Source organism: Nocardia sp. CWNU-33, from assembly GCF_046764895.1.
Lineage (GTDB): Bacteria > Actinomycetota > Actinomycetes > Mycobacteriales > Mycobacteriaceae > Nocardia.
Map to the genome: position 1 here is coordinate 1 of NZ_JBKOQN010000002.1, position 114,551 is coordinate 114,551.

Below are 114,551 nucleotides of genomic sequence, written 5' to 3' on the forward strand. Positions count from 1 at the left end.
ACCCGCAGGACACCGCAACCAGCACCCGGCACCACGCTACGACGTGCACATCAAGACGCCCAGCAACCAGAAAGCATCCAAAGCCGCCGGGCCGCGACCACGCCGCACAGGTTAAAACTCAAGCTAGGTGATGGTCAAGAAGCTCGAGCCGGACGACACGTTGCCCGAACTCAAACCGCTCGAGTTCATTTCGAGCCCGATCGAGGTGACACCGGTCAGGTCGACCTCGGACACGCCGACGGTCAGCGTGCCCGACGATGCCGTCGACGTCGAGCTCGTACCCAGCACTGTTCCCGACTGCGTGACGACTCGGATCGTGTGCGAGCGGCCGACGAAATTCCCGGTCCAGGCAACTGCCGCCGACACTGCGGCGGCGGTCTTTGCGCCCTGCACCACCAGCTGGTTCGACGACACTGTGGATCCTGGGTATGAACTGGTGTTGGCCGTCCAGGCAGTGACAGGCACCCATGTCGATGAAGACGCCCATGTGTGCGAGCCGTGCTTCGTCATCCCGCTGGGCTGGAAGTTCACTGCGGTCGGCGCTGCCCACGGGCCGGTGTGGTGGGCGGCGCGGGCAGTCCATCGGCCGTGGTTGTAGGTGACGTGGACGGGGTGGTCGAAGGCGGCGGTGACATTGTCGGTGGTGACCGTGTCGATGGCGGGGCCGCAGGCGATGGTGCGGCCGTCCGCGATGAGCAGAGCATGGGTGGTGGTATTCGGGAGTTCCTCGAGGTGGTGGGTGACCAGCACCGAGGCGACCTCGGGGTGCGTGTCGCCGAGGGTGTCGATGGTTTCCAGCAATTGTTCGCGGGCCGCCACGTCCAACCCGGTGGACGGCTCGTCGAGCAGCAGCAGGCGCGGCTGCCCGACGAGGGCGCGGGCGATCAGGGTGCGACCGCGTTCGCCCTGGGAGAGGGTGGGCCAGGTGTCTTCGGCTTTGCCTTTGAGGCCGACGGTGTCGATCATGGCGTCGGCGCGGCGCAGTTCGTCAGCGGTCGGGGTCCAGCGCATCGGGGTGTCGATGGTGGCGGTGATGCCGGTCAGCACGACCTGACGGATCGTCAGCGGGTACCGCAGTGGGTGGCGGGGATTGACGTGACCGATGGCATGGCGCAGGCGCGCCAGTTCGACCCGGCCGAGTTGCTCCCCGAGCACCCGGACCGTGCCGGAAGTCGGGAAGGTAACCGCGCCGCAGAAGCCGAGCAGGGTGCTCTTGCCCGCGCCGTTCGGGCCGAGCAGAGCCCAGTGTTCGCCCGCGTGCACGGTGAGCGAGATGCCGTCGATGATGTGTTTGCCCTTGCGGCGGAATGTCACGTCTGCCAGTTCGAGCACCGGTGTGCGGGTCACGTGAACGCCTCCTTCAATGTCGACAGGTGGGAGCGGCTGAATGCTGCTGCGGCCGTGGAGTTTCGGTGTGCAATCGCATCGGTGAGCCGAATGTGGGCGTCGTGGTCGGCCGGTTCGGAGGGAACCGGGCGAATCTTCAGCATGTCGATCATCGCCGTGCGCAGCCGGGGCAGGAAGGTATCGAAAAGCTGGGTCAGCACGTCATTGTGTGCGGCGACGATCACGGCGCGGTGGAAGGCCATATCGGCGTCCACATGCTCGGGGATCGGCTCGGCGCGGGTCTCCCGTGCGGCGAGCGCACGCCGGATCGCGCGTAGATCGGCGGGGGTGCGACGCTGCGCGGCGAGCGCGGCGGCCTCGGCCTCGATCGCGATGCGGGCCTCGATCACCGAGACGATGGTGGCGCGGCGCAGTACGACGTCCCAGTCCTCGGTGACATCGAGTGCGATGACGAAGACGCCCGCGCCTTGGCGGCTATCGAGTACACCTTTGCCCGCGAGCTCTCGGATGGCCTCACGAAGTGTCGACCGGCCGACGCCGAGTTGGGCGCCGAGGGTGGTTTCCCCGGGCAGCCGGTGACCGAGCGGCCATTCGCCGTGGCGGATGCGCGCCAGCAACAGTTCGGCAGCCTGAGCCGCCAACGGATGGCGTCGCACCTGCATAGCGGCCGGATGATCGGGGGTCCGACGCTGCGGCGCACCCGGATCTCCGTCCGCCCGTGTGCTTCGAGGAACCATCACAACCTCTCTACTTGTCTGAGGAGTTGTGTATAGTCTAGCCATCATGACGCGCACCATGCTTCTCCTTAGCCGCCACGGCGGGGCCTGAACGACCGGCCCCCCGCCGTGGGGCTTTGTCGTGGCCGGTCACTCCTTTTGTGACGGCCGACGGCCAGGAAGCAGACCCGAACATGAGTATCCGCGTTTTCCCCACCATTGCGACACCAGCCGGTGACGTGCCTGCCACCGCCCCGGTGTGGAATCGGCAGCGGCATTCCCAGATGCCGTCGCACCGCTATCGCACGGTCTACGATCGCGTGGATGTGCCATTCACGCACCGTGAATGGCCGAATGCGCGACTCACCCATGCGCCACTGTGGGTGCCTGTCGACCTGCGCGACGGCAACCAGGCCCTGGCCGAACCGATGGATCCGGCCCGCAAGCGGCGCTTCTTCGAACTGATGGTCGCGATGGGCTACAAGGAGATCGAGGTCGGCTATCCCTCCGCATCGCAGACCGATTTCGACTTCGTCCGGTTGATCGCGGACACCGATATCGCACCGGCGGACGTCGCGATCGTCGTATTCACCCCCGCCCGAAGAGATCTGATCGAGCGCACCGTCGAATCGGTTCGCGGCATCCGCAACGATGTGGTCGTTCACATGTACACCGCAACCGCGCCGACTTGGCGAAACATGGTGTTGGGCAAGGACCGTGACGAATTGCAGGAGTTGATCCTGGCAGGCGGACGCGACGTGCTCGCGTTCGCGGGCGACATGCCGAATGTGCGCTTCCAGTTCTCGCCCGAGGTGTTCAACCTGACCGAACCCGACTTCGTGCTCGATATCTGTGACCGCATGACGGCGTTGTGGGAGGCGACCCCACAGCGGCCGGTGGTCCTGAATCTGCCTGCGACAGTGGAGGTTGCGACTCCCAACGTGTATGCCGACCAGATCGAGTACATGCACCGGAATCTGGCGCGGCGCGAGGGCGTCATCCTTTCGGTGCACCCGCACAACGACCGCGGCACCGGAATCGCCTGCGCCGAACTGGCCCTGCTGGCCGGCGCGCAACGCGTCGAAGGCTGCGTCTTCGGCAACGGCGAGCGCACCGGCAATGTCGACATCGCCACGCTGGCGTTGAATCTGCACGCCCAGGGGGTGGATCCGATGATCGACTTCTCCGATATCGATGAGATTCGGCGCACGGTCGAGTACTGCACCCGGATGTCCGTCCATGAACGGCATCCGTACGTGGGTGATCTCGTGCACACTGCGTTCTCCGGCACGCATCAGGACGCGATCAAGAAGGGGATGGCCGAGCATCGCGCGCGGGCGAACACTGCCGGCATCCCGGAGCGGGAACTCGAGTGGCAGGTCCCTTATCTGCCCATCGATCCGGCCGACATCGGCCGCAGCTACGACGCCGTGATCCGGGTCAATTCGCAATCCGGCAAGGGCGGCATCGCCTATCTGCTGCTCACCGAATACGGCTTGGATCTGCCACGTCGTCTGCAGATCGACTTTGCGAGACAGGTGCAGGCGCACACCGACGACACCGGCCGGGAAGTCACCGCCGCCGAACTCTATGACCTGTTCGAGGCGAGCTACCTCGACGCAATCGACCCGAGTCCGGTAGGCCTGAAGCAGTGGCGTACCCGCGGCGACGGTCCCGACACGAGCAACGAGTTCACCCTGACCGTCGGCGATGTCACCCACTGGACCGAACATCGCGGTACCGGTCCGGTCGAGGCTCTCACGGAGGCGCTTGCCCGCATCGGACGTCGCGTCGAGGTGCTGAACCTGACCCAGCAGTCCATCGGGTCCGGTAATGACGGCACGGCCATCACCTACCTCGAGTACCGCGCCGACGGCGGAACCGAATGGTCCTGCGGAAGAAGCGCTTCCGTGCTCGAGGCGACCTTTGCGGCCGTTGTCCGCGCTGTCAACATCCTCGAGCGGCGGCGCATGCAGTAGCGGTCGAGGGGCGGGGAAGGCTGTCTCGACCCCGTCCGCTACCACCGAGTCCACGAGCGCATGCCCCGCAGGCTCGTCGCGAGTATGCGATATCTTGGGCAAAATGCCCGATATCGGCGGCGCTCGTGCGAAGGTATCCAGCGTGGTGCGGCACGTGTCAGGGAACCTCCCCGCTGAGGTGACGAGCTTCGTCGGTCGGGGCGCGGAGGTTGCCGCGGCCAGGAAGCTGCTGGCCAGCACGCGGCTGCTCACGCTGACCGGGCCGGGCGGGGTGGGCAAGACGCGGCTGAGCAGGCGGGTCGGGGAGGCAGTGCGGCGCGCGTTCCCGGACGGGGTGTGGCTGGTCGAGGTGGCGCACGTCAACGACGGGGAACTGGTGGCATTCAGCGTCGCGCAGGCGCTCGGGTTGCGCGATGACACAAGGGTGCCGCTGGCCGGGTTGACGGAGTTCCTGGCCGACAAGAGCCTGCTGCTGATTCTCGACAATTGTGAGCACCTCATCGATGCGTGCGCGGCGCTGGTCGATCGGCTGATTCCGGCCACAGCCGAGGTGCGAATTCTCGCGACGAGCAGAGAGCCGCTCGGTGTCTCCGGGGAACAGGTGATGCCGGTGGCTCCGCTGCCGGTGCCCGACCTGGACGAAGGCTCCGATATGGCTGTCGAGGCCGGCTCCGTCGACAGCGAGGCGTTGCGGTTGCTTATCGAACGGGCCGCGGCGGCCAATCCGGACTTCCGGGTTACCGACGCCAATCGCGGCGCGCTCGCGGCGATCTGTCGTCGGTTGGAGGGGATCCCGCTCGCCCTGGAGCTGGCAGCGCTGCGTTTGCGAATGTTCACGCCCGACCAGGTGCTCGCGCGGCTCGACGATGCGATGCGCTTGCTCACCACTGGGCTGCGCACCGCGCCGGAACGGCAGCAAACCCTGGAAGCCGCGATTCGGTGGAGCTACGACCTGTGCACAACCGATGAGCAGCGCCTGTGGGAGCAACTCTCGGTGTTCGCCGGTGGCTTCGACCTGGAGGCCGCCGAGTCGGTGTGTCTGGTCGATCCGCAGGACGCGCTGCTGGATGCACTCACCGGATTGGTGGAGAAGTCGGTGCTCAGCCACCGGCACGACAGCGATGGCACCGGCCGGTACACCATGCTCGAGCCGCTGCGGCAATTCGCGCTGGCCCGGCTGAGGGCGCACGGTGACGAGCGCACCGTCCGGATCAGGCACTGCGACTACTACTATCGGGTCGCTCGCCGCGGACGCACCGATTACTGGGGCAGCCAGGACATTATCTGGTTCCGTGACGTGACCCGCGAACACGCCAATATGCGTGCGGCACTGCAATTCTCGTTGGCCGACCGGGACGGCGCGCATCGCGGGCTGCAGATCGCCACCGAACTGCGACCGTTCTGGGAGCACTACCGGTTCCTGCTCGAGGGCTATCGCTGGCTGCGTGACGCGCTGGACAAGGACCTGGAACACACCACCGATCGGGCTCGGGCACTGGCGGCGGCGTCGGTCATCGCCGCCATGCTCTCGGACACCGCCGAGGCGACGCGGTTCGTCGACGAATGCGTCCAGATCGGCACGGAATTGGATGCGGTCGAGGTGCTGGTGGAGGCCACGCTGCTCTCGGCGCTGCTGGCGTTCACCGATGCCGATCCGCGCCGTGCTCTCGACATCGCGGAATCGGCCGCGGATCGGGCCCGCGAATGCGCGCATCATGGTGCGGAGATGGAAAGTCTCGCGTTCGCCTATGTCTGCGCGCTGGTGCTCGAAGATGCCCGCGCCGGTGCCATCGCGGAGCGCTTTCTCGCCGAGACCGCCGAGCACGGTTCGCACCTGCTCGGTGGCCTCGGCTACTGGGCGGTGGGGACGGATCAATGGCGTAAAGGCAACCAGGACAGGGCGATCGGTGCGCTGCGCCGTGCGGTCGAGCTGTTCCGGCTCTTCGACCGATGCGTGTGGACCGCATCGGGCTTCGATGGACTGGCCTGGGTCGCCGCCGCCGACGGTGATCGGATCCGCGCGGCCAGGCTGATGGGCGCGGCGTCGACGGTGCGGTACGGCAGCACCCAGCGGCTCGCGCATGCGATGACCCAGGCGGTCGGGGACAAGGTCCGACAGCAAGTGCGTGTCGCGATGGGGGACAAGGAGTTCCGTACCGCCTTCGACGCGGGCGCCGCGCTCGGGCTGGACGAAGCCATCGACTACGCGTTGGGCACCGAGACCAAACCGGCCGCCGCGCCGACGAAAGCCGTTGCCGCCGATGTGCTCACCCGACGGGAGCGGGATGTGGCGCAATTGATCGCCGCAGGTTATAGCAACAAGGGCATCGCGAGCGAGCTCGTTATCTCGATCCGCACCGCCGAGAGCCACGTCGACCATATTCTCACCAAGCTCGGGTTCACCTCCCGAACGCAGATCGCGGGCTGGGTCAGCCAGAATCCGAAGTGAATCGGCGCGGTCAGTCGCCGGTGACGCCGTCGATGCGCTCGCGCAGGAAGTCGGCGTGGCCGTTGTGGCGGGCGTATTCCTCGATCATGTGCACATAGACCCAGCGCAGGCTGTACTCGGTCGGGCGCCGGGGATGAATGAACGTGTGATCGAGCGGCAGGTCGGCGACGGCGGCATCGGCCAGTTCGACTTCACGGCGATAGGCAGCGAAATCGGCGGCGGCGTCGGCCTCGAGGATGTCGTCGAAGTCGCCGTCGGGATTGTCCGTGCTGCAGTAGAGGTAGTCCAGCGCTTCGCCACCCGCGCCGGTGCGGAACCATCCGCGTTCCACCTCGCTCATGTGCCGGACCAGTCCGAGCAACGACAGCGAGGACGGCGCGACACATCGCTGTTTGAGCTGCTCGGGATTGAGTCCCGCGCACTTGAGCAGCAGCGTCCGACGGTGGAAATCGAGCCACGCCCGCAGCATCGGACGCTCATCGGCGATAAGTGGCGTCTTGCTTCGGTCGATGTCAGGAGCGGTCCACGTCACCGGCCGACTGTAACCCGAAACCGTCGGACACAGCTTGCGAATAAACGGCCGAAGCCGCAGCGCCGATGGTGTTCACCTCGGCGCCGCGGCATCGGTATGGCGGCTGTCGTCGCTGGTGACGGCCGCCTACAGGCCAGCATTCAGGAAGTCGACGACCGCGCGCTCGAAAGCACTTTTCCGCTCGATCTGGACCCAGTGCCCGCACCGGCCGAACAGCCGCAGGTCGGCGTTGGGCAGCTGCCGGGACGGCAGCAGCGCACCCTCGACCGGGGTGACCCGGTCGTCGCGGCCCCACAGCATCAGCACCTCGTGCCGCAAGTTCCGCAGCCGTGCCCACAGCGGCAGCGGTTCGGCGAACGCGGGGTTCGCGAAGGTGATGTAGGCGTCTCTGATGGCCGCGATCGCGGCGGGAGCCGAGGCCGCGACGAGCCGGTCGTCGACGAGCTCGTCGGTGAGCACCGCCTCGTCGAACACCATGGTGCGTAGCCAGCTCAGCACCCGCTCGCGGGTGGGATCCGCGGTGAAGTCCAGCAGTCGCCGAATCCCCTCGGACGGCTCGGGGCCGAGCACATTGACCCCGACGCCGCCGGGGGCCATCAGGACGAGCCGCTCGACGCGATCGGGATGCTCGAGCGCTATCAGGGTGGCTACCGCACCGCCCATGGAATTGCCGAGCAGATGCACCCGAGGCAACTCCAGCTGATCCAGCAGTCCGATCACCGCATCGGCGGAAATGCGCAGATAGTTGCGTTCGTACACCTCCGGTCGCTCGCTGGCGCCGAAGCCGGGCTGATCCAGGATCAGGCAGCGGAAGTGCTCGGCGAGGACGGGCAGATTGCCGCCGAAGTTCGCCCACCCGGACACGCCGGGTCCGGAGCCGTGCAACAGCACCAGCGGCGGGCCCGAACCGGCCTCGTGGTAGCGGAGTTTCAGCCCGTCGACGGTGATGTGGTGACTGGTCGCCTCGGCGCTGAGCATCACACCATCCGATCTTCGACCGGCAGCCCGAACTCGCCGCGGCCGAACATTGCCAGAGCGCGCTCCACGTCGTTGATCACGTGCACGCTGCCCGCATGGGCGTCGCGCCAATGCCGTTCGATCGTGTTGGGTTTGCGAATCGAGTGGCCGCCGGAATTATCGAACAGCAGCTCGATCGCCGCGATTGCGCGTTCGGTGCCGCGCACCTGGTCGCGACGGGTACGCAGGCGGACCTCGTCCGGAATCTCCTCGCCCGCTTCGGCATAGCGCAATTGCTCGGAGATATTGCGCTCCATCTGCAGAATCGCGGCGTCGATCTCGGAGCCGGCGCGGGCGACCCGCACATGCGCGAAACCGTCTTCGGCGACCTTCTGCCCGCCGTAGGACAGCCGCACCCGCTCCCGCATCATCTCGATGTGCGCCTGGTAGGCGCCCTGTGCGGCGCCGATGATCGGCGCGGTGATCGTGTTGGAGAACACCCCGGCGAACGGAATCTTGTATAGCGCAGCAGGATTGGCGTCTTGACCGGGTCCGCGCAGCTGGGACTGCTCGGTGGCGCTGTAGGCGCGGTGGTGCGGCACGAAAGCCTTCTCGATCACGATGTCGTTGCTGCCGGTCCCGGACAGGCCGACCACATGCCACACATCGTCGATCAGGTAGTCCGCCCGCGGCACCAGAATCGTCAAATAGTCACGGGGATTGCCGTTCTCGTCCGGCGCGAGCGCGCCGAGGAAGGCCCATTGCGCGTGGTCGCATCCGGAGGAGAAGCTCCACCGGCCGCTGACCTCGTAGCCGCCCTCGACGGGAGTGAGCCGCCCGGTCGGGGCATAGGACGACGAGATCAGGGTGTCGGAATCGTCGCCCCACACCTCTTTCTGCGCCTGCAACGGGAACAGCGCGAGCTGCCACGGATGCACGCCGAGCACCGAGGAGACCCACCCGGTGGACGGGCACGCGGAGGCGATCGCACGAATGACCTCGTAGAACGCGACGGGCGAGACCTCGTCGCCGCCGAACCGCGATGGCTGCAGCATCCGGAACACCCCGGCCTCGGTCAGCTCACTGATGCTCGCCACGGGAACGCGCCGCTGGGCGTCGGTGTCCGCGGCTCGCTCCCGGATCGCCGGAAGCAGATCCCGGACCCGATCGAGCACCTTATTGGTCATGACGGGTGTCCTCCTGTGGTTCTGGGCTGCGGCGCGAAAAGCGCCATGCTCTGACGCTATGTGCGTCCGGGGCGGTGCAACGGCGACAGTCCCGGTGATCGGAACCATGTCGGCCGGTCAGATGTTCGCGGCGGCGGCCGTCCCGGCTTTGCGGCCGAAGAAGCTGCCGTCGCCGAGGGAGGTACCGCTGATGTAGCCCTCGCCGTGCAGTCCGGAGCTCGCGCGGCCCGCGGCGAACAGGCCGGGGATGGGTGCGCCGTCGATATCGAGCACCTGGCCGTCGATGGTGGTGTGCAGGCCGCCGAGGGTGAACACGGAGGCGCCCGTGCCGCGGCGGTTGCCGGATTCCGACGGTGGGCGCACGCCGGTTTTGACATTGATCGCGGCCAGCGGCGCGGTGAGTGGACGCAGCCAGCGTTCGGACTTGTGGAAATCGGGATCTGCGCCGCGTGCGGCGAAGTCGTTGTATCGCTGGATCTGGGCGGCCAGCGCGCCCGATGCCAGGCCTAGCAGCTCGTCCAGCTCGGCCGCCGATTCGGCGACATGGGTCGGACGAACGCCCCAGCGTTCCCGCTCCGGTACCTCGTCGTAGCCCTGCTCGTCGAGCACCACCCACACCTTCATGTCCTGCCGGAACAGTGCCGCCTGGCCGATGCGACCGGGATAGGTGTCTTCGTTGATGAACCGGCTGCCGTGCTCGTTGACGATCATGCCGCGCGCGGCGAAGGCGGGAACGAGCGAGATGCCGACCTGCCCGGCCGCCATGTGCCGAACCGCAGCGCCCGCGGCCTGCGCCAGCCGGATGCCGCTGCCGTCGTCGGTGCCCGCGCTGACCTTGGTGTGCCCGAGCAAGCGCGGCGCGTTGGCGGCGAGCATGCCGTCGTTGTCGACGAAACCACCGGTGGTCAGCACGCATCCGCGCCGAGCCCGGATGGTGAGCTCTTTGCCGTAGCGGCGCGCGACCGCACCGACGACGCCGCCGTCCGCGCCGATAATCAGATTGGTCACGTAGGTGTCGTATTGCGCTGTCGCGCCTGCGGATTCGGCTGCGTCGACGAGGGTGTCCATCAGCAGCCTGCCACCGAAGTCGTTGGCCGTCGGCCGGTGGCCACGCGGTGCCGGGGTCGCAATCTCGGTGAACGGCCAACTGTTCTCGCCGAGCCACATCAGCCCGTCGTCGGTGGGCGGCACCCACGCGGGCGAATCCCACAGACTCGGCTTGAACGGCACGCCACGATCGACCAGCCAGTGGAAGTGCGCCACGCTGTGCTCGCAGTAGTGCGCGATCTTCTGCTCGTCCGCGCCCAGTCCGAGCGCGGCAAGCAGGAAGGCCGCCATCTGCTCGGGGCTGTCGTCGAATCCACAGGCCTGCTGGATCGGGGTGCCGCCGCCGAGGTAGATCTCACCACCGGACATGGCCGACGCCCCGCCCGCACCACCCGCCCGGTCGAGCACAAGCACATCAGCGCCGGTGTGCGCCGCCTCGAACGCGGCTGCCGCACCGGCACAGCCGTAGCCGACGACCAGCACGTCGGTCTCGATGTCGTAGTGGCTCACCTCGGCGGCGGCGCGCGGCGCCACCGAATTCCGGACCGTCATGGGACCGACATTTCCGGCCGCAGGGTGGGCGACGGTATCGACCATCTCGGTAGCCGACTCAGTCCTCCCGGTCAGTGGGACTGAATCCGGTCCTCCGACGGCGCACTGGTGATGGTGTGTGAACGGCGTCACGTTGTGTATCCCGGCGCCGACGAGGAGAGGATATCGATGCGGGTCCTGGTCACCGGAATCACCGAGCCGAGCGGTCGCGCGGTGGCGCGCATGCTGTTGGCCGCCGGGCACGAAGTGGTCGGCCTGGACCGCCGGTGGCATCGCCACGTCGATCCCCGGGTGCAGTTCATCGCGGGTGATCCTGCCGATGCCGGAGTCTGCGCCCGAGCGGTCGACGGATGTGCCGGCATTGTGCACCTGGCCGACTCCGGGGTGCCCGAGATCGCTGTCGCAGCACGCAAAGCTGATGCGCGCGTGGTGATTCCGGTGGTCGCGGGTGCGCGTTCGGCGCGGATGTCGGAGCATGAGGTGGCGACCATCCTGCGGACATCGGGTGCCGACGGGCTGCTGATACGCACCGCGCCGGTGGCCGGTCGCCGGATCGGCCACGAGACCCGACGGGCACTCGAGTCGATTCTCGGCTCGCGATCCGACGACGGATTCCAAGTGCTGCACAGCGACGACCTGGATCGGTTCCTGGTCGTCGCCGCCACCACCCTGCCCAACCGCGAGCGGGTGGAGGGTCTGGAGATCGTCGAGCTCGCCGCCTCCGGTGTCGTCACGAAAGACGAGGTGCGCGGCATGATGCGCGCGGCGGGCGTGCGCTACTCCGCGTGGGTGCCGGGCTGGTCGGCCCGTCGGCAGCTGCTCGATCCGACTGTGGCACAGGAACGGTGGGGATTCCGCTGCGGCTGGACGGCTCGCGAGGTCATGGCCGACCTGGTGCGCGGAATGGTCGGCCGCAAGCCCGACGGCGGTGGATTCCGCACCCGGCGCGGGGCGATTCCCTTGCCGTCACACGTCATTCCGTCGCGTGCCGCGACCTCGGACAACCATCGGCTGGCGAATGTCGCACCCGAAGGTCTCGAGGGCGAGTTCGACGATCGGGTCGACGAGCGCTACCCGGTGCACACCGCGACCAACACCTCCGAAGCGCTGCCCGGCCCGATGACCCCGCTGACGATCGACCTGCATGCGGGCGCGATCCGTCTCGCCAACGAGGCCATGGGCACCATGATCGCCCTCGACGGAATCGCCTTGGAGCACTGGACGAGTCGCGTCACCACCGTGCTGGGTCATCACGTCTACATCAACGCCTCGATCGGCGTGCTCGCCGCCGAGAATATGCCGGGCTGGGACGAGGAGAGCATCCGCCGCGACGCCTACGGCAATATCCCCGCCGAGATCGCCCTGCAGCCGCACGGCAAGCCGCCGATGCCCACCGGCTTCGCGAGCACCGTGGCTACCTTGCGGGCAACCTCCCGTGTCCTGACCACCGCGACCCGCTTCCGGAAATCCGCGGAAGTGATCAATGCGGCTTCGCACGCGGAGGCGTTGAGTGCCGACAAGATTCGTGAACTGACCGACGAGCAGCTGCATGTGCGCGCTTTGCTGTGGCGTGACCGGCTGCATCAAGCCTGGCAGGCCGCATCGATCGGGGTGATGATGACCGGCGCCGCCACTGCCGTGCATGCCCGAGGCAAGGACGCGGGCGAGGTGCCCATCGATCTGAACCGCCTGGAGTCGGCGAAGCCCATGCTCGCGGTCGAACGGCTCGCGCAGCTGTGCCGTGACGATGTCGACCTCTACGAGGCGGCCCGAGCCGGGGACATCGCGGCGGCACGGGCGAATTCGCCTGTTTTCGCCGCCGCTCTCGATGCGGAACTCGCGAAGATCGGGCACCGCGGACCCGGTGAATGCGAGCTGATCAACCCGACCTTCGGTGACCGGCCTGCCCTGCTGGTGAGTGCGGCGGCCCGCGCGGCGCAATTGCCTGCGCCCAAACGTGAACCCGTCGATGCCGCGCCGAGCCGCACCGCGAAGATGGCGGCGGGAGCCACCGTTGCGCGGGAACGCGCCCGCGACGGTGTTGTGCGGATCACCCACTGCTTGCGACTGGCGGTGCGCGAGCGCGCGGCCCGCCTCGTCCGCGCCGGGCGACTGCGCGAGACCGACGACGCCTGCTACCTGACGCTGGACGAAATCTTCTGCCCCCCGTTCGATGTCGCCGAGAAGGTCGCGCGCAGGCGCGCCGAACGCATCAGACTGCAGGGCTTGCGCATGCCGGATGTCATTGCCGGACACTGGGAACCGGCCGCGGACGCCGGTGCACTCGGCACCGACGAGAGCCTGACCGGTATCGGGGTGTGCGCGGGTGTGGTGGAGGGCCGGGTGAAACTGGTGCTGTCGCTGGACGACGACATCGAACCCGGCGACATCCTGGTGGCCTCGGTAACCGACACCGGGCATACCGCGATGTTCGCCTACGCCGCCGCGGTGATCACCGATATCGGCGGCTCGGCCTCGCATGCCGCGATCGTGGCCCGCGAATTCGGCATCCCGTGCGTGGTGGACACCAAGACCGCCACCACCAGCCTGTCCGACGGCCAGCTTGTCCGTGTCGACGGCGCCGCAGGCACCGTGACGCTGCTCGTGTCCGCGCAGTAGAGCTTGGGCCGGAACCATTCTCGCCGGCTCATTGTGGAAAGGAACACCCCTCGTGACACTCTCGCGCGCCTTACGCGGTGCCCTGGTGGCAACGGCCGCCACGTTGGTCGGTATTTTCCCGGCCACCGCGGTCCCGGTGCTGTCGGCTCCGGCCGCAGCGGCCCCGATGCTGCAGTCGCCTGGCCAGCACGACCGCTCGCTCGGCCTCCCGCATGCGCCCAATGCCAGGGACATCGGCGGCTACCCGGCCAAGGGTGGCGGCAAGCTGCGCTCCGGTGTCGTCTTCCGCACCGATGCACTGGCCAAACTGGATGACGGCGAGCAGCAGAAACTGGTGTCGCTGAAGATCGGTCAGGTGATCGACTTCCGCAGCCCCGTCGAGGCCGGCCGCGATCCCGACCGCCTGCCTGCGTCGATTCGCCGCACCGAGCAGCCCGTCTACGATCCGGCCAACGACTTCTTCGTCATGGTGTCGCGGCTGATCCAGGCCGGACCGGCGGCACAGCAGGAAGCGCTCGGTGACGGCAAGGGCGCCGAAATCATGCGGACCTACTACCGCTGGTTCGTCACGAACCCGAGCGCGCGGGCTCAGTTCGCCGCGGCTTTCAAGGACATCGCCACCGCGCCGGGCGGGGTGCTCTATCACTGCACCGCGGGCAAGGATCGCACCGGCTGGATGACCGCGATCCTGATGAGCGCACTCGATGTCCCGAAGGGGCAGATCTACAACGACTTCCTGGAGTCCAACGACAATCTGGCCGCGGGCAACAAGGCGCTGCTGGATGCGCTGGTAGCACAGGGGCTGGTCACCGATCGCTCGTTGTGGGAGCCCATTGTCGGCGTGCAGCGCGACTTCCTGGATGCGGCGTTCGATGAGGTGCGTCAGTCCTACGGTTCGTTCGAGAGCTTCCTCAGTGGTGGGCTCGGTGTCGACGAGGCGACTGTCGCGGTGCTGAAGGCCAAGCTGTTGAGCTAGCCGCACTGGGGCTGTTCTGCGCAGACACCGCAGTTCCAGCTCTGGCACGGCAGGAGATGTCGGTGTCGGGCCACCTGGTCCGGCACCGGCATCTCCTGCCTGCCGGTTTTGAATGTCTGTGCAATACCTGGCGGGACCGCCACATCGTTGCGAGCCCACCGCACAGCGAACGAAGTCATCGTCTCCCCAGGCCCTGGAGCTGCACGTCGATCAGGGCCAGCCCTTCGTGGTAGACATCCCGATCGAGCGATTTCTGGTACTCGGACAAATCGGGAAACAATCGCCACTGCTCCTCTTCTGCATTCGGGTTGCGATCAAGCCATGCTTCATGGATCTCGCTGTAGGTGTGTCCGACGAAGCCAGGGCGACCTGGATCGCGTCCTGCCCGTAGCTCGGTCAGTATCCGCTCCACGGTTACTCGCGCCGATTCTTGATTGTTCTACTGCCAATCCTTCGGCAGGTCGCGATGTTCCACGTTGGCGATGTCGACCGTGTCGGTGCCGGTCGCGGCGATCCAGTCCGGGTCGATTGTCGGCTTGGGCCTAGGTTCGTAACTCCCGTCGCGCAGCAGCCGTGGCGCGCGCCAGTTATCGTGCAGTCGCGTTGCCAGCTCCAGGCTCAGCTCTTCGACGCGCGATTCCAACACCCGAACCTGCGCCGGGGTCACTGTGAACTCGTACCGCGGATACTTACCGTGCGGGTACGGATCCTCCGCCGACAACCGGGCATGAATGTCAGGACCCTACCTGGCGGACCACGCTTCCAAATACTCTGTTGTCGAACAGATTTGAATCGTCTTTGACATTTCCTTTAACTGCTCTTGGTGTCGGTCGGGATACTCCTCGGTAATCTCCGCTACTGCGCGACTCGGCGAAACCGGGTACGGCCCAACGTATTTGAACATCGGTTGATGGTGACTTTAACAACCCTTGAAATATGAAGGGTTGTGAGGCGTGGTCTGCGATGGCTTGGATGCAGCCAAAATCGTTGCTGGACTGGACATATAGCACTGATCAAGATCAAATCTGTTGTCCGAACCGGTAAATCGATTCGGGTAAGATCAAAAACCTTGCCCCGCAGCTGTGTTGCCCGTGTGTATGCTATCGATTCATCACGACTCACTACGAGGTGGGACGATGGCCAGGGCGGTGTCGAATTGGATCTGAATACACTCCGAATGCGCCGCGCGACCATTGTCGCAGCCCTCATCGGCGCGCTCACGATGTCCGCCGCCGGCCCCCTCGACCGATTGTTGTTGGGTCTGTTCGTCTGCGCCGGAATGGGTTTGGGTTGGCTGAATGCTCATCTCACCCGAACGGCCGTCAATCGGGTTGCAGATTCGGAGTCGCCGAAGAAGCAGCGACTGCTGGTCTCCTCGGCAGCCCGATTGTTCGGCATCACAGCCGTTTCGATCGCCGTCGCTTTCCTGGCACGACCGAGTGGTATCGGAATCTTCTTCGGCATCGCCATTTTTCAAGTAATTCTGGTCCTCTGTACCGTCGTCCCCGAACTGAAGGGGATTCGCCAGCTGTCATGACGATCCAACCTGCTTCGATTGCTCACCCGGTGCGGCAAGTCCTTGCCGAGGGCGACGCTCCATCGGATTCGAAAATCAAGGTCGGCGAACACGCGGTCTCGCATCTGTGGGGCATGGCCTTCGACGTCGACACCATAGTGTCGACGAGCGTCGCCGCGATCATTGTTCTCGCGCTGGCGTTCTACCTGCGGATCAAGCTGACTTCCGGTGTACCCAATGGCGTACAGCTGTTCTTCGAGACCGTGACCGTCCAGATGCGCAACCAGGTGGAGAGCGCGATCGGTATGAAGGTCGCGCCGTTCGCGCTGCCGTTGGCGGTCACGCTGTTCGTCTTCATCCTGCTGTCGAACTGGCTGTCGGTACTACCGGTGCAATACGGCGCGGGCGAATTCATCGCACCGCCCGCCTCGGACGTCAATTACGTCTACGCGCTGGCGTTGTTCGTGTTTATCTTCTACCAAGGGGCAGGGGTCGTGCGGCGCGGCCCGTTCGGGCACGTCAAGCAGTTGCTCAAGGGGCACACCGGTTGGGGCCCAATGGTTTTCATCAACATCATCGAAGAGGTCGCCAAACCTCTCTCGCTGTCGCTGCGATTGTTCGGAAATATGTTCGCAGGCGGCGTGATGATCTCGGTGATCACGCTGTTCCCATTCTGGATCAGCTGGGGACCGAATGCCGTGTGGAAGCTGTTCGACCTCTTCGTCGGCCTCATCCAGGCATTTATCTTCTCGCTGCTGACCGTCCTTTACTTCAGCCAGTCGATGTCGCTGGAGAACGAACACCACTGATCGGCGCCGCCGATCGAGCACTGGGCTAGAGAACAGGAAGTGAAATGGCAGACGCAACAACGGCAGCCATCATTCAGGGCGCGCTTATCGGTGGCGGCATCATCATGGGTGGCGGCGCCATCGGTGCGGGTATCGGTGACGGGCTCGCGGGTGCCGCGTTGATCAATGGGGTTGCGCGGCAGCCGGAGGCCGAGAGCAGGTTGCGCGGCAACTTCTTCCTGACGGTGGGTCTGGTCGAAGCGGCGTACTTCATCAATCTGGCGTTCATGGCGCTGTTCGTCTTCGCGACTCCCGGTAAGTAAAAGAGCATGGCTCCGCGAACGGATGTGGTTGCCGACGGCAATTTCCTTGTCCCCAACGGGACCTTCCTCGTCGAGTTGTTGATCTTCATAATCGTGCTCGGTGTCATGTGGATGTTCGTGGTTCCGCCGATCAGGGCGGTGCTCACCGAACGTGAAGCCAGAGTCGCCCAAACCGCGTCGGACGAGAAAGAGGCCAAGGAGCTGTTCGCTGACGCCGAGGCTCGACACAAGTCGGCGATCGCCGAAGCGCGCAGTGAAGTCGTCGAGATCAGAAATCGGGCCCGCGCCGAGGGCCGGGCCATTCTCGAGCAACTGCGCGGTGAAGCACAGCAGGAGGCCGACCGGATTGTCGAGGAGGCCGCGACGGAACTACGGGCGCAGGCGGACCGGGTCGCCTCGGAACTGCGCGAAACTGTCGAACCGCTTGCTGAGACATTGGCCGACCGAGTACTCGGCGTCGTTGACCGAACAAGCGCAGGTAACAGGTAGGACGGGCGAGTAGTCATGATCGTCACCAGCGGTATCCTCGCCGACGGGACCGTCGCATCGGGCCCCTATCACATCACGATCCAGTGGCCGGTATTCATCAGCCAGCTCTGCGCCTTTGGCTGCATCGTGTTCGTCATCGTGAAATGGGTGCTGCCACCGGTCAAGTCGATGATGGTCAAGTCGCAGGGCACCATTCAGAAACAGATCGACCAGAGCGAACAGACGGCGGTGCGGCTCGCCGAGGCCAAGATGGCCTACGCCAACGCGCTGGCGGAGGCACAGATCGAGCTGGACCAGCTCCGCGAAGACGCACGCGTCGACGCCGAACGAATTGTCGCTCATATGCGGAGAATCGCCGACAGCGAGGTCACCAGGGTCCGCAAGCAGGGCAACGACCAGATCGAGCAGATGCGCACTCAGCTGATCCGCGACCTGACCACCGATCTGTCCGCGACGGTCCTGGAACGCACCGAAGAACGGGTGCGCCTGCAGCTCAATTCGACGCACGTGGTGTCGGACAGCATCGAGATCTTCCTGGAGGACCTCGAGGCCATGGCAAATGGGTCGCCACCGGTCCGCCGTAGCCCGCAATCCTGGGCGCACTGAGCGATCGGCCTCCGATCACCCGGCGGCACCTACCCGATTCAGGTGTCCGGTCGCGGAATACCGCCGCGTCGGGCACTCGGTAGCGGCAATCCGGCAGGCCGCCGTCCCCTCGACGGCGGCACACGAGCGGATCTGCGCTGTAGCCGATCATCGCCGGTGACGCCGTGCTGCTGTCACCGCAGCCGGATCGGTGACAGGTTCACCCAGCGCGATCAGCGCGTGCCCTGCCGAGATGAGGAGGCAGGAAGGACCACGCCCTCCGCCGGCTGATAGTCATTGCTCCTCGGACGAACCGGACGCGGGGTATCCCGACGTATGCCGCGCTCTGCGGACTATGCGACTTTCAATGCGGCGTAGACGGCGATGAGCAGGCCGGCGACGATCGCCGCACCAGCGACCAGACCGACCATCGATACGGCGAGACGATCAGTCGACTGGCGTGGCCTGCGGGGGATGTCATGTCGAACCCACATTCTCGCAACTGTCCAGGTCTGTCATTATGTGCAATTCGGCACCGTTTGCCGGACTATCGGCCGTATCGGAACAATTGTTTCGCAAGCTATCGTCGCGCGAATGGCTCACCGGCGGTATACGGCTTCTCGGGCTCGCTGATACTCCGCACGGATAAGGGCCCCGGCCGCGCCGCCGTCGTCGGGTGCGGCAATCTCGGCGATAGTGCGCGCCGGCCAGCGCGGGACCTGCGCTGTGCCGCTGAGCGCCCAGGCCGCCTGACGGGCGGCGCCGAGTGCGACGTACTCGGTGGGTTCGGGAACCGTGATCGCGACGCCGAAGATCTGGGCGGCGATATCGGCGACAAGGGCGGAGCGAGCGGCCCCGCCGATGAGCAGGACGCGCCGGACCGGGACACCGGAGGCGCGGAGGTGGTCGAGCGCTTCGGCCATATTGCAGAGCATTCCCTCGAAGGCCGCGCGGGCGATCGTGCTCGGTCGCATGGAATGCGGTCGGAGTCCGTGCAGGCTGCCTGCGACGTGTGGGAGGTTCGGTGTGCGTTCGCCGGACAGGTAGGGCAGCAGCACAACGCCGTCGGCTCCCTGCGGCGCCTGTCGCGCAAGTCTCTCCAGTTCGGTGCGGTCGACACCGAGCATTTCGGCGGCGGACCGGAGGACCAGGGCGGCGTTGAGCGTGCACACCAGTGGGAGGAAAGCTCCGGTGGCGTCGGCGAATCCGGCGATCGCGCCGGTGGCATCGGCACTGGGACGGCTTGAACGGGTGTAGACGGTGCCGCTGGTGCCGAGGGAGACGACGATGTCGCCTTCCTCGATACCCAATCCGAGTGCCGCACCCGCATTGTCGCCGGTGCCCGCTGCGATCAGCGCACCGGCGTCCGTGCGCCCGACGGCCTCGGCGGGCCCTGCGACGCGCGGAAGTTCCGGTGTCCGGCCTCGGAAGGCGAGGGCGAGAAGGTCGTTGCGATAGCACTGTGCCGCAGGCGACCAGTAGCCGGTGCCGGAGGCGTCTCCTCGATCGGTGGTCGGCTCGTTCCCTGGCGCGGTCGGCGCGCCGCGTAGCCGCCAGGTCAGATAGTCGTGCGGAAGCATGATCCGGTGCGTCCGGTCGGCCAGATCCGGCTCGTGATCGGCCATCCAGCGCAGCTTCGCGACGGTGAACGCGGCGAGCGGCACACTGCCGACGGCGTCGGCCCATGCCTGCGGTCCGCCGAGTTCGGCGACCAGGTCTTCGGCCGCGGTCGCGGAGCGGATGTCGTTCCACAGCAGAGCATCCCGTATCGGCAGCCCATCGGAATCCAGCGCGACGAGACCGTGTTGTTGACCGGCGACGGCAATGGCGTCGACGTCATAGATGAGGCCGTCTCCGGCCGCGCACAATGCCTGCCACCAGGATTCGGCAGCCACTTCCGTGCCCGCCGGGTGCGGTGCGTGCGCTTGCGCAAGTATCTCGCCGGTGTCTGTGTCGCAGACAACGACCTTGCATGATTGGGTGGAGCTGTCCACCCCCGCGACCTTGGCCATTCGGAATACTCTGCACCCGATCTGCCGTCGCTCGGTGGATTTCGGGCATCCGGTTTCCGCGGGTCCGGTCGGGCTGCCGATATCGGGCATGAGGCAGACTGTCGCGAGTGAGCGACGACCCGGACCCACACGCCGACGTGCACGTCCGCACCGGCGACGGGACCACGGTGCCGCAGCTGACGGACCCACTGCTCGACGACCTGCTCGGTGCCCCGCCCGATCCGGAATGTCCCTTCATCGTCGTCAGCCGTGGCGAGAACGACTACATCCAGACGCGGTTGCTGCCCGACGGCGTCTACGAGCTCGAACACCGCGCGGGCGCGCCGGACGAGCTTTGCCACCTGTACACCCCCGACGCCGCCCTGGTTCGCGATGTCATGTGGGCCTGGATCGACGGCAACCCCTGGTGGCGCGATGGCGTCGCGTGGTTCCCCGTCGACCCCGCGATCGCGGAACTCGAGACCACCCGGCGTGAGCTGGAGAGTCTGCTCGATGGTTTCGGTGTCCTCGACGACATCCAATCCAGCATGGATCAGGCGCTCGCGCGAGCAGACGAGCTGCTGGCGATGGACATTCCCGATCTGTCGATCGACGACGTCGAATAGTAACCCGGCCGGAGCCGCCGCTCGAGTACACCGACCCTCGGGTCGAGGTCTCTACTGCTTCGATGCTCGAGTGGTTCGAGGGCTCTGGTACCACAGGGCAGTGCTGGCAATACGCGCGTTCGTGAGCGGGAGATAGGTCTTGTCGTCGCGCCAGCCGAGTGCCTGCAGCGTGACGCGCAGGTCGCGGTGGAAGCAGATCGGGTCGCGCACGTGCCACCGGTACATGCCGAACCGCTGGTCTGGTTGGTAGATCTCGTTCGGAGGTAGGACTTGGTGCAGACCGAGGTAGGGCGTGGAGTAGGTGCGGTAGCCGCCGTCTAGATCGAAATTCCAGGCGCCGCCGAAGTAGTCCTCGGTGCCGGTACCGCAGAGGGTCGGGTGGGTGGTGTCTCCGTCGAGGTAGAACTTGAGTTCGCCTTCGCCCCACCAGCCGGGCGCGCCGGGCTGGATAGCGAGGTAGGTGCCGACGTAACGGCCGGGGCCCGGCACGGTCTCGAGGATCGGGTGGACGGCCGGGGCGCCGAGCGGATTACTGTGCCGCCATTGAGCATTCAGGTAGCCCGCGGAGTCCGGGACGTCTTCCTCGGTGTAGGTGGCCTGGTAGTACAACGGCACCGAGCGATCGCTGCCGTTGTGCAGCGTGATGCGAGCGCTCTCGCGAAAGGGCATGGGCCAGAAGCTGTTCAGTCCGCCCGCCGGCGCGACGACCACCATCTCCGAACTCACCAGTGCCAGCTCGTCCCAGCCATTGCAGAAGAAGTCGCCCAGCGGCAGTTCGATCGCGGGCTCTGGTGCGTTGTCCCAGTACATGCGCAGGATCAATTGTCGAAGCACGGTGCGCGCGGTGGTCAGCCACAGGTGTCGAAACACACCGGGGCCGGAAACCTCGGCGAGCGTGGCAGTTTCGTCCACCGCGAGCTCGATCGAAGGTGAGATCTTCCAGCCGGGGCCGAGCAGCCGGGCGGCGGCGGCTCCGGTGCCCTCGACCGCGCGAGCGCCCGCCCCGGGTGCCCCGGTCGGATTCTCCGCGCTGATCGAGCGGGTGCGTGCGGCATCGAGCCGCCAGAGCTCGGATCCCGGCGCGGTCACAGACCCGGCCAGCCGTATCGGGCGGTCCCGGCCACGTGGCCTGCCATTCGCTCGGCGGTGGCAGCGGGACTCGCCGCGTGGGCGGCGGCCCGGAACTGATCCATATCCAGCCATCGGATCTGTTGCACCACCTCTTCGAGCACGTCCGCAGTCAGGAAGCCGGCCTGCGAGAACACCAGCAGCCCTTCGCGAAATCCCATCAGCGTGGGGAAGCGGTCGACGTTCGCCGAGGCGGTCAGCGCTTGCTCGGACTCGGTGTCGACCTTGCCGTGCACGATTTCGGGATGCAGGTCGGAGGAAGCCTCGTAGACCGGCGCGAATTGGCGGCACGGCCCGCACCAGCCCGCCCACCAATCGACAAGCACAACGGGATGGCTTGCGACGGTGCTCTGGAAATTGTGTTGGGTCAGTGTCAGTGTCGGCATGGTGTCCTCGCACATGCGGTGGTGCTACGAGTGGCGGACGGCACGATGTTCCTCGTCTGCGAGGAAGTGCGCGATGTCCACGGTGGATTCATACATCTCACGGTAGCGCCGATAGTAGGACGTGTAGGTCGCGTGGCGGTCCGGATCGGGTTCGACCACGCCGATCACGGGATTCCACTCGGAGGTGTCGATGCCAGAGGCCTCCGCCGCGAGCAGCGCATCGCCGAGCGCGGCACCGACCGTATCGGCCGGGAGTTGTTGTGGCAGACCGGTCACGTCCGCAACGATCTGCGTCCAGAGCCCGCCCTTGGTGCCGCCTCCGACGGCGACCAAGCGCCGCGCCTGCCCGCCCGCCTCGGCCATCGCCTCCAGGTTGTGCCGTACGCCGTAGGCGATGCCTTCCATGGCCGCCCGGTACAGCTCGGCGCGGCCGTGCCCGAGGGTGAGGCCGGCGATGACGCCCCTGGCGTCCGGATCGAACAACGGCGTGCGTTCACCCGCGAAGTAGGGCAGCACGAGCAGGCCACGACTGCCCGCGGGCACCTCGGCGGCCGCGGTGACCAGGTCGGCGAAATCACCGCCGAGCAGTCGGCGCAACCAGTCGGTCACCGCGCCCGAGGTCGCCATGCCGGCGGCGAGAGTGTAAGTGCCAGGCCAGGTTCCGCAGGTGCACCACAAGCCTGGGTGCGGGTGCGGGTCGGTGAGCACCTGCACCAGGAACATGGTGGTGCCGTACATGATCATGGCATCGCCCGGGCCCCGGACACCGACGCTGGCGGCTTCGGCCCAGGCGTCGATGGTGCCGGTGGTGACGGGTAAACCTGCGGGCAGGCCGGTGGTGGCCGCCGCGGCGGCGGACACCCGGCCGACGATCTCGGTGGGCCAGGCGAGTTCGGGCAGCGTCAGGCCCGGTGCGACCACCTCGGCCCAATCGGCCGCCCACTCGCGTTTGCCCAGGTCGTACATCGGAACACATTGGCTGGCGGATTGGTGATCGAGCACGTATCGGCCGGTAAGCCGATGCACGAGAAAAGAACTCGCCATGAGCAGCATGCCGGTGCGGCTCGCAATGTCGGGTTCGTGCCTGGCCAACCAGCGCAGCTTCGGGCCGACGGCTTGACTCGTCAGCGGTGCGCCCGCCCGCTCCAGCACCGCCTGCACACCGAATTCAGTGTTCAGTTCCACGATTTCGGCGGTTGCCCTGGTGTCGACGCCATACAGAATGGCCGGTCGCAATGGCCGTCCGTCGGCATCGGCCGGCAGCAGGCACGGCCCGATCCCGCTGACCGCCAGCGCGTCGAGAAGGTGCACGCCGGTCCGGCTGCCCGGGGGACTGTCGCTGCCGAAGACGCGATGGGCGATGTCCATCAGCTCGCGGGTGATGGCGACGAAGTCGGCCCACCAAACGGCCTCGGCATCGTGCTCGAACCAACCCGGGCGTGGCGACGAAACATCGTGTGCCCGTTCGGCTCTGGCTATCACCGTGCCATCACGTTGCACCAGGACCCCTTTGGAGCTGGAAGTCCCGATATCGATCCCCAGATACATGCGCTACCGCCTCTCGTGAGGGAGAACCTGCGGGTCCACGGCTGCTCAGCGGGTGAACTCGTCGAGAGTGATATCGAGGAGTGTGCAGGCAGCGCGGACCGTGGCGCGATGATCGCCGGGAATGGCATGAATGTGGTTGGCGCCGAAGCGGGAAAGGAAATCCTCGGCCTTTGCGTCCAAGCGGGCGAACGCATGTGGCCATTCCCAGGTGGACTGCTTCATGAGGGCCTCGTTGGTGGCGTCGTCGTAGTTCTCGAACTCGCCGAGCATCAACTGCATTCGATAGTCGCCGTTGTTGCGCGTGAGGCGGGCGAGGGTCATTCGACCGGGCGCGGCGAGGTGGTGCACCGAAGCCCCGCCCGCAGGGAAGAAGAACACCTCGGGGTACAGGTGCACCTTGGCCAGGTTCTCGGCCGGGTCATCGCTGCGCGCGGCGAACCAGGTGGCGTGCTGACCGGAATTGCACAGATCCCAGATATCGCGGTCGGCGTGGTAGTGCCGCACATCGGCGAAAAGTACTGGACCCGCGGCTATCTGCTTGAGCAATTGCATGGTCAGCGCGCCGTCCATATCGGCCTCGGTGGCACAGACGTGCGGCTGTTTGGGGCCGTTCCAGTCGTATGGGTCATTGAGAAATGCCTCGGTGATATCCATGGTGGCGAAGTACTGGGTGAGTTCGGGTTGTCCCTTGATCCCCGAAAAGTCCAGCCGCCATTCGTCGATCAGCTCGCGCACGGCGAGATACGAGCGGATCTGGCGCTCCAGCAGTTCCGGCGTCAGCTTCACTCCGTCGTAGTGCACGCCTGCGGTGTGGCGCTCCAGCCATTCGCGCGCCGCCTTGGCCTCACCCGCGTCGGCGAGTTCCGCGCGTCGCACGATCTCCCACTGATCGATCTCCTCGACGTCGATGCCGAACAGTCGCTGCCACTGATCGGTATTGGCCACCGCGGTGTTCATCCCCATCGGCCGCCCGCCGAAGCGCCCGAAGGTCGCCCCGCGCAGGCTGGCCACCGCGGCCGCCGCGGTGGCCTGCACGCCGATCGCCTCGATCAGCGTCGGGTCGGTCGGATCACCCCACAGTCGGGTGTGTGCGCGACCGATCTGGTCCAAGGCCCCGCCCGCTGCCAGCATGCCGACCATCCCCGGCTGGACCGGGTCGATATTGGACAACAGCAGCAGCGGGCCCGAGGTGGCGCCCGCGGCCAACATGGTGAAATGCGGGAACGCCCAGACCGCGTAGTGCAGCACCGTCAGGTCCACCCCGGCGGAGCCCACCTCGCGCGCCACCGACCCGGCGAGCGCATTGGTGCTGATTGTTTCGGAACCCCGGATGACCTCGTGCCCGGCCGTGGTGAGCTCGGATACGAGCCGGTCCTCGGCCGCCGCGATGAACTCGGCGATGCCCCCGTGCACATAGGGCCGACCGTCGGAAATGCTGATTACCCCGATACGCGCCATTCAGATCGCCTCCATATCCGCAGGCCCGCCCAGATCGGATTATCCATGCTGGAGGGTCGCGGAGTGGGCATCTCGCCATGGTCGTTATCTCGGCACGTCGCTGATCACGCGCGGGCTCGGGAACGTGACCGGCGCGAGGTGCACGCCACCCTGTGCCCACCCGGCGCTGGTGATCCACCAGCGGCCGTCGTCTGCGACGAGTTCGGCGGCGTGGGCCGCGACGTGGCCGACCTTGTCGCCGATACGGAAGCGGAAGGGATTGTCGCTACGGAACACATCGGTGCCGACATACTGCGGGCGCGGGCCGATGAACAGATACCACGAGCCACCATGCGGCACCACGAACGGAGATTCGGTGTTGCCCGCCTCGGTGCCACTGGTGGGGTCGGTGTAGGCGATATGGCGCGCACTCCAATGCAGGAGGTCGCCGCTGGTGCGGTAGGCAACCACGTGATGGCCGCCGGCGGGTGCACTCGTCGCGCAGTAGTACATGATCCACTTCTCGCCGACCCGCAGCACCATCGGATCGCGGGCGTCGTAGCCGTCGCGAAAGAGCGGACCACCAGGGTTGCGGGTCCAGTGGAACAGGTCGGTCGAGGTGGCCAGGTTCATCGCGGCCGCCGTGCGATCGGCGCCGCCGGCGGCATAGAACATGAAATACCCGCCGCGCACCGCGACGACATACGGCGCCCACAGATGTGTTTCGCCGTACTTCGGATCGACGGTCAGCGCGGGTCGGTGTTTGGTCCACGGCCCGTCCAGTGCGGGCGCGGTGGCGTGGGCGAACTCGACTTCGTGCCAGGGATCCGCAGGTTCCGGGTGGGTGATGCCGAACAGGTGCCAGCGCCCTGCGCCGTCACGAACCACGGTGTGGTCGTTGATGTACCACGCCTCCGGCTCTCCGACGCCGGGGTCGTACACCCTCGCGAACACGCCCGCCTTCACCACTTCGCCTGTCGCCATAGACATCATGATGCCGTCGAACAGTCTCGGCGCGGCCTGGTCTGGAAATTTGCCGTCCGCGAGTCAGGGATTGGGGAGTGTCTGATTGACGGCTCTGGTGCACTTCCGGTGGCGTATTGGTGTCGGTGACGGCACGATGCGTCGGTGCGTGAGGTGAATATTGCTGTCGGGGTGCCGTTTTCGGGCTTGTCACCGCTGGTTGTCGAGGGTGCGGTGGATGAGGGCGAGCGGAATCTGGTGCCGGCACGAATGCCGAATGTCGCGGCCGGCGGCGCGGTTGTCCTGCCGAGCCACAGCGGGTTCCACCGGACATGGTCGACTGGTTACGAGAACTGGTCGAGGCATGTGACCTCGTCGGTGTGCAGCGGAGTGTCGTGATCGAATCCGGTCAGCGATATATAGCATTTCCGCATCAGCGCCGTGGTCTCGACCATCGTGTTATTCGGATTGATCCATTGCACCAGGACCAGGGCATGCCCGCGGGTAACAGCCGGTCCGACCGCACTAGATGTACCTGGACATACAGGAAGGACGGTTCGACTCCGGGCACCGACATCTTGCGGATCGGCCGGTAAGGGCCGCCGTGTATCGGAGCGTTTCTCGCTTTAGTCGTCAGCGCCGTAGAAGTGCCGTCGGCGCATACTCGTCGAAAGGTTTGCGCGATGACCATCATGTCCTCGACAGCACGGTGTCTCGGGTTGGTCATGCTGCTGCTGGGACTGACCATACCGGCCGCGGCGACACCGACGGCTCCGGAACTGGGACACGCAGGTCGCTGGCTCACCGACGAACTGGGCCGGGTGGTCACCTTGCACGGCGTGAATATGGTCTACAAGTACCCCCCGTACTTCCCCGCAGCGGGAGGTTTCGGCGAGAACGACGCCCAGTTCTTGGCGGAGAACGGTTTCAACGCGGTGCGGCTGGGTTTCGCATGGAACGCGGTTGAGCCGCAGCCCGGCGTTTACGACGACACCTACATCGCGCAGATCACGCAGACCCAGCAGTTGCTGGCCCGGTACAACATCTACAGCCTTGTCGATTCCCATCAGGACGCGTTCAACGAATCGGTGGGCGCGAGTTGGAGCGGGTTCCCCGATTGGGCGACGGTCACCGACGGGTTCCCATTGCAGCCCGACCCCGGCTTTCCGCTGGTCTACCTGACGAGCCCCGCCCAAAATCAAACGTGGGCGAACTTCTGGCACGACCACGTCGCGCCCGATGGCGTCGGACTGCAGGAACACTATGCGGCCATGTGGGCGCATGTCGCGCAACACTTCGCAGACGAGCCGTACGTGCTGGGCTACGACCTGATCAATGAGCCGTGGCCCGGTTGGGAATACCCGACCTGCATTCTGCAGGGCTGCCCCCAGTTCGAGCGTGGTGCGCTCGTGACGTTCGAAGCAAAAGTGATGAACGCCATCCGCCGAGTCGACCCGAAACACCTGCTGTTCTACGAGCCGTCCATGACCAACGATTTCGGTACGCCGGACTGGATGCCGAATCCCACCGGCGATCCGAACGCGGGGTTGAGCTTTCACGACTATTGCTTCGGCCCGATCGACACCTGCGTGAGCAACGGATTGGACCGCGCCGACGCCGACGGCGTTGTCGGGCTGGTGACCGAGTTCGGCGCGACCAAGGATTGGGCGAAGCTGACTCGTCTCGCCGATACATTCGACGACAACATGGCTTCTTGGCTGTTCTGGTCCCAACCGCAGGATCAGACACGTGATCATGCCCAGGAGCCACCGACCGGTCCCAACCTGATGGACCCGGCGATTGTCCGGCCATATCCACGTGCAATCGCAGGCACCCCGCTGCAGTGGCACTACGACAGCGCGACTGGGACGTTCACCATCCGATACAGCGCCCACCGCGCAGATTCTGGTCAACCGTTCCCCCGTGAAGCCCGCACCGAGGTATATCTGCCGCAGAGCAACTACCCCGACGGCTACCAGGTCGAAATTCAGGGCGCCGATGTCGTGTCGGTGCCCGATGCCCGGCTACTTCAACTCACCACCAGCCCTGGACAGGACACCGTGACCGTGACGGTGACGCGGCGGTGACCGGCACCGAGGCCACCTGAGGTTCTCACCGACAGTGTTTGCCACGACGTCGAGTGTCTCCGATGGTTCGCCCGGGGGCGGAGCAGCGATTCGGTTTTGGGGTCGATTCTGCTGGTTGGCGGTCGGTGGCTACGTCGCCCATCATGGTGCGGGAATGGGTCGATATCGCGTTTACCGGCAAGACCCACGATGTCGTCGATCACGACACCAACATCCTGGCTGCCACCATTTCGGTGAATCCCTGACGCCAGCCGGTCCAGCTCCCGCCGCAGGCTGCGGCGCCAAGGCCAGGTTGGCCACCGCGCTTGCGGGCCGACCGTTGACGCAGCGACTTCGGCGACGGCTTGCACAGGCCTCGTTACCCAGCGACTTCGACGAATTCTTCGAGTTCATACCCAGCCGGCGTTCCAGCTCCGCGATACGCGTGTCCTGCTCAACGATCCGGGCCTTCAACGCGGCTGTCTCCGCGGCCTGGGCAACCACCAACTCGGCAAGTTGCCCATAGGTCGGCTGCGGCATGAACACGCTGTGCCACAACGAAATACGCCAGATACGACGCCACGCCGGCCAGATCGTCACCAATTTATATTCTCCTTTCCCGCGCCAGGCGGTATACGGGATTCGAGATACACATTCGTCTCATCTTGTCGTTCAAGTGCACCGCGAGCTATGATGGTATTTGTTAATATAATTAGGAATATGAAAGGAGAGAAATCGTGACGAAGATTTCGGAAAAGGTGCAAGAACTCAAAGACCATGCAGAGAACGCGGGGAAGGAGATAGCGGCGGCTCAGAAAGAAAATGGGAAGAAAATGGATGCCGCTATCAACTCCGTCAAAGCGGAGGCCAAAATCAGGCAGGATAAATTCAAGGCGAATGTCGCAGTGAGGAAGGCTGCCGCCGCTTCCGACTGGGAAACACTCCAGGCGGAGCATAACAAGCGGGTCGAGAAAATCAAGAACACTATTGCGGCCAAGAAAGACACTCACGACCTGAAAGTCGCAAATCGCCAAGCCGATGACGCGGAGGGCTATGCCTCAGCTTCGATCGACTACGCCTTGATGGCAATTGACGACGCTGAGATCGCCACCCTGGAAGCCATTGACGCTCGGGCTTATGCAGAATCGTTGAACTAGAGTGTGTGTCGAAGTAGATGAGGGCGGGCCTGGTGGTCCCGCCCTCACTCGTGTCGAAGCCATTGGTTGATCGCGCCGATATGGATTGTGGCCAGGTAGCAGACGGCGAGTTTGTCGTCGGATCTGTGGGCGGACTCCTACGACGCCTGGCACGCCTTGCACAGCGCGGACACCGGCCGCCATCAGGGCGACTCGACGAGCACCGCCCGCAGCCGGGCCAGTTCCGCTTCGGTGAAACCGTTGGCGTGCAGCCACTCTGCGGCGCTGCCGTGGGTGGCGTGCAGGTCCTGCAGGAATCGAATGATCACCTCTGGGTCGACGGCGAGGATGCCGGTGCGCACCGGAGGCAGGCCATGATAAGAGGGCAGGGTGTCGAGACGTTGGCGAATGCGCTCGAGGCGTTCGCCGGTGAGCGCGTAGTCGGTGGCGATGGCCTCGGCGGGGACGCCCACCGCGTCGAGCAGGACAGCGGCAAGCACGCCGGTGCGGTCTTTGCCTGCGGCGCAATGGAAGACGATGGAATGCTGGTCGGCGTCGGCGATCAGCCGAGCGGCCGCGACGACGGATTCGATACTGCCTGCGAGGAGTTCGCGATAGAGCGCGACGAGGTCGTATTCGTGACCGTCCGGGACGAGATCGGTCGGGGTCGCGCTGGTCTGGGCCTGCTTGCGCACCGGGAGATTGACCAGGCGCACCGCAGCGCCCGCGAGCAGGCCGTACCCTTCCCGTTCGATCTCGTCGGGTAGTCGTAGGTCGATCAGCGTGCGTAGCCCGACCGGACCGATCAATCTCCCGAGGTCGTCCTCGGTGAGATGCTGTGGCGTGCTGGAGCGGAACACGACGCCGAACCGTGTGGTGCCACCGCCGGCCACCGGAAGCCCGCCGAGATCGCGGACATTATCGATCTCGGCGAATTCCACCCATCGCCGTTGTGCGCTGTCGGTATACATCGAATCCTCGCTAGTTGAGTCGGCCCCGCGTCGGCTAATGGGCGCGGCCCGCCGCGGCCTCATCGGCACGGCTGAGTCCGCACAGGCCGATCAGGTCTTCGTGCAGCTCGAACCACACAGTGTGATAGCTGTCCATAATCGGCCTTGCGACCCACGAGTGGTCGCCGCCGGTGATCCGCTCGACGGCCAGCTCGAGGCGATCGACGTAGTGCACAAGACGGGGTGCGGTGGCCCCGATCCGTCCGACCAGGGGAGCGACGCGTTGGTGCATGGTGACGAGCCGGTCCAATACCGCTGCGTCATAAACAGTGTCGGTGTGGTCGTTCACCGTGCTCGCGTCCTTCATCTGCCAGGCGGTAATGACCTCTTTCAGCTCGGCATTGAACTCGCAGAATTCATCGTAGGCAGCGGCGATGACATTGTGGTCCACATCGGCCCGCTCTTGTTCGAGGAGCCCGGTGAGATGTTCGCGACCTTCGGGGGTCAGGCGCGCGCCGACGGGTGTGTTCGCACAGAGCCCGCGTGCCACGAAATCTGCACTGCGCGAGGCGGCTTCGGATTCGATGAGGCCGAGGCTGGAGGCGATGGCCGTCGGCTGCACCCGGCCTTTGATCCCGATCAGACGCAGCAGGCCGAGTTCCGAGACGTGCTCGGTGTCAACAGAATACGTTGTCACCGTGTTTGTTTCATCGGTAGCGGAGGCTTCGCCGGACAGGAATGCCGGCAGCTGATCCGGCTCGACACCGGCCCGCTCGGCAAGGCGCGCAACATCCGCGAATACCGAGTCGTCGACCGGCTTGCCGGTGACCTGCCCCGGCCAGACGGTTCCGGCCCCGCCGTCGACGGTGACGACGCGTCCGACGAGCGCGTCGACAACGCCTGGGCCGCAACCGACTACGCACGGACGGCCGAGTTCCCGGCTGACCAGGGCAGCATGGGAGGTGGCGCCGCCGAGCTCGGTGACGATGGCCAGCGCGGCGATCATGCCGTGCAGGTCGTCCGGGCTGGTGGTGGGGCGGACCAGAATGACGTGCTCGCCCGCAGCGGACCGTGCCTCGGCGTCGTCGGGATCGGTCACCACGACACCGGATGCGAGCCCCGGACAGGCGGACTCGCCGGTGGCCAGTGGCTGCAGCCCGGCATTGTCGCTGGAAGCGGGGCGCAGAACGGTGCGCAACTGCTCGGCGGTGACTCGGCGCAACGATTCCGCGGGCTCGATCAGCCCCTCGTCGGCCATGGCGACAGCGGCGCGAACCGCCGCGCGCGCAGAGCGTTTCGCGGGCCGCGACTGCAGCAGCCAGAGCCTGCCGGATTCGACGGTGAACTCGATGTCCTGGATATCGCGACCGTCACGCTCCAGCAGTTCGGCTGCCGCGATGAGCTGAGTGTGCACCTCGGGCAGCGTGCTCGCCAGCTCGTCGAGCGGTCGCGGGGTGGTACGGCCGGAGACGACGTCTTCGCCCTGCCCGCCGATCAGCCACTCACCGAAGACCGGTCGCTCGCCGGTGTTCGGGTTTCTGCTGAACAGCACTCCGGTCCCGGAGAGCGCATCGAGATTGCCGAACACCATGGCCTGCACGGTGACCGCGGTCCCGAGCTCGTCGGATACCCCGCGGGTGCGCCGATAGGTCTTGGCGCGCGCGGAATCCCAGGAACGGAATACCGCGGTGATCGCGCCGCGCAGCTGCTCCCACGGGTCCTGCGGTACCACGGCGTTCGGGTCACCGAGCACGATCTCGCGGTACTGGGCGAGGAAGCGGCGGTGCGTATCGCGCGCGTACCCGGGGTTTCGCGTCTCCGCGGTTAGTGCCTGCTCGACCTCGGCGTTCATACCGAGATTGAGCACCGTGTCCATCATTCCCGGCATGCTCACCGCGGCGCCGGAGCGCACCGACACCAATAGCGGGCGTTCGGTGGAGCCGAACTCTCGACCCGTGCCGCGTTCCAGTGCCGCGATTCCGGCGCGTACGCCCGCCCAGATCTGCGCGTCGAGCACGCCGCTCACCGAGAATTCGGCCCACGCATCGGTGGTGAGCGCGAAGGCGGGCGGCACCGGAAGCTTTAGCGCCCGCATGTGATTCACGCTCCACGCCTTCCCTCCGATCCGCTCCCGCGACAAGGTGCAGGCGCCGTCGAGTTCGGCGACCGATGGTGCGATGCTCGCCAAAGTGGCGAGTTCCGGTCGCTCCACAGGCTCCACTCCGGTCGTCATGTCTCACTCCTTCGGGTCAGCACGTTCTCGGCAGCCACTGCACGTTCGGCAGGCGGCTCAGGGCAGCCATCGGCCCGCGGGCACAATCCCGGCGGCCGATCGCCCTGCGAATGGCGCGGCTCCCTGCGGTGCGCGACACAATCGCGGGGCGGCGCGAATTCAGCCTGCCCGCTCGGGCACCAACGGCGTACCGAACGTCCCGGTGAGCAAGACGTATGCGGGCCGACCTCGGTGGCCGCCGAGGTCGGCCAGGCGTAGGGGTCGGTGATGTCGCGCAGTTGTTCGAAGGCGCGACGCAGTTGGCCCACGGTGCGGGAGCCGAGATGGGCGGCCCACTCCGATTCGACCTCGGCGGCGATACGGTTGGCCAGGATGGTGGCCTCGGTGCCGCGCCGCGTGAGGCGGACCAGGCGGGCGCGGCCGTCGGCGGGGTCGGGGACGCGTTGCACGTAATCGGCGCGTTCGAGCTGGTCGACCAGGAAGCCGGTGCCGAAACTGGTCGGCGAAGGCGTGGTCCGACGGCCCGGCTGAGCCTGCACTGGTCACCTCGACATCCGGCGGACGGCGTGCGTGGCCGGAGGGCTCCTGCTGCGCCGCCGCGTTGCACGCCGCCACCAGTGACGCCGAACTGGCGCGGGTGTTCACGCTGCTGTCGGCGGCGCATGTCACGGCCGAACGGTTGTACCGACGTTTCGGGTTCTGTACGGAACGCTGTTCGGGTCCGTCAATGTCGGTATCCATTCCTGTGCGGTCGCGCTCGAATCCGGCGACCCCGGCAGAGCGGCCCACGAAGGGGCGGCCCTGCGGCTCCCGGTCGGGATAGCCGGACCACGCGCCGGTCACCACTGGCAGGACGTTGGCCGCGCCTGGCCGCTGATCGGGCAGCCGGACAAAGCTCTGGATTCGCTCATCTCGGCGTGCCGTGTGGCACCCCAGCAGACGCGCCTACATCCGTCGGTGCGCGAAACCTTGCACGGCATCGCGGCAACTCAGCGACGACAGACAGACACCTTGGTCGGGTTCGCATCGTGGGTCGGGGCCGGCCTGTAGGCCGATCGGTCGTGACCATGACCGCCGCTCGCCGACTCCAGTTGTTCTCGCTGTTGCAGATCCGCCGCGAATGGACCAGGCCGGAACTCGCCGACCGATCGGGCATCACTGTGCGCACTGTGCGCTGCCACATCGAGCGCAGAGGGTGCGCGACCTCGTGCGCAAGCTCCTGCGCGCGGCGGGGAAGTCGCGTAGTCGGTATGAGCGCACCGCTGGTGCCGAACTACCTGCGCGGCCGCGCATGCAATGCTCTGACCTGCACTGATGTGGTGCAAGACAGGTAGTCCGCTACTCAGGGAAACTGGAACGCCGCAGTGCAGAATCGAAGTCTGGGGAGTCAATGGTGACTTCCGAGGACAACGGAGTTCTCATGCATGTCGGTATCCACCAGCCGAGTTTCCGGAGAAGGGACGGCACTATGGTCGACATCGGCTGCGGGGTGCCGGTCACTGATCGCACCGGCGCCGCCGCGCACCATGGATGTTACGAGACTTCCTTCTTCATCTGAGCGGTCAGGATGCGCTGGTAGCCGGAGCCGAAAATCCTTGGCAACAAGTCGATTACGCGAGCATCGGCACCGATGAGGATCTTTGCCTTGTCCTTGCGGATGCCGCGCAGGATGGTGGTCGCCGCGGATTCGGGAGTCGTTTTCGCCAGCTTGTCGAAGTTCGCGGCCAGCGCATCGCGGTCGCGGTCGCCACCCGCTCGAGCCTTCCAGGCGATTTCGGTCTTGATCATGCCGGGGTGGACACTGCTCACACTTACCGGGTAGCCGGCGATCTTCATTTCCTGGCGCAGCGCGTCGGTGAAGCCGCGAATACCGAACTTTGTGGCGTTGTACGCGCCTTGACTGGGGCAGGCGGCGAGGCCGAACATACTGGAGACATTGGCGATGTGGCCGTCACCGGAGGCGATGACCTGCGGCAGAAAGGCTTTGGTGCCGTACATCACGCCCCAGAAGTTGATATTGACGATCCACTCGAAGTCTTCCCAGCTCAGCTCCTCGACATTAGCGGTGAGCGAGACGCCCGCATTGTTGACCACCAGGTTGGCCGGGCCGAAGTCCGCCTGCACCTCGTCGGCGTGCTGATAGACCGCGGCGCGGTCGGTCACGTCGAGCTTGTAGGCGCGGGCCTTGGCGCCCGCCTGCTCGCACAGCGCGGCAGTCTCGGTGACATTGGCCAGATTTCGGCCGGACAACGCCAGTTTGGCGCCCTGGCGAGCCAGCTCTACCGCCAGGGCCCGCCCGATGCCGGCGCCCGCGCCGGTGATGACGGCGACCTTGTCCTGAAAGTTCTTCACAGGGGTGTGTCCTTCATTTGGTGGTGTAGCCGCCGTCGGCGACGAATTCGGAGCCGGTGCAGTAACTTGCCTCGTCGGAGATCAGGAACAGCACCAGACTGGCCAGCTCGTCGGGCGCGGCGGCACGCGACAGCGGCAGGTCGTGCACCATCGAGTTGGAGCGCTCGGAGGTGGCGGTCATCTCGGTGGCGACAACGCCGGGATGCACGGAATTGACCCGGATTCCGTCGACGCCGAACTCCTGCGCCGCGGCCTTGGTCATACCGCGCACCGCCCACTTGGAGGCCACGTAGCCCAGGATATTGCTGAAGGCGATGATGCCGCCGATCGAGGAGATATTGACGATCGACCCGCCGCCGGCCCGGCGCATCGACGGCACAACGGCTTTCATGCCGAGGAACACTCCGACCTGGTTCACGTCGATCACGCGGCGGTAGTCGGCCTCGGCGAGCTTCTCGATGGGGTCGACGTGCACGATGCCCGCGTTATTGACGAGTCCGGAGACCGGGCCGAAGGCGCGTTCAGCCTCGGCGACGACGGCGTGCCACGCGGTTTCGTCGGTAACGTCCAGCGGAACGAACAGCGCCCGGTCGCCGAGCTCGGCGGCGACCGCCTTGCCCTCCTCGACCAGGACATCCGCGACCACGACAGCCGCGCCCTCGGCGACGAGACGTCGGGCGAACGCTGCGCCCATGCCACGCGCGCCACCGGACACGATCACGGTCTTGCCATTCACTCTGTCCATGTCATGCTCCTGTTCGGCCGAATCGGCGGGATAGTTCGAACATCGGTGGCATCAGGGGTGCTTCGGTGCGGTGTCGGCAAGATGGTTGGCGGCGATGTAGCCGAACACCATGGCCGGGCCGATCGTCGCGCCGGCGCCGGCGTAGCTGTTACCCATCACGGCGGCCGAATTGTTACCTGCCGCATACAGTCCCGCGACTGGGGCACCGTCGCCGCGCAGCACTCGGGAGTGCTCGTCGGTGACGAGCCCGCCCTTGGTGCCCAAGTCGCCGGGGACCATTTCGACCGCGTAGAACGGGCCCTGGTCGATCGGGGCCAGACACGGGTTGGGCTTGACGGTGGGGTCACCGTAGTACCGGTCGTAGGCGGATTCGCCGCGCTGGAAGTCCGCGTCGCGACCGGCGCGCGCAAAACCGTTGAACCGGTTGACGGTCGCGGTCAGCGTGTCGGCGGGCACGCCGATCTTGTCCGCGAGTTCGGCGAGGGTGTCGGCCTTCTTGATGATCCCGGAGTCGTAATACTTCTGCGGGATGGCCTGCTTCGGGAAGGTGCCGAGGAACAAGTACCTGTCGCGGAAGCGCTGGTCCATGATGAAGTGTGCGGGGACATGGCCGATCCCCTTCGCATGCTGCTCGTACATCGTGTGCACCACGTCGACATAGCTGGCCGATTCGTTGGTGAAGCGTTCGCCCGCGTCGTTGACCATGATGGCGCCGGGCTGGGAGCGCTCGGCCAAACAGAAGAAAGGCGGACCGTCCGGGTTGCGGACCGAAGGTCCCCACCAGGCGTCGTCCATCAAATCCAGTGCACCACCGACACTTTCACCGGCGCGAATGCCCTCGCCGACATTCTCGGTGGCGCCGACCGTCCACTCGGTGCTCACGGGTCCGGTGAAGAACTGCTGCCGCATCTCCAGGTTGTGCTCGAAGCCGCCCGCGGCGAGCACGACACCGCGCCGGGCCCGAATGGTGATCGGGGCACCGGCACGCTCGGCGCGCACACCGACCACAACATCGTCCTCGGTAATCAGGTCGGTCAGCGGTGTATTCAGCCACACCGGTACGTTCGCGTCGCGCAGCGCCAGCCAGAGCCGGGCAACCAGGGCCTTGCCGAGACTCAGCGGCAGCCGTCCACGCAGCTTGTTCAGCACCGCTTGCGCGCCGACCTTCATAGCGGTGCGCTTGCCCTTCCAGGTCCGCGCGATCATGTTGAGGTCGTGGAAGTCGCTGACGGTGAATGCGATTCCCTTGGGGCCGGACATGGTCGGCCGGTTGATCTTGTCCAGATCCTCGCCGAGCAGTCGGCCGTCGATGATCGCCGGTTCGATGCTGCGGCCCTGCGCGAGTCCACCGGGTAACTCCGGGTGGTAGTCGGAGTAGCCGCGGTCGTAGACGAACTCGAGATGGCGGGTGCGCGCGCCGAGGTAGGTCATCATGCGCGGACCGTTGTCCAGGAACGCATCCTGCTTTTCCTGCGGAACCCGGTCACCGACAACGGATTTCAAGTAGACCCGGGCCAGGTCCGGGCTGTCGGGGACACCCTCGCGGACCAGCACCGGATTGTTGGGAATCCAGACGCCGCCGCCCGAGCGCGCGGTGGAACCGCCGAAGCTGCCGCTCTTTTCGATCAGCACCACCGACAGCCCGCGATACGCGGCGGTCAATGCGGCGGTCATGCCCGCGGCTCCCGAACCAACAACTACGACGTCGTACTCGTGTTCCTCGGACATCGCCACCTCCTTGTCGTTCACGCTTGATCAGTAGCCCGCGCCGGTGAGCATGCCGCCGTCGACGACGATCTCGGTGCCGGTGCAGTAGCTCGCGCCGTCCGACGCCAGGTAGACCGCCGCCTCCGAGACCTCGCCGGGTTGGCCCCAGCGCGAGATCGGCAGTCCGGCAAAGAATGTGCTGCCGTCGACGCCCGAGCCTGCGGCGGCCGTCATCGGAGTGGCGATGCCGCCGGGGTGAATCGAGTTGACCCGGATCCCGTGCTTGCCGAGTTCGCGTGCGGCCGACTTGGTCAGGCCGCGGATCGCGAATTTGCTGGCGCTGTAGGCGGAGAGATTCGCTGCGCCGATAAATCCCTCGACCGAGGAGATATTCACGATCGAGCCGCCGCCCGCTTCGGTCAGCGCCGCCGTTGCCGTCTTGATGCCCAGCCATGCGCCGGTGACATTCACGGTCATGATGGTGGTGAAATCGGCAAGGCTCATCTCGGCGATCGACTGGAATCGCAGGATTCCGGCATTGTTGACCAGCACGTCGAGCCTGCCGTACTCCGTGCGAGCCGCGGCCACCGCGGCGGCCCAGTCCGCCTCGCTCGTCACATCGTGATGCACGTAGTGGCAGTCGGCGCCGATCTCGGCTCGCAGCTGCTTGCCCTCCACATCGAGCACATCACCGAACACCACCCGCGCACCCTCGGCGACGAAGCGGCGGACGTGCTCGGCGCCCATTCCGCGTGCGCCTCCGGTGATCAGTGCGACCTTGCCATCGAGTCGGCCCACTTGGCCCATCCTTTCTCCCGCGTCACCTCCGAACGCTAGGGGCGCGACAGCGGCGGGAGCCCGCGCAGTCCCATCCACCGAGACATGCACCTGACCTCCACGAGAGCATCGGAAATATTTCTACTAGGCATATTGAGAAGTGGAGGCAATGCATGAAGTTCTCGATGATCTTCGAGGCACAAATGACCAACCCGTCCGCCGATCACGAACGGCAGGTGTTGCGCGACTGCGTAGAGCAGGCGGTGCTGGCCGAAGAGATGGGTTTCGACACCGTCTGGGCGGTCGAGCATCACGGGCTGAAGTGGTACGCCCATATGAGCGCACCGGAGATCTTCCTGACCTGGGTGGCCGCGCGCACCGAACGGATCCGCATCGGCCACGGCGTGGTGTGCATGCCGTTCAACTTCAACCACCCGGTGCGGGCGGCCGAGCGTGCGGCCATGCTCGACGTGCTGTCCAACGGGCGAGTGAACCTGGGCGCGGGTCGCGGCGCAACCCCGCAAGAGACCTCCATGTGTGGCGTCGACCCCGATCGCACCTACCAGGAGGTGGAGGAGTCGCTGCGGATCATCGGCAAGGCCTGGCAGGATCCCGAGGGCGAATTCGAGTGGCACGGTGATCTGCTCGATATCGACCCGCACCCGATGCTGCCGCGTCCGGTCCAGCTGCCGCATCCACCGCTGTTCATGGCGTGCACCAAGAAGGACACGCTCAAGCTGGCCGCCGACTACGGAATCGGCGCGCTGGTCCTCGGTTTCGCGGGCGTGGAGGAGATCGCCGAACTGCGCCGCACCTATGATGCGGCCATCGCGGCACGCACCGGGGAGAAGTTCGTCTCGACTGTCGTCAACGACCATTTCGCGGCGCTGTGCCCGACCATCGTGCTCGACGATCGGGAGAAGGCCCAGCAGATCGGTGCGCGCGGTCAGCGTTTCTTCGCCCAGTCCATCAAGCACTGGTACGGCGCAGGCCCGGTCCCGGACGAGGCTGTCGATCCCACTGTCGACGAGGTGGCCAAGATCAAGCAGGCCGCCGACGACCACGTCGCCTACCTGCACGAGGCCAAGATTCCGGTGAAGACCGGTGCTACCTCGGTGTTCAATGCCGAGCACGCCTACGGCAGCCCCGAGGACGCGATCGCCTACGTCGAGCGGCTGCAGGAGGCGGGCGCCGACGAAATCCTCTGCCTGATCCAGATGGGCACCGTGCCCCAGGAAGCGTGCCTGGAGACCATCCGGCACTGGGGCGAAAAGGTCATCCCGCACTTCCGTAAGGGCTAGTCGCCCCGCGCACAGTCGCTCGCCGGCTGTGGGCTCAGGAACCCGGCCGCCGCCCGACATGGCAGGCGAATGCGCCGAAGCCTTCCTTCCGGCACAGGCCGGGATCCAACAAGTGCATGAGCAAGGAGCTGAATATGACCGATCTGACCGGCAAGGTCGTCCTGATCACCGGCGCTGCCCGGGGCCAGGGCGCCGAAGAAGCCCGGCTCGTTGCCGCGTCCGGCGGCCGCGTCGTGCTCACCGACGTGCTGGAACCCGAGGGTAAAGAGGTTGCCGAATCCATCGGCGCCGCCGCACGTTTCGTTCGTCACGATGTGAGCAGCGCGTCCGGGTGGACTGCCGCCGTCGAGACCGCGGTGCGCGAGTTCGGGCGGCTGGACGTGCTGGTGAACAACGCGGCCATCTACACCGCGAAACCGCTCACCGACACCACTGCCGAGGAGCTGGAACGGATTCTGCGCATCAACCTCATCGGATCGTTCCTCGGCATCCAGGCGGTAATCGAGCCGATGGGGGCCGTGGGCGGTGGCTCGATCATCAACATCTCGTCACAGGCCGGATTACAGGGCCTGATGGGGCATTCCGCGTATGGCGCATCGAAATGGGGATTGCGTGGTCTGACCAAGACGGCCGCACTAGAACTCGGGCCGCTCGGCATCCGTGTGAACTCGGTGCACCCGGGGCCGATCGCGACACCGATGATCGGGCATCTCGGCTTGAGCACCGGGCCCGGCAGCTTTCCGTCACTGCCGCTCGGCCGCGTCGGTTTGCCGAGTGAAGTGGCCGAACTGGTGGCGTTCCTCGCCTCCGACGCGTCGGCCTTCATCACCGGAGCCGAGCTGGCCATCGATGGCGGATTGTCTGCGGGACAGTTCATTCCGCCGGGCTCGATGCCTGCTGCCGGCGCCGCGGGCGAGGCGTGAGGATCGGGCGATGCCGCTGAAACCCGAAGCGCAGGTGATCGTCGACCTGGCCACTGCGTCGTTTCCCCGGTTGGGCACCGAAGTCCAGGACGCCACCGAGGCGCGCCGCATTCTTGCGGCGCGCCCGGCAGCCGCCGCCGCACCGATTCCGGTCGGGCAGGTCGAGGAGCGTCTGGTGCCGGGGCCGGTCGGCGCGCCGGAGCTGCGGGTGCGCATCTATCGTCCCGCGGATTCGTCCCTCGACGCGCAGTCGTCGGCCATCGATGCGGAATCGGACCTGACCGGCACAACTGCGCTGCTGCCTGTCATTGTCTTCTTCCACGGTGGCGGGTTCGTGATCTGCAGCCTCGACAGTCACGACCAGTTGTGCCGGTCCATGGCCAACGATGTCGGCGCGATCGTGGTGTCGGTCGACTATCGGCAGGCGCCCGAGCACCGGTTCCCGGCGGCTGCGGAGGATGCCTACACGGCACTGAACTGGGTCGCCGAACATGCCGGGACGATGGGCGGCGACCCGGCCAGGGTCGCGGTGGCCGGTGACAGCTGCGGCGGAAACCTGGCCGCTGCCACCACATTGATGGCCCGCGATCGCAACGGTCCCGCCGTCACCTTTCAACTCCTTGTCTATCCGATGCTCGACCCGGCCCGAAATACGGTGTCCTATCGGGACAATGCGTACGGATACTTCGTCACCGACGATCATTTGCGGTGGTACTGGGAGCAATACCTGGGAACCGACGGCGATGCCGACCACCCCTACGCCTCGCCACTACGTGCCTCCGACATGTCCGGACTGCCGCCCGCGCACATCGTCACCGCAGAGTTCGATCCGCTACGGGACGAGGGCGAGGAATACGGCGTCCGACTCCAGGAGGCAGGCGTGCACGCCGACGTGATCCGCTATGACGGCCAGTTCCATGGCTTCTTCAGCATGGCCGATAGCCTGTCCGACGCGAAAGAAGCTGCCACCGCGGCCTTTTCCGCACTCCGCCGAGCCCTGGAAGCACACCGATGACAGTAGAACGCCTCGGCACGATCTTTCCGGCCGATAATCTGACCGCCGCGATCGACCTGCTCACCGCCGTGTTCGGCACCAAGGCCACCTTTGTCGACAGCGACCGCTGGGCGCAGTTCGACATCGGCCCGGCCCGAGTCATGCTCGCGGGCACCGACCGCGAAGGCGACACCCCGTCCTTGGCGGCCAAGGTCGACGACCTGGATGCCACCCTTGCCCGGCTGCGCTCGGCCGGGTTCGCCGCTGCCGACCCGGTTACCGGACCCCACGAACGCCGCACCTCGGTCCGCCCGACGCCCGAATCCCCGTGGGCGATCGTCCTCTACGAGCCGCTACCCGCAGCCCAGCACACGCCGTAACGACCTCCCGTGGTGGTCGGTGAGTGGTACATCGCCGCGGCGTTCCCTGAGCGGACCTCGCGATGGTGTGCCATTCGCCGGCACGGCAGCTCGGGTGGAGGCCGCGGTCACCGGCCGGGCGAGGGCGGACCGGTGCAGGCAGGCGAAGCGGTCATGGCTTCGACGGGGTGGTGCGAAGACCGTTGAGGAAGAGGTCCAGGAGGCGGTCTGCACGCTCCGCCGGGTTCGGTGTGTCCTGGGCCGCCCAGGCGATCGCGCCGATCATGCGCAGTACGTCGTAGTTCTGTGCGGATGGGGCGATGGTTTCTGCCTGCTTGGCCCGATCCAGCAGGGCTGACCCGACGGCGAATGTGTCTGCATGCCAAGCGGATACCAGCTCGGCACCACCATCGATCGCGGAATTCATGATGGCAGCGGAGAGGCCACGGAAGGTGAGTGCGTGGTCGATCGCGGCGCGCAGCCAAGTGGTCAGGGCTGCGACGGTGTCCGGCTCCGCCGTCAGGCGGTGGCCGAGTTGGGTGAGCTCGGCGACGCGTTCGCCGAGTACGGCTTCGATGAGGTCGAGGCGGGTGGGGAAGTGACGATAGAGGGTTCCGCTCGCGACGCCTGCGCGGCGGGCGATGTCGTCGAGGGAGGCGTCGACACCGTGTTCGGCGAAGGCGATTCGAGCCTGGTCGAGCAGTCGTTCGTAGTTTCGCCGCGCATCGGCGCGCCTCGGCCGTGCTGTGCCGGACAGTGTTTCGCGCATTCCCGACCTCGCCCTCTTGCTAACCGGGGACACAGTCCGCTACTGTGCCAAGTAACCGGACTATGCCTCATCTTATGGCACGAGTGGGGCGGCAGGAGGTCGTCATGACGCTGTCGGCGGCGGACAGAATCGAGATCACCGATTTGATCGCGCGGCACGGTCACCTCATGGATGCCGGGGCACTCGATCGAATGGATGAGCTCTTCACGGACGGAATCATCTATGAGCTGAGCGATTTCGGTCTCGGCGAACTGCACGGGATTCCAGCCTTGCGCGACGCCGCGATCACCCTCGGCGCAGGGAATCCGGTGGGGCATCACATCACCAACATCATCATCGCCGACGCGGACGGTGATTCGGTGCGGGTGCAATCCAAGGGCATCGGCATCCACGCGGACGGAACCTGTCGCAGCGTCGTATACGACGACATGGTCGTCCGTGCGGCCGTCGGCTGGCGAATCTCGTATCGGAAGGTGAGCGCGCGGCGGGCAGCGCTCGGGGCCTGAGCGACATCGCGCCACGGTCGGAGGACTGCACCGACACAACGTCGTCGGCGATACATCACTCCAGCGCATATTCGGCCGAGCGAATTCTCCGGTATTGCTGGGGAGCCGGCCTCGCCACCGACTCTGCAGCACACAATCTGGCGGCGAGCCGTGATTTGCCGACTCCGGATTTCATTAACCGCATACTGACGGCCGTGCGTTGATAGTGTCGCGCCATGTCGGAGAGGCGGGGCGCTGAACTAGGTGCGGCGCTGCCGAAAGATTGCGGTGGGGGCGTCGCCGACGAAGCGCGTGGCGATCGGCGACTCCGGGATACGGATCCGGCTGGCGATCAGCCACCCAAGATCGAGGTCGACGATGAAGAGCGCCCGGCACGGGTACTGACCGGCCTGCCCGAACAGCTGGTGGCGACAGTCGCGTTCGCGGTGGCGATCCTGGTGCTGTGGCAGGTGTTTCGGCCGTTGCCGCAGGGCAGCCAGTACTACCTGGTGGTATTCCTGAGCGCGACGCTGCCGTTGGTGTTCATCGCCTATCGGTCCGGCGTGCGCAGGCTGGATCGGGGCGAGGGGCCGCGGGCTCTCGACTGGATATTGGCCGCGGTGACGCTGGTGGTGTGCCTGTATCCGTTGTTGCCGATGACGATCGGGTCGGGTGGCGGCGGGTACGACGCCTTCCTCGATCGGCAGGGACAGTTCGATCCGGTCGATGTCGGGATGGGCTCGGTGCTGCTCGTCCTGGTGCTGGAGGCCTGCAGGCGCACGACTGGATGGGTGCTGCCGGTGGTGTGCCTGGTGTTCGTGGGCTATGGCTACTACGGTGGATTCCTCCCACAGCACTGGACAATTGCGCACGCGGGGTTGGATTTCGGGCAGATCATCGACGCGTTGTACAACTCAGGCAGCGGGTTCTACGGCACGCCGTTGGATGTCGCGGCCACCTACATCGTGCTGTTCACCCTCTACGGCGCGGTGCTCGAATTCTCCGGCGCCGCACAGTTCTTCGTCGACCTGTCGGTGGCCGCATTTCGCCGCTCGGGCGGCGCGGCCGGCCGGACCGCTGTCGCGTCGGGTTTCCTGCTCGGCACGGTTTCGGGCTCCGGCACCGCGACGGCGGTGACCGTCGGTGCGGTCACCTGGCCGATTCTGCGGCGGGCGGGCTATCCGCCGGAACAGGCCGGCGGCATGCTGGCCGCGGCCGGCGTCGGTGCGATTCTCTCGCCGCCCACGCTCGGTGTCGCCGCGTTTATCGTCGCCGAATATCTCGACGTCTCCTATCTGACGGTGCTCGGCTGGGCGATGATCCCGACGGTGCTGTACTACCTGGGAATTCTGCTCGCCGTCGAGATCGACGCGCGCAGATTGGATACTAGACCGGTGGAGATCGGCGGCGCGTCCGGGTGGCGGTTGCTCGCGCGATTCGGCTACCACTTCCTGTCCTTGATCGCGATCGTGGTGCTGCTGCTGATCGGAGTGAGCGCGACCCGAGCCGTCGTCTACGCCACCGCGCTGGCTTTCGTGCTCGCATTCCTCGATTCGCGCACCCGCGCACGGGCGAGTTCACCACGCAAGGTGTTCCAGGCCCTCGGCAGTGGAGTGCGCTCGGCGCTGCCGGTGGTGGCAGTGTGCACCTCGGCCGGTGTCATCACGGCGATGACCACGAAGACCGGGCTCGGCGCACAGTTGGCGTCCCTGCTGGTACGTGCGGCGCGAACGGTGTCGGACAACCACACGGTGGTGCTGGCATGCACGGTCGTGCTCGCGGCCATCGCGCTGGCCGTACTGGGCCTGGCGGTGCCGGTGACGGCGTCGTTCATCATCGGCTGGGCGATCATCGGACCTGCGCTGCTCGCGCTGGAAGTGCCCGCCCCGGCCGCCGCGATGTTCGTCTTCTACTACTCGGTGCTCTCCGAGGTGACGCCGCCGACCGCGCTTGCGGCGGTGGGCGCGGCGGCGATCACCGGTGCGCGCACCGTCCCGACCATGTGGCAGGCGCTGAAATATGCGTTGCCCGCGTTCCTGGTGCCGATCGTGTTCGTGCTCAGCGGTCCCGGTGAATATCTGCTCGGTCGCGGGCCGGTGCTCGGCGTGCTGTGGACGACGGCGGCCGCCTGCGTCGGTGTCGCGGCGTTGGCGGCGGCGACCGGGGGCTGGATTCTCGGAGTCGGTCCCGCGCGACCGCTTGCGCGGGTGTTCGCTGCGGTGGGCGGGCTGGCGCTGTTGTACCTGGAGCCCGGCGCGCTCGTCGTCGGGGTGGCCGCGCTGAGTGTGGCGGTCGGGATCACTCTGGTCTCTCGAAGGAGGACGACATGAGAAGAGTCGCAATAGCTTTCGCCGTCGCGGTGGTGGCGGCCGGCGTGCTCGCCGGATGCGGTGGACGGCGCGACGCGCCACAGACCGATGCGGGTGGTGCGGTCACCTGTGAGGTGAAGCAGGAGACTCGCGTCGGGATCGCGACCGGCAACGCGACCGGCGTCTACTTCGCGCTGGGCAATGCCTACGCCGAACAGATTTCGCAGGCCACCGGCGGCAAGGTGAAGGCGACTGCCGCGGAGACCGGTGCGTCGGTGCAGAACATCCAGCAGTTGGTCGCAGGCACCTATCAGGTGGCGTTCTCGCTGGCCGACACCGCAGCCGATGCAGTGCTCGGCGCCGCGAGTTTCGAAGGGAAACGGCAACCTGTACAGGCACTTTCGCGGCTGTATCCCAACTACACGCAGGTGATCGTCCGCACCGGGGCAGGCATCGGCTCGCTCGCCGACCTCCGCGGCAAGCGGGTCTCCACCGGATCGCCCAAGTCCGGCACCGAGGTGATCGCCCAACGGGTGCTGCAGGCCGCCGGGCTCAACCCTGACAGCGACATCTCGGCTCAGCGCCTCGACCTCACCAAGACAGTGGACGGTATCAAAGACGGCTCGATCGACGCCATGTTCTTCTCCGGCGGCCTGCCGACCCCCGGTATCACCGACCTGTTCACCTCGGCCAAGGACAAGGTGCGCTTCCTCGACATCGCCGATCTCGCGGGCAGCATGCGCACCGCCAACCCCGTCTACGAAGAGGGTGTCATTCCGGCCGCCACCTACGGTCTGCCCGCGGACGTGAAAACCATCGTCGTCGCGAATGTTCTTCTGGTCCGCAACGACCTCGACGCGGATCTCGCCTGCGTTCTCACCAAAACCCTGTTCGACCGCAAAACCCAACTGGAACAGGCCAACTCGGCCGCCAAGGGCATCAATCGCGATGCCGCACCACTGACCGCTCCCGTCACCCTGCACCGAGGCGCCGCCGAAGCACTGACCAACTGACCCGCGGGCGATCGGCTGGAATCGGCGGTCGCTACCGCTCTTTCGGCAGCTCCGCACTCGCGGCCCGGTGGCCTCGCCAGTCCTTCAGTTCGCGGATGCCGATGAATATCGGGAAGACGGCGAGCGTCCTGGCCTGCGGGAATCACATCGTAGAACGCGACGACGCCCGGATGACCTATCCGCCCCACATTGCGCGCCTCGGCCAGCGCCCTCGCCATGAACACCTCGCGGTCCTCCCCGAGCTCATCGGCCGGGGCTCTGATTTCCTTGACCGCCACCTGCCGGCCGATCACCTCGTCGGTCGCCGACCACACCACCCCCATGCCGCCGCGTCCGAGTACCTCCGTGAGTCGGTACCGGCCTGCTACCAGCCGATCCGAAGACGTCTCTTGTGACATGCGAATCCCCACAACCACAGTTGATAGCGCACCGCGCCCCACGGTTGGCCATGCGGCAACTACGCCCATCGTACGCACTGGTCAGCAGCCCAGGGCCCCGCCTCGTCGCTACCGGGAGGTCATGACGGCCGTCAGCGAGCGGGCGGCGTCGAGTGTCGCGCATATGTACTCGTCGCGTTCGAGCTTGGTGGTCGCCGCGCGTAGCGGGCCGAGTTGAACTTCGTAGGCTGCGGTGCCCATGGCGTCGAAGACCGGGGCGGCCAGGTAGCTCAGGGGCAGCGCGGTGTCGGCATCGAGCTCGTGTTTGCTGTAGGGGCGGGAGGTGAGGGCAGCCAGCTGACGGAGTATGCGGGTGCGCAGCTGTGGCTGCAGCAGTTCGGGTCCCATCGCGCCGAGGAGATCGGCGAGCAGGTCGACCATGCCCGCGTCATCGGCGAGGGGACGGAAGACGGCGACACCACGCTCGCGGACCAGGGCGAGCAAGGTGCTTGCGGTGCGGCGCTCGGCATCGGGGGCGGCGGCGAGCCAGGTGTTCTGTTCGGCGGCCGCGCGCCACGGCATCACGCCGGCGCCCGCCGGGAATTGCAGTGGGATGCGGTGTCCGACAGGGATTCCGGGGACCACTCGGTCGGGGCCGTGCCGGACGTCGAGGACGGTGAGGCGGTCGGGTTCGATGCGGCTGAGGGTGGCGCCGGATCCGGTGCGCACGGTGAGGGCGGTAAGGATTTCGCCGACGCCATGGGGGAGTGTGGAGCTGCCGAGACCGGTCAGTGCAGGGCCGATGGTGTAGCCGCGGTTCGGGTCGCGCACCACCCAGCCCGCCGAATCCAGTTCGGCCAGAATCGCGGTCGCGGTGGCACGGGCGATGTCGAGGCGGTCGGCGATGCCCGCGACGCTCATCGGGTCGGGTGCGGCCGCGAGCAGTGACACGACCTCGACGACCCGGCGGGTCGGTGGCGACGGTGACCGGTCGGGCATGGGCGTACCTCTTGTTCGGCGCAGCGGAACGACTTACGATGTCGAATATTAGTACATGAATATGTCGAATATTCGACACCTGCTGCGAGGGATGGAGTGCTGGATGATTCTGGATCGATTCCGAATCGACGGGCAGGTCGCCGTTGTCACGGGTGCGGGCCGCGGCTTGGGCGCGGCGATCGCCGTTGCCTTCGCCGAGGCCGGGGCCGATGTCGTCATCGCCGCACGCACCAAGAGTCAGCTGGACGAGGTGGCCGAGAGGGTGGCTGCGGCCGGACGACAGGCGCATGTGGTGCCCGCCGATCTGAGCGATATCGAGGCGACGGCGGGGCTCGCCGCTGCCGCGGTGGATCGGTTCGGGCGGCTGGACATCGTGGTCAACAATGTGGGTGGCGCGTTGCCGTGCACGCTGTTGGACACGACGCCCGAGGCGCTGGTCGAGGCCTTCAATTTCAATGTCACCAACGCTCACGCGTTGGTACGGGCCGCGGTGCCGCGAATCCTCGAAACCGCCGGTGGCGGTTCGATTCTCAACATCACCTCGACGATGGGCCGGCTGCCGGGCCGGGCGTTCGCCGCCTATGGCACGGCCAAAGCGGCACTCGCGCACTACACCAGGCTGGCCGCGCTCGATCTGAATCCGCGCATTCGGGTGAACGCCATCGCGCCCGGTTCGATCCTGACCTCGGCGCTGGAAATCGTCGCGGGCAACGAGGCCATGCGCGCCGAGCTGGAATCGAAGACGCCGCTGCACACCATCGGCGATCCCGAGGACATCGCGGCCGCCGCGCTGTATCTGGTCTCGCCCGCGGGTAAGTACGTCACTGGCAAGATCCTCGAACCCGATGGCGGCCTGATCTCGCCGAACCTCGACCTCCCGATTTCGGATCTGTGACATGACATATTCCGTAGTGCAGTGGGGTACAGGCAATGTCGGCAAGCACGCGCTCGCCGGCATTATCGCCAACCCAGATCTCGAATTGACAGGCGTGTGGGTTTCGGGGCCGTCGAAAGACGGAAAAGACGCGGGAACCCTTGCCGGGCTCGATCATTCGGTGGGCGTGGCCGCCACGACGGATGTCGAGGCGATCCTCGCCGCCACACCCGACTGCGTCGTCTACTGCTCCATGACCGACAACCGCCTCTTCGATGCGGTGCAGGATTTGCAGCGGCTCTTGCGTGCGGGCATCAACGTGGTCGCCTGCGCGCCGGTGTTCTTCCAGTACCCGTACGGCGTGCTGCCCGATGAATTGTTGAAGCCGGTGCAAGATGCTGCGGCCGAGGGCAATGCGTCACTGTGGGTGAACGGCATCGACCCCGGCTTCGCCAATGACCTACTGCCGCTCGCGCTCGCGGGCACCTGTCTGCGTATCGATCAACTGCGGTGCCTGGAAATCGTCGACTATGCCAGTTACGACAACCGTGAGGTGATGTTCGACATCATGGGCTTCGGCAAGCCTCTCGACGACATCCCGTTGTTGTTGCAGCCTGGAGTCCTCTCGCTCGCCTGGGGCGGCACGGTGCGTCAGCTCGCCGCGGGAATCGGGGTCACCCTCGACTCCGTCACCGAGACCTATGACCGAATCCCCGCACCGGAAGCGTTCGACATCGCCACCGGCCACATCGCCGAAGGAACCGCTGCCGCATTGCGTTTCGAGGTCCGCGGCATGGTCGGCGACCAGCCCGTCACCGTCCTCGAACATGTCACCCGGCTACGCCCCGACCTGTGCCCCGACTGGCCGCAACCAGCACATCCGGAAGGCTCCTACCGCGTCGAAATCACCGGTGACCCGAGCTACGCGATGGACCTCGTCACCTCGAGCCCGCACGGCGACCACAACCACGCCACCCTCTTGGCCACCGCCATGCGCATCGTCAACGCAGTCCCCGCCGTCGTCCGAGCACCCCCGGGCATCCTCACGGCCCTCGACCTCCCGCTGATAACCACCCCCGCCGCCCACTGACATCGGCTGTCCGCTCCTGCATTCGGCGTGCGAGTGGCCCTTCATGGAGTCCGCACCCGCGTCTCGCCTCCCGCCGAGTGCCACTCGTCGCCCCGCAATGCCCATCGCGCCCGGACCGGTATGTCCGAGGGTTGGCGTGGAATGGCGCACGAACGCATCCGGATCGGGTGGCCGCGCGCTGCGACCGCGGCTTGCGGTGGCGGGCTACCTTTTGGGGAGGGCGTCGAGGGTGCGGTCGACGTCGGTGGTGCTGTTGTAGAGGTGGAAGGCGAAGCGAAGACCGCCGCCGCGGACCGAGGCGATGATGTCGGCTTGTTCGAGGTATGCGGCCGCGTCGCCTGCGCCGGGTACCGAGACGATGGCCGAGGGGCCGGGGACGGGCTCGTAGCCGAGTTCGGTGAGACCTGTTCGGAAGCGGTCGGCAAGGTCGAGATTGTGCGCCCCGATCTTGTCCACCGTCAGTTCCTCGATCAGCTCGATGCCCGCCGAGGCGGCGATCGCGCCGAGCCAGTCCGGTGTCGCGTCGAAGCGCCTGGTTGTGGTGGCGAGTGCGATCGGGTCGTACAACTCGGCCCACGCGTCCGCGGCGGCGTACCAGCTGGGACCGACGGGGCGTATGTCTGCCGCCGTCTCCGGTGTCGCGGCGAAGAACGCGATGCTGCGGGCACCGATCAGCCATTTGAACGCTGCGCACACCCAGTAGTCCGCGTCGGCGAAGCGCAGCGGAAGCCAACTTGCGGCTTGGGTGGCGTCCACCAGCAGGCGGGCGTTGTGCGCCTGGGTGGCTGCGTGCAGTATCGACAGGTCGACGATCCGGCCGTCCTTCGACTGGACCACGCTGACCGCTACCAACGCGGTCTCCGGCCGCACTTCCTCGGCCAGCCGCTCCAGCGGCACGAAGCGCACCGACAGGTCACCGCGGTGCACGAAAGGCATGGACACGGAGGAGAATTCGCCCTCGGCCAGCAAGACCTCCGAGCCTGGTGGCAGTGCCACAGCAATCGGTGCGATGAGCCCTGCAACACCACTGCCGAACGCGATGTCGGCAACCGTCGCGCCCTCCAGCAGTCGCGCGAACGCGGCCCGCAACTCGGGGACGACAGTGTCGTGCACCATCGGACCGCCACGCCCTGCCGCCCACTGGGTATTGGCATCTCGAACGGCGGCCAATGCTCTTGCGGACGGTAAACCATAGGAGGCGGTGTTGAGGTAGGTGGTTTCAGGGCTGAACTCAGCAGGCGCCAGCGAAGTCATATGCGCAGCATCCGCCCGTATCCGGCCCGCGTCCAGCGCCAGCGGTCCGATAGTGGACCGATTTCGCGGGCCTTGCAGCGCGGTGGGTCGACGGGGCAGTGCCGAGGCGTCGGATCAGGATGGATGTCGTTGTTCCAGCGTTGCTTTCATGACCTGACCGCCGCGCTCGACCCGGAGGCGCACCTGTTCGGCGGCGTCGTGGGGCAACACATCGGTGGTCCAGACGAGTCGGGTGGTGTCATCGGGCTCGGCGAAGACCTGGAACGAGGCGTGGTGGTGGGTGAGGGGCAGGCGGAAACCGTCGATCGCCGAGTAGGCGAGCCTGCGGGTGTCGTCGTCGATGGTTACGATCAGCTCGCGAATGACACCGCCGCCGGGCATGGTCAGTAATCGGGTGTTGCCGTCGATGCGGGTGTCGAGCACGTATTCGGGGAGCAGGCGTTCGTGCACGGCGCCTACGTCACGTACCGCCGCCCACACCTCGCCCGGGCTGACCTCGATGAGAATTTCCTGCGTGATGGTGGCCATAGCGGGTCTACCGTACCGGGTCGGGCGGGCTACTTCGGGGTCGGCGTTGCCCACATGTTCGACAGCAGTTGGTAGCTGGGGGTGTCGGAGAGGGTTTGCATCGATTCGTAGATGCGTTGGTAGCCGGTGGCCGCGATACGCCATCGGCCGTCGGGATCGAGGCGGTAGCTGTCGGTGTAGTAGCCGGCGCCGCGGATCAGGACGCCGTATTCGGTGGCGATGACGGTGTCCTCGAAAGCCCATGAGCCCGTGGCTGTCTCATCGGTGACGGTGATTTCGGGGTGATTGGCGATGTGGGTGGTGACCACTGCGGGGCCGAGATTCTCACGCATGAAGGCGGTGACGGCGTCGCGGCCGTCCAGGGTGAGCGGCTCGCCGAGGGCGTGGGTGCCGTAGCGGCCCGCGACGTCGACGGTGAGTGTGTCGGCGAACTCGTCCCATCGTTTGAGATCCAGCGTCCGAAAGTAGCGATACTTCAGCTGGCGGATTGCTTCGATGGCGGCGAGATCCATTGGTCCAGCCTGGCACGAGCGCGGTGCCGAGACAATAACCTGTTCTATATTTTCGCGTGCGGCAGCGCCGCTGATGCTCGAGGCCATCCGGGTGCTCGAACCCGGTGGGCCTCGCGAAAGCTCGATTCACAGACAGAGTTCTGGCAGAGGTGTCCGATCGAGGCGGATCGGGTATTCGAGTGCTTGACGTGGTCGTCGGTACGCACGACTGCGTCCGCAGTATTGTGCGTTCCGACATGACCAGGAGTCCGCCATGACTGAAGGTCCTGCTGCCCCGGCTCCGCCTCCCGAGCCTTCGATCGACCAAGAGGTTGCGTTGCAAACCGCCGCGCACCGGTTGGCCAGGGAATTCGATGGCGTCGGTGACGACGCCATCAACCAGTGCCTGCGCTCGGCCTACAGACACGTCGCAGGCCACGCCACCGTCGACAACTTTCTGCCCCTGCTCGCCGAGCGCTACACCCGCGAGTGGCTGCACGCCATGACCGACGAGGTCTCCTCGACCCGGCCGAGGCCTGTCGTTCACAGATCCGGGCGGACCAGGATCTGAATGTGGTCGTCCGGGTGGCGCAGCGCCTCGATAGCGCCTGCCACTCCGGACAGGCCGACCTGGTCGGTGATGAGCGAGGATGCGTCCACGGTGCCGTCGGCGATGCGGCCGAGCGTCTTCGCGTACTCCTCGTGCGGGTAGACCATGCACATCTGTACTGAGATGTCCTTGTAGATGCCGACGATCGGGCGGATGACGTCGTCGGTCATCACCGCGCCGACCTGCAGGATGGTCGTTTGGCGTGGCGCTTTGTACAGCAGCTCGTTGAGCAGTCCCGGCACCGCCGCGCACACCCAGATGTGCAGCAGCTGGCCGGGCGCGGCCGCTTCGCGCCACACCTCGATCGGGTCCTCGACGGCGGGATCGACCACGCGATGCGCGCCGAGCCGTAATGCGGTGTCGCGGCGCAGCTTCGACGGATCGGACGCGATGATCGGTGCGACACCGCGTTCGGCGAGCGCCGCGACGGCACCCAAACCGACCGGACCGCAACCGATGACGATGCCGGTGCCGTCGGGCCCGATGCCGGTGCGCGCGACATTGCCGAAGCCGACCGCCAGCGGCTCGGTCAGTGCCGCGACATGCGGCGGCACATGATCGGGAATCGGTTCCAGAGCCATGGCCTGCAACACCATTCGTTCCCCGTAGCCGCCGGGGAAGTCATTGGAGAACCCGACACCGTGGATCTGACCGACGTGGTCGATGGCCCACGGCAGCGCGACCACCAGCTGTCCTTCGGTGTGCGCGGTGTCCGGTCCGGCCGAGATGACCCGGGCGGCGATCTCGTGGCCCATCACGACGTCGCGCGAGGGGTCGAACTCGAATGTGGGCACGCCGCTGTCGCGGGAGGCCTGCAGGAACTCGTCGGTGTAGTCGAGTGCTTGTTTGTCGGAACCGCAGATGCCGCACGCCACCGTCTCGACGAGGACCTGGCCCGGGCCCGGGACGGGCTCGGGGACCTCGTCGACCACAAGACTGCGGCCCCGCATTACTACTGCGCGCATCGGTGTGCTCCCGGTGTCGAGGTGGTGTTCACTTCGCTTCCTCCGTGCCGAGTGCCGCGGCCAATGCCTGTCCGTGTTTGTCGAAAGCGCTCTGGATGCCCGCGGTGAGGCCGCCGATCATGCGCTCACTGTTGGCATGCGCCCATTCCAGCGAGGCGACCCGGTTCCGATTGGCCCGTGTGAAGTGTGGAATCACCTGCTCGGCAAACAGCCGCGCCGAGCGTTGCGTGGCGTCCCAATCGGCGACATTCAGGCCGAGCAGCAGGAAGGTGCCGAAGCCGCCGGACTGTTCGGCGAGCTTCTCGATGGTGGCGATGGCGTCGTCGGGGGTACCGATGGTGGCGCGCCCGAAGGCCGGGAAGCCCTCTCCGGTCCATTGCTCGACGGCGGCGCGGGCCGAGGAGTTCCACGGCGCGCTCATGCCGCTGAGCTTCTCGATGTAGTCGACGAGATGTCCGACGCCCCACTCGGCCTCGCGCATCGCCTGTTCCCTGGTCTCGGCGATATGCATCGGCGCGACCAGACGCCATCGCGAGCGATCGAGCACGTGGCCGTTATCGGCCATGGTCTTCTCGTAGACCTTCCAATTGGGCAGCAGTGCGTCGTAACCGCTGGGATCGGAGGCGGCCAGCGAGAGCAGCCCGGCGCCGTGCCGGCCGGCCAGCACCGCGCCTGACGGCGAAATGGTCGAGGCGACAGCCATTTCCAGGCCACCCTGCCGGTAGGGCAGCAGTTGCAGGCGCGCTTCGTTCAGGTGATACCAGTCGCTCTCGGCGGTCACCGTCTCCCCGCGCAGCAGGCGCACCAGCACATCCATGGATTCGTGCATCATGTCGCGCTGGCGTACCGGATCGATGCCCATCATGGCGGCGTCGGTGGCCAGTTGGCCGGGGCCGACACCCATCATGGTCCGGCCCATGGTCAGGTGATCGAGCAAGCAGAGCCGGTCGGCGAGCATCATCGGCTGGTGGTAGGGCAGCGAATTCACGCCGGTGCCGAGACGAATGCGCTGGGTGCGTTGCGCGGCCGCGGCAAGGAAGACCTCGGGTGCGGCGATGATTTCCAGTCCGGCCGAATGGTGTTCGCCGATCCAGGCCTCGCTGTAGCCGAGTTGATCGGCCAGCTCCACCAGGGCGAGATCGCGGTGGATCTGTAGGGTCGGGTTGCCGGTGAGCGGATGGTAGGGGGCGATGAAGAATCCGAACCTGGTGGGGCCGAACTGGTTGTCGCTCAATTCAATTGTCCTTACCTGGTGGGGACCGGGAGCCTCAGCTCCGGTCCCAGTCGTGACCCCAGTAGCTGTCCGCGGTCATTTCTTCTGCGGTGTAGGTGGTTTCGTCCACCAGCACGCCTTCGGTGCCGAACTCGAGATCCCAGCCGCCCGGAGTTCGGACGTAGAAAGAGATCATCTTGTCGTTGGTGTGCCTGCCGAGCGTCGAGGACAGGTGGTAGCCGGCCTTGTTGACGCGGTCGAGGGCGCGTCCGACGTCATCGAGGCGGTCCACCTCGACCATGATGTGAACCAGACCGGAGCCTTCCTTGCCGCCGGACGGGATCAGGGCCAGGCTGTGATGGCGCTGGTTGACGCCGAGGAAGCGGATGCGCACCGGCCCGTACTCCGGTGCCGTCGGCAGGCGGAACGCGCCGCGGGGCAGGAAGCCGAGTACGTCGGTGTAGAAACGGAAAGCGACATCCAGGTCGGGGACCGGCAGCACCGCGTGACCGAGGCCGAGGCCCTCGGTGACGAACCGGTTGCCGTGCTTGCCGACGACGGGACTGTGGTCCAGGACGGGGCCGTGGAACACCTCGACGGTGGTGCCGGACGGATCGACGAAGCTGATGGCCTCTTCGACACTGCGTGCGTCCGCTTCCGCCACCGTCAGCGTGCGCACCGAGATGCCGGCCTTCTCGACGGCTTCCCGCGTTGTGGCCAGCGCACGGTGGTCGCGGACCTCCCAGCCGATGGCGAGCACCTTGTCGGTGTCACCGGGCACCAGCACCAGGCGCGCGACGTGCTCGTCCATGCGCAGATAGATCGCGTCGGGGTCGGGACCCGATCCCTCGGCGAAGCCGATCACGTCGAAGGCGAAGGTGCGCCAGGCATCCGGGTCGGCGACCGCGACCTTCACGTATCCGAGCGAGCTGATGGCAGTCATGGGGTCGTTCTCCTCATTCATAGGTGATCCGGACCGAGTCGGTGACCGGCACCGCCTGGCAGGCCAGCACATAGCCCTCGGCCAGGTCTTGTTGTTCTAGTACGTCGTTGCGTAGCAGCTTCACTTCACCGTCGACGACCCGGCAGACACAGGCGCTGCAGGCGCCCTCGCGGCAGGAGTAAGGGGCTGCCACACCGCGCGAGAGCAGCACGTCGAGCAGCACGCTGCTGCGCGGCCATGCGAATTCGTTTGTTTCACCGTCGAACTCGACCTCGACGGTGGCGCAGTCCGCGGTATCGAGCACCTCGATCGGAGCCTGCGCGAAGGGATCGCCCGACAGCGAGACGAACTTCTCGACGTGCACCCGATCCCGGTCGACGCCGAGATCGCGGGCCGCGGCGACCACCGCGTCCATGAAAGCACCCGGGCCGCACACGAAGATCTCCCGGTCCGACCACGGCGCGATGAGGTCGGTCAGGTAGCGCGCCGCAGGCACGCCCTGTACCGACTCCAGCCAGTGCAGCACCACAAGGCGCTGCGGATAGGCGGCGGTGAGCGCGCGCAGTTCGTCGGCGAAGATCACCGACTCCTCGTCACGATTGGCATAGATCAGCGTGCAGCGCCCATTGCCCTGTGCCAGTGCGGATTTCAGGATGGACAGCACAGGGGTTATGCCGCTGCCCGCCGCGAAGAGCAACAGATCGGCGTCCAGCGATTCGGGGGTGAATACGCCCGCAGGAGGCAGACTGTCGATGCTCATGCCCGCTGTGGCGTTGTCGCACAACCAGTTCGACCCGTACCCGTCGACGGTTCTCTTGACGGTGACCTTCAGCGGCCCGTTCTCGTGCGGCGCGCTGGACAGCGAATACGAGCGAGCCACCGAGCCCGTTCGGTCACTGGGGATCCGCAAGGTCAGGAACTGGCCGGGTCGGTAGGGCAGCGGCACCCCGGATTCGGCGACCAGCTCCAGCGACATCGCATCGCGCGTCTCCGCGACGACCCGGACCACGCGCAATGCCACCGCGACACCGGGATTCACAGCAGGTCCCGATCTCGGGTGCTCAGGCCGACGGCGCCCGCAGTGACGGCGTTCTCGATGCACGCGCGCAGCGCCGTGCAGCCACGGACTGGGCCGCCGCCGTTGTCGTCGAGTTCCGTGCAATGCCTCGCGGCGGCCGCGCTCCACTGCACGCTGGTGTGCGCGGGGCTGAATTTGACTACCTGGACCCGGATTCCACAGGTCTGGCAGGTGACGGAGTCCATGGCCGTGCCGTTCAGACGCCGCGCTTGGCGGCCAGGTTCTCGGCGACCTCCGCCTCCCACGCAGAAACCGCGCGGGTGGTGTCGACCTCGAATTCGAAGCGATCGGTCATCTTGTCCTCGACCTCGGCAGCGTCCCGGTAGAACTGCTCATACCAGCGCCGCAGCTGGTAAACCGGCCCGTCCTCCTCGCACAACAGCGGATTGTCGATGCGGGTCTTGCGCTTCCAGATCGCGACATCCTGTTCGAAGCCGCGACCGAGCCCGTTCGCGAAACGCACCGCCATCGCGTCGGCCTCCTCCGGCGAGAGACCGGGCCGCTTCTTGACGATCGCGCCGTATTGCAGCACGAACTTGGTGGGCGAGACCGGGTAGTGGCAGTTGATGAGCACCGATTCGACGGTCTGGCCGTTGGACTCGTTGACCAGATTGTCGATCATGTAGGACGGCCCGTAGTAGTGCGCCTCGGATTGCAGCACGTTCTTGCCACCTGCCTCTTTGGCGATCTCGCCCTGCACATCCTCACGGCCGATCGAGGTCATGTACTGACTGGCGATGTGGCCTTCGAAGACGTTCTTGAAGTAGGTCGGGAAGGCGAAGTGCACGTAGAAGAAGTGCGCCATGTCGACCACGTTGTCGATCACCTCGCGGCAGTTCGCGCCATCGATGACGATCTCGTTCCAGGTCCAGTCGCTCCACTCGTCGCTGAACGCACCGTCGATGCGGGGGATGGTGACGTCCTCGGGCGGCGGGTTGCCCTCGGGGTCGTTCCACACGAATAGCTGCTTGTTCTGCTCGAGTGTCACCCAGGACTTGGTGCGGGCCAGTGGCGGCACCCGGCGGCCGTAAGGAATTGCGGCGCATCGCCCGTTGCCCTTCCAGCGCCAGTCGTGGAACGGACATGCGAGGGTATCGCCCTTGATGGTGCCGTCGCCGAGGTTGCCGCCCATGTGCCTGCAGTACGCGTCGAGCACGCTGAGGGGGCCGTCGGTAGCCGCGAAGACCACGAGTTCGGTACCGAACGCGGTGATGGTGTGTGGCTTTCCGTCGCGGAAGCGATCGGCGATGCCGAGACAGTGCCAGCCGCGCGCGTAACGGGCGGGTGGTGCTCCGGTATCGATCACGCGCACCTGGTCGTCGGTGTTCGCGAGGCTCATGATGTCGGTTCCTCCACGGTCGTCGTTGTTTCGATAGTTCGGCGGGTCGGCCGTCGGCGAAAGGCGTGGTCCCACTGATCGGGAGCTTCGGCCCGAGACTGTCCCGCGGCGCTCAGACACTGGTAAGCGGCTGATCGAGTCGGCTTGCGTCGCATTCGCTCGGTCCGGTGCGCTATGGACCGACCGCCTCCGTGGTGCTCATCAGGCGCTCGAATCCGGAGCGATAGAACAGCAGCGGACCCGCGTCGCGGCCCTCGCCGAGCTCGGTCACGTTGCCGATGACGATCGTGTGGTCACCGCCGTCCAGCTCGCCGGCCAGCGTGCAGTCGATCCAGGCGATGGTGCCCGCCAGCAGGGGTGAGCCGTTGGGCGACGGGCTCCACTCGAGACCGGCGAATTTGTCGGGTCCGCTGCGGCCGAGCTGCTTGCAGAGGTCCTGCTGGTCGGCGGCGAGGACATTGACGCAGAACCGTTCGGCGGCGCGGATCCGCGGCCAGGTGGTCGAGGAGCGGGCGGGGAACAATGCCACCGCGGGCGGCTCCAGCGACAGTGCGGAGAACGACTGGCAGGCGAACCCGATCGGTTCGTCGCCGTCGAGTGCGGTGATCGCGGTGACTCCGGTGCAGAACCGGCCGAGGACGGCCTTGAAGTCTAGGGCGACGGCCATGGTGCTCCTAGTTTCGACTAGAAATATTCCGTTTCGTCATGAAGGTAAGCGGCCGCCTCGTATGCCTGTCAATAACCGATTCCGGCTACCGAGAAGATCCGTAGCGATCTACGTAGTTTCCGGGATTCCCTCTCGCCATCGCGGCGGCAATGTGATTGGGGACACAAGTTGGCGTGCCGAAAATGCACATGCCTAATCGAAATACTTCTAAGCTGTATGAGCTACACAATGGAGGTGAGCCATGACGGTCGAGGTGATGACCCACCCCGAGTCCGAAGAGCTGTGGTCGGGAGCGGGCCCCACGACAGCACGGACCAACAATCAACCGCCGGTCTCGATGATCGAGCGAATGACCCTGATCCTAGACGCTTTCGACGGTTCGACGCCGGTCCTGACGCTGCTCGGGCTGGCCGAGCGCACCGGACTGCCCCGCTCGACCGTGCATCGCATCCTGGATCAGATGATCCGGCTGCGCTGGCTGGCGCACGCCCCCGGCGGCTACCGGCTCGGGCTGCGGCCGTTCGAACTCGGCGGACTCGCCGCCGACCACAACGAGATTCGTGACGTGGTGAGCCCCCTGCTGCATGATCTCGCGCAGCGCACCGGCATGGTCGGGCACCTCGGTGTGCTCGACGGCCGCGAGGTGCTCTACCTGGACAAGGCCGGTGGGCGCAGTACCGCGGGCATCCCGACTCGCCTCGGCGGCCGGATGCCCGCGCACAGCACCGGCCTCGGCAAGGCCCTGCTCGCGACGCTGGAACCGAGCATTGTGGAAGCGTCCTTCCGCGACCGCCTGCCCCAGCTGACCCCACGCACCATCTGCGACAGAGCGGAATTGCACCGCGAACTGACCCGCATCAGGCACCGCCAAGGCGTCGCCGTCGACAACGAGGAGTCCGTCACCGGCATCGCCTGCGTCGCGGTCCCCATCCGCGGCCGCGGCGCCGCCGTCGGCGCACTGTCCCTGTCGGGCCAGATCAGCGCCGACCGTCCCGCCCTCGACACCGCCCGCCTGGCGCGGGTCCTTGTCGAGGTTTCCCACGAAGCCGCCCGCGCCCTCTTCCCTCGCCACGCCCGCTGGCGCTGAGCACACCTGTTGGATCGACCCACCCGGCCGACCCACCCGGCCGACCCACGAAACCCGCCCCAGAACACCGGCGCCGCGCTATCGGCAGTAGTGAAATGGTGGCTGCGAAAGCCATACGGCACCACCATCTCACTACCGCCGTTGCCGACAGTGCCTGGAAGGCAACCCAGCAGTCCTTGCGCTGGACGCGGTGTGTGGCTGCTGAGGCTGTGGAGCCACCATCTCACTATCTCCGTCACCGGAAATGCTTGGAGCGCAACCACAGCATTCGATCGGTCACCACCCGGTCTCGATAGCCGCCACACTCGTGTCGATCCACACCCCGTGTGGTCCAGGAGCCCGCCGGACCCACCACCCCGTGTGACAACCGAACACCCCGCGGCTGTACCACGCAGGGTGTTGGGTCGGGGTGGGTAGGGAGATGGCGGGCTGCCGAGGGGCGGCCGCCATCTCCCTGTTTCCGGCGGGGATCAGTAGGCGGTGCCGCCGGTGGCGGGGGTGCGGCCGTGGCGCATGATCAGGGCGATGATCAAGGCGATTGCCGATGCTCCCGCGGCGAACCAGAAGCCCATTTCGTAGCCGTGGTCGGCGAAGACCTGGGGGATGACACTGCCCTGTGGGGGTTGGCCCGCGACGCTCACCTGGGCGGTGATGGGGCTGGCGTTGAGATAGGCGGTGACGATGGCCAGGCCGATGGCCACGCCCATGGATTGCATGACGCCGAGCATGCCGAGGCTGATGCCCTGTTGTTCCTGAGGGACGGCTTCGACCATCAGGATGGGCATGGAGGCGTAGTAGAAGCCGAAGCCGATGCCGAATGCCGCGCTCACCCAGAGGAATACGACCCAGGTGTGGGGGAGGACCGCGTAGCAGACGCCCGCGCTCGCGAACAGGACGAGGGAGAAGACCAAGGGGATGCGGGCGCCGATCTTGCGGGCCAGTGCGCCTGCGGCGGCGCCGCAGATCATGGCGAGCACGGCTTGCAGCAGGGCGATGCGGACCGCGAATTCGAGGAGGGTGAAACCGTTTCCGTAGCTGTAGCCGGGGTCGAGGGCGACCTGAACTGCGGCGGCGGGCATGGGCTGGCCGGTTTGCTGCTGGATCTGGGCGAGGGTCGCCTGCTGGACGCCTGCCGCGACAGTGTCGGAGTTCGGGGTCTGTGTCATGTAGCCGAGTGCGTAGGACTGGACGCCGATGAGGAACGAGGCGAACAGCGCACCGCCGAGTACCAGCGTGACTCGGGGATGGAACAGCAATTTCATATCCATGATCGGGCGGGCGACATTGAGCTCGACCACCACGAACACCACCAGCAGCGCAATGCCGCCGAACAACCAGGCCAGTGTCAGCGGCTTGCTCCATCCCCAATCCTGACCCTTGTCGAGGTAGATCAGGGTGAGTCCGGCGCCCGCCGAGAGCAGGACGGCGCCGAGCACATCGATGCGCTCCTTGACCCGCAGCTTGGACTCGGGCACGACCAACCACACCAGTGGAAGCACCAGCAGGGTAAATCCGGCGAGCACCCAGAAGATGGCACGCCAGCTGTAGTTGTCGACGAGATAGCCGCCGAGCAACGGTCCGCCGATCGCGGAGAAGCCGAGGCCGGTGGCGGTGACACCCAAGCCGAGCGGTACATACTTGCGCGGCATCAGATCTCGGATCAGGCCATACGCGATCACCGCGGTGGCGATGGCGGTGGCCTGCAGGCCGCGCCCGATGAGGAAGATCGCCCAGCTGTCGGTGACGGCGTCCAGTACGCAGCCGAGCATGAAGAGCATGCCGCAGACCAGGAACATCCGCTTCTTGCCCCAGACATCGCTCATCTTGCCGATGAGCGGGGAGGCAGCAGCGCCGATGAGGCCGAAGACGATGATCGCCCAGTTGATGTTCGCGCCGACGCTGGGGAAGGTGGGCGCGATCTTCTGCAACGCGGCCGCAACGATGGTGTATTGCATCGGCGCGACCTCGGTGAACAGCACGATGACCGCGAGGACAGTGAAAATCCTGGCGCGCGACGCGCCGTCGAGTCTGCCGGTGTCGGCATCGGATTCGATTATGCTGCCTGGACTTTCGGCAGTGGTCGGATCTTTGGGAATGGTGGACATGGCCACGCTCCGGTGTTCGGGAACTACGTTCGGGTGCGCAGGAATTGCGTGTTGTGAAACCTGTCACAAGGTTGGGGAATCCGGACCTGGCGAATCCCACTCAACGAGATGTTTCACCCGTTAGGACACTCGGTTCGCAGCGAACTCGCCGCATCCGAGTGTCCATAACGTGCTGGATACCGGTGGGTCCTGCCGGTGCGCCCGTCGTTGGGGGATAGTGGATGCCGATTGCTATCGGTCATCAGCGGATGTGGCTCGCCTGTCAGTGGTGTCTCGGCGTTGCGCCGCCGCCGCCGCGACTACGCATGCAAGCAAACAGCTGCGTGACGCGAAGGGCTGACTTAGTTGATGCGTTTGTCGAAGAGGTGGTTCTTCGCCGACTCGAGGATCCGGATTTGCTGGGTTCGCTGATCCGGACAGAATGATGACGCTTCAGTCCGAGACTGCATCGAAATCGACTAGTGCGGTGTCGGGACGGCGCGCTGCCGGATGCACCTTCTGATGCACGACTCCGGCAATCACGGCGGCAACCGTGACAACTATCGTGAGCATGAGCGGCGTCCATGATGTGGATGAGAACGCCATTGCGCCGATGATAATCAGCAGTATCGCCGTCACCGAATACGACAGGTAGGGGAAACCCCACATCCTTACCGGCAGAGCGGCATTCTCCGAGGCGGATTTCCTGCGGCGCCCGACGATCTGGGTCGCGCAGATGCACAGGTAGACAACAATCGCCACCGCGCCGGAGGAGCTGAGCAGGAACGTGAATACCGCTCCGGTCGGCAGGAAATAGTTTGCGATGACAGCGAGGAATCCGGCACTGGACGCACCGAGGACCGCGTTGACCGGGACACCGCGTCCGGTTACCCGCGTGAGTACACCCGGCCCCTCGCCACGCTGAGACAACGAGAACAACATCCGAGACGACGAGTAGATCCCCGAGTTCAAGCATGACAGCACGGCGGTGAGCACGACCAGATTCATGATGGTTTGCGCGCCGGGAATGTGCAGTGTGTTCAATACCGCCGTGTACGGACTCTTGGTGATCTCAGCGGTATTCCAGGGCATCAACGTAACAACGACCGCGATCGAGCCCACGTAGAAGACGAAGATTCGCCACCCGACGCTGCGCATGCTGCGACGCACCGCGTCGACCGGATCCTTGGCTTCACCGGCAGCGATCGTCACCAGCTCCGTTCCGAAGTACGAGAAGAATACCGTCAACGCTGCGGGCAGGAGCGGAGCCATCCCCGCGGGGAACAAGCCTCCGTTGTCGACCCAATTCGAGGCACCCGGGGAGTCCACGTGTGGCAGTAAGCCGCTGACGGCGGCGACGCCGATAGACATGAATGCGACAATCGCGGCGACTTTGATCATGGCGAACCAGAACTCGAATCGGGCAAATGAGGTGACCTCTGCCAAGTTGACGCCCGTCAGAACGGCCATGAAACCCAGCGCCCATAACCACGTCGGAACTCCGGGTACGAGCTGACTAGCGATCGCGGCCCCGGCGATCGCCTCGAATGCGACCGTGACACACCAGTGATACGAGTACAACCAGCCCACCGCAAGTCCGGCCCACGAACCCAGTTCCCGCGAAGCGTATGTCGAAAACGATCCGGATTCCGGACTGGCTGTCGCCAGTTCGGCGAGCATCCGCATCACCAGGATGACGACCAGGCCCGTGCCCAGATAGACGAACACGATGCCTGGCCCGGCCGACGAGATCACCTTGCCACTACCGACGAACAATCCGGCACCGATGACTCCGCCGATTCCGATCATCGTGAGCTGCCGAGTATTGATGGTGTGCTCGAGTGGCCGAGACGTACGTGACGAAGTTGTCACAGGGACCTTCTTTCGACGAGTGACGTGGTCGACCGATCCGAGGACGCCCCAGGGGAGGGGCCATGCCGGACAGGAAGCATGGGAGTGTTTCGGTGGCGACGCAGCCCGACAGCCCAGATGGCCGGGGTGGATACCCCGAGAAGTGCCGCAGCGACCAGAAATGCCGGGCGGGGATCGTTTTCGGCAAGTTGCGTGAGCAACCCCGCGAGGACCGCCCCCAGCGGAGTCGTGGCCAGCACAACCCACCGCACCGCGCTGGTCACCCGGCCGAGGAGTTCACGCGGGACTATCTGCTGTCGCAGTGTCCGGACCACAATGCTGGCCAGTACATCGGACCAGACCAACACGAGATTGCTCGCCGCAAGCCACCAGACAGTGGGCGCCAGGCCCACCGACGCCAGCGCGACACCGGTAACCAGGGTGGCCGCGACGCACAACGGAACCGGATGGAACCGAGCGATGAGTGCGGGAGCAGTCGCCGCGCCGAGCACGCCACCGAGTCCGCCGCCCGCCACAACCAAGCCGACCAGCCACGGCGCGGCGCTCAAATAGTCGCGAGCGAAGAACACCACGAGCGTCGCGGCACCGAGACAAAGATTTGCGACGACGGCCAGGACCGCAAGCGACACCAGGATCGAGGTGGTCGCGAGATAGCGCAGACCATTACGGAATTCGGCCCCGAACCGACGCCACGGCGCCCAGCCGTGGGGGTCGGAAATCCGGGTCGCGCGGCGGGAGGCCCCCCACAGCGTCGCAAGTGACACCACGAACGTGCCCGCGTTCACCAGTAGCGCAGCGCCCAATCCGACACTGACAGCGAGCAACCCGACAGCCATCGGTCCGAGCAGAATCGACGATTGACTCGCGGATTCGAGAAAAGAGTTGGCACGCACAAGTTCTCGATCTCGACAGAGGTCGCGGACCGCGACCGCCAGCGCAGTCTCGAAGAACACTCCGGCAACGCCCGAAATAAACGCAAGCGCAAGAATGACCCCGACCGAGTCGCTCCCGCTGACCGAAAGTCCGAACAGCGTCGCGAAGATGGCCACCCGCACTATGTCGGCGGCAATGAGAACATGCCAGGGATTGGCGCGATCGATCAACGGGCCAGCGGGCAGCCCCGCGACCAGGTAGCCGACCGCGCGGGGCACCGAGGCCAGCGCCGCTGCCGCCGGGTTGTGCGTCAGTTCCAGCACCAACAGCGGGATCGCCAGAATAGCCAGCCCATCGCCGAGCAGTGAAACTGCTTGACCCGCAAGGAATAGTCGGGTTCCGCCGAGTCGAATCAGAGCGACCATGTGTGGCCGACCAACTGCTCCAGCCTGCAACCGAAGGAGATCTTCTCCTGCCATTGCAGCGTTCCGTAATTGAGGCTCGTTATCCCACGCCGCAACGCGGCCTCGACCTCGCCGTAGAACACCAGCAGAAAGTAGGCGCCGCGAGCCTCGGGAAGCTGCCCGGACCAAAGCCCCCGCAACGTGTCACCATGGCGCAGCCCCAATGTGAAGCCAACCATCTGGTCGCCACGCCGGAGGGTGGTCAGTGCCCGGTCCGCTGGTGGATAGTTGCGGACAATTCGGTCTATGGTCGCCAGCTGGGCGTCCCGGTCATCGGCCGAATGATGGTATTTGCGAAGCAATCCCATCCGTAGCTCCAGAACTTCCTCGCGAACCTCGCTCAGGTCCTCCTCACCGAGGGTCATTCCGGTCTCGTCCAACCAGCGCAGCAACCGACGCAGTCCCGCGCGCCGCCCGCCCCCCAGTTGCGTCAGATATTCCTCCATGCTGCCGAATGTCACCGGCATGACGCAGGTCGGGTACAGCTGTACCGGCCGTGCACCGAACTCTTCCAAGGCGCGCTGCAGGATCTTTTGCCGCTCAGGAACATAGAGGAACGACACCGACCGAGCACCCTGCTGCCCAGCCCAGGTGTCCATGGCTCGCAGGGTTCCGGCCAGCAGATCCGGGTCGGTCGCACCAGGCCCCGCGGGCACGCAGGTGTAGCCGGGCAGCAATGCCAACACGGCTGGATAAAGCGATTCGCTATCGGGCGCCTTGGACAGGAGTGCAGGGCGCGGCTCCAGCGATGGGATATCTCCACGGAGGACAGCCGCGATGTCGTAGCGCGGCTCTTCCGGAGGGGTTTTCAATAGCCGGGTGTGCAGCCCGATCTGCGGCTGACCATCTACATGGGCGACCAGCCAGCGTGGTTCGCCGGGTAACAGCGGAGCCATCGCCTCCAGCCATTGCGGCGATACCTCGAAATCCGCAGTCGAGGCCGCCAGCGAATCCCATTCCGGGGGGCGGATTTCGGACGTTGTCAGTGTCACCTGCATTACTCACCACAGATTCTGATGGACAGGCAGGAGCTGACGATATCGCCGACCTGCCGTTATCTAACGTGCCGCTAACTGGTGACACTTTATCAAGCGCGCCGTCATATCATGGCAGAATCGGTGAGTCCTGTTCGGCATCCGTGAGCGTCGCCGGATCGGCAGGCCACCAGGTCGGTGGCGCCGAGAATGATCGGGCCGTTGAGGAACTACTCCGCTACCTATCGGAATGTGTGACGCCAACCGAGAACCGGGCCATCACCTCGCTGACGTTCAACCGGGGGAGCAGCGATTGCACTAGTGCCGATAGCCAATTTTCGACTCATCGGGCAAAAGCGCCGGGATCACGGAGCCGAGCACTGGCTCCAGGTCGTCCAGCCAGTGTGCGGTCGGGTCGTAGCCTGCGAAAAACTGCTGCCCGACGTGGTCCGGATCCCGGGCTTGCAGCATGCGCAGGGCAAGCACTTTCCTGCCCATGATGGTGGGGGCGCCGTCGATCAGCACCTTGCCGATTCGGGTGGACATCACCGGGCCGCGGGCGGTTCGGGCCAGCCCGGACACCCTCCTCATGGCTTCGGAGTAGATGTCCAACCCCTTGGTCAGCGGAACCTCGAAGTAGCTGCGGGCGCCGGTGTCCCGCTCGACGAACATGTAGTACGGGACCACTCCGAACTCGACCAGCCGCTGCCACATATCTGCCCAGGCTTCGGCCTCGTCATTGACGTGCGCGATCAGCGGCGCCTGTGCCCTGATTACCGCGCCGGTGGCCCGCACTCTGGCGATCGCCCGCTGAACAGTGGTGGTCTGCAATTCCCGTGCATGGGAGAAGTGCGCCATCACCGCGACGTGACGGCCGACTGCGACACATCGCTCGAACAGCCTGAGCAGGTCGTCGGCATCCGTGCCTGCGGTGAACCGGGCGGGCCAGTAGGACAGCGCCTTTGTCCCGAACCGCAGCGTACGGATCCGCTCCTGGTTCGGTGTCAGCAGTGGATCGACCCAACGACGCAGCACCGCCGTCTTCATGATCATCGGGTCACCACCGGTGAACAGCACATCGGTGACCTCCGGATGCCGCTGCAAATAGGCGACCATGGTGGCAGGCGCCGAGAGCGCCTGTCGGGTTTCGGAGCCGACGAACTGGGCCCAGCGGAAGCAGTAGCCACAGTACGCATGACAGGTCTGCCCCTGGGACGGAAACACCAACACCGTCTCGCGGTATTTGTGTTGCAGACCGAGCACCGGTTGCCCATCCAACCTTGGGATGTTGGCGTCGATCTGACCGCCGGGATGCGGATTGAGCCGGCTGCGAGCCTCAGCAGCGACCTTGCTGAGCACATCCCGCGAAGAGCCTGCATCGTGGAGTTCGGCGATGCTCGCAAACAATTGCGGAGGCAGCATGTCCCGGTGCGGAAACGTGAGCCGGAACATCGGGTCGTCCGGTGCCGCCGCCCAGTCGATCAGCTCCTCTGCGACATAGTCGTTCACCCGAAACGGCAGCACCGAGGACACAACGCGCAGGTCACGAAGGTAGTCGTCGGGCAGGCCGTGACGGTGGGCCAGTTCGGCAAGTCGGTCGCCGCTGTAGATTTTCATCTGACTGTCAGCTCCCCTTCTGCGGCGTTTCGGAGGCCACCGGAAAGGGCAGCAAGGCGACCCCGCCGCCATGCACCTCATTTAACGTGCCGCCATACAACGTTACTTTAATAAGCGTGCCGTTAAATCGTGATGAGAATCTGTAAATCGCCTCGAGGAGCTCGACGATGCGCCACCGCAGCGTCTCCAAGTACTGATGCGATCTCGCAGATGGGTCTCGAGGCTCAACGTGCCCACCTCCGCAGAGGCCCACGCCCTGCATCGGTGAGTTGGACTCGCCGAGTGCAAGGACGGCGGAACTGCACATTGAGCGGGGCGAATTCGCTGTGGAATAGTGTCCTAACACCCGGAATATGCCTAAGAGATATAGTCCTACCGTGACCGATGCCAAGCCTGCCTCCGCAGAGGCCGGGATTCCCGATCTGCCCACGACCAGCTGGGCCGTGCTCGGAATGCTCTCGCACGCCGACGAACTCTCCGGCTACGACCTGAAGAAATGGGCCGATTGGAGCCTGCAATTCTTCTACTGGAGCCCGTCGTTCAGCCAGATCTACGCCGAGCTCAAGCGGCTGGAGAAGCATGGCTACGCCACCTCGCGCACCGTCCTGCAGGACGACGGCGTGCGCGGCAAGCGGATGTACGCGATCACCGACGCCGGCCGCGCGGCGGCGGCGCAGTGGGTGAATCACGCGCCGGTGGAGGCGCCCGTGCTCAAGCACAGCGTGATGCTGCGGGCCTGGCTCGGCCATCTCGCCGAACCCGAGCGGCTGCGCGGCATTCTGACCGAGCACATCGGCTACGCCGAGAAGATGCGCAAGCTGGCCGAGGTCGATGCCGAGGGCGCCGATGAGAACCCCGACTGGGCCTACCCGGGCGCTGTGCTGCGGTGGTGTGTCCGCCACTACGAGGCCGAGCGCGATTTCGCGCAGGAGCTCCTCGCCGATGTCGACAAGCTCGCTGCCGGGCAACCGCAGAAGCGGGCTCCGAAAGCCAAGGGTAAACGCGCTTCCTGAGCTGTCCACTCAGCGGGACTGCCTCTTCCTATGACTAACAGATATATATCTACTAGGCATATAGGAGGTGGTCATGGGTACCGAATTCGTGCGGCAGCGGTCGTTGGACACGATCGAGGCGGCGCTCGCCGCGCTCGCGGCGGGTAGCATGGTCGTGGTCGTCGATGACGAAAACCGGGAGAACGAAGGCGATTTGGTGCTCGCTGCCGAATTGGCGACGCCGGAGACCATCGCCTTCATGGTGCGCCACACCAGCGGTGTGCTGTGTGCGCCACTGGCGGGCGCGGACCTCGATCGGCTCCGACTGCCACCGATGACAGCGGTCAACGAGGATCCCAAGGGCACTGCGTACACCGTGTCGGTCGATGCGTCTTCCGGTGTGACAACGGGCATTTCGGCCGCCGATCGGGCTCGCACCGTGCAGCTGCTCGCCGATCCACGCACCGGTTATGACGAGCTGACCAGGCCGGGGCACGTGTTCCCGCTGCGCGCGCACCCCGGCGGTGTACTCGGCCGCGCCGGCCACACCGAGGCTGCCGTCGATCTGACCAGGCTCGCGGGGCTGCGGCCCGCCGGTGTGATCGCCGAAATCGTGCTCGACGACGGATCGATGGCGCGGCTGCCCGACCTGCTCGACTTCGCCGCTGCGCACGGTCTGCCGATCATTTCTATTGCCGATCTGATCGACTACCGCCGCCGCGTCGAGCGCACACTCACCAGGGTCGTGGAGACCCGGCTGCCTACCAGATTCGGTGAGTTCCGGGTGCTCGGCTATCGCGACGACCTCACCGGAACCGAAACCCTCGCCTTGGTCTTCGGCGAGCCGCGCCGCGATTCGGCACTGGTGCGGTTGCATTCGGAGTGCCTCACCGGCGACGCACTCGGCTCACTGCGCTGTGACTGCGGCGATCAGCTCGATGCCGCGATGCGTGCGGTCGCGGCGGAGGGCAGCGGTGTGGTCGTGTACCTGCGCGGCCAAGAGGGGCGCGGCATCGGTCTGCTGAACAAGTTGCGTGCCTACGAATTACAGGATCGTGGCGCCGATACCGTCGAGGCCAACCTTGCGCTCGGGTTGCCGGTGGATGCCCGTCGGTATGCGGCGGGTGCACAGGTACTCGCCGATCTCGGCATCCGATCGGTACGGCTGCTGAGCAACAACCCGGCCAAGGCGGCCGGATTGGTGGAGCACGGTATCACTGTGGTGCGGCGGCTGCCGCTCCAGTCGACCCCGACCGAACACAACATTCGCTACCTGCGCGCCAAACGGGACCGGATGGACCACCAGCTCTCCGAGGTGGATACGGTGCCGGAACGGGCTACTTCGTAAACGGTGGTGCTCCGGATCTTTTCCGGCTCGCACCGCTGTGGCCGAGGTGAATGCTGGCTATTTGCGGCAAGATTGCCGCGCTGTGGGTGTTTCCCTGCGAAGATTTTCGTTCGAGACCTGTGTTGCCGTTTCAACTGCTTTCCTGATGCAGTCAGGATGGACAGTCCGCGAGTTGGGTGAGCCGGAAGCCGGGGACAGCGGTGCACCGATTACCGATCAAGCAAGCACACTTCCGCTCGGGTTGGCTGTGGTCGACCCTCGGGGCGATGGTGGCGGCTGCCGGGGTGGTGGTCTGGGTGACACGGCCTGTACCCGCGTGGTGCGACACCACACACGCCGTCAGCGAAGACCTTACGACGGCACGAATACCGATGGCTACCAGTAGTTCCGGTTTCGCAGCGCGGCACACGCAGTACCCACCCGATCCCGGTGTGTCCGGCGAGGCGCGATACTACGAGTTCAGTCAGGGCGTGGCCTGTTCTTTTCCGGCCCTGCCTTTGGACGGCTTCTACGTCGGGGTGTCCACGCAGGAGTACGGCAACGCCGACCTGTGCGGCGCCTACCTCGATGTGCACGGCCCGCGCGGCGATGTCCGCGCGCTCATCGCCGACCGCTGTCCCGGATGCGCTCCGGGACAACTGGATCTGAGCGCCGCCGCCTTCGAGCAGATCGCCGAGCAGTCCGATGGCGTCGCTCAGGTCGGCTACACGGTCGTCCGTGACCCGGATCCCGCGCCCGAACTGTTCTACGAGGTGAAACCGGACTCCTCGGCGCAGTGGCTGGCCATCCTGGTGAGCGGATCTGGAAATCCCATCCAGCGCGTCGCGATCCGGCCGACCACTGGCGGTGGCTGGCAGGAACTCAACCGCGGGAGGGACAACTACTGGACGATTTCGGGTGCGGGACCGGGACCGTTCTCGGCTCGGGTTATCGATGTATACGGGCACCAGGTGGAGGTGTCGGGGATCTCGCTGGAGCCTGGGCAGCGGTTCACCGGTATACAGCTGTATTCGGTCGCGTCGGTGGCGGCTCCGCCGACGGCTTCGGCTCCGATCGCAGCAGCACCGGCACCGAGCATCCGGGCCGTGCAGACGTCGGGCCGGGCCTCGGGCTGTCGGCCCTGACAGGCGGAAACGGTTGCGGTCAGGCGAGTTTCGTGGCCAATGCGCGACCGGCAGCCCGACCGGAGAAGATGCAACCACCGAGGAACGTGCCCTCGAGCGCGTTGTAGCCGTGTACGCCGCCACCGCCGAACCCGGCGACCTCGCCCGCGGCGTAGAGCCCGGGCAGGACGGTGCCGTCCTCGCGCATCACCTGCGAGTCGAGGTTGGTCTGCAGGCCGCCGAGCGTCTTGCGAGTGAGGATATTCAGCCGCACCGCGATCAACGGTCCGTGCGCGGGATCGAGGATGCGGTGCGGCTTGGCCACCCGGCCCGCCTTGTCCCCAAAGTATTGGCGCGCGTTGGTGATCGCCATCAGCTGTGCGTCCTTGGAGTACTTGTTGGCCAGTTCGCGGTCGCGGGCGACGATCTGGCGTTCCAGCTCGTCGTGGTCCAGGTGCGGACCGCGCGCGATCTTGTTCATGCCGTCGACCAATTCGCGCAGCGTGTCGGCAACCACGAAATCGACACCGTGCTGCTTGAACGCTTCGACCGGTCCGGGTGCGCCCTTGGCCACCCGGCTCTTGAGCGTGAGTTTGAGGTCCTTGCCGGTGATGTCCGGGTTCTGTTCGGAACCCGAGAGCGCGAACTCTTTCTCGATGATCGACTGGGTGAGCACGAACCAGGAGTAGTCGTGGCCGGTGGCCAGAATCTCCTTCATCGTGGAGTTGGTGTCGAAACCCGGGAAACATGGTGCGGGCAAACGCTTTCCATTGGCGTCGAACCACAGTGACGAGGGGCCGGGAATGATCCGGATGGCGTGGTCGGGCCAGATCGGGTCCCAGTTGATGATGCCCTCGGTGTAGTGCCACATGCGGTCACGGTTGACGATCGCGCCGCCCGCGGACTCGGTGATGCCGAGCATCCGGCCGTCGACGTGCGCGGGCACGCCGGAGATGAGGGTCTCGGGGCAGGGTCCGAGCCGGTCGGTCGGCCAGTTGCGGCGGATCAGTTCGTGATTGTGGCCGATGCCCCCGGAGGTCACGATTACCGCCTTCGCGCGGAACTCGAAGTCGCCGACCACGTTTCGTGACGAGGCCTTGCCGCGCTCCAGATCGGTGTCCTCCAGCACGCTGCCGCGCACACCGACAACGGAGCCGTCCTCGACGATCAGCTCATCGACCTGATGGCGGAAACTGAAGCCGACCAGGCCGCGGCGCTCGCCGTCGAGCACCGGTTCCTGGAACACCCGCACCACCTCCGGGCCGGTGCCCCAGGTCAGGTGGAAGCGGGGCACCGAATTGCCGTGACCGTCGGCGAATGCCCCGCCGCGTTCGGCCCAGCCGACCAGCGGTGTCACGCGTAAACCCAAGTCACGCAGATAATCCCGCTTCTCGGTGGCGGCGAATCGGACATACGCTTGCGCCCACCGGCGGGCCCAGTGGTCCTCGGCGTCGCGGTCGAAGCCCGCCGAGCCGAGCCAGTCTTGCAGGGCCAGCTCGTAGGAGTCCTTGATGCCGAGGCGTCGCTGCTCCGGGCTATCGACAAAGAACAGTCCACCGAGCGACCAGAACGCCTGCCCGCCGAGGTTGTTGCGGTTCTCCTGGTCCAGGACATGCACCGTGCGGCCCGCCTTGACCAGCTCGTGGGTTGCCACGAGCCCGGCGAGGCCCGCGCCGACGACGATGACGTCTGCCTCTTGCGCGAATTCGGGACTGCGGTTGGCCATGTTCATCCTTCGGTTGCGGTGCTGGGTTCGGTCGTTGTGCTGTAGGCCAGTACGACGTGGCACAGGAGTTCGGTGCGTCGGCGGCGCACCCGACGACTGCGTGGTTCCATCAGGACCTGCACGGTAGTGCCGTCGTGCACGGCGACGAGGGCTTGCCCGAGTGCGGCCGGGTCGGGGACGGTGCGCCCGACGCGGGCCAGTGCGGCGACGATGGTCGGTATCAGCGCCGCGACGATCGCTTCCTCGCGGGCGGCCATCACCTGTCGCAGCGCCGGGGTGCGCAGTGCGTGAGTGGTGAACTCGGCGGTGATGCGGTACCAGGCCTCGTCGATCCGCACCGCACGATCGAGGCGTTCGACCGCCGCGCGCAGGTCGGTCACGCCCTCGACCGAGAATTCGTCGAGAGTGGCCCGGACACCGCCGAGCATGGCCGCGGACCGCTGCTCCCACATCGCGAGAAACAGCTCGTCGAGCGAGGAGAAATTGGAGTAGAACGCGCCTCGGGTGAATCCTGCGCGGTCACACACGCGCTCGACAGTGGAACGGCCGAAGCCGTCCTCGGCGAAGACTTCGTAGGCGGCTGTGAGCAGGCGGTTTTTGGTTTCGATTCGTCGGCGGGTGACCCGTTTCGCTGGGTTCGCCGCAGCTGTGGGCGATGCCAAGGCGAACCTCCTTCTGCTGGACCGGCTGACTGGATCTTGGATACATGAATGTATCCGATACAGAAATGTATCAGAAGCGGGTGCCGCGAATTCGGGAAATCGAATGGGTAGGGTCGAACTCAGACTGTTGTCTCGGCGCGTGCCGGGACCCCATACGACCCTTCCTGCAGACAGCGAGGAGTGATCGATATGAGCGAGGTTTCAGGCGCCGCGTCGATGATCGGCTGGCGGGTGCGGCGGCCGGGACCTATCGATGGCGGTCCGTTGGACCGCGTTCGCGCGCCCGTGCCGAAACCCAGGTCAGGTGAGCTGTTGGTGCGGGTGCTGGCATGCGGAGTCTGCCGGACCGACCTGCATGTGGCCGAGGGAGATCTGCCGGTGCATCGGCCGGGCGTGGTGCCCGGGCACGAAATCGTCGGGGAGGTAGTGGCGCTGAGCCCTGGCGTTCGTCAGGGCGGCGCGGATGCCTTCGCGGTAGGCGATCGAGTAGGGATCGCGTGGCTGCGGCATACCTGCGGGGTGTGTCGGTACTGTCTACGCGGCGCTGAGAATCTGTGCCCGCAGTCGGAGTACACGGGGTGGGATGCGGACGGAGGATACGCCCAGTTCGCCACGGTCCCAGCGGCCTACGCGTTGCGACTGCCCGCCGGCTACTCCGACATCGACACCGCCCCGCTGTTGTGTGCCGGAATTATCGGATATCGCGCGCTGCAGCGGGCCGCGCTGCCGCCGGGCGGTCGGCTGGGGATCTACGGCTTCGGTGGCAGTGCGCATATCGCCGCCCAGGTCGCGCTGGCGCGTGGTGCGGAGGTGCACGTGATGACTCGGGACCCGGCCGCCCGCGAGCTGGCGAGGGATCTGGGCGCCGCGTCGGTGCAGGGTGCCGTGGATCGGCCTCCGGTCCAACTGGATTCGGCGATTCTGTTCGCGCCGGTCGGAGATCTGGTGCTGCCCGCGCTGGCGGCGCTCGATCGCGGCGGCGTGCTCGCCGTCGCGGGCATCCATCTGAGCGACATCCCGGTCCTGAACTATCAGCGGCATCTGTTTCAGGAGCGGGAAATTCGGTCGGTGACCGCCAACACCCGCGCCGACGCTCGTGAATTCCTGGCGTTGGCAGGCAAACACCGTATGCACCTGACCGCGCGGGGCTACTCCCTCGATACCGCCGACCGCGCGCTCGCCGATCTAGCACACGGACGCTTCACCGGCGCAGCGGTTCTTGTCCCTTGAGTGGGCGCAGCCGGCGAACCAGGTCAGTGTGTGGCGTACTGCCGCGCCGAGCGTCGGCGCCGACGCAGATCAGGAGGTCGGGGCAGCGGGCGGATGACCCGCGGCCGCTCGCGTTCGGTTGCTCGACGGCTCCTCGAAGCCTTCCTACAATGAGGATGTGTAGCCGAAGAATTGTCACTGACAATCGTCAGAATCTCGGCTTCTCACAATGGTGTGAGAGGCGATCGCAATGGTCAACCGGAAGGTATCTCTGTTCGACAAGGGGCGGGCGACCCGGGCATTCGCGGTGCTACTGCTCGCGGCCGGAATCACGGCGACGACAAACCTGGGATTGCACGCATGGGCCGAATCCTGCGCGGATGTCGATGTGGTGGTTGCCAGGGGCACCCAGGAATCGGGGTACCTCGGCTCGATAGTCGGTGATCCGCTGTATGACACACTCCGGCAAGCACTTCCGGTGAGCGCCAGTCGGTACCGCGTGAACTACACCGCGGACCTGCTCGATCCGGCATCGCTCAGCCGCGGTACCCAGGACCTGACCGAGCACGTCATCCAGCAGTCGGTGAACTGCCCGGATCAGCGGTTCATCCTGGTCGGCTACTCGCAGGGCGCGGTCGTTGTGCACGGTGTCCTCGGCACCGGCGTCGTGACCATGCTGCCCGGCATCCACTCGCTGCCAGGCGATCTGGAATGGAAGGTGGTGGCGGTGCTGTTGTTCGGCGATCCGCTCCGAGCCAACGGCGGGAGCGTCCCCGGTCAATTCGCCGAGCGAACCGCGGATCATTGCGCAGGCGGTGATCCGGTGTGTGGCGGCGGAATCGACCCGACCCAGCACTCGAACTACGGCTGGGCGATGTGGCCGGCCGCCTGGTTCGCGGCGAGCCGGGTCTAGAACCACCGGGAAATCCGCGCGGCGGGACTTGGCAAGGCAGTCATAGATCCACAACGGTCGCGCCGGCATCGCCGCGGCAGCGATGATCAGCTGTGTGCTCGCCATCGCGGGTATGCGCTCTCAGCGGCATCCCGGCGCCGAACCATCAGCGGCACCTGTTCCAGGAGCGGGAAATTCGCTCGGCGACCGCCGATACCCGCGTCGAGGCACGTGAATTCCTAGTGCCGGCAGGCGAACACCGCATATACCGGACCGCGCGGGGGTACTCCCCGGATACGGCGGACCGCGCCCTCCCGCGGATCTCGCGCACGGGCGTTTCACTGGCGCAGCGGTTCTCGTCACTCCAGCGAGACCACCGAGGACACGATTGTGCGGTAACTCGGTATCGCTCGGGTCCCGTTGCTCGACGGCACCTCCGGTCGTCCCTACCATCGCGTATATAGCCGAGCAATTGTCACTGACAATCGTCAGAATCTCGGCTTCTCACAACGGCGTGAGAGGTGATCACGATGGTCAACCGGAAGGTTTCTCTGTTCGAAAAGCGGCGGGCGGCGCGGGTATTCGCGGTGCTATTGCTCGTGGTCGGAGTCACAGCGACGACGAATCTAGGAATGCATGCATCGGCGGATGACTGTGCTGAGGTGGAGGTGATCGTTGCCAGGGGCACCCACGAGCCAGGGTTCCTCGGTTCGGTCATCGGCGATCCACTGTATGACACACTCCTGCAAACACTTCCGGTGAGTGTGGACGCGTACCGCGTGAATTACCCTGCGGATCTGCTCGATCCGGCATCGCTCAGCCGCGGCACCCAGGACATGACCGACCGCGTTATCCAGCAGTCCGCCTGGTGCCCGGATCAGCGGTTCATCCTGGTCGGCTACTCGCAGGGCGCGGCTGTCGTGCACGGTGTCCTCGGCACCGGCATCGTGACCACGCTGCCCGGCATCTACCCGCTGCCCGGCGATCTGCAGTGGAAGGTGGCGGCGGTGCTGCTGTTCGGTGATCCGCTCCGGCTCATCGGGTGGAGCGTCCCCGGTCATTTCGGTTGGCGCACCGCGAATTACTGCGCAGGCGGTGATCCGGTGTGTGGCGGCGGAATCGACCCGACCCAGCACTCGAACTACGGCTGGGCGATGTGGCCGGCCGCCTGGTTCGCGGCGAGCCGGGTCTAGAACCACCGGGAAATCCGTGCGGCGGGACCGACTGGAGTCGGCCCCGCCGCCGGTGTGTTCGGGGACCCGTGCGTACCCGAGCGGTAGGCGCTACCAGTGCAGGCCGGGGACCACCCTGGCCACCCGCGCGGCGGGGCTCGGCACCGCCATCAGCGGGAGCAGCACCGGTGCGAGGGCGAGCAGCGCGCTGCGCTTGGGCGCCGGCACCGACTGGCGTTCGTCGGAGTCGGCGATCGGCACGGCCGGGACCGTTGCAGGAACGCCCTGTGCCGCATGGGATTCGCCGAACATCCGGAAGCCCTGGTGCATGATGGTGCGTTTGACCGTCGGCATCAGCAGTTCGACGGCCTGGGCGAAGGTACCGACGGGGGTGTCGATGCGGTCGGGCCGGTCGGTCAGCGCCCGCACGACGATGGTCGCGGCCTGGTCCGGGTCGGGGACCGGGAGGGAGCGGTAGAGGTCGGTGGGCGCGATCATCGCGGTGCGGACCAATGGCATCCGTACCGAGGTGAAAGTGATTCCTGCGTCCTGATTTTCGACTGCAGCGATCTCGCTGAAATTGTCGAGGGCCGATTTGCTCGCCACATACGCGGCGAAGCGCGGCACCTTGGTCTGCACGGCGATCGAGGAGATATTGACGATGTGTCCGAAGCGTCGTGCCCGCATCGAGGGAAGCAGGGCGAGGATGAGCCGGACCGCGCCGAAGTAGTTGACCGCCATGGTCCGCTCGAAATCGTGCATGCGATCGGTGGAATTGAGCACCGAGCGGCGGATCGACCGACCCGCGTTGTTCACCAGGTAGTCGACGTGACCGTGGTCGGCGAGCAGGCTGGTGACCAGCGCGTCGACGGCGTCGGCATCGGTGATGTCGCATGGATAGGCATGGGCCGCACCGCCTTCGGCGCGAATGGCGGCGGCGGCCGCGAGCAGGTCGTCACGGCCGCGGGCGACCATGAGCACGGTCGCGCCGCGTTTGGCCACTGCATGCGCGGTGGCGAGGCCGATGCCCGACGATGCGCCGGTGATCAGGACGGTTCGCCCGGTGAACGGGTCACCGTTGTCGGTGGCGTGATCGCGGTTCGGGTCGAGGTTTTCACGCCAGTAGGCCCAGAGCCGCTCGGCGTAGCTGTCGAAGGACGGCACCGACAAGTCGGTGCCGCGCAGCTGGGCGCGGGTGGAGTCGGAGATGAACTCGGCGGAGAAGGACGTGTGTGGCGCGACGGCGGCTGGAATTCCCATCTGCTCCAACAGGAAATCGCGCACGGTGGGAACGCCGGGGATATGTGCGAGGCCGTTGAGCGCGAGCCCACTGCCGGGCACCGTGCCGATCCCGGTCGGTGCGCCCGCGGCTGTCGCCAGTGCGGCGTAGATCTCGCCGAAGGGCTGCGGTTCGGGATTGACGAGGTGGAAGGTGCGTCCGTCCAAGCTGTTTCGGCGCACCAGCTCGACCATGGCGGCCGCGACATAGTCGACAGGCACGATGTTCGTCGCGCCGAGATCGGGCAGCGGCACGGGCAGATCGGTGGGCAGGGCACCCAGCTTGGCGATGGCGGGGAAGAAGTAGTACGGCCCGTCGATCTTGTCCATCTCGCCGGTGCGGGAATCACCGACCACGATGGCGGGTCGGTACACGCGCCAGCGCACGCCGCTCGATTCGCGCACGAGCTGCTCGGCGGCGAACTTGGTGCGGTGATACGGCGAGGTCAGGCGCTGGCCGAGGTCGAAGTCCTCCTCGAAGAACTTGCCCTTGTGATCGCCCGCGACGGCCACCGAGGAGACGTGGTGCAGCACCGCGCCCAGCTCGCGGGCCAGCGTGAGCACGGAGTGGGTGCCCGCGACATTGGCGGCGTGTGCGGTGTCCTCGTCGGCGGTCATGTCGTAAACAGCGCCGAGGTGGATGATGTGATCGGCCTGCGGCGCGTCCTTGTCGAGTCCGAGCTTATGCGCGGTGAGATCTCCGACCAGCGCGAAGACACGCTCGCCGCCGTGCCAGTTTTCGGCCAGCTCGGTGAATTTCGCCAGCGATCCGGCGCGCACCAGCACGTGCACAATGGCGTCGGAATCCGCGTCCAGGAGTCCCTGCACGACCCGGCGCCCCAGAAAACCGGTACCGCCCGTCACGATGTAGGTAGTAGCCATCGCAATCTCCTGCTTCTTGTTCGAACCATGTTGTCGGACAACGCTCATCCGGCATGCAGCAGTGAATGCGGACATCTGGTGATGTCGGCCCCCGAGCGATAGCGGTCGGGCCGAAGTAGGTGACACCTTCGTCCTACTGGTGAGTAACTTTAGTTCGGCCAGTGCGGCCGGGGCAAGCTACCGGGCCCCGTGTGGGCTGTGGGTTTGGTCACCGTATGTGCAGGTCAAAGGGTATGTGTTACACAGAATTTCAGTTACCTGAAGTAATGACTGGTCGTCTGTCCAGATTACCTGCTGGTGTGTGATCGCCCGCACACGGGCGATTGCCGGTGCGTTGCGAGCTAACGCTTTTCGGCACGGTCGGCGGGTACTTGCAGCGGTGGGCGGCCCATCGCATACGCCTCGAAGGCATCGAGGTCGATAGGTCCGACGGTCTTGTCGAGACCCTCGGTGAAGACGGTGAAGCCGTCGCCGCCCGCGGCGAGGAAGCTGTTGGTGGTGATCCGATAGGTGGCGACCGGATTGAGGGGCAGGCCCGCGATGCGGATGCTGTCGGCGACGACCTGGGTGCCTTTCGGGGCGGAGGCGACATAGGTATAGGTGAGTCCGGCGGGCGACAACACGGTGGACTTGCCCGGGTTGTCCCACTGCTGTTCCAGTAGACGCAGTACCTGGCTGCCGGTGAGGGTGACGGTGACGACCTGGTTGCCGAACGGTTGGACGGTGTAGATATCGCCGTAGGTGATCTCGCCGGATTTCAAATCGGCGCGCACGCCGCCAGGATTCATGAAGGCCGCCACCGCGGCGGCGGGCGCGGACGAGGTGGCCGCCAGCATGGAGTCGGCGATGACATCGCCGAGTGGCGATTCGCCGGAGGCCGCCGGTTCGTGTGCGAGCGTCTGCGCCGTTGTGCCGACCACCCGGGCCGCCCGGGGTGCGGCCTGGCCGGCATAGAAAGCGACCAGGTCGGCGGTGGCCGAGTCCGGGGTGACCTCGCGGGTGACCACCCGATTCACCGCCGAAGCCTGCACCTTATCGGTGCCGAATGTCAGGGTGATGTCGGTGATCAGCCTGCCGTAGGAGGCGGCCTGGGTGATCACCTTGCCCTCGATCGTGCACACATATGGTTGATGGGTGTGCCCGGTGACCAGCGCCCGCACCGCGGGGTCGGTGCGGGTGGCAAGCGCGGTGACCTCGGGGGTGATGTTCGCGCAGCCGTTGTAGTCGACCGCCGCGTCGGGGCCTGCCTTCTGGACGCCGCCATCGTGCAGCAGCGCCACAATGGTTTCGGCGCCCGCCGCCTTCATCTCGGGCACATAGGCGTTGATCGCGTCGATCTCGTCGCCGAACGTGAAGCCTCGAATGCCTTCGGGGAAAACAATATTCGCGGTGTCGGGGGTGACGGTGCCGACAACGCCGATCCGGTGGCCGCCGACTTCCAGCATGGTCCACGGGCGCAGCGCCGCTGGCAGTCTGCCCTGGGCGTCGGTGACGTTCGCGGCCAGGTGCGGGAACTTCGCCCCGGTGAACGGCGCGCCGGGCGAACAGCCGTCCGGTGCGCAGCCGCCCTGCTGGATACGCGCCAATTCGATGACACCATTGTCGAATTCGTGATTTCCCACCGCCGACGCGGCCAGTCCGGCGGAGTTCAGAAAAGAAATCGTCGGCTCGTCGTGGAACAGCCCGGACATCAGCGGACTCGCGCCGATATTGTCACCCGCCGCGACCACGGCACTGGCCGGATAGGCCTTCTTCAGCCGCGCCAAATGTGTGGCGAGGTACGCGGCCCCGCCGGCTTCGTACCCGGCGACCTTTCCGCTCGAACCGCTCGGCGGCTGGAGGTTGCCGTGCAGATCGTTCAGTCCGAACAGGTGCACCTCGTCGGGCTGCGCGGCTCGCAGGTCGTCGGTGGAGATCAAAGGAATCACGCCGGACACGGTGGCAGCGGTTGGACCGCTGTTCTGCTGCGACCCGGTGCCGCAGCTCGCGACCAGTGTGACGCTCACGAACCCGGCCATGACCACGGTGATGCGACGGTGCGCTCTCATGACCGAGACTTTCCCATGTCGCAGCCCGGTATGCACCCGGTCTCGGCAAGCCATATCCGAGTACACTTCCGATATGGCGAGAGAGCGCAAGACTCGGAAGGTGACGGTCACAGTCCCCGAGGAAATCGCCGTGACCCTGGACAAATGGCGTGAGGGCGGGCGGATCGAATCGGTTTCGCAGTTCGTCGCCGAGTCGGTCCGGCAGCGCATGGACCGCGCACAATCTGTTGCCACCATCGAACGCGTCTACGGTGGCAAGCCGCCGCTGGAGATGATCAATCACGGACGCGCACTATTGGGCTTACCGCCCCTGACCGAGGATGAGTACGCGGCCGGCGCCGCGTGAACCCGCCGACCCTGACCGGCGTCGTCCTCGATCTCGGCGCGGTCCTCGGTTGGTGCCGACGGGATCCCTATCCGCACGCGATCGCTTGGGCCACAGCGGGATCCGGCAATACGATCGTTGTTCCTGCCGCAGTGCTCACTGCGGCGAGGGCGCTGGTGCCCGCCGATCAGCTGGATATCCTCGCGGCGCTGCTCGGCATGCCGCACACTGTGGTGCCGGTGCTCGATGTCGGCATCGCCGCCGACATCGGCGGCTTGCTGACCGGGCATACCGACGCCGACGCGCTCGTCTCGGCGGCGCACGCGGTGCACGAAGCCATCTCCCGAAATTGGTCCGTGCTGACCGATCGCGCGCCGGTGCTGCGGCGGTTGCACGCCGAGGTGCAGGCCGACACCATTCCGTAGGCGGACCTACGTCTTGCCCTCGGTTCGCGGGCCCTTCGACCCTGGTGTGGAGAGTTGGCGTTTCGTATTCTTGCGATGCGTCGGGGGGTCCATTGTCGGAAGCGTGACGAATACCAGAAGAAGGAACCGTCGAATTCGCAATGGGGGCAATGGTCGTGAGTAGTTCGTAGGATGAGTGTGGCGCAGTTCGATCACCTGACCGATGACTTCCTGTCGGCGCTGTCGATCGGCGGTGGCGGGATCTCCGCGCTGGCCGATGCGTGCGTGCGGGTGTTGCCGGTGCGCCGCGCTGCGATTTTGATGCGGGAACGCGATGCGGGGCTGCAACCCTGGTGTGCGAGTGATGGTGTCGCCGTCCTCGTCGAGACGGTGCAGACCACCCTCGGCCAGGGGCCTGCGGTGGAGGCCGTCACGCAGGGCGTCCCGGTGTTGCTGGCCGACCTGGCGGCGAGCGGCGAGCGGTGGCCCGGTTTCGCCGCGGAGCTCGCTCGCAGCGAAAGGATTGGGCACCCGAGGATTTCCGGACCGATGGTCGCGGTGCCGTTGCACCTGGGTGCGGTCCGGTTGGGTGCGCTCGATCTCTACGGCGAGCATCCCGGTCTGCCGCGGCCCGCAATGATCTCTGCGGGGCTGCACATTGCCGATCTGGTGACCGCACAGCTGGTCGCAGGCGCTGCGCAACCGGGTCGTGGTGTGCCGCGATGGCGGGATCAGCCGTTGACAAGCGGTGTGATCCATCAAGCGGCCGGAATGGTGATCGGGCAGTTGGGTATTCGCGCGGCGGATGCCTATGCGCGGTTGCGTGCCTATGCCTTCGCACACGGGATGTCGCTGGCCGAGGTGGCCGAGTCAGTGGTCGCCAACCGGATCCGATTCGACGCCGACGCCGACGCCGACTGATCGCCGACGACCTGGGCTCAATTCGGTGGTTCGACGACGATGTCGGCGATGTCGATCCGGCCCTCGACGATGTCGGCGAGGCGAACACCGGTGGTGCGGGCATATGCACGGATACGCAGGGAGGCCCGATCCATATAGGAGCTGGTACATCTGGGAGCCGGGCGTGTCGACCCACCGATTGTGCACGAGAGCAACGAAATTCGTCGCAATGGCCATACCATGGAAATGTCGGCGAGTGCGGCGCTGGACTCGACAGGACGATCGGTCTTCGCGTGCGGGGTGGTGCGGGTGTCGGACAGTCAGGTGCTGGTTGCGGCAGTGTCGCGGCTCGCGGACGCGGTTGCCGTTGTCGGCGAGACCCCGCGGATGGTGCGGCAGCTGATGGACAGCGCCATCGACGTTCTGGATTTGGCGGGCTGCACGGTGACGCTCGTCCAGGACGGGCCCGAGAGACTCACTGCGGCGATACCCGACGCCTTGTTGGAGGTCGAGCTCTGTCAGCACCGCACTGGACGTGGCCCGTACGTGGCCGCGTTGCGGCACGGCGCACCCATCGCGGTCACCGACATCGGCTGTCGTCGTGCGGTGTGGCAGGAATTCTGCGCCGAGGCAGTCCGGCAACAGGTTTCGTCGGTAGCGGTGGTACCGATGCGGTCTGGGGATGTCACAGTGGGTGTGCTCGGCATGTACACCCACGAGCTGCGCGACTGGACCGAACAAGATCTCTCGGTGGGCGGTTTGCTCGCCAGCATGGCGGCCGGGCACATCGTCAAGTCGGCTGCCATTCGTCGCCAGGAACAGCTGACCGAGCAGCTGACGCGCGCGCTGGATACCCGGATCATTGTCGAGCAAGCCAAAGGTGTGCTCGCCAATGCCGGGCGGACGACACCCGATGCCGCCTACGAGCTCATCCGAGCCCATGCTCGGACCAATCGTGTGCCGGTGCAGGCGGTCGCCAAAGCCATCGTGGAGCTCGGCCTCCGGATCTGATTCTGCCCCAGCCATTCTCGGCATTCACCGCATGGACGAATTCGCGACGGCACCTCGATAAGGACCGGTAGTCTGACGAACGGTGGATCCGATGGCCCCTGTCCCCGGCCGGATTCGTTTACCACACAGCGCCGTCCATGCCCTCGACGGAGTGTTTCGACGTATCTCTTTCTTGTCGTATCACTGTTTCAGGGGGCAATCGTGACCATGCTCGATGCAGAATTGGTGCACCGCATCGGTAATGGCGATCGTGACGCATTTGCGCAGTTGTATCGCCGCACGCGAAACCTGGTATTTCAGCGAGTTCTCGCCGTTGTTCGAGACCCTGGATATGCCGAAGAAACGTGCCAGGACGTCTACCTGGAAGTGTGGCGGTGTGCGGGTGGCTTCGATGAACATCGCGGATCGGCACTGACGTGGTTACGTATGCTTGCCCATCGGCAGGCGGTGGACCGGGTACGGCACGAGCGGGCGACCGTCGACCACAATCACCAGTGGGGCGCCCGCGCCTACCAACCGCCCATGGATGTGGTCGCCGAGGAAACCCTGCGCAACCACGACCGCGAAGCCGTCCGCCGGAGCCTGACCGGTCTGAGCTCGCTGCAGCGCGAATCCATCACCCTCGCCTATTATCGCGGCCTCAGTTATCCGCAGGTCGCGGCCTGCCTCGGCATCGGGCTGCCCGCCGCGAAATCCCGGATCCGCTCCGCGCTGCAGCACCTGAGAACGGATCTCGCCGAGCAATAGCGCCCAGTCGCCGGATGCGGTCGCCGCCGTCACGATCGATGCGTGACGGCGGCGACTGTTTCGGCGATATTGGCGCGGAAGGCGCTGGGGGAGAAGGACATTGCGTGGTCGCGGATGGCTGCGGGGTGGTAGGCGGTCGGATCGAAGGCGCGCATGGCCGCGGCCATACCTTCGATGACGTGCTCGTCGCTGCCGTGCTCGACGTACGCACCGGTGACGCCAGGGCGGACGGTATCGAGCGCGCCGCCCTGTCCGACGGCGAGAACCGGTGTGCCGCAGGCCATTGCCTCGACCGGGACGATGCCGAAATCCTCGATGCCCGGCATGAGCAGTGCATTGCAGCGCCGGTAGGTGTCGAGCAGCACGTCGAAGGACGTGGCGCCGAGAAAGGTGGTTTCGGGGCCCGCGATGGCGTCGAGTTGGCTGCGGAAGCGGCCGTCGCCGAGGACGACAAGGCGGACTCCCGCGCGTTGGGCGGCGCGGATGGCGAGATCGGGGCGTTTGTAGGGAACCAGCCGGCCTGCGAACAGGAAGAAGTCCTCGCGAGGGATCGCAGCATCCGGAGTGAACTGCTCGACCTGCACCGGTGGGTTGACGACTGTGGCAGGCAGGCCCCACCAGTCCTGGACACGGTCGGCGACGGCATGCGAGTTGGCGATGATGTGGGTGAGGTGCGGTGCGGCGCGCAGTTCGGCGCGACGGGCGAGCCTGCCGAGGGCGGTGAGGGCCAGCTGCCCGGCCCGCCCACCCGCCTCTTGGGCGCGGAATTCGGCATCCCACGCCCAGCGGGCGGGGCTGTGGACATAGACGATGGTCGGTGCGTCCGTGGCGAATACGGCCTGGGTGGCGAAGGAGTGATGACTGATGAGGACCGCGTCGAACCGGCCGCGCAGCGGCAGGCGGCGCAAGGCTCGCGGCACGAAGGGCAATAGCGGGGCGTGCGAACGGCGACCGGTGGCGGCGTGGGCACGGCTGAGCCAGGTGTCGTGCACCGTCTTCAGCGGCGTCCGAACCCCGTCGGGCTCGATGATCGGTGCGAATACCTCTGCGTGCGGCCAGGTTTCGACGAATTCGCCGATGACGGCCTCGGAGCCGCCGAACTCGGTGAAACGTTCGTGCACGATCGCAAGGCGAGGCTCGTTCATGCGCTCACCGGCTCGGCGATCCATGTGCGTGCGTGGTTGCCGTCGGCGCGGCGATAGGTCATTCGACTTCCTGTCGGAGCACGGGGCCGGTCGGTGATGGACCGAGGAGCGGATTCATGTCGGGTCGATCCTGCGGGGCGCGGCGTGTCGCCGCAATGCGGGGGCGACGGGCCGGCCTTCGAGCAACCCGTCCACACAACCCTGCTCGATCGCCTTGCGATACACCGCCGCCGCCTCGCGGCACGCGCCGACAGTGTGGGCGATATCGGCGTCGGTGTGGGCGGCGGAGGTGACGAAGGATTGCCCGAGGACGCCGCGTTCGAGGAGTTCCTGCAGAAACAGGGTGCGGAACTCTTGGGATGGCTTACCTTCGGGATCTCGGGTGACGAAGATCAGGCAGGATGGGCGGCCCAGCACCTGCAGGTAGTCGGCGATACCGAGTTCGGCCGCGACCGCGTTCACGCCGTCGGCGAGCAGCTGCCCGGCGTGTTCCATGCGGGCGACCGGGTCACCGGTGCGGTATTCGTCGACCACGGCGCGGAAGGCGGCCAGCGAGCCCGATTCCGGGCCGTGCGTCGTGGACAACAGGAATACGCGGTCGTGGTCGGTGCGCAGGCCACCGAGTTCCATGAACTCGCGTTTGCCTGCCAGCGCCGAGATGGGGAATCCGTTGCCCATGGCCTTGCCCCAGCACGACAGGTCGGGGCGGACACCGTACACCGCTTGCGCGCCACCGGCCGACCAGCGGAATCCGGTGATCATCTCGTCGAAGACGAGCAGGGTGCCGTAGCGGTCGCACAGATCGCGAACGCCCTCGAGGAAGCCGGGTTCCGGCTCGGCGAGCGCGGTGGCCGCCTCCATGACGACGGCGGCGACCGCGCCGGTGTCGAGCACCGCCGCGAGGGAGGGCAGGTCGTTGTAGCGAAACTTCATGGTGCCCGCTGCCACGTCGCGTGGGATGCCGCTGTCCATCGGAGTGGTCCCGATGAACCAGTCGTCGACCGAGAAGAACGGCTGATCGCACATCGCGATGACGCTGCGCCCGGTCGCGGCACGGGCCAGCCGCACCGCCGCCGTGGTCGCATCGGAGCCGTTCTTGGCGAACTTGACCATGTCCGCACCCGGCACAAGGGTCAGGAAATCCTGTGCGGCAAGCACTTCCAGCTCGGTCGGGCGGCTGAAGCTGACCCCGTCGGCGATCGCCGTGGTGACCGCGTCCAGCACCGGCCGGAACCCGTGTCCGAGCGTGACCGAACGCAGCCCCATCCCGTATTCGACATACCAGTTGCCGTCGGCATCCCACACCCGTGCACCGCTGCCGCGGACCAGGATCGGCGCCATGAACTCGGGATACTGATCGGCGCCGCGCGCATAGGTGTGCGCGCCGCCGGGCACCAGATCGTGCAGGCGGGATTGGAGTTGGTTGCTGCGGGTGAAGGGTCGGCGATCGGCCGACGGATTGCTACCCGGGACATGGACCATGATCGGCTCCCGATGGGTCGTGAGGCACGCACACAGAAAGCCGTCGGCACGAATCTGTTTGCGCGCGATGGATCTCGGAATCACTGTACGTCCGGCTCGGAGACTTGTCCTCGCGAGGACTGGTCGGCCGGTGTAGTTACCGCCCAGAGGTCGTGGTCGGCGCGTCGACCGGTGGCACCGACGTAGGAGCGCATCCGGCCCTCGCGGATCATGCCGACCCGAGCGGCGACTTCGGCGGCACCGAGATCGTCGAGTTCGATGGCCGTCTCGACCCGGCACAGTCCGAGCTCGGCGAAAGCGTAGTCGAGCAGCAGCTGGGTGGCCGCGAGCCGGATCTGTTCAGCACCGGCGGTATCGGTCCAGACGAACATCTTGGCATTGCGGTCGAACATGTCGAGATCGAACAGTCTGCCTTCGCCGAAGTACGCGCCGTCCACCTCGATGGCGAGCACCAGTCCGGTCGGGGAATGCAGACCTGCCCTGGCCCGCAGCAATTCGCGCCACCACTGGGAACGGGAGTGCCGTGCCGCCCAGGCGGCTTCGGATTCGCCGGGACCCGGATCGAGCCGTCCTCGGCTGTGCATGCGCGCCGCGCACCACTGCGCCCAGTCCCCACGCCTGCGGCTACGCAGTACCAGGGCCGGATGTTCGGCGTCGGTGAGCCGGATGGGTTTCGGTGTCCGCAGCGGATCCAGCATGTGCAAGACGCGGCCCGCGTAATACCGGGCGGTGGCGACGAGCACGGTGGTCGCCGGAATCGGTGCCCCCTCGGGAGCGCTCGGCGTGGTCGGTGTGGCCGACACCTGGCCGTCGTAGCGGGTGATCCAGCGGGCCGTGAAGCCGTTCGGCGGAACCGCCTGCCGGGTGATCGCCCACAGTTCGTGATCACGCCTGGCGCCGCCGACGTCGAAGTATCGCGTCATCATCGCCTCGCGTCGAAACCCCATCAATGCCGCGCCGCGCGAGGTCGCGATGTTCGCGGGCGAGATCGGGGCGGTGAGGCGTTGCAGTCCGGCCGCCCCGAAGGCGAAGTCCAGGATGAGCGATGCCGCGAGCCCGCCGAAACCGTGCCGTGCCACGTCGGCATCCACCCAGAGACCCAGTTCCGCCGACCCGGTGTCGGGTGCGATCGAGACCAGCTCGATCTGCCCGGCGAAGCGCCCTGCGACTTCGATCACCGTGGACAGCCGCCGACCCGCACGCGCCTGCGTGCGGACCACGAGACATTCACGAACCCACTGCTTTCCGCTGTGCCGTGCCGCCCAGTCCAGTGGTGAACTGGTCCAGAACGGCTCGATGGTCCGCTGATCGCGCAACCGGATCCGTCGCCATTGTGCGTAGTCCGCGATCCGGGGCGGCCGCAACACAACGATGACGCCGTGCAGGGTGGCCGGCCCGAGTCGGATATCGGAGAACGAAGGTGGGTGATCGGTCACGGCTCACCCCCGGGGGCGCTGACTACCGAGCGAGGTCGTTTTCACCGCACCGTCGGTAGCTACCGAGAGTCGCCAATACCCGCCTGCCGGATCCTTGAGCACGATCCCGCTTTCTGGATGATCGGAAAGCCATGCACCACTGGATAGGACGGCGGAGCGCACGGCTCCGTCGGCGGTCTGGGCCTGGAAGATATCGGTGTCGCCGCGCCCGGCTCTGCCGACGATCGTTCCGGTGAACCGAGGCGAATGCACACTGTTGCGACCCATCACATGCCAGGCGTCCGGGAACATCGCCGGATTGAGTTCATCGGTGGAACTGGAGATGAGGTTGATGGCGGTGCCCTCGGGGCAGCCTGCGGGATCTATGCGCAGCTCGATCGGCGGCTTGTCGAGGTCGGCGTCGAATTGCACATTGGCGAGGTAGGGCTGACGGCAGTAGACCAGGTCGATGCCGACGGAGCGGGCGGCGACCTTGCAGTTGGTCATGCCGAATTGGGCGGGTCCGCCGCGATCATGCCGGCCGATCGACAGCGCGATGTCCGCGCCCTCGAACCAGACATTGGTCAGCCACCAGTCATTGGCCGCGCCATCGATGGCGATGTGCTTGTCGGTGGTGTGCGGGTCGTTGTCGGAGACGAATTCGACGTTCGTCATGGCAAGTCCGGCATTGTGGTCGCTGCCAGTGCCGAGCACCCCGATGTAGTTGCTGGTGAGCTTGGAGGAGGTGACGTAGTTCTGGATGCACGACGTGACGATGCCGACGCCGAAGTTGTTGATGTCGCAGTTGATGAATGCGGTACCGCCGGTGTTGTGGTCGAGGACGACACCGCGCTGCTCCAGAAAGCGTGGATGGTTGTCGCTGAGATGGTTGCCGCGGATCACCACGGCGTCGAACGAACAGCGGAAGCATTCCGAGAGCACGACGGCGGTGGAGCGCGGCCCCGTCATGAAGATGCCGAGGCGGGCGAACCGGATCCGATTGCGCTTGCGGAGGTTGATCAAGGTGGTGTCCGCGTCGCAGACCACAACCGACACATCCGCGCCGTCGCCGAGGACCGTTGCGTAATCAGACATTTCCGGCCACGACTGCACCATGTAGTGCCCAGCGGGCAGGTAGAGCACCAGCGGCGTGCCGCCGACCGCGGCCGCCGCGGCGAATGCGGCGGTGTCGTCGGCGACGCCGTCACCGACCGCACCGAAGTCACGGACATTGCGTGCCGCGGGTGCGTCGGTGACGTTGGGCGAGCGGAAAGGGCTACCAGGGGGATCCGACGAGGCACACGCCGCGAGCGGGAGCGCGGCGGCGGCGCCCAGCGATGCTGCGAGCAGTCGTCGTCGACCGACGGCGTCCTCGGGCATCCTTACGGCCTCCCCATCAGTCGCTGCAGGCGGCTGCTCGGAACGCTGTGGGCGACAACACCGGTGAGCGCGGTGTCGCCGAAGGTGGCGAGCGCGCCACGCACCTGTGCGCTGGAGGTGCTGCCGAGCTGGACCACGGCGAGGGTCTGGTCGAACAGTGCGGCCAGTGCGATGGCATCGGCGGCGTCGGTGATCGGGGCAACCTGCACAATGACGTGATCGAAGTCGGTGCGCAGTTTGGCAATAACGGCCGAGAACCGATCGGAGGCCAGCAGATCGGAGGTCTGTGGGTCGGCGTCGCCGAGCGGCAGCACCGAGACACCGGTCTGCTGCCACCAGGTCACCGATTCCGGAACCTGTGCCGAGCCGCGCAGCACGCGAGCCAACCCGGGGGACTGGTCCGATGTATAGGGCTGCAGGCGACCCGCGTTCGACGTATCGGCATCGACGAGCACCACGTGACGGCCGGTGTCGGCGAACGATTTCGCCAGCGCCATGGTGACGTCCGATTCCGACTTGGTCGTCAGACTGGTCAGCATGATCGCGGCCGCATCGCCATTGCGCAGCAGTCGGGTCCGCAGCCTTCGGGTTTCGTCTTCGGCGCTAGGACGGCCGGCATCGATGATGCCGAGGATCGGCACCGCTAGCACGGCCTCGAGTTCGTTGGACGTGCGCAACGTGCGGTCGGTGCGGTCGCGAACGAACGCGGCCAGGCAACCGAGGCCGAGGCCGGCGAGCAGGCCGAGCACGAGCAGCCGCGTTGTCTGCGGACCGGTCGGACCGGTGGGCAGCTCGGCGCGATCGATCACCTCGACGCGTGCCGCGGGCGCCGCGCCGAACTCGATCGTTTCGAGTTCACCGATGAGGCGCCGGAATTGGGCGACCACACCGTTGGCGATATCGCGGGCCCGGGTCGGGGTGCTGTCGGTGACCGAAATGTTGATCATGGTGGTGGCGGGCGGCGAGGTGGCGGCGATCTTGCCCTGGAGATCACCGATGGACATCTTCAGGCCGAGATCATCGATGGTGCGTTTGGCCAGTGTGGCGCTGTTGGCGAGATCGACGTAGGAGCGCACGCGCTGCTGCGCGGCCAGGCCGCCCTGGTAGGAATCGTTCACCGAGGTTCCGGTGGCCATCGTGACATACATGCTGCTGGAAGCCACATAGGTGGTCGGCAGGCTTTGCGCGTATCCCACCGCTGCGAGCACGCACAACAGCAACACGCTGGCAATGATCAGCCAGCGCCTGCGCGCGATATGCCAGTAGTCGATCAAACCCATTGCCCGGATCCTCTTTTCCCGATGAATACTGGTGTTGCGTGCGGCGGGGACAGCGGTGACGGCCCGGGCCGGGCCCGCCGCCGATACTCTTTGACCGCAAGATAGATGAGCCATGCGAGCACGGCGGACTGCACGAACTTGCCCAGTGCCTCCATGCTGCCCAGGATTCCGCGCTCGAACAGCGAGGAGGCGCCGGTCATGGCAAGGCCGAGCACCACAATCGGGAAGTAGCGGGAGTACAGCGATTTGGCCCACGCCAGCAGCAGCCCGAAGGTGAAGGCGACCGAGACCACCACACCGGCGTAGCCGCCGAGGACATAGCCCTCGTTGACGTTGCCCTCGGCCAGTGATACCGAGACCCGCGTCATGTCCACCGAGGCGCCGCGAACGTCGTTGGCCCATGCGGTGCCGGACTGGAACTTCTCCGTGCCGAGCAACTGAGCCGGAATCAGGGTCAGGGCGGCGTGCCGGATCACCTCGTCGGGCTCCACCCAGAAACCGGGCCCGTGAAAGTAGGCGTCGGTCGCGGCCTCGAGCAGGTCGAAGCGCCGCAGGATACTGAGGAACGGCTGCACCATCGGGGGGTAGCTCGAATTGGTCAGTGCCGATTCGCTTTTGGCGAATTCCGTGGACTTGAACGACTGCAGCCAGCCGAAGCCGCCGATGCCCAGGACCGCGATCACCATCACCCCGACGGCCTTGCCTTTGGTCCAGCCGACGAGCGCGAAGCGGACAGCCACCGCAAGCGCGGCACCGAGAATCGGGGTCTTGGACTCGGTGGCCACGGTCCACCCGAGCTCCATGACCAGCAGCCCACCCAGCATCAGTACCGTCGTCAGCGGCCGCGCGGGCCTGGCGAAGATGATCAATCCGAGCGCGGCGATGGTGCCGAGAATGGCGACGAAGTTGAGAATCGGGTTCGCGCTGTCGACATCACCGGCATGGCCGGTGGCGCCTGCGGCAATGGTCGCGCCGCGCCCGAGGACGCCGACGACATAGATGGCCACCAGCGCCGGGATGAAGTCCGGGTCGGTGAGTGTCGCGGGCTCGCCCGCGACACCCAGCATCGAGGACCGCCGCCGCGACCAGATCGCGTACCCGACGATGAACACCGCGTACACCCACATGCCGAACACGACATGGTGCAGAACCAGCGCGATGCTGTCGTCGTAACCGTATTCGGCCAGCCGCGGATCAGGCACGTTGTCGCCGTAGTGCGGATCCGGTTGCACCACCAGCAGCACGACGGGTCGTGCGATATACGACAGCGACCAGAAGGCAGCCTGCGCGATCACGAACACCCGTGCGACACCGGGAACCCATGCGGCAGCCACCACGAGGGTGGTCAGCGCGCAGGCGATCAGCGCGATCTCGGTGTAGGCACTCACGACTGTGACTCGTCGGCACCGTGCGCCGTGTTACCTGAAAACACGGTATTGCCCGCAACTGCAATCTCACTCGCGGGCTTTGCGACGGTCGGTTGCTCGAGCGAAGCGATGATTTCGCGGGCGCGATCGACATAGCGATGGCCGCCGTCGACGATCCTTCGGTACCCGGCCGCGGCGACCGCGGCCGCCTGCTCCGGGTGCGCCGCGCACCACCGGACAATCTCGTGCAGCTCCGCCGCTTCGGTGAACAGGAAGCATTCGACGGTATCGCGCAGTAGCTCGGCGTGCTCGTCGGTGCGTTGGCCGACGAAAAGGCCACCCGCTGCGGGCACTTCGAACGTGCGGCAGGTGTGAGTGTCGCGGTTGTCGGAGTTGAGCAGCACCAGATTGGCGGTGATATCGGCGATCACCGCCGAATAGTGCTGTCCGTACACCGGTCCGGCCACCACCGCGCGAGTGGTGCGCAATTCCGGGACCCGACGCCAGCCGGGTCCGCGGACCAGCATCCGATCGCCGTAGGCTCGGGCGAGCGCGACCATGTGATCGCGCCGGTCGGGGCGGCACACGCCGATGAAGCCGAGCAGGAATTGCCGGGCGCCGCGTCGCGCGGCCGGATGATGCCAAGCCGGATCGTAGGCGCTGCGCACGAAAGTCACCGCGCGGGCGCCACGGTCGCGCAGCTCGGCCACATTGTGCTGCTTGGTGGTGACGATCAGGTCCCATTCGGATTCGTGCGCGAGATACTCGGGACTGATGTTCTCGGGGTTGGCGACGTCGTCGGGGCTGTAGTGCACGTGCAGCCGGGCCGGGGTGTCCAGCAGTCGCCGCTGGTCGAGGTGTACGGATTTGAAGGCGAACAACAGGTCGGGCCGGAAATCGGCGGCGGCGCGCTCGATGTCGGCGTGTACCTGCTCCACAGCCCACGGCGCGCGCCGGTGCGTGGCCTTGGCGTAGAGCCACGGCGGTGACAACCGCGTGGGCAGGGTGACCGGCGTGGAGTCGATCACGACGACCTCGTGCCCGGCCTGCCGGAATCCGTCGGCCAGCGAGCGGGCATTGCTGCCGACCCAATCGTCGCCGACATACAGAATTCTCACGAGCGTCTCTCCTCACGCATGAGCACGACCGCGGGACCGGCGGCCGACAGTGCGCGCTCGCGGCCGATGAGGGTGCGCACGCGCGCGAGATACCAGAACGCGACTGTCCATTCGACGATCACGCTGCCGTAGACCAGCGTCCACACCGAGTGTGTGCGGAAGGCGATGACCAACGCGACGGCCGCGACGCAGGTCCCGAGGATCGCACCGATCAGCACGCCGGTGGTGTCCTGGCGCACCGGCAGCACAGCGGTGGTGATGAACGAGGTGATGGTGGTGGCGGGCAGCATGAAGACCTCGACGCGCAACAGCCCGACCGCCGAGGCGAACTCGTCGCCGAAGACCAGATGGATCATCGCGGGAGCGGCCAGCCACACGGCGACCACGGCGAGGCAGGCCAGACACACGCAGGCCGAGAGGGCCTGCAGGGCGCGGCGCCAGAACCCGGCTTCGGCGCTGCGCTTGGCCATCCGCGGCAGCAGCGCGAAACCGATGGGGTCGAGGGTGGATTGGATGGCGCGCACCAGCCGATCGCCCGCGGAGTACAGGCCGAGGGATACCGCGTCCAGCACCGCGGCGTACACCGCAGCGGCGCCCTGGCCGTAGGTGGTGACCAGCAGACGTGAGGCGAAAACCGGTGCACCCGTGCGCAGCACCTCGCGGAAATGCCGTGGCCGCGCGGGCGGCCCGAACGATCGCAGCGAGTCCCACCAGGTCAGCACCACGGTGGGAATGGACGAGACGAGCAGGCACAGCATCGCGATCTCCGCGCTGGGAATCCGCGGCAGCACCACGACCAAAAGCACGAGGTAGCCCACCCGGCCGACCGCCTGATAGCCGGTGGACGCGCCGAATCTGCCCTGCCCGATCAACAGCCAGTCTTCGGAGACCGACCAGAATCCGCCGGCAAAAAGCCCCAGCAGGAGCATTTCCACTTGGTCCGAAGCGCCCGCGGCCAGGCTCAGCAGTAGGGCGGCGCCGATGAGACCGAGGATCGCGGAGCGGATGGCGAGGTAGTCCCCGCGCAATTGGTTGATGTTCGCGATGCGATAGCGGTCGTGGGAATCGTGGACGCGTGCAGCCAGGAAGGAGGTGATGCCGAGATCGACGAGCAGCGATCCGATGAAGTACGACGACATGCCGATGGCTAGCAGGCCGAGACCGTGCGTCCCGAGCACCCTCGCGATCAGCGGCACCGTCACCAAGGTGATGACGTACTGCCCGTACTTACCGAAGGTGACAAGGCCGATGTCACGCAGCACCGCGACAATGCCCTGCGAGCGGTGCGCACCGTCGCCGTTACGGCCGCGGCCGCCGTCGTATCTGCGGTGGGCGCCGCCGGTGGTCGATGGCGGCCGTTGGTCGGGCGGCGGCGGGTGGCCTGCGGCATGTTTGCGCTCAGACATGCGGGTTCCGTTCGACACGCGGAGTCCGTTCGTCCGGATTCTGGTGTCCCACAGCGCCGGTGCGTCGGGTGAGGGTGTCGAGGAAGTCGGCGACAGTGTGCGCCGAGGCCCCGATATCGAAGTGGTCCGCGCGGGCTCGGCCCGCGGCCGACAAACGGGTGCGCAGTGCGCGATCCGCGATGAGCGTGTCCAGCGCGTCGGTGAGCTGCCTTTCGTCACCGCCGTCCACGAGTAGTCCGCTGACGCCGTGCTCGACTATCTCCGCCGGGCCGCCCGGGCCTGCGGCGATGACCGCGCAGCCGGCGTGCATGCCCTCCACGACGACCTGTCCGAACGGCTCGGGCAATACCGAGCAGTGCACCAGGATGTCGGCGTCGTGCAGGTGGGGGTTCGGGTCGTCGACGTGCCCGGTGAAGGTCACCGGCAGCGCGAGATCGCGTGCGAGCTGTTCCAATTCGGCACGGTAGGGCTCTTCGTCGAAGAAGGTGCCACCGATCAGAAGGATCCGGTGCGGGCGCACTGTCGCGGCGGCGGCGGCGCGTAGCAGGACATCCTGGCCTTTCCACGGACTGAGTCGGCCGACGACGGCGACCACGGTTTCCTCGGGTACACGCTGGTCGGCGCGGTGCGCGACGGCGTCGGCGTGCAATTCGACGCCGGGGTAGGCGACGATCGCGGGGCGGCGACCGGTGCGCAGCGTCGCCAATGTTGTTTTGCTATTAGCGATGTAGCCGCGCGCGATCAGTCGCCCCAGGGTTTGCAGGACGAGGGTGGGTACCCGGCCGAAGTAGTCGACGGCGATGCGGTCGTGCACCTGCCAGACGAGCGGAATGCCCGCGCGGCGCGCGGCGACTGCTCCCATCACCAGCGCTTTGCTGCTCTCGGCGACCAGCACCTCGGCGTGTAGGCGTTTCGCGGTGGCGCCGATCGCCCAGCCGAGACGCAGCAGGGCGAGGAACCCGGCGAGCAGCCGGACGGGGCCGGATCCGATGGTCATGGCGCGACTGTCGAATCCGCTTCGCTGCACACAGGTCTCGATCCCGCGCGCCCGCATGCGCTCGACCATCGGTCCATCCTCCGTGAATATCGCCGTGACCTCGGCGCGCCCGAGCTCCCGTAGTGCGGACAACAGCCGCAGTGTGGCGAGTTCGGCACCGGATGGTGCGGCGGTATGCGCGAGGAAGAGGGCTTTGGTCATTGCCTTAATTCCTCGTACATCGTCAAATGTCGCGCCGCTGTGACATCCCACGAGAAAGTTTCTGCGTGCGAGCGACATTCGGTGGGGGAGGGTAGGATGCCGCGCAGCGCGGCGGAGATTCGGTCCCCGAGTGCGTCGGTGTCACCGGCGCGCACGATGAGTGAAGGGTCGAGCCCGCGTACCGAATCCGGGAGTCCGCCACAGTCGGTGACGATGGGCGCGCGGCCTGCCGCCAGCGATTCCAACGCGATCAGGCCGAATCCTTCCAGGGCGATGGTGGGGACGACGGTCAGTTCGGCCTGCTCGTAGAGCTCGGTGAGTCGCGTGTCGTCGATATGCCCGGCGAAGACTATAGATTCGGCGGCCTTGCTGTCCATCGCGGCGGCCTGAGCGCGCAATTCCTGCTCCGCCGTGCCGGTTCCGACGAGGACGAGACGGGCGTCGGGATGCTGGTCGAGGACGCCCGGCCAGCAGCGCAGCAGATTGGCGATGCCCATGCGGCGTTCGAGTCTGCGCACACACAGGACGGTGCGACCGGCGGAGGCTGCGGCCGGGATCGGTGTCGCACGGAAGCGGCTGAGATCGACGCCGGGAGCGATCACCTCGATCCGCTCGGCAGGCACCCGATAGTCGTTGGCGAGCACGTCACGGAAGTAGTTGGACAGCACGACGAATCGGTCTGCTCCGGCGTAGCGCAGGCGCTCGACCAGGTATTTCGCCTTTGCGGCCAGTTCGTTCTGACCGGTGAGCCTGCTCTCGGCCGCCCACGGACCGTGGAAGTGCACGACCAGCGGGACCCGTCCGCGCCGATCGATCGCGGCAGGTCCGTACAGGCAGAAATGCCGGTCGAGCACCGTTGCTCGACGCAATTCGGTGCGGTCCAGAAACGCCGTCCGCGCCCGACGCAGGGTGGATCCGCCGAGCGGTCCCCAGGATCGGGCGCCCGGCAGGCCTGGGGCGGAGTCCGTGGACACCGCACCGAAGGCGGCGGCGGACACCTCGACATTCGGCTGTCGGGTGAGTGCGTCGAACAGGTCGGTGAAGTACCGATTCAGTCCACCCGGCGCCGCTGCGAACCACTCGGACCCTGTCATATGTACGCGGAGCGGCCCGGTCGGTGCCGTCACCGTTGCCCCCTGTTGCTGGTGATCTTGATGCGAGCCCTCCTACCGAACTCGCTTCCCGCAACAGTCTAAGTTACATCCGGCAATTCGGGCTCCCGAGGAAGATCGACCAGTAGCTGGAACAGTCTTTTTCAACTCCGGGCTACCAGGCACGTCCGGTGCGGCCCGGCGACCTGCGAGTCGACATCAGAGTGGGGCGGGGGTGTTTGCCGGGATCTAACCAAGGTCGAAAAGGTTCGGTTGGCCTGCTCGATATCGTGCTGCATCCAATTGGCGCAGCGGCTCGAAAGCCGGTATCGAGTCGCGAGTGAACAGCCGGGCACGCGGCGCGCTCGAACCCGCCGCCTCCAGCAGTGCGTTCACGGCGGTACGGCCTGCCTCGTCGGCCCCCTCCATGGTCGCCAGGTCGAAATTCGTCTGCACGTAGTCGGCGGCAAGGAAGAGGTTCGGAATCCGTGTGCGCGCGGTGGGTCGATCGGCCCAGGACCCGATCGTATTGACCAGCAGCGGTTCGTCATTGTGGTTCTGCCCGTCGGCCCAGGTGATGCCGGGGTCGAGCAGCCACTCGCGCACGATGCCCTCTTTCAATTGAATCCTGCCGTCATCGTTGAGCGCCGCGGTCATCTGCGCCCAGGTCTCCTGGTAGATCTCCGTGCGCGTGCACTGCTTGGCGGTTTTCCCGAAGAGGATGCCGGGGGTATCCCAGTCGGCGATGTCGATGGTCAGACCGTCGACGATACTGCCGTCGCCGTACTTCGCGGCGTAGTCGACATCCCAGAACGCGCGCTGGGTATAGGAGGTCAGCCGCCACGGCGCATCGAGGTAGATGTTGTATCCCGCGCCGAGTTCCAGCTTCTCGTTGACGAACATCTGCATGCCGTTCATCCAGTCGACATGGAGCGCGTCCATCCGGCCCAGAGCCGGGTCGAGGGTGCGGATCTCGGGCGACCACAGGCGGCGGGCCCGGTCGGTCGGCATCGCGCAGACATACCAATCCGCCTCGAAGACCTGGATCGAACCGTCCGGGCGCTGGATGCGGGCGCCGGCGATCCGGTCGTCGTCCACCACGAAGCCCTGCAGTGCGTGGCCGGGGTGGAACTGCACGCCCATATTGCGCAGCAGGGAGATCCACGGGTCGAGCCAGGCCTCGTTGGTCGGACCGTTGAGCACCTCGTATACCTTCGGGCCGCCGGTCAGCTCCTGCATCAGCGCGATGAAGAAGCCCTCCATCATGTTGCCCATCGTCCTGGTGCTCGCCACGTACTCCTTGGCGGCGACGAGCGCGCGGGTGAGGCCGGTCGCCGCAAGTGCCTGGAACTGGGCCGAACGGGTGCCCGCACCGACGAAATCCCACCAGCTGACGTGCTCCCACTGCCCGAAGCGGCGTTCCTCGCTGGAGGTGAGATAGGTGATCACCCGCCCGGCCATGTACATCGCCTCCGGCAGCGGAATGAGGTTGTTCTTCATGAACACCTCGACGAGGACGCGCTGCATCCCTTCCGGCGTGAGCGCCTGGCGCGGATCGAAATAGAACCCGAACATCAGGGGGAAGCCGTCGGGGAGGTTGTTCGCGCGCGGGTAGCGCGGGTCGTTCACCGAGAACGGAATCAGATTGTCGTAGACGGTTTTGCCGGTGCCGGGCACCGGAATGCGGCGCATCGTGTCGTGCACGTGGTGATAGAACGAGGTGAAGCCGCGGGCGCCGTGTTCACCAGGCAGCGGCGCCCGGCCGTCCACGCCGGTGCCGGGCAGCGGGATGGTGCGCGACTTGCCGCCGAGTTCTTTGCGGTCGAAGACGGTCACCTGGAATCCGCGCTCGGCCAGTTCCTGGGCGGCGGTGAGCCCGCCGATACCCGCGCCGAGCACCGCGACGGTATTGCGCGCGGGACCATTTCGCCTGCGGGGCGCCTGGGCGGCGGCCGGTCCCGCGGTGGTTCCTGTCGCTGCTGCCAGACCCGCGGTTCCCGCCGCTGCGGCGGCTCCGCGCAGCAACGAGCGTCTGCTGAAGCCCGAGTTCTGCGGGCGATGTGTCGATGAACCTCGAATTGTCATGAAGACCCTGTCTAATTCTGACTATCCTGATCGTCATATTTAGCAGATGGTCGCCGCAGATGGGAGACAATGCAGGCATGACAACGACGTTGGCGCGGATGTCGTGAGTGCGCGCGGCGAGCGAACGGCAGACGCGACCGCCCCACGACAGCGGCGGCCGATCCGCTCCTATGGCGGCGTCGACGCGGAAGCCCGGGTAGCCGCCCGGCGCGGCAAGCTGCTGGATGCCGGCCTGGAGCTGTTCGGCACCCGCGGGTATTCGGCGACCGGCGTCAAGGACCTGTGCCGTGCGGCCGGCCTGACCGACCGATACTTCTACGAGTCGTTCGCCGGGACGCGCGAGCTGTTCGCGGCGGTCTTCGACCACGTCATCGACGAGTTGTTCGCCACGGTGGCGCGTGCGGTGGAGGCGACGCCGCCACAGGGGACGCGCAAACTCCGGGCGGGCATCGGTACGTATCTCACGGCGCTGGCGCAGGATCCGCGCAAACTTCGTATCGTGTTCGTCGAGCCGACCGCAGCGGGGGCGGAGCATCGCCTGCGCGATGCGTTATGGCGCTTCGCGCAATTGGTCGCTGCCACCGCCACCGAGGCGCGGCCGGCGGATCATCCGCCCGCACCGATCGTCGACATTTTCGCGTTGTCGGTGGTCGGCATGCTGGAGCGGGTCATCGTGGAGAAACAAGGCGGTCGGCTGGCGGTGCCGATGGACAAACTCATCGACTACTGCACCGCCTTTGCCGGGGCTTCGCTGCGGGCCATCCATTCGGGCGAAATCGATAAGCGCACAAAGGATTAGGAAACGAAACCTACCGGAAGGGTTGGTCGCAAGTATGGCCGACATCTCTCGGGTGCGGTAGATTTCACAACGAGTTCGTGCCGGTCACGAACCGGCCCGCGGGGGACTGGCGGGAGGACATCACAGTGGGGACCGAGCATTCGGTTGCAGATCGTTCCGATATAGACCAACAAGAGATTCGAGTACTTGTCGAGAACGGCGAGTATTGGCTACGCAATCGCGGCGATATCGCCATGATGACCGTCACCATCGAGCGGTTACGAGAACGCTGGCCGCATGCGCGCATCGGCGTGCTGACCCATCAACCCGCCGTGCTTCAGGCATTGCTGCCGGAGGCGGAACCGATTTGTGGACCCGAGTGGTGTTGGGGATCGGACAGTTGGCAGGGACGGCTGTCGCGAACCGCGGGCACGAGACTGATCGGACCTGCGGCACTGCGGTGGCGCGCCGCGACCGACGGGCCGAAGGATCGGCTGCGGGCCCTGCGTTCCAGCGCATGTCTGCGCCGGTACCACGACGAGTCGGAAGCCGAAGCGGCCGGCGCCGAGTTTCCTGTCGAGATCCCAGCCGCCGTCGCCCAGGCGTCGCTGGTCATCGCCCTCGGCGGCGGCTACATGACCGATGTCGATCGCTACCAGGCCAATCGCACCCTCAACCTGCTCGAACGCGCTCATGCGTTGGGCATTCCGACCGCGATGGTCGGGCAGGGCATGGGGCCGCTGCGGGATCCGCTGCTGCAGCGCCGTGCCACGCAGGTGTTGCCGGGCGCCGATTTCATCGCGCTGCGGGAACCGCGCCGCGGCCCGGAACTGCTGAGCGGGTTCGGCGTGGAGCCCGAGCGGGTCATGATCACCGGTGATGACGCGGTCGAGTTCGGCTATCGGTTGCGCGGCGCACGGATCGGGACCGATATCGGGCTGTGCCTGCGGGTGGCCGATTATTCGAAGGTCAGCGCGGTCGCCCAGGCGACGCTCGGCGGGGTGGTCCGGGACCAGGCCGTCGAGCTCGATGCCGGTGTGGTGCCGCTGATCATCTCCGAATACGCCTCGGAGGATCGCCTCGCGACCTTGCCGCTGCTGGCCGGGGCGGCGCGGACGGCGGCACCGGTCGGGCGTGGCGGCACCGCGCACGATGTGGCACGTCAGGTCGCGCGTTGCCGGCTGCTTGTAACAAGTGCCTATCATCTAGCGGTATTCGCACTGTCGCAAGGCATTCCTGCGGTCGGAATTACCGCCTCGGAGTACTACGACGACAAGTTTCACGGCCTGGCCCAAATGTTCGGCACCGGGCTGCAGGTGGTACATCTGAACGATGCGGAGCTCGAGGACAATCTCGGCCGCGCGATCCGGGAGGTATGGGACGATGCGCCGGCTGTCCGGGATTCGTTGCGGCAGAAGGCCGTCGATCAGATCGACGCCAGCCGGGCCGGCCTGGAGCGAGTGTTCCGGTTGGTGGAGAGCGGCCCGGTGCGCCGCGCGACCGTTTAGGGGGCACCTGTCATGACAACGCTGTCGGTATGCGTTCCGGCCTACAACTCGGCGCGCACACTCGCGACGACGCTGGACTCGGTGCTGGAGCAGGATGTGGATTTCGAGCTCGTCGTCCTCGACAACGCGAGCACCGACGCCACCTCCGAGATCGCGCATTCCTTCGACGACCCGCGCATCCGGGTGCTCCGCAATGATTCCGTGCTACCGATCGGCGACAACTGGAACACCGTGATCCGGGCCTCGACCGGAAAGCTCGTGAAGGTGGTTTGCGCCGATGACGTGCTGCGACCCGGCGCGCTGACCGCACAGTTGACGGTGATGGCCGACGAGTCGATCGCCATCTGTGCCAGCCGGTTCGAGGTGATCGACGAGGCGGGCGAGGTGCTGGAAACCGATCTCGGTTTGGCCGGGTTGGAGGGCAGGCAGCCGGCCCGTGCGCTGGCACGCACGATCGTGCGCCTCGGCCCCGCCGATTTCGGTCCGACCGCGGCGGCGATGTTCCATCGCGAGCATTTCGATCGGGTCGGCGGGCTGCGCGGCGACCTGGTGTTCCCGATGGATGTCGACCTGTTCGCGCGGGTGTCGTCGTTCGGGGTGTTCTACGGAATGCCCGAAATCACCGCTGCGTGGCGGAATTCATCGTTCAACCTGTGCAGCAGCACCTCGACGGTCAGCAAGCTCACCGATATGCTCCGCTTCCACCACCGTCTCGCCGGCGACTACCCGGAGTTGGTGAAGCGTGCCGACGTGCTGGCCGGCGACACCCGGCTGGCGAAGGCGGCGCTGCAGCGGTTGCGGATCCGTACCGTCGCGACGGTACGGCACCGTCCAGATCTGCTCTGAACGGCCCGCTCTCGGCTCTGCACGCCCCTCGACGACGAACGTGGTGCCCCCGGCAGGGACACCACGTTCGGTCTTTCCGAGGTCAGATGGTCCAGAGCCTGCCGTAGGTGATCACTGTGTCGCCGCTGGAACTGACCACCCGGACGAACGGACGGATGTTGGTCGGGCCGAGGACACCGGTGACAGTGCCGTGGAAACCGGACATCCGGATGAATCCTGAAGAACCGGAGATGTCGCCGCCCGCGCATTCGACCGTCTGGATGCCGGGGCCGAAACCGACCTCGAGCTGGATGCCGCCGCGCGGGATCAGGTCGTTGAGCTTCAGCACCGCACCTTCGCTGCCGCCGAGATCTAGTCCGAGACTCGGTGACGACCACTCGAATCGCAATTTTCCATTGAGGGTGGCCGGGAATCCGACCATATAGCCGACGGTGATGTGGCCGGTCCAGTCCTCCGCGTCCGGGCCGGAGATCTGGAATGCCGCCTCACCGTTGTGGAACCACTCGCGGGTCAACGGGTTTCCGTCCAGTGGTGACACGAAATCGATGCGAGTATCGGATTGGATTGCCTCGACCATACGGTCGCTGTGGTCGACGACTTGATTGGTGCTGTCGATGGCGGCCGCTGCGGTTCCGTTCGCGAAGATCAGGCCCGACGCGACGACCGAGGCCATGGCAAAAATACGCAGACTCCGGCTACGGAACGGTGCTGTTTCCCTCATCAGATTATCCCCTTGGATTCCCCTCGCACTGCCGAGCGCTGCCGCGCTCGACGCCCGACACCCGGCTCATGGGGGCGACAAGCCCTTCAATCGTCCAGGGTGGGCTGGTGGTGGTAAATAAAACTAGTCATGTCAACTACGTTGGGTTGATTCAGCAACAATCCGGTTTCGGCACAGCGAATTCAATGCAATATTTCACCATCCCTCCGAGGGGCCCGCCGGGTCGTCGAGCACCCAACGTCCTTCCAGCTCCGGGAACTCGGCTCGAACCTCGGGCAGCAGGTCGCGCAGTGTCAGCAGCACCGAATCCGGTCGGGCCGAGACGAGTTCGGTGGGGGAGATGATCGGAATATCGGTGCCGGGCATCCGGCGTCCGTGTTTGGCAGGCGAGGCGTCGGCTACCGCCGCGACGAGTCCGCGGTGCAGGCCGGCCAGGCTGAACAGCGCCACCGCGCGGGAGGCAGCGCCGTAGGCGTACACGCGTTGTCCGCGTGCGGTGGTCGCTTCCAGCCATGCCCGCAACATTTCGGCATGCTGGTCGGTCGTGTGCTGGAGCCCCCGTAGGGCGGCAACATCGGTGTATTCCGCCTCCGCGGCCAGTACGGCCTGCACCGCTCGATCGGGCTCGACCGCACCGTGTACTGCACCGACCAGTACGGTTCCGCCGTAGAGGTCGAATTCCCACGCCGTCGCTACGCTCATGCCTGCCGACTTCAGCAATCGGACGAGTGCGGCCAGCGAATAGTAAGCAAAGTGTCCGTGCCTCAGCGCGTTCCACTGACCCGCCGAGACGATGGTGGCCAGCGAGTGGTACTGGATCAGCAGCAAACCGTCCGGCGCGGTGGCGGCGGCACGGTCCTTGACAGCCGCGGCCTGATCCGGTTCGTGCATGATGCCGAAGCAGTCGAGCACGATGTCGGCAGGCTCCGCGCTGGTGCGGAATCCGCGTTCGGCGAGCAGCGGTAGCCAGGTGCCGCCGTGCGGGCTGCCGAACTCGCGCACCGTGGTCCCGCGCAGCAGACCCGCCTGCGCGACCCGGGCGATCGCATCGGCGGCCTGATCGCGCAGCGCCTGCGGTTCCACGCCGCGCGGCTCCTCGGTGCGGGTGTCGTCGTCGGCCAGCTGTGCGAGCCCACACGCCTCGCACATATCCATGCGGAGCGGATGCGCGTCTTCCTCGACCCCGATCGCCGCGTCGGCGCTGGGGAAGTAGTCGGCGGCGGGCACGGCGCCGAGATCGAGCACCGTTGTCAGCCGGTCGCTTCCGCAACCGCGGCAAGGGCTACCGTCGGCGTTCACGACAGCCACAGTCGTGACACCATGGCCACGTGCGTATCGAGCCGACCGAACTCGCCGATGTCCTTGTCCTGGCGCCGGAGCCCTTTCGTGACGAACGCGGGCTGTTCACCAGGACTTTCGATGCCGAGGTGTTCGAAGCCGCGCTGGGTGTGCCCGGTGCCGCGGCAGCGTTCCTGCAGGACTCGCAGTCGCGGTCGATGCGCGGGGTGATCCGGGGCATGCACGGCCGCTCCGGGCGCGGCGAGGCGAAACTGGTGCGGTGCGCGAACGGCGCGGTGCACGATGTGCTTGTCGACATCCGGCCCTCGTCGCCGACCTTCGGGCAGCAGCAGTCTTTCCGGCTCGACGACAACGACTTCCGGCACCTGTACGTGCCGCCCGGGTTCCTGCACGGTTTTCAGGCGCTCACCGCAACGGCCGATGTGTGTTATCGCATCGACCGTCCGCATGATCCGACCGAGGACATCGGTGTCGCTTATGACGATCCGGACCTCGCCATCGGCTGGCCGTTGCCGGTCACCGTCGTCTCCGCCCGCGACCGCGCCGCGGGCAGTTGGCAGCACCTGGTCACACGAGTGCGGTGACACCCCGACCGCCGACCCGCCGCATCGAAGCGTCGAGAATCCCGGCGTCGCGAAGTTTCTCGAGGTGCGGCAGTCTGGTGAACCGGTGGAAAAAGTCGTCACTGGTGAGTCCCCTGGCTGTGTATTCCTGATACAGCTCTTGCGCGCCCGCCGGAATGGTCCATGCGGCATGGAAGCCGATGGCTTCGCGCGCGGCGGAGAAGTCGACGCGATAGGAGCGCGGATCGGCGCCGCTCTCCCCGGTGATGTTGAGCCGCGAACCCGGGACCGCGTCCACCACCGCCTGCGCGATGTCCGCGACGGTCAGGTTGTTGGCCTCGGTGCCGATATTGAACGCGCGGCAGTGAAGCGCCTCGGTCGGCGCGGTGAGGCAGGTCGCGAAGGCGGTCGCGATGTCGGCCGCGTGCACCAGTGGACGCCACGGCGTTCCATCGGAGAGCACCTTGACCTCCCCGGTGAGCACTGCGTACCCGACCAGATTGTTCAGCACGATGTCCGCGCGCAGCCGCGGCGAGAAGCCGAATGCCGTGGCATTGCGGAGAAAGACCGGAGTGAAGTCGGCGTCGGCCAGTGCTGCGACGTCGTCCTCGACGCGTACCTTGCTCTCGGCGTAGGGCGTGATCGGCTTCAATGGTGCGTCTTCGGTGACCAGCTCTTTGCCGGCCGCACCGTACACCGAGCAGGTCGAGGCATACAGGAAGCGCGCGACGCCCGCCGCTTTCGCGAGCCGGGCCAGCCGGACCGACGCGTGATGGTTGATGTCGTAGGTGATCTCGGGATGCAACGCGCCCAGCGGGTCGTTCGACAGCGCGGCGAGGTGGATCACCGCGTCGAAACCGGCGAGTTGCTCGACGGTCACATCGCGTAGGTCGACGGCGATGCCGGGCGGATCGCCGGGCAGCGCGCCGAGCACGCAATCGGCGAAGAACCCGGAATCGAGCCCGACCACGTCGTGCCCGTCGGCGCGCAGCACCGGAACCATCACGGTTCCGAGGTACCCCTGGTGCCCGGTGACCAGAACTCGCATGCTCATTTCCCTCCCAAATCGAGGACAACCTTATCGATCACGAATGCCTCGGCGTACTCGGCCCGGCACTGCACACCGCGCAGTCGGGCCAGGCCGGTGAACGCCTGCTCGTCGAACCAGTCGCGGCCTGCCTGCGACGGATAGTGCTTCAGCAGCAGCCTGGCCTTCGCCTCCGTGAATTCCGTGCTGACCGGGTGGAATACGGTCGGCTGCGGGGTATCGGTCTCCCACTTGAGGATCTCGTAGCCGAGTATCAGGTGGTTGCGGAACTCGGTGGGGACCAGCTCCGCGAGCAGCCGATGGTCCTGGTGGGCATCGCCGCGCTGTGGCGCGAAGACCAGATCCGGATCCGACTTGCCACGGAAGTGCTGCACGGCGTTCTTGATTCGATCCCAGTGCGCGGGCGCTCTGCCATCGGGAACATCGAGCACGGTGAGATCGAGATCGGCATTCGGACAGAATTCGGCCAGCGCCGTCTGCTCCTCGAACTCCCGCTCACTGTCGCCGCCGGAAATCACCAGGGCGCGGACCCGCAGACCGGGATGCTTCCCGGCCAGCGTCAGCAGGGTGGCGCCCATACCGATGGCGATGTCGTCGCAATGCGCGCCGAGCACAGCTATTTCGGTCAGCGGTGCGGTGGTCAGCGCGATCATGCGTCCTGCTTCTCCCACACCATCCACGGACGAACGCCGGTGCGATAGCCCGCGTCGAGCTCGGCGCGTTCTTTGAACGTGTCGGCGGGCTTCCAGAAGCCTTCGTGCTGGTAGCCGAACAACCGCCCCTGTCCGGCCAGGGCGCCGCAGGCGTCTTCGACGAGATCGCCGCCCGGCGGCAGCAGGTCGAGAACCTCCTGGGTGAGCACGAAGTAGCCGCCGTTCTCCCAGATCGGCATCCGCGACACCGGCATGATTTCTTTGACTTCGCCGTTCGCCGTCACGTCGACGCAGTGGAACGACGACTGCGGTGGTACGACCATCATCGATGCGGCGGCGCCGGAAGCGGTGAACTTCTCGATCATCTCGTCCAACGGCGCGTCGGTGAGGACATCGGCATAGTTGGCCAGGAAGGTCTCTTCGCCTTCGAGATAGGGGCGCACCCGGCGCAGCCGTTCGCCGATCGCCGACTGGACGCCGGTGTCGACGAAGGTGATCGACCAGTCGCTGATGTCGCTGTGCAGCAATTCGACACGGCCGTCACGGATCACGAAGTCGTTGGACACCGATTCCTGGTAGTTCAGGAAGAAGTTTTTGATGTGCTGGGCGCCGTAGCCGAGGCACAGGATGAAGTCTTTGTGCCCGAAGTGTGCGTAGTAGCGCATGACGTGCCACAGCAGCGGCCGGGGGCCGACCATCTGCATCGGCTTGGGGATCACGTCGTCGGTGCCGTCACGCATCCGCATGCCGTAGCCGCCACAGAACAGCACAACCTTCATCGCGCAGGCCTTTCGGTGTTTTGATTGCTCGGATCGGCGCCGGAGTCCAGCGCGGCGAAGTGCAGCGTGGGTAGTGGATAGACGAGCTGGGCGCCCCATTCGGTGATGTGGCGAAGCTGCTCGGTGATCTCGGCTTCGAGATTCCAGGGCAGGACCAGCACGACATCGGGCCGATCGTTGTCGATCCGCCCGGGCTCGTGGATCGGAATCCTGGTGCCTGGCGTGAACTTCCCGTGCTTATACGGGTTTCGGTCGACCGTATAGTCGAGCAGGTCTGGCCGGATGCCGCAATAGTTGAGCAGCGTGTTGCCTTTGCCCGGTGCGCCGTAGCCGACCACGCGTTTGCCTTCGGCGCGCTGTTCGAGCAGGAAGCGAAGCAGCTCCTGACGCACCGCGTCGGCACGGGGTTGCAGGTCACGGTAGCCGGCGACGTCGTGGAGACCGGCGGCTTCCTCGGTGCGGAGCACCTCGAGCATCCGCTCGCTCGGCCCGTCGGCGACCGCCTCGGGCCGTGCCCAGAGCCGAATCGAGCCGCCGTGGGTGGCAAGCAGTTCGACATCGACCAGCGTCAATCCGGCGGTGGCGAGGGCCCGCTGGGCCGAGAGCACCGTGTAGTACTGGAAGTGTTCGTGGTAGATCGTATCGAACTGGCCCAGGCGCATCAGGTTCAGCGCGTGGTGCACCTCGATGGAAAGCCAGCCGTCGTCGGCCATGAGCTCGCGCAGCCCGCGGGTGAAACCGCGCAGGTCGGGGACGTGCGCATAGACGTTATTGGCGACGACCAGGTTCGCGGGTCCGTGCTGGCCGCGGACCTTCGCGGCGGAATCCTCGTCCAGGAAAGCGGTCTCGGTGGGTACGCCTGCCAGCCGGGCGGCTGCGCCGACATTGACCGAGGGCTCGATCCCCAGGCACCTGATCCCCGCAGCGACTGCGTGCTGCAGCAGGTAGCCGTCGTTGCTTGCAGCTTCCACTATGAACGAATCCGGTCCGAGGCCGAGCTCTTCGATGGCGTGGGTCACAAAAGCTTCGGCATGCCGAACCCAGCTATCGGAATATGATGCGAAGTAGGCATACTCGGTGAATGTTTCCTCGGGCGTGATCAATGCCGGAATTTGCAGAAGGAGACACTCGTCACACAAACGCAGGTGCAGTGGGAAGGTGGGTTCGGCGAGATCGAGTTCGGCTGCGGCGAGGAACTTCTCGCACGGTGGGGTCGCGCCGAGATCGAGAACGCTTGATAGCTTATTGGAATCACAGAGTCGACAACGCATGCAGGCCCCACTTCTGCGGCTAGTTTGATCGCCCGGCGCATTACCGGCACGCCCCAGACGTCGGTGCGATCCAGTGAGACGTTACAACGAATCGCCTGCATGGCGATGCTGAAATCTTCTGGGTGATAGCGGTTTCTGGACCGATTTCCCCCATTAACGATCGGTAGCATCCGGGCAGTTACCGATAATGTCGGGGGCAATACTCTGATCGCGAAGCACGACCATTGGTGGCGCACGTGCTTCACCTGCTTGGTTGTCGCTACAACGACCGTCGGGTGATGGGCGGGAAGCTGGCCGTCCCGCTATTGGCTATCGCATGGAATACTTTGCGGCCCTTGTGATTCGATATGTGAAACAGATTGTGTTCTGTAACAATCAGCTTCTGGTCACCGACTGATGGAACACCCCAGGCGGTCAGGCTGAGCCGAGGGGACCGATCGATGTCGATCGGGGGCAACGAGTTTCTCTCCCAGGGGGAGGTGCGTCTTCTTATGAGCTTCGAGCTCACCGATGGCGACGATCTGGATGTATCCAGACCGCCGCTGACTTCGCCGCGCTCGGAACGTGAGCGCTGGCAGGCCGAGTATGTACGCCGCTTGGCGGCAACGGATTCAGTGGTCATCGCGGTCGCTGTCGGGTTGGCACAGGTCATTCGCTTCGGTGGACCGGTCGCACCGCCGCTGGCTTGGCCGATGCCTTATGAGGTCGGCTATGGAGTTGTCTCTACAACACTGGCTTTGGCCTGGATAATCTTTCTGGCTGTGTGTAATACCCGGTCACCACAGGTGGTCGGCATCGGCTCGGAGGAATACCGGCGGTTGGTCTCGGCCACATTGCGATTGTTCGGTTTCCTTGCCATCGCGTCGCTGATCTTCCAGATCGAGTTCGCGCGTGGTTATCTGGCGATCGCGTTGCCGCTCGGCTTGCTCGGGCTGATGTTCAGCAGGTTGCTGTGGCGGCTGCACGCGCGTGCGCGTCGCGGAGTCGGCGAGTACCGGACATCGGTCCTGGTGGTGGGTGGCGCCGAGGCGGCACAGGCGATGGCGACCGCGTTCTCGCGCGACCCGGACTCCGGCTATCAGGTGGTCGGTGTGTGCATTCCGGACGGGGTCAACGGAGCCACCGCGTACGGCATCGAAGCATCGGGGCGCACCTATTCGGTGGTCGGCGACGACCGGTCGGTACTCGAGGCGGTGCGTCGCAGCGGCGCCGACACCGTCGCAGTCACCGCGACCGACCATCTCGGCCCGGTCGAATTGCGCCGCATGGCCTGGGAACTCGACCCGATCGGGGTGGAACTGATCGTGGCTCCCGGCGTCGTGGACATCGCGGGCACCCGCCTGACAAACCGTCAGGTTGCCGGCATGCCGATGCTGCATATTGCGAAACCGCAGTACGACCGTGCCAAGTCGACCGGCAAGGCGGTGTTCGACGTCTGCTTCGCGGGCACGGTGCTGCTGGCGATCGCGCCGGTGATGCTCGCCATCGCGCTTGCGGTCAAGCTGACCAGCCCGGGGCCGGTGTTCTACCTGTCGGAGCGAATCGGGCGTGGCGGCAAGCCGTTCCGGATGATCAAGTTCCGCAGTATGTATGTCGATGCAGACAGCAATGTCGCCGCACTCATCGAGCGCAACGGCGGCAACCCGGTGTTCTTCAAGATGAAGGACGATCCACGCATCACGCCGATCGGGCGCGTCATCCGCAAGTTCAGCCTCGACGAGCTACCGCAGTTCCTCAACGTGCTCGGCGGTCAGATGAGCGTGGTCGGGCCGCGCCCGCAGGTGCAGCGCGAAGTGGACTCCTACGACGGCAACATGCGCCGCAGGCTGTTGGTAAAGCCGGGGGTCACCGGGTTGTGGCAGGTCAGCGGGCGATCGGATCTGTCGCTGGAAGATTCGGTGCGACTGGATCTTTCCTACGTCGAGAACTGGTCGATGGTGTTGGATCTGCTGTTGATCGCCAAGACCATCGGCGCCGTGGCCCGCGGCGAAGGCGCGTACTGAACGGCCCTGGTCAGGATGGCCGCCGGGCCGGGAATTCGGCGGCCAACTCCTCGAAGACCGCGGTGTTCATGGCAAAGGCGCGCTTGCCTTCGTCGAGCACCCTGCGGCGTTCGAGCTCGTCGAAGGGCAGTTGATCCAGCAGGGCTCGGTATTCGCGCTTGAAGGCGGCCGGGTTGCCGACGGCATCGAAGACGTAGAAGCGCACGCCATCGCCGCGATGCGGCAGGTTCCAGAGTTTTTCGGCGGTGCCGCGGATGACCTGTCCGCCGGACAGGTCGCCGAGGTAGCGGGTGTAGTGGTGGGCGATGTAGCCGGCGGGCCATTGGTGTGCGCACTCGACGATGCGGGCGGCGTAGGCGGCGGTCGCGGGCAGCGGTTGCAGGTCTTCGCGCCAGGCCGGCCCGATCAGGTGGATGAGGTCGCGTTCCAATTCCGCGGTCCTCGCCAGTTCCGGTCGGATGAACGGACCCGCTACCGGATCGTCGGAGAGGTGGTTCCATCGCCCTTCGAGTGCGCGGTAGATGAACCAGAGCTGACCGGTGTAGCGGTGATAGGAGTCCACACCGAGCGCGCCGCCGAGCATGTCGCTCATGAACCGGGAGTTCTCGGCCTCGGTGTGCTGTTCCTCGGTGGCGGTACGGATCGCCGTCGAGAACGGAATTGTGTCCGACATGTCCGAAACCACCTCGCTATCTCGCGGGCTTCCGCTGTATGGCTACCCTAACTAACCGGTACGACGATACCGGGTCACCGCCGAAGTCGCACGGGAGTCCCGCAACGCGGCCCGGAAGCCGCGGTCGGCTCGGCGGCGTCGCACGATCGGCCTGCGCAGTGCACCGAAGCGACTCAGGATCCGTGGCCTGCGCACTGTGCGGTCGAACCATTCGCCGAGGGTAACGCCTGCGGCCAGCGCGCAGCCGACACCGATGGCCGCGAGCAGCTGGTTGGCGCCGATCAGCAACTCGTCGTTGAGCAGCGCGTAGAGACCGCGGTACACGCTGAGTCCCGGCAACAGCGGCGTGATGCCTGCGACCGCGACGACCAGCGGCGGTGTCAATGCGCGACGCGCCATCAGACCACCGGCGAGGCCGACCAGGGTGGCGGCTACGCCGGAGGAAACCACCGGTCCGAAACCGGTCTGCTGTACGAGCAGATAGCAGATCGTGCCCGCGGCACCGCTGCACGCGGCGGCGGCAAGGGCCCGGCGCTCGGCATAGCAAGCAAGGGCGAAGGCCAGCGCCGCGACCGCGCCCGCGATTACCTTCACCGCGAGGTCGGTGATGTCGCGGCTGGCTAGATACACCGGCGGAACCGTGGCGCCGACGAGGTCGCCGATCCGCAACGCGACCGTAATGCCCGCGATGATGCCGCCGGTCATCATGACGACCTCGAGCATGCGCGCGGACGCGGTGATCGGCGCGCCGGTGATGGCATCCTGCACCGCGCCGACCAGCTGTAAACCGCTGAGCAGCACGGTGATTCCGGCCGCGATGATCAGTGTCGGGTCGACATCGATGTGCAGTGGCCCGGCCAGTGTAGCCAGCGCGACCGCGGGTGCGGCCGCGATGGCGCCGCCGACCATGTGCTGGAAGAAGAACGGCAGTCCGAACCGATTGAGCACCCGGTTGGCCCGGTCGATCGCCAGGGTGGTCGCGAAACTGATTGCGGCGACGAGCACGCCGCCGCCGAGCAGGGCCGCAATGGCCGCGGCGAGCAGTGACCAGCCGAAGGTGGCCATCCAGCGGTGATAGGGATGCGGGGCCGAGGTGATGGAGTCGAGCGCGGCACGCGCGTCCTCCGGGGCGACCACTTCGTTGCGGATGCGGCGCGTGAGTCGATCCACGGCGGCCAGCCTGGTGAAGTCGAGCGACCGATAATGCACGATCCGCATGGTGCTCGCGGGCGGCAATTCCGGACCTCGATCGGCCCAGATCCTGATCGCGTCATAGGTGACGTCGATGCTGCAGCGTGACAGCCCGTAGGTGGCGGCGATGAAACGCACCTGAGTGGTCGTGTCGATGACACCGGTGCCCGATGCCAGCACCACTTCGCCGACGCGAACGGCGAGATCGAGCACCTCGGCGACGCGGGCGTCGTCGGTGAGATCGATCGGCTGCAGCGGAGTCGGGGCAGCGACGATGGTGTCGGCGGTGGCCTGGCGGTCGGCGACCAAGCGCCCGACGGCCTGACTCACCACCGGAATTCGCGGTGGCCGACGCCACCATCGGGCGCGTCGCCCGCCGAGTTCATCGATCCGCGGATCGACGTCTTCTCCTCCCGAAAGTGCGTCAGAGCCCATGACCGCGAACCTAGTCATCTCGAGGTGTCGGCGTCATCCGCGCTGTTCGCGGCGGGTGTGTCGGTTCTCGTTCGGTGCGGCATCAGCCTTGGTCCTGTCCTGAAAAGGTGGTAGAACTTGTTCTAATTCAGCGATGGGAGCGCGTACGTGCGGTACGGAATTGTGTTGTTCACCAGTGACCGGGGCATTACGCCCGCTGATGCGGCAGCAGCCGCCGAACAGGCCGGCTTCGATGCCTTCTACGTGCCGGAGCACACCCATATCCCGGTGGTCCGTGCCGCGGCACATCCGCGCACCGGCGATGCGAGCCTGCCCGACGACCGTTACCTGCGTACGCTCGATCCGTGGGTCGCGCTGGCCACCGCTGCCGCCGTCACCAGCAGGATCACCCTGTCCACCGCGGTGGCGCTGCCCGCCGAGCACCATCCGATCACCCTCGCCAAAACCCTCGCCTCGCTGGATCACTTGTCCGGCGGCCGGGTCAGCCTGGGCGTCGGATTCGGTTGGAACACCGACGAACTCGCCCATCACGGGGTGCCCGCCGGTAAACGCCGGACGGTGTTGCGCGAGCATCTGGACGCCATGCGGGCCCTCTGGTCGGAGGAGGAGGCAAGCTTCGCCGGACAGTTCGTGAACTTCGGTCCGAGCTGGTCGTGGCCGAAGCCGGTGCAGAAGCACATCCCGGTCATCCTGGGTGCGGCGGGTACCGAACAGTCCTTCACCTGGTTGGCAAAGAATGCCGACGGCTGGCTCACCACGCCGACCGAGGAAGGTCTGGATACCAAGATAGAACTGTTGCACCGGGTCTGGCGCGAACACGACCGTACGGGAACCCCCGAGGTTATCGCGCTGGCCGGACGGCACGATGCCGCCCAGCTCGCGCAGTGGGCCGAATTCGGTGTCACCGAGGTGGTTTTCGGCCTGCCGGACCGCGACGCAGACGACGTGCGCGCCTATCTGACGCGGCTGGCAGGAAAGCTGGGCATCGAAGCAGCCCGCTGACACCAGCGCTGCCACACCTATCTTCCGCCCGCCGCACCGGGGTAAACCCGGTGCGGCGGGCGGACTCTCGTGCTAGCCGCGACGCCTGCGTGCGAAGAACCAGCCGCCGACCACACCGAGCACGCCGACGCCCACCGCCCCGACAATGGCCACCACGATCAACGTCGACGACTTCGAGTCGGTCGCGCTCGCCACGCTCGCGGCCTCGGGAGTGCGGCCGCCGGTGGATTTTCCGCCGCCGGCAGGTGTGGTGTTCTCGCCGAACACGCCGTCGGTGGCCGAGGTCGAATACTTCGGTCCATCCTCTTGGGCGCCGGACACGGTGAGATCCAGGCGAATCGGGACCGGGTTGGTTCCGCCTTCCTCGAAGGTCGAGCCCACTTTGACCGCGATGTAATACCAGCCGGCGACCGCCTGCCGGCGAATGTCCAGGTCGTCGGCCTTGCGGTTGTTGTA

General features: G+C 66.1%; 103 protein-coding genes and 2 pseudogenes (1 of these 105 running past the window's edge). 40 read left to right on the forward strand and 65 right to left on the reverse strand.

Annotation, left to right across the window (positions count from 1 at the left end; genetic code table 11):
* Window positions 1–567 precede the first annotated feature (567 nt).
* A pseudogene (locus ACLMAL_RS02280) lies at window positions 568–1,347 on the reverse strand (ABC transporter ATP-binding protein); the annotation flags it as partial.
* Window positions 1,344–2,009 carry a FadR/GntR family transcriptional regulator gene (locus ACLMAL_RS02285; protein ID WP_411997875.1) on the reverse strand — a complete coding sequence of 222 codons (666 nt, stop codon included), beginning with the start codon at window positions 2,007–2,009 and terminating at the stop codon, window positions 1,344–1,346. The gene ACLMAL_RS02285 and the pseudogene ACLMAL_RS02280, both read right to left, overlap by 4 nt.
* Window positions 2,010–2,257: 248 nt before the next feature.
* Here ACLMAL_RS02285 and ACLMAL_RS02290 point away from each other — a divergent pair, with 248 nt between their 5' ends.
* Both ACLMAL_RS02290 and ACLMAL_RS02295 read left to right on the forward strand, forming a co-directional pair.
* Window positions 2,258–4,042 (forward strand): 2-isopropylmalate synthase, encoded by a 1,785-nt coding sequence (locus ACLMAL_RS02290; RefSeq protein ID WP_411997544.1) that lies wholly within the window; start codon window positions 2,258–2,260, stop codon window positions 4,040–4,042.
* Between the two features lie 103 nt (window positions 4,043–4,145).
* On the forward strand, window positions 4,146–6,491 hold the full coding sequence (locus ACLMAL_RS02295) for a helix-turn-helix transcriptional regulator (protein ID WP_411997545.1): 2,346 nt from the start codon (window positions 4,146–4,148) through the stop codon (window positions 6,489–6,491).
* Window positions 6,492–6,501: 10 nt separating this feature from the next.
* Here ACLMAL_RS02295 and ACLMAL_RS02300 read toward each other — a convergent pair whose 3' ends face one another.
* The 4 genes from ACLMAL_RS02300 to ACLMAL_RS02315 form a co-directional block, all read right to left on the reverse strand.
* Window positions 6,502–7,023: a DinB family protein gene (locus tag ACLMAL_RS02300; protein ID WP_406229565.1), complete on the reverse strand. Its 522-nt coding sequence runs from the start codon at window positions 7,021–7,023 to the stop codon at window positions 6,502–6,504.
* A 126-nt stretch (window positions 7,024–7,149) separates the two neighbouring features.
* A complete protein-coding gene (locus tag ACLMAL_RS02305; RefSeq protein ID WP_411997546.1) occupies window positions 7,150–8,001 on the reverse strand; it encodes an alpha/beta fold hydrolase in 852 nt (283 codons plus the stop codon).
* On the reverse strand, window positions 8,001–9,167 hold the full coding sequence (gene hsaA, locus ACLMAL_RS02310) for a 3-hydroxy-9,10-secoandrosta-1,3,5(10)-triene-9,17-dione monooxygenase oxygenase subunit (RefSeq protein WP_411997547.1): 1,167 nt from the start codon (window positions 9,165–9,167) through the stop codon (window positions 8,001–8,003). Before hsaA ends, ACLMAL_RS02305 begins: the two co-directional genes overlap by 1 nt.
* A 117-nt stretch (window positions 9,168–9,284) precedes the next feature.
* Complete coding sequence (locus ACLMAL_RS02315; RefSeq protein WP_411997548.1) at window positions 9,285–10,766, reverse strand: FAD-dependent oxidoreductase; 1,482 nt, start codon at window positions 10,764–10,766, stop codon at window positions 9,285–9,287.
* 168 nt (window positions 10,767–10,934) lie between these two features.
* Between ACLMAL_RS02315 and ACLMAL_RS02320 the strand changes: the two genes are divergently transcribed.
* Together ACLMAL_RS02320 and ACLMAL_RS02325 are read left to right on the forward strand one after the other, a co-directional pair.
* Complete coding sequence (locus tag ACLMAL_RS02320) at window positions 10,935–13,385, forward strand: PEP-utilizing enzyme (protein ID WP_411997549.1); 2,451 nt, start codon at window positions 10,935–10,937, stop codon at window positions 13,383–13,385.
* 52 nt (window positions 13,386–13,437) lie between these two features.
* Window positions 13,438–14,361: a tyrosine-protein phosphatase gene (locus ACLMAL_RS02325; protein ID WP_411997550.1), complete on the forward strand. Its 924-nt coding sequence runs from the start codon at window positions 13,438–13,440 to the stop codon at window positions 14,359–14,361.
* 175 nt (window positions 14,362–14,536) lie between these two features.
* Here the strand turns inward: ACLMAL_RS02325 and ACLMAL_RS02330 are convergent, their stop codons facing one another.
* Together ACLMAL_RS02330 and ACLMAL_RS02335 are read right to left on the reverse strand one after the other, a co-directional pair.
* The gene (locus ACLMAL_RS02330) at window positions 14,537–14,773 is read right to left on the reverse strand and encodes a hypothetical protein (protein WP_411997551.1); all 237 of its coding nucleotides are present in this window, start codon (window positions 14,771–14,773) and stop codon (window positions 14,537–14,539) included.
* Window positions 14,774–14,800: 27 nt separating this feature from the next.
* Window positions 14,801–15,028, reverse strand: a complete 228-nt coding sequence (locus tag ACLMAL_RS02335) for a hypothetical protein (RefSeq protein ID WP_411997552.1) — start codon at window positions 15,026–15,028, stop codon at window positions 14,801–14,803.
* A 510-nt stretch (window positions 15,029–15,538) separates the two neighbouring features.
* On the opposite strand from ACLMAL_RS02335, the gene ACLMAL_RS02340 reads away from it, so the two are divergent.
* The 5 genes from ACLMAL_RS02340 (at window position 15,539) to ACLMAL_RS02360 (ending at window position 18,083) form a co-directional block, all read left to right on the forward strand.
* Window positions 15,539–15,898, forward strand: coding sequence for a hypothetical protein (locus tag ACLMAL_RS02340; RefSeq protein WP_411997553.1), 360 nt, complete (start codon window positions 15,539–15,541; stop codon window positions 15,896–15,898).
* Window positions 15,899–16,011: 113 nt separating this feature from the next.
* Entirely contained in the window at window positions 16,012–16,686 is a 675-nt protein-coding gene (atpB, locus tag ACLMAL_RS02345) for a F0F1 ATP synthase subunit A (protein ID WP_328412975.1), read from the forward strand.
* 44 nt (window positions 16,687–16,730) lie between these two features.
* A complete protein-coding gene (locus tag ACLMAL_RS02350) occupies window positions 16,731–16,988 on the forward strand; it encodes a F0F1 ATP synthase subunit C (RefSeq protein ID WP_328399931.1) in 258 nt (85 codons plus the stop codon).
* Window positions 16,989–16,994: 6 nt separating this feature from the next.
* Window positions 16,995–17,477, forward strand: a complete 483-nt coding sequence (locus ACLMAL_RS02355) for a F0F1 ATP synthase subunit B (protein ID WP_411997554.1) — start codon at window positions 16,995–16,997, stop codon at window positions 17,475–17,477.
* 15 nt (window positions 17,478–17,492) lie between these two features.
* Window positions 17,493–18,083: a hypothetical protein gene (locus tag ACLMAL_RS02360; protein WP_328399935.1), complete on the forward strand. Its 591-nt coding sequence runs from the start codon at window positions 17,493–17,495 to the stop codon at window positions 18,081–18,083.
* Between the two features lie 332 nt (window positions 18,084–18,415).
* Here the strand turns inward: ACLMAL_RS02360 and ACLMAL_RS02365 are convergent, their stop codons facing one another.
* Complete coding sequence (locus ACLMAL_RS02365; RefSeq protein ID WP_411997555.1) at window positions 18,416–18,556, reverse strand: hypothetical protein; 141 nt, start codon at window positions 18,554–18,556, stop codon at window positions 18,416–18,418.
* 105 nt (window positions 18,557–18,661) lie between these two features.
* Window positions 18,662–20,074 carry a xylulokinase gene (gene xylB / locus ACLMAL_RS02370; RefSeq protein ID WP_411997556.1) on the reverse strand — a complete coding sequence of 471 codons (1,413 nt, stop codon included), beginning with the start codon at window positions 20,072–20,074 and terminating at the stop codon, window positions 18,662–18,664.
* 107 nt (window positions 20,075–20,181) lie between these two features.
* Between xylB and ACLMAL_RS02375 the strand changes: the two genes are divergently transcribed.
* Window positions 20,182–20,679 carry a hypothetical protein gene (locus ACLMAL_RS02375; protein WP_411997557.1) on the forward strand — a complete coding sequence of 166 codons (498 nt, stop codon included), beginning with the start codon at window positions 20,182–20,184 and terminating at the stop codon, window positions 20,677–20,679.
* A gap of 51 nt (window positions 20,680–20,730) precedes the next feature.
* Here the strand turns inward: ACLMAL_RS02375 and ACLMAL_RS02380 are convergent, their stop codons facing one another.
* From ACLMAL_RS02380 to ACLMAL_RS02400, 5 genes are all read right to left on the reverse strand, one after another.
* Window positions 20,731–21,768, reverse strand: coding sequence for a glycoside hydrolase family 172 protein (locus tag ACLMAL_RS02380; RefSeq protein ID WP_411997558.1), 1,038 nt, complete (start codon window positions 21,766–21,768; stop codon window positions 20,731–20,733).
* Window positions 21,765–22,208, reverse strand: coding sequence for a thioredoxin family protein (locus ACLMAL_RS02385; protein ID WP_411997559.1), 444 nt, complete (start codon window positions 22,206–22,208; stop codon window positions 21,765–21,767). The genes ACLMAL_RS02380 and ACLMAL_RS02385 overlap by 4 nt, the downstream gene beginning before the upstream one ends.
* 9 nt (window positions 22,209–22,217) lie before the next feature.
* Window positions 22,218–23,741, reverse strand: coding sequence for an FGGY-family carbohydrate kinase (locus ACLMAL_RS02390; RefSeq protein ID WP_411997560.1), 1,524 nt, complete (start codon window positions 23,739–23,741; stop codon window positions 22,218–22,220).
* Window positions 23,742–23,786: 45 nt separating this feature from the next.
* Window positions 23,787–25,199 (reverse strand): L-fucose/L-arabinose isomerase family protein, encoded by a 1,413-nt coding sequence (locus tag ACLMAL_RS02395; protein ID WP_411997561.1) that lies wholly within the window; start codon window positions 25,197–25,199, stop codon window positions 23,787–23,789.
* An 84-nt stretch (window positions 25,200–25,283) separates the two neighbouring features.
* The gene (locus ACLMAL_RS02400) at window positions 25,284–26,162 is read right to left on the reverse strand and encodes a glycosyl hydrolase family 32 (RefSeq protein ID WP_411997562.1); all 879 of its coding nucleotides are present in this window, start codon (window positions 26,160–26,162) and stop codon (window positions 25,284–25,286) included.
* Between the two features lie 662 nt (window positions 26,163–26,824).
* Here ACLMAL_RS02400 and ACLMAL_RS02405 point away from each other — a divergent pair.
* Window positions 26,825–28,228, forward strand: a complete 1,404-nt coding sequence (locus tag ACLMAL_RS02405; protein ID WP_411997563.1) for a cellulase family glycosylhydrolase — start codon at window positions 26,825–26,827, stop codon at window positions 28,226–28,228.
* A gap of 378 nt (window positions 28,229–28,606) precedes the next feature.
* Here ACLMAL_RS02405 and ACLMAL_RS02410 read toward each other — a convergent pair.
* Window positions 28,607–28,747: pseudogene (locus tag ACLMAL_RS02410) on the reverse strand (hypothetical protein); the annotation flags it as partial.
* Window positions 28,748–28,944: 197 nt separating this feature from the next.
* Here ACLMAL_RS02410 and ACLMAL_RS02415 point away from each other — a divergent pair.
* On the forward strand, window positions 28,945–29,364 hold the full coding sequence (locus ACLMAL_RS02415; protein ID WP_411997564.1) for a hypothetical protein: 420 nt from the start codon (window positions 28,945–28,947) through the stop codon (window positions 29,362–29,364).
* Window positions 29,365–29,546: 182 nt separating this feature from the next.
* Here ACLMAL_RS02415 and ACLMAL_RS02420 read toward each other — a convergent pair whose 3' ends face one another.
* From ACLMAL_RS02420 to ACLMAL_RS02450, 7 genes are all read right to left on the reverse strand, one after another.
* On the reverse strand, window positions 29,547–30,314 hold the full coding sequence (locus ACLMAL_RS02420) for a tyrosine-protein phosphatase (protein WP_411997565.1): 768 nt from the start codon (window positions 30,312–30,314) through the stop codon (window positions 29,547–29,549).
* Between the two features lie 34 nt (window positions 30,315–30,348).
* Window positions 30,349–32,526, reverse strand: a complete 2,178-nt coding sequence (locus ACLMAL_RS02425) for a pyruvate, phosphate dikinase (protein ID WP_411997566.1) — start codon at window positions 32,524–32,526, stop codon at window positions 30,349–30,351.
* A complete protein-coding gene (locus ACLMAL_RS02430; RefSeq protein WP_411997567.1) occupies window positions 32,523–33,065 on the reverse strand; it encodes a MarR family winged helix-turn-helix transcriptional regulator in 543 nt (180 codons plus the stop codon). Before ACLMAL_RS02430 ends, ACLMAL_RS02425 begins: the two co-directional genes overlap by 4 nt.
* 994 nt (window positions 33,066–34,059) lie before the next feature.
* The gene (locus ACLMAL_RS02435) at window positions 34,060–34,878 is read right to left on the reverse strand and encodes an SDR family NAD(P)-dependent oxidoreductase (protein WP_411997568.1); all 819 of its coding nucleotides are present in this window, start codon (window positions 34,876–34,878) and stop codon (window positions 34,060–34,062) included.
* A gap of 13 nt (window positions 34,879–34,891) precedes the next feature.
* Entirely contained in the window at window positions 34,892–35,623 is a 732-nt protein-coding gene (locus ACLMAL_RS02440) for a glucose 1-dehydrogenase (RefSeq protein WP_411997569.1), read from the reverse strand.
* Window positions 35,624–35,674: 51 nt separating this feature from the next.
* The gene (gene kstD, locus ACLMAL_RS02445; RefSeq protein ID WP_406229599.1) at window positions 35,675–37,351 is read right to left on the reverse strand and encodes a 3-oxosteroid 1-dehydrogenase; all 1,677 of its coding nucleotides are present in this window, start codon (window positions 37,349–37,351) and stop codon (window positions 35,675–35,677) included.
* 27 nt (window positions 37,352–37,378) lie between these two features.
* Window positions 37,379–38,128, reverse strand: a complete 750-nt coding sequence (locus ACLMAL_RS02450) for a glucose 1-dehydrogenase (protein WP_411997570.1) — start codon at window positions 38,126–38,128, stop codon at window positions 37,379–37,381.
* Window positions 38,129–38,280: 152 nt separating this feature from the next.
* Between ACLMAL_RS02450 and ACLMAL_RS02455 the strand changes: the two genes are divergently transcribed.
* From ACLMAL_RS02455 to ACLMAL_RS02470, 4 genes are all read left to right on the forward strand, one after another.
* Entirely contained in the window at window positions 38,281–39,408 is a 1,128-nt protein-coding gene (locus ACLMAL_RS02455; RefSeq protein ID WP_406229600.1) for an LLM class flavin-dependent oxidoreductase, read from the forward strand.
* 134 nt (window positions 39,409–39,542) lie between these two features.
* Window positions 39,543–40,331: a glucose 1-dehydrogenase gene (locus tag ACLMAL_RS02460; protein WP_411997571.1), complete on the forward strand. Its 789-nt coding sequence runs from the start codon at window positions 39,543–39,545 to the stop codon at window positions 40,329–40,331.
* Between the two features lie 10 nt (window positions 40,332–40,341).
* A complete protein-coding gene (locus ACLMAL_RS02465) occupies window positions 40,342–41,346 on the forward strand; it encodes an alpha/beta hydrolase (protein ID WP_411997572.1) in 1,005 nt (334 codons plus the stop codon).
* Window positions 41,343–41,705, forward strand: a complete 363-nt coding sequence (locus tag ACLMAL_RS02470) for a VOC family protein (protein WP_411997573.1) — start codon at window positions 41,343–41,345, stop codon at window positions 41,703–41,705. The genes ACLMAL_RS02465 and ACLMAL_RS02470 overlap by 4 nt, the downstream gene beginning before the upstream one ends.
* Window positions 41,706–41,856: 151 nt before the next feature.
* On the opposite strand, the gene ACLMAL_RS02475 is transcribed toward ACLMAL_RS02470, so the two are convergent.
* A complete protein-coding gene (locus ACLMAL_RS02475; RefSeq protein ID WP_411997574.1) occupies window positions 41,857–42,453 on the reverse strand; it encodes a TetR/AcrR family transcriptional regulator in 597 nt (198 codons plus the stop codon).
* Between the two features lie 104 nt (window positions 42,454–42,557).
* Here ACLMAL_RS02475 and ACLMAL_RS02480 point away from each other — a divergent pair, with 104 nt between their 5' ends.
* From ACLMAL_RS02480 to ACLMAL_RS02490, 3 genes are all read left to right on the forward strand, one after another.
* Entirely contained in the window at window positions 42,558–42,959 is a 402-nt protein-coding gene (locus ACLMAL_RS02480) for a nuclear transport factor 2 family protein (RefSeq protein ID WP_411997575.1), read from the forward strand.
* A 215-nt stretch (window positions 42,960–43,174) separates the two neighbouring features.
* On the forward strand, window positions 43,175–45,268 hold the full coding sequence (locus ACLMAL_RS02485) for a TRAP transporter permease (RefSeq protein ID WP_411997576.1): 2,094 nt from the start codon (window positions 43,175–43,177) through the stop codon (window positions 45,266–45,268).
* Window positions 45,265–46,260, forward strand: coding sequence for a TAXI family TRAP transporter solute-binding subunit (locus ACLMAL_RS02490; RefSeq protein ID WP_411997577.1), 996 nt, complete (start codon window positions 45,265–45,267; stop codon window positions 46,258–46,260). The genes ACLMAL_RS02485 and ACLMAL_RS02490 overlap by 4 nt, the downstream gene beginning before the upstream one ends.
* 506 nt (window positions 46,261–46,766) lie before the next feature.
* On the opposite strand, the gene ACLMAL_RS02495 is transcribed toward ACLMAL_RS02490, so the two are convergent.
* Window positions 46,767–47,636 (reverse strand): helix-turn-helix domain-containing protein, encoded by an 870-nt coding sequence (locus tag ACLMAL_RS02495; RefSeq protein ID WP_411997578.1) that lies wholly within the window; start codon window positions 47,634–47,636, stop codon window positions 46,767–46,769.
* A gap of 103 nt (window positions 47,637–47,739) precedes the next feature.
* On the opposite strand from ACLMAL_RS02495, the gene ACLMAL_RS02500 reads away from it, so the two are divergent.
* The gene (locus ACLMAL_RS02500; RefSeq protein WP_411997579.1) at window positions 47,740–48,531 is read left to right on the forward strand and encodes an SDR family oxidoreductase; all 792 of its coding nucleotides are present in this window, start codon (window positions 47,740–47,742) and stop codon (window positions 48,529–48,531) included.
* A gap of 1 nt (window position 48,532) precedes the next feature.
* The gene (locus ACLMAL_RS02505; RefSeq protein ID WP_411997580.1) at window positions 48,533–49,600 is read left to right on the forward strand and encodes a diacylglycerol kinase; all 1,068 of its coding nucleotides are present in this window, start codon (window positions 48,533–48,535) and stop codon (window positions 49,598–49,600) included.
* Between the two features lie 204 nt (window positions 49,601–49,804).
* Here ACLMAL_RS02505 and ACLMAL_RS02510 read toward each other — a convergent pair whose 3' ends face one another.
* From ACLMAL_RS02510 to ACLMAL_RS02520, 3 genes are all read right to left on the reverse strand, one after another.
* A complete protein-coding gene (locus tag ACLMAL_RS02510; protein ID WP_411997581.1) occupies window positions 49,805–50,854 on the reverse strand; it encodes an aminotransferase class V-fold PLP-dependent enzyme in 1,050 nt (349 codons plus the stop codon).
* Window positions 50,855–50,968: 114 nt separating this feature from the next.
* Entirely contained in the window at window positions 50,969–51,382 is a 414-nt protein-coding gene (locus ACLMAL_RS02515) for an SRPBCC family protein (RefSeq protein ID WP_411997582.1), read from the reverse strand.
* A gap of 29 nt (window positions 51,383–51,411) precedes the next feature.
* Window positions 51,412–51,894: a nuclear transport factor 2 family protein gene (locus ACLMAL_RS02520; protein WP_411997583.1), complete on the reverse strand. Its 483-nt coding sequence runs from the start codon at window positions 51,892–51,894 to the stop codon at window positions 51,412–51,414.
* Window positions 51,895–52,147: 253 nt separating this feature from the next.
* Between ACLMAL_RS02520 and ACLMAL_RS02525 the strand changes: the two genes are divergently transcribed.
* Window positions 52,148–52,444, forward strand: a complete 297-nt coding sequence (locus tag ACLMAL_RS02525) for a three-helix bundle dimerization domain-containing protein (RefSeq protein ID WP_411997584.1) — start codon at window positions 52,148–52,150, stop codon at window positions 52,442–52,444.
* Here the strand turns inward: ACLMAL_RS02525 and ACLMAL_RS02530 are convergent.
* The 7 genes from ACLMAL_RS02530 to ACLMAL_RS02560 form a co-directional block, all read right to left on the reverse strand.
* Window positions 52,417–53,448, reverse strand: a complete 1,032-nt coding sequence (locus ACLMAL_RS02530; RefSeq protein ID WP_411997585.1) for a zinc-binding dehydrogenase — start codon at window positions 53,446–53,448, stop codon at window positions 52,417–52,419. The genes ACLMAL_RS02525 and ACLMAL_RS02530 overlap by 28 nt on opposite strands.
* A 28-nt stretch (window positions 53,449–53,476) precedes the next feature.
* Entirely contained in the window at window positions 53,477–54,682 is a 1,206-nt protein-coding gene (locus tag ACLMAL_RS02535) for an LLM class flavin-dependent oxidoreductase (RefSeq protein ID WP_411997586.1), read from the reverse strand.
* Window positions 54,683–54,716: 34 nt separating this feature from the next.
* Window positions 54,717–55,604 (reverse strand): VOC family protein, encoded by an 888-nt coding sequence (locus ACLMAL_RS02540; protein WP_411997587.1) that lies wholly within the window; start codon window positions 55,602–55,604, stop codon window positions 54,717–54,719.
* Window positions 55,605–55,617: 13 nt separating this feature from the next.
* Window positions 55,618–56,580, reverse strand: coding sequence for a 2Fe-2S iron-sulfur cluster-binding protein (locus ACLMAL_RS02545; RefSeq protein ID WP_411997876.1), 963 nt, complete (start codon window positions 56,578–56,580; stop codon window positions 55,618–55,620).
* A gap of 59 nt (window positions 56,581–56,639) precedes the next feature.
* On the reverse strand, window positions 56,640–56,867 hold the full coding sequence (locus ACLMAL_RS02550; RefSeq protein ID WP_328400000.1) for a hypothetical protein: 228 nt from the start codon (window positions 56,865–56,867) through the stop codon (window positions 56,640–56,642).
* Window positions 56,868–56,878: 11 nt separating this feature from the next.
* The gene (locus tag ACLMAL_RS02555; RefSeq protein WP_411997588.1) at window positions 56,879–58,021 is read right to left on the reverse strand and encodes a Rieske 2Fe-2S domain-containing protein; all 1,143 of its coding nucleotides are present in this window, start codon (window positions 58,019–58,021) and stop codon (window positions 56,879–56,881) included.
* A gap of 172 nt (window positions 58,022–58,193) precedes the next feature.
* Complete coding sequence (locus ACLMAL_RS02560; RefSeq protein ID WP_411997589.1) at window positions 58,194–58,688, reverse strand: flavin reductase family protein; 495 nt, start codon at window positions 58,686–58,688, stop codon at window positions 58,194–58,196.
* A 241-nt stretch (window positions 58,689–58,929) separates the two neighbouring features.
* On the opposite strand from ACLMAL_RS02560, the gene ACLMAL_RS02565 reads away from it, so the two are divergent.
* On the forward strand, window positions 58,930–59,775 hold the full coding sequence (locus tag ACLMAL_RS02565) for an IclR family transcriptional regulator (RefSeq protein ID WP_411997590.1): 846 nt from the start codon (window positions 58,930–58,932) through the stop codon (window positions 59,773–59,775).
* Between the two features lie 470 nt (window positions 59,776–60,245).
* On the opposite strand, the gene ACLMAL_RS02570 is transcribed toward ACLMAL_RS02565, so the two are convergent.
* The 6 genes from ACLMAL_RS02570 to ACLMAL_RS02595 all read right to left on the reverse strand — a co-directional run bounded on the left by ACLMAL_RS02570 (window position 60,246) and on the right by ACLMAL_RS02595 (window position 67,849).
* Window positions 60,246–61,880, reverse strand: coding sequence for an MFS transporter (locus ACLMAL_RS02570; protein WP_411997591.1), 1,635 nt, complete (start codon window positions 61,878–61,880; stop codon window positions 60,246–60,248).
* A 432-nt stretch (window positions 61,881–62,312) separates the two neighbouring features.
* Window positions 62,313–63,731 carry an amino acid permease gene (locus ACLMAL_RS02575; protein WP_411997592.1) on the reverse strand — a complete coding sequence of 473 codons (1,419 nt, stop codon included), beginning with the start codon at window positions 63,729–63,731 and terminating at the stop codon, window positions 62,313–62,315.
* A complete protein-coding gene (locus tag ACLMAL_RS02580) occupies window positions 63,728–65,029 on the reverse strand; it encodes an MFS transporter (protein WP_411997593.1) in 1,302 nt (433 codons plus the stop codon). The genes ACLMAL_RS02575 and ACLMAL_RS02580 overlap by 4 nt, the downstream gene beginning before the upstream one ends.
* The gene (locus ACLMAL_RS02585; protein ID WP_411997594.1) at window positions 65,017–66,060 is read right to left on the reverse strand and encodes a GNAT family N-acetyltransferase; all 1,044 of its coding nucleotides are present in this window, start codon (window positions 66,058–66,060) and stop codon (window positions 65,017–65,019) included. The genes ACLMAL_RS02580 and ACLMAL_RS02585 overlap by 13 nt, the downstream gene beginning before the upstream one ends.
* A gap of 300 nt (window positions 66,061–66,360) precedes the next feature.
* Window positions 66,361–67,659 carry a KamA family radical SAM protein gene (locus tag ACLMAL_RS02590; RefSeq protein ID WP_411997595.1) on the reverse strand — a complete coding sequence of 433 codons (1,299 nt, stop codon included), beginning with the start codon at window positions 67,657–67,659 and terminating at the stop codon, window positions 66,361–66,363.
* Between the two features lie 7 nt (window positions 67,660–67,666).
* A complete protein-coding gene (locus tag ACLMAL_RS02595) occupies window positions 67,667–67,849 on the reverse strand; it encodes a hypothetical protein (RefSeq protein ID WP_411997596.1) in 183 nt (60 codons plus the stop codon).
* A gap of 187 nt (window positions 67,850–68,036) precedes the next feature.
* Here ACLMAL_RS02595 and ACLMAL_RS02600 point away from each other — a divergent pair, with 187 nt between their 5' ends.
* The 3 genes from ACLMAL_RS02600 to ACLMAL_RS02610 all read left to right on the forward strand — a co-directional run bounded on the left by ACLMAL_RS02600 (window position 68,037) and on the right by ACLMAL_RS02610 (window position 71,123).
* Window positions 68,037–68,672, forward strand: a complete 636-nt coding sequence (locus tag ACLMAL_RS02600) for a PadR family transcriptional regulator (protein ID WP_411997597.1) — start codon at window positions 68,037–68,039, stop codon at window positions 68,670–68,672.
* Window positions 68,673–68,745: 73 nt separating this feature from the next.
* On the forward strand, window positions 68,746–69,999 hold the full coding sequence (locus ACLMAL_RS02605) for a bifunctional 3,4-dihydroxy-2-butanone-4-phosphate synthase/GTP cyclohydrolase II (RefSeq protein ID WP_411997598.1): 1,254 nt from the start codon (window positions 68,746–68,748) through the stop codon (window positions 69,997–69,999).
* A gap of 371 nt (window positions 70,000–70,370) precedes the next feature.
* On the forward strand, window positions 70,371–71,123 hold the full coding sequence (locus ACLMAL_RS02610) for an expansin EXLX1 family cellulose-binding protein (protein WP_411997599.1): 753 nt from the start codon (window positions 70,371–70,373) through the stop codon (window positions 71,121–71,123).
* 19 nt (window positions 71,124–71,142) lie between these two features.
* Here the strand turns inward: ACLMAL_RS02610 and ACLMAL_RS02615 are convergent, their stop codons facing one another.
* The gene (locus ACLMAL_RS02615; RefSeq protein ID WP_411997600.1) at window positions 71,143–72,834 is read right to left on the reverse strand and encodes an FAD-binding dehydrogenase; all 1,692 of its coding nucleotides are present in this window, start codon (window positions 72,832–72,834) and stop codon (window positions 71,143–71,145) included.
* Window positions 72,831–73,490, reverse strand: a complete 660-nt coding sequence (locus ACLMAL_RS02620) for a TetR/AcrR family transcriptional regulator (protein WP_411997601.1) — start codon at window positions 73,488–73,490, stop codon at window positions 72,831–72,833. The genes ACLMAL_RS02615 and ACLMAL_RS02620 overlap by 4 nt, the downstream gene beginning before the upstream one ends.
* A 216-nt stretch (window positions 73,491–73,706) precedes the next feature.
* On the opposite strand from ACLMAL_RS02620, the gene ACLMAL_RS02625 reads away from it, so the two are divergent.
* From ACLMAL_RS02625 to ACLMAL_RS02635, 3 genes are all read left to right on the forward strand, one after another.
* The gene (locus ACLMAL_RS02625; RefSeq protein ID WP_411997877.1) at window positions 73,707–74,720 is read left to right on the forward strand and encodes a zinc-binding alcohol dehydrogenase family protein; all 1,014 of its coding nucleotides are present in this window, start codon (window positions 73,707–73,709) and stop codon (window positions 74,718–74,720) included.
* 229 nt (window positions 74,721–74,949) lie between these two features.
* A complete protein-coding gene (locus ACLMAL_RS02630) occupies window positions 74,950–75,612 on the forward strand; it encodes a cutinase family protein (RefSeq protein WP_411997602.1) in 663 nt (220 codons plus the stop codon).
* Window positions 75,613–76,121: 509 nt separating this feature from the next.
* Window positions 76,122–76,784 (forward strand): cutinase family protein, encoded by a 663-nt coding sequence (locus tag ACLMAL_RS02635; protein ID WP_406229632.1) that lies wholly within the window; start codon window positions 76,122–76,124, stop codon window positions 76,782–76,784.
* A 90-nt stretch (window positions 76,785–76,874) separates the two neighbouring features.
* On the opposite strand, the gene ACLMAL_RS02640 is transcribed toward ACLMAL_RS02635, so the two are convergent.
* Both ACLMAL_RS02640 and ACLMAL_RS02645 read right to left on the reverse strand, forming a co-directional pair.
* Complete coding sequence (locus ACLMAL_RS02640; protein WP_411997603.1) at window positions 76,875–78,923, reverse strand: SDR family oxidoreductase; 2,049 nt, start codon at window positions 78,921–78,923, stop codon at window positions 76,875–76,877.
* Window positions 78,924–79,264: 341 nt separating this feature from the next.
* A complete protein-coding gene (locus ACLMAL_RS02645; protein ID WP_411997604.1) occupies window positions 79,265–80,971 on the reverse strand; it encodes a bifunctional metallophosphatase/5'-nucleotidase in 1,707 nt (568 codons plus the stop codon).
* A 100-nt stretch (window positions 80,972–81,071) separates the two neighbouring features.
* On the opposite strand from ACLMAL_RS02645, the gene ACLMAL_RS02650 reads away from it, so the two are divergent.
* The 5 genes from ACLMAL_RS02650 (at window position 81,072) to ACLMAL_RS02670 (ending at window position 84,358) form a co-directional block, all read left to right on the forward strand.
* Window positions 81,072–81,317 (forward strand): hypothetical protein, encoded by a 246-nt coding sequence (locus ACLMAL_RS02650; protein WP_411997605.1) that lies wholly within the window; start codon window positions 81,072–81,074, stop codon window positions 81,315–81,317.
* A complete protein-coding gene (locus ACLMAL_RS02655; RefSeq protein WP_411997606.1) occupies window positions 81,314–81,721 on the forward strand; it encodes a hypothetical protein in 408 nt (135 codons plus the stop codon). The genes ACLMAL_RS02650 and ACLMAL_RS02655 overlap by 4 nt, the downstream gene beginning before the upstream one ends.
* Before the next feature lie 171 nt (window positions 81,722–81,892).
* Entirely contained in the window at window positions 81,893–82,621 is a 729-nt protein-coding gene (locus ACLMAL_RS02660; protein WP_411997607.1) for a GAF and ANTAR domain-containing protein, read from the forward strand.
* 225 nt (window positions 82,622–82,846) lie between these two features.
* On the forward strand, window positions 82,847–83,611 hold the full coding sequence (locus ACLMAL_RS02665) for an ANTAR domain-containing protein (RefSeq protein WP_411997608.1): 765 nt from the start codon (window positions 82,847–82,849) through the stop codon (window positions 83,609–83,611).
* A gap of 207 nt (window positions 83,612–83,818) precedes the next feature.
* Window positions 83,819–84,358, forward strand: coding sequence for a sigma-70 family RNA polymerase sigma factor (locus ACLMAL_RS02670; protein WP_411997878.1), 540 nt, complete (start codon window positions 83,819–83,821; stop codon window positions 84,356–84,358).
* A 29-nt stretch (window positions 84,359–84,387) separates the two neighbouring features.
* Here the strand turns inward: ACLMAL_RS02670 and ACLMAL_RS02675 are convergent, their stop codons facing one another.
* The 11 genes from ACLMAL_RS02675 to ACLMAL_RS02725 form a co-directional block, all read right to left on the reverse strand.
* Window positions 84,388–85,503, reverse strand: a complete 1,116-nt coding sequence (locus tag ACLMAL_RS02675; RefSeq protein WP_411997609.1) for a glycosyltransferase — start codon at window positions 85,501–85,503, stop codon at window positions 84,388–84,390.
* 114 nt (window positions 85,504–85,617) lie between these two features.
* Window positions 85,618–86,985 (reverse strand): glutamate-1-semialdehyde 2,1-aminomutase, encoded by a 1,368-nt coding sequence (locus tag ACLMAL_RS02680; RefSeq protein WP_411997610.1) that lies wholly within the window; start codon window positions 86,983–86,985, stop codon window positions 85,618–85,620.
* 80 nt (window positions 86,986–87,065) lie between these two features.
* The gene (locus ACLMAL_RS02685; RefSeq protein WP_411997611.1) at window positions 87,066–88,421 is read right to left on the reverse strand and encodes a GNAT family N-acetyltransferase; all 1,356 of its coding nucleotides are present in this window, start codon (window positions 88,419–88,421) and stop codon (window positions 87,066–87,068) included.
* Window positions 88,422–88,424: 3 nt separating this feature from the next.
* The gene (locus ACLMAL_RS02690) at window positions 88,425–89,780 is read right to left on the reverse strand and encodes a glycosyl hydrolase family 28-related protein (protein WP_411997612.1); all 1,356 of its coding nucleotides are present in this window, start codon (window positions 89,778–89,780) and stop codon (window positions 88,425–88,427) included.
* 2 nt (window positions 89,781–89,782) lie between these two features.
* Window positions 89,783–91,060, reverse strand: coding sequence for a protein tyrosine kinase (locus ACLMAL_RS02695; protein WP_411997613.1), 1,278 nt, complete (start codon window positions 91,058–91,060; stop codon window positions 89,783–89,785).
* Window positions 91,051–92,448, reverse strand: coding sequence for a hypothetical protein (locus ACLMAL_RS02700; RefSeq protein WP_411997614.1), 1,398 nt, complete (start codon window positions 92,446–92,448; stop codon window positions 91,051–91,053). The genes ACLMAL_RS02695 and ACLMAL_RS02700 overlap by 10 nt, the downstream gene beginning before the upstream one ends.
* Window positions 92,445–93,545 (reverse strand): glycosyltransferase, encoded by a 1,101-nt coding sequence (locus ACLMAL_RS02705; RefSeq protein ID WP_411997615.1) that lies wholly within the window; start codon window positions 93,543–93,545, stop codon window positions 92,445–92,447. The genes ACLMAL_RS02700 and ACLMAL_RS02705 overlap by 4 nt, the downstream gene beginning before the upstream one ends.
* Window positions 93,542–94,951 carry a lipopolysaccharide biosynthesis protein gene (locus tag ACLMAL_RS02710; RefSeq protein ID WP_411997616.1) on the reverse strand — a complete coding sequence of 470 codons (1,410 nt, stop codon included), beginning with the start codon at window positions 94,949–94,951 and terminating at the stop codon, window positions 93,542–93,544. Before ACLMAL_RS02710 ends, ACLMAL_RS02705 begins: the two co-directional genes overlap by 4 nt.
* On the reverse strand, window positions 94,944–96,149 hold the full coding sequence (locus ACLMAL_RS02715) for a glycosyltransferase family 4 protein (protein ID WP_411997617.1): 1,206 nt from the start codon (window positions 96,147–96,149) through the stop codon (window positions 94,944–94,946). The genes ACLMAL_RS02710 and ACLMAL_RS02715 overlap by 8 nt, the downstream gene beginning before the upstream one ends.
* Window positions 96,146–97,243: a glycosyltransferase family 4 protein gene (locus tag ACLMAL_RS02720; RefSeq protein WP_411997618.1), complete on the reverse strand. Its 1,098-nt coding sequence runs from the start codon at window positions 97,241–97,243 to the stop codon at window positions 96,146–96,148. Before ACLMAL_RS02720 ends, ACLMAL_RS02715 begins: the two co-directional genes overlap by 4 nt.
* A 246-nt stretch (window positions 97,244–97,489) precedes the next feature.
* Window positions 97,490–99,325, reverse strand: coding sequence for an FAD-dependent oxidoreductase (locus tag ACLMAL_RS02725; protein ID WP_411997619.1), 1,836 nt, complete (start codon window positions 99,323–99,325; stop codon window positions 97,490–97,492).
* Window positions 99,326–99,428: 103 nt separating this feature from the next.
* On the opposite strand from ACLMAL_RS02725, the gene ACLMAL_RS02730 reads away from it, so the two are divergent.
* From ACLMAL_RS02730 to ACLMAL_RS02740, 3 genes are all read left to right on the forward strand, one after another.
* Window positions 99,429–100,124: a TetR/AcrR family transcriptional regulator gene (locus tag ACLMAL_RS02730; RefSeq protein ID WP_411997620.1), complete on the forward strand. Its 696-nt coding sequence runs from the start codon at window positions 99,429–99,431 to the stop codon at window positions 100,122–100,124.
* Window positions 100,125–100,201: 77 nt separating this feature from the next.
* Window positions 100,202–101,611 (forward strand): polysaccharide pyruvyl transferase family protein, encoded by a 1,410-nt coding sequence (locus ACLMAL_RS02735; protein ID WP_411997621.1) that lies wholly within the window; start codon window positions 100,202–100,204, stop codon window positions 101,609–101,611.
* Between the two features lie 12 nt (window positions 101,612–101,623).
* On the forward strand, window positions 101,624–102,457 hold the full coding sequence (locus ACLMAL_RS02740) for a glycosyltransferase family 2 protein (RefSeq protein ID WP_411997622.1): 834 nt from the start codon (window positions 101,624–101,626) through the stop codon (window positions 102,455–102,457).
* An 82-nt stretch (window positions 102,458–102,539) separates the two neighbouring features.
* Here ACLMAL_RS02740 and ACLMAL_RS02745 read toward each other — a convergent pair whose 3' ends face one another.
* Both ACLMAL_RS02745 and ACLMAL_RS02750 read right to left on the reverse strand, forming a co-directional pair.
* Window positions 102,540–103,178, reverse strand: a complete 639-nt coding sequence (locus tag ACLMAL_RS02745; RefSeq protein WP_411997623.1) for an MspA family porin — start codon at window positions 103,176–103,178, stop codon at window positions 102,540–102,542.
* A 195-nt stretch (window positions 103,179–103,373) separates the two neighbouring features.
* Window positions 103,374–104,477: a class I SAM-dependent methyltransferase gene (locus tag ACLMAL_RS02750; RefSeq protein ID WP_411997624.1), complete on the reverse strand. Its 1,104-nt coding sequence runs from the start codon at window positions 104,475–104,477 to the stop codon at window positions 103,374–103,376.
* A 29-nt stretch (window positions 104,478–104,506) separates the two neighbouring features.
* Between ACLMAL_RS02750 and rfbC the strand changes: the two genes are divergently transcribed.
* Window positions 104,507–105,061, forward strand: coding sequence for a dTDP-4-dehydrorhamnose 3,5-epimerase (gene rfbC / locus ACLMAL_RS02755; RefSeq protein ID WP_411997625.1), 555 nt, complete (start codon window positions 104,507–104,509; stop codon window positions 105,059–105,061).
* Here rfbC and ACLMAL_RS02760 read toward each other — a convergent pair.
* From ACLMAL_RS02760 to ACLMAL_RS02775, 4 genes are read right to left on the reverse strand one after another with little or no spacing between them, the layout of a single operon-like run.
* Complete coding sequence (locus ACLMAL_RS02760) at window positions 105,045–106,088, reverse strand: NAD-dependent epimerase/dehydratase family protein (protein ID WP_411997879.1); 1,044 nt, start codon at window positions 106,086–106,088, stop codon at window positions 105,045–105,047. The genes rfbC and ACLMAL_RS02760 overlap by 17 nt on opposite strands.
* Before the next feature lie 2 nt (window positions 106,089–106,090).
* The gene (locus tag ACLMAL_RS02765) at window positions 106,091–106,741 is read right to left on the reverse strand and encodes a PIG-L deacetylase family protein (protein ID WP_406229654.1); all 651 of its coding nucleotides are present in this window, start codon (window positions 106,739–106,741) and stop codon (window positions 106,091–106,093) included.
* Window positions 106,738–107,520 carry a glucose-1-phosphate cytidylyltransferase gene (locus tag ACLMAL_RS02770; protein WP_411997626.1) on the reverse strand — a complete coding sequence of 261 codons (783 nt, stop codon included), beginning with the start codon at window positions 107,518–107,520 and terminating at the stop codon, window positions 106,738–106,740. Before ACLMAL_RS02770 ends, ACLMAL_RS02765 begins: the two co-directional genes overlap by 4 nt.
* On the reverse strand, window positions 107,517–108,791 hold the full coding sequence (locus ACLMAL_RS02775) for a methyltransferase domain-containing protein (protein ID WP_411997627.1): 1,275 nt from the start codon (window positions 108,789–108,791) through the stop codon (window positions 107,517–107,519). Before ACLMAL_RS02775 ends, ACLMAL_RS02770 begins: the two co-directional genes overlap by 4 nt.
* A 491-nt stretch (window positions 108,792–109,282) precedes the next feature.
* Here ACLMAL_RS02775 and ACLMAL_RS02780 point away from each other — a divergent pair, with 491 nt between their 5' ends.
* The gene (locus ACLMAL_RS02780) at window positions 109,283–110,794 is read left to right on the forward strand and encodes a sugar transferase (RefSeq protein ID WP_411997628.1); all 1,512 of its coding nucleotides are present in this window, start codon (window positions 109,283–109,285) and stop codon (window positions 110,792–110,794) included.
* Between the two features lie 10 nt (window positions 110,795–110,804).
* Here the strand turns inward: ACLMAL_RS02780 and ACLMAL_RS02785 are convergent, their stop codons facing one another.
* Both ACLMAL_RS02785 and ACLMAL_RS02790 read right to left on the reverse strand, forming a co-directional pair.
* Window positions 110,805–111,467: a heme oxygenase (biliverdin-producing) gene (locus ACLMAL_RS02785; RefSeq protein WP_411997629.1), complete on the reverse strand. Its 663-nt coding sequence runs from the start codon at window positions 111,465–111,467 to the stop codon at window positions 110,805–110,807.
* Between the two features lie 51 nt (window positions 111,468–111,518).
* Window positions 111,519–113,093: a threonine/serine ThrE exporter family protein gene (locus tag ACLMAL_RS02790; protein ID WP_411997630.1), complete on the reverse strand. Its 1,575-nt coding sequence runs from the start codon at window positions 113,091–113,093 to the stop codon at window positions 111,519–111,521.
* A 147-nt stretch (window positions 113,094–113,240) separates the two neighbouring features.
* Between ACLMAL_RS02790 and ACLMAL_RS02795 the strand changes: the two genes are divergently transcribed.
* Complete coding sequence (locus ACLMAL_RS02795) at window positions 113,241–114,095, forward strand: TIGR03619 family F420-dependent LLM class oxidoreductase (protein ID WP_328412986.1); 855 nt, start codon at window positions 113,241–113,243, stop codon at window positions 114,093–114,095.
* Between the two features lie 72 nt (window positions 114,096–114,167).
* Here ACLMAL_RS02795 and ACLMAL_RS02800 read toward each other — a convergent pair whose 3' ends face one another.
* A protein-coding gene (locus ACLMAL_RS02800) for a vWA domain-containing protein (protein ID WP_411997631.1) crosses the window boundary here: on the reverse strand, window positions 114,168–114,551 show its 3' end. Its footprint extends 1,542 nt past the window's final position; the window shows 384 of its 1,926 coding nt (coding positions 1,543–1,926); the start codon falls outside the window, past its right edge; the stop codon is at window positions 114,168–114,170.

Coding starts and splice junctions, on each gene's coding strand:
- ACLMAL_RS02285 (WP_411997875.1), bottom strand. CDS start 2,009: ATGCAGGTGCGACGCCATCCGTTGGCGGCTCAGGCTGCCGAACTGTTG.
- ACLMAL_RS02290 (WP_411997544.1), top strand. CDS start 2,258: ATGAGTATCCGCGTTTTCCCCACCATTGCGACACCAGCCGGTGACGTG.
- ACLMAL_RS02295 (WP_411997545.1), top strand. CDS start 4,146: ATGCCCGATATCGGCGGCGCTCGTGCGAAGGTATCCAGCGTGGTGCGG.
- ACLMAL_RS02305 (WP_411997546.1), bottom strand. CDS start 8,001: ATGCTCAGCGCCGAGGCGACCAGTCACCACATCACCGTCGACGGGCTG.
- hsaA (WP_411997547.1), bottom strand. CDS start 9,167: ATGACCAATAAGGTGCTCGATCGGGTCCGGGATCTGCTTCCGGCGATC.
- ACLMAL_RS02315 (WP_411997548.1), bottom strand. CDS start 10,766: ATGACGGTCCGGAATTCGGTGGCGCCGCGCGCCGCCGCCGAGGTGAGC.
- ACLMAL_RS02320 (WP_411997549.1), top strand. CDS start 10,935: ATGCGGGTCCTGGTCACCGGAATCACCGAGCCGAGCGGTCGCGCGGTG.
- ACLMAL_RS02340 (WP_411997553.1), top strand. CDS start 15,539: ATGCGCCGCGCGACCATTGTCGCAGCCCTCATCGGCGCGCTCACGATG.
- atpB (WP_328412975.1), top strand. CDS start 16,012: ATGGCCTTCGACGTCGACACCATAGTGTCGACGAGCGTCGCCGCGATC.
- ACLMAL_RS02350 (WP_328399931.1), top strand. CDS start 16,731: ATGGCAGACGCAACAACGGCAGCCATCATTCAGGGCGCGCTTATCGGT.
- ACLMAL_RS02355 (WP_411997554.1), top strand. CDS start 16,995: ATGGCTCCGCGAACGGATGTGGTTGCCGACGGCAATTTCCTTGTCCCC.
- ACLMAL_RS02360 (WP_328399935.1), top strand. CDS start 17,493: ATGATCGTCACCAGCGGTATCCTCGCCGACGGGACCGTCGCATCGGGC.
- ACLMAL_RS02365 (WP_411997555.1), bottom strand. CDS start 18,556: ATGTGGGTTCGACATGACATCCCCCGCAGGCCACGCCAGTCGACTGAT.
- xylB (WP_411997556.1), bottom strand. CDS start 20,074: ATGGCCAAGGTCGCGGGGGTGGACAGCTCCACCCAATCATGCAAGGTC.
- ACLMAL_RS02385 (WP_411997559.1), bottom strand. CDS start 22,208: ATGTGCGAGGACACCATGCCGACACTGACACTGACCCAACACAATTTC.
- ACLMAL_RS02390 (WP_411997560.1), bottom strand. CDS start 23,741: ATGTATCTGGGGATCGATATCGGGACTTCCAGCTCCAAAGGGGTCCTG.
- ACLMAL_RS02395 (WP_411997561.1), bottom strand. CDS start 25,199: ATGGCGCGTATCGGGGTAATCAGCATTTCCGACGGTCGGCCCTATGTG.
- ACLMAL_RS02400 (WP_411997562.1), bottom strand. CDS start 26,162: ATGGCGACAGGCGAAGTGGTGAAGGCGGGCGTGTTCGCGAGGGTGTAC.
- ACLMAL_RS02405 (WP_411997563.1), top strand. CDS start 26,825: ATGACCATCATGTCCTCGACAGCACGGTGTCTCGGGTTGGTCATGCTG.
- ACLMAL_RS02420 (WP_411997565.1), bottom strand. CDS start 30,314: ATGTATACCGACAGCGCACAACGGCGATGGGTGGAATTCGCCGAGATC.
- ACLMAL_RS02425 (WP_411997566.1), bottom strand. CDS start 32,526: ATGACGACCGGAGTGGAGCCTGTGGAGCGACCGGAACTCGCCACTTTG.
- ACLMAL_RS02440 (WP_411997569.1), bottom strand. CDS start 35,623: ATGGACAGAGTGAATGGCAAGACCGTGATCGTGTCCGGTGGCGCGCGT.
- kstD (WP_406229599.1), bottom strand. CDS start 37,351: ATGTCCGAGGAACACGAGTACGACGTCGTAGTTGTTGGTTCGGGAGCC.
- ACLMAL_RS02455 (WP_406229600.1), top strand. CDS start 38,281: ATGAAGTTCTCGATGATCTTCGAGGCACAAATGACCAACCCGTCCGCC.
- ACLMAL_RS02460 (WP_411997571.1), top strand. CDS start 39,543: ATGACCGATCTGACCGGCAAGGTCGTCCTGATCACCGGCGCTGCCCGG.
- ACLMAL_RS02465 (WP_411997572.1), top strand. CDS start 40,342: ATGCCGCTGAAACCCGAAGCGCAGGTGATCGTCGACCTGGCCACTGCG.
- ACLMAL_RS02470 (WP_411997573.1), top strand. CDS start 41,343: ATGACAGTAGAACGCCTCGGCACGATCTTTCCGGCCGATAATCTGACC.
- ACLMAL_RS02475 (WP_411997574.1), bottom strand. CDS start 42,453: ATGCGCGAAACACTGTCCGGCACAGCACGGCCGAGGCGCGCCGATGCG.
- ACLMAL_RS02480 (WP_411997575.1), top strand. CDS start 42,558: ATGACGCTGTCGGCGGCGGACAGAATCGAGATCACCGATTTGATCGCG.
- ACLMAL_RS02485 (WP_411997576.1), top strand. CDS start 43,175: ATGTCGGAGAGGCGGGGCGCTGAACTAGGTGCGGCGCTGCCGAAAGAT.
- ACLMAL_RS02490 (WP_411997577.1), top strand. CDS start 45,265: ATGAGAAGAGTCGCAATAGCTTTCGCCGTCGCGGTGGTGGCGGCCGGC.
- ACLMAL_RS02495 (WP_411997578.1), bottom strand. CDS start 47,636: ATGCCCGACCGGTCACCGTCGCCACCGACCCGCCGGGTCGTCGAGGTC.
- ACLMAL_RS02500 (WP_411997579.1), top strand. CDS start 47,740: ATGATTCTGGATCGATTCCGAATCGACGGGCAGGTCGCCGTTGTCACG.
- ACLMAL_RS02505 (WP_411997580.1), top strand. CDS start 48,533: ATGACATATTCCGTAGTGCAGTGGGGTACAGGCAATGTCGGCAAGCAC.
- ACLMAL_RS02510 (WP_411997581.1), bottom strand. CDS start 50,854: ATGACTTCGCTGGCGCCTGCTGAGTTCAGCCCTGAAACCACCTACCTC.
- ACLMAL_RS02515 (WP_411997582.1), bottom strand. CDS start 51,382: ATGGCCACCATCACGCAGGAAATTCTCATCGAGGTCAGCCCGGGCGAG.
- ACLMAL_RS02520 (WP_411997583.1), bottom strand. CDS start 51,894: ATGGATCTCGCCGCCATCGAAGCAATCCGCCAGCTGAAGTATCGCTAC.
- ACLMAL_RS02525 (WP_411997584.1), top strand. CDS start 52,148: ATGACTGAAGGTCCTGCTGCCCCGGCTCCGCCTCCCGAGCCTTCGATC.
- ACLMAL_RS02530 (WP_411997585.1), bottom strand. CDS start 53,448: ATGCGCGCAGTAGTAATGCGGGGCCGCAGTCTTGTGGTCGACGAGGTC.
- ACLMAL_RS02540 (WP_411997587.1), bottom strand. CDS start 55,604: ATGACTGCCATCAGCTCGCTCGGATACGTGAAGGTCGCGGTCGCCGAC.
- ACLMAL_RS02545 (WP_411997876.1), bottom strand. CDS start 56,580: ATGTCGCTGGAGCTGGTCGCCGAATCCGGGGTGCCGCTGCCCTACCGA.
- ACLMAL_RS02550 (WP_328400000.1), bottom strand. CDS start 56,867: ATGGACTCCGTCACCTGCCAGACCTGTGGAATCCGGGTCCAGGTAGTC.
- ACLMAL_RS02555 (WP_411997588.1), bottom strand. CDS start 58,021: ATGAGCCTCGCGAACACCGACGACCAGGTGCGCGTGATCGATACCGGA.
- ACLMAL_RS02560 (WP_411997589.1), bottom strand. CDS start 58,688: ATGGCCGTCGCCCTAGACTTCAAGGCCGTCCTCGGCCGGTTCTGCACC.
- ACLMAL_RS02565 (WP_411997590.1), top strand. CDS start 58,930: ATGACGGTCGAGGTGATGACCCACCCCGAGTCCGAAGAGCTGTGGTCG.
- ACLMAL_RS02570 (WP_411997591.1), bottom strand. CDS start 61,880: ATGTCCACCATTCCCAAAGATCCGACCACTGCCGAAAGTCCAGGCAGC.
- ACLMAL_RS02580 (WP_411997593.1), bottom strand. CDS start 65,029: ATGGTCGCTCTGATTCGACTCGGCGGAACCCGACTATTCCTTGCGGGT.
- ACLMAL_RS02590 (WP_411997595.1), bottom strand. CDS start 67,659: ATGAAAATCTACAGCGGCGACCGACTTGCCGAACTGGCCCACCGTCAC.
- ACLMAL_RS02605 (WP_411997598.1), top strand. CDS start 68,746: ATGGGTACCGAATTCGTGCGGCAGCGGTCGTTGGACACGATCGAGGCG.
- ACLMAL_RS02610 (WP_411997599.1), top strand. CDS start 70,371: ATGGCTACCAGTAGTTCCGGTTTCGCAGCGCGGCACACGCAGTACCCA.
- ACLMAL_RS02615 (WP_411997600.1), bottom strand. CDS start 72,834: ATGAACATGGCCAACCGCAGTCCCGAATTCGCGCAAGAGGCAGACGTC.
- ACLMAL_RS02625 (WP_411997877.1), top strand. CDS start 73,707: ATGATCGGCTGGCGGGTGCGGCGGCCGGGACCTATCGATGGCGGTCCG.
- ACLMAL_RS02630 (WP_411997602.1), top strand. CDS start 74,950: ATGGTCAACCGGAAGGTATCTCTGTTCGACAAGGGGCGGGCGACCCGG.
- ACLMAL_RS02635 (WP_406229632.1), top strand. CDS start 76,122: ATGGTCAACCGGAAGGTTTCTCTGTTCGAAAAGCGGCGGGCGGCGCGG.
- ACLMAL_RS02640 (WP_411997603.1), bottom strand. CDS start 78,923: ATGGCTACTACCTACATCGTGACGGGCGGTACCGGTTTTCTGGGGCGC.
- ACLMAL_RS02645 (WP_411997604.1), bottom strand. CDS start 80,971: ATGAGAGCGCACCGTCGCATCACCGTGGTCATGGCCGGGTTCGTGAGC.
- ACLMAL_RS02660 (WP_411997607.1), top strand. CDS start 81,893: ATGAGTGTGGCGCAGTTCGATCACCTGACCGATGACTTCCTGTCGGCG.
- ACLMAL_RS02665 (WP_411997608.1), top strand. CDS start 82,847: ATGTCGGCGAGTGCGGCGCTGGACTCGACAGGACGATCGGTCTTCGCG.
- ACLMAL_RS02670 (WP_411997878.1), top strand. CDS start 83,819: ATGCTCGATGCAGAATTGGTGCACCGCATCGGTAATGGCGATCGTGAC.
- ACLMAL_RS02675 (WP_411997609.1), bottom strand. CDS start 85,503: ATGAACGAGCCTCGCCTTGCGATCGTGCACGAACGTTTCACCGAGTTC.
- ACLMAL_RS02680 (WP_411997610.1), bottom strand. CDS start 86,985: ATGGTCCATGTCCCGGGTAGCAATCCGTCGGCCGATCGCCGACCCTTC.
- ACLMAL_RS02690 (WP_411997612.1), bottom strand. CDS start 89,780: ATGCCCGAGGACGCCGTCGGTCGACGACGACTGCTCGCAGCATCGCTG.
- ACLMAL_RS02695 (WP_411997613.1), bottom strand. CDS start 91,060: ATGGGTTTGATCGACTACTGGCATATCGCGCGCAGGCGCTGGCTGATC.
- ACLMAL_RS02710 (WP_411997616.1), bottom strand. CDS start 94,951: ATGTCTGAGCGCAAACATGCCGCAGGCCACCCGCCGCCGCCCGACCAA.
- ACLMAL_RS02715 (WP_411997617.1), bottom strand. CDS start 96,149: ATGACCAAAGCCCTCTTCCTCGCGCATACCGCCGCACCATCCGGTGCC.
- ACLMAL_RS02720 (WP_411997618.1), bottom strand. CDS start 97,243: ATGACAGGGTCCGAGTGGTTCGCAGCGGCGCCGGGTGGACTGAATCGG.
- ACLMAL_RS02725 (WP_411997619.1), bottom strand. CDS start 99,325: ATGACAATTCGAGGTTCATCGACACATCGCCCGCAGAACTCGGGCTTC.
- ACLMAL_RS02740 (WP_411997622.1), top strand. CDS start 101,624: ATGACAACGCTGTCGGTATGCGTTCCGGCCTACAACTCGGCGCGCACA.
- ACLMAL_RS02745 (WP_411997623.1), bottom strand. CDS start 103,178: ATGAGGGAAACAGCACCGTTCCGTAGCCGGAGTCTGCGTATTTTTGCC.
- ACLMAL_RS02760 (WP_411997879.1), bottom strand. CDS start 106,088: ATGCGAGTTCTGGTCACCGGGCACCAGGGGTACCTCGGAACCGTGATG.
- ACLMAL_RS02765 (WP_406229654.1), bottom strand. CDS start 106,741: ATGATCGCGCTGACCACCGCACCGCTGACCGAAATAGCTGTGCTCGGC.
- ACLMAL_RS02770 (WP_411997626.1), bottom strand. CDS start 107,520: ATGAAGGTTGTGCTGTTCTGTGGCGGCTACGGCATGCGGATGCGTGAC.
- ACLMAL_RS02775 (WP_411997627.1), bottom strand. CDS start 108,791: ATGCGTTGTCGACTCTGTGATTCCAATAAGCTATCAAGCGTTCTCGAT.
- ACLMAL_RS02780 (WP_411997628.1), top strand. CDS start 109,283: ATGAGCTTCGAGCTCACCGATGGCGACGATCTGGATGTATCCAGACCG.
- ACLMAL_RS02785 (WP_411997629.1), bottom strand. CDS start 111,467: ATGTCGGACACAATTCCGTTCTCGACGGCGATCCGTACCGCCACCGAG.
- ACLMAL_RS02790 (WP_411997630.1), bottom strand. CDS start 113,093: ATGGGCTCTGACGCACTTTCGGGAGGAGAAGACGTCGATCCGCGGATC.